The organism is Flavonifractor sp. An9 (genome assembly GCF_002161245.1).
In the GTDB taxonomy this organism is placed as follows: Bacteria; Bacillota; Clostridia; order Oscillospirales; family Oscillospiraceae; genus Flavonifractor; species Flavonifractor avicola.
The window spans coordinates 284,485-371,118 of the sequence record NZ_NFHC01000001.1; the positions used below are offsets into that span (position 1 = coordinate 284,485).

General features: G+C 57.0%; 73 protein-coding genes, 1 pseudogene and 1 riboswitch (1 of these 75 only partly in view). Of the genes and pseudogenes, 28 read left to right on the top strand and 46 right to left on the bottom strand.

What is annotated here, in order from left to right:
* The 3 genes from metK to B5G40_RS01415 form a co-directional block, all read right to left on the bottom strand.
* A protein-coding gene (gene metK / locus B5G40_RS01405) for a methionine adenosyltransferase (protein WP_087268823.1) crosses the window boundary here: on the bottom strand, window positions 1-515 show its start. It extends 667 nt beyond the left edge of the window; the window shows 515 of its 1,182 coding nt (coding positions 1-515); it begins with the start codon at window positions 513-515; its stop codon lies off the left edge, out of view.
* Between the two features lie 74 nt (window positions 516-589).
* Window positions 590-686: riboswitch (SAM riboswitch) on the bottom strand.
* A gap of 93 nt (window positions 687-779) precedes the next feature.
* Window positions 780-2,024 carry an adenosylhomocysteinase gene (locus B5G40_RS01410; RefSeq protein WP_087327962.1) on the bottom strand — a complete coding sequence of 415 codons (1,245 nt, stop codon included), beginning with the start codon at window positions 2,022-2,024 and terminating at the stop codon, window positions 780-782.
* Window positions 2,025-2,028: 4 nt separating this feature from the next.
* Window positions 2,029-2,982 (bottom strand): radical SAM protein, encoded by a 954-nt coding sequence (locus B5G40_RS01415; protein ID WP_087398515.1) that lies wholly within the window; start codon window positions 2,980-2,982, stop codon window positions 2,029-2,031.
* 273 nt (window positions 2,983-3,255) lie between these two features.
* Here B5G40_RS01415 and B5G40_RS01420 point away from each other — a divergent pair, with 273 nt between their 5' ends.
* Both B5G40_RS01420 and B5G40_RS01425 read left to right on the top strand, forming a co-directional pair.
* Window positions 3,256-5,574, top strand: coding sequence for a polysaccharide pyruvyl transferase family protein (locus tag B5G40_RS01420; protein WP_087398516.1), 2,319 nt, complete (start codon window positions 3,256-3,258; stop codon window positions 5,572-5,574).
* Window positions 5,575-5,686: 112 nt separating this feature from the next.
* Window positions 5,687-6,565 carry a rhomboid family intramembrane serine protease gene (locus tag B5G40_RS01425; RefSeq protein WP_242958717.1) on the top strand — a complete coding sequence of 293 codons (879 nt, stop codon included), beginning with the start codon at window positions 5,687-5,689 and terminating at the stop codon, window positions 6,563-6,565.
* Window positions 6,566-6,623: 58 nt separating this feature from the next.
* On the opposite strand, the gene B5G40_RS01430 is transcribed toward B5G40_RS01425, so the two are convergent.
* Window positions 6,624-8,969, bottom strand: coding sequence for a SpoIIE family protein phosphatase (locus B5G40_RS01430; RefSeq protein WP_087327954.1), 2,346 nt, complete (start codon window positions 8,967-8,969; stop codon window positions 6,624-6,626).
* A 252-nt stretch (window positions 8,970-9,221) separates the two neighbouring features.
* Here B5G40_RS01430 and B5G40_RS01435 point away from each other — a divergent pair, with 252 nt between their 5' ends.
* Entirely contained in the window at window positions 9,222-11,204 is a 1,983-nt protein-coding gene (locus tag B5G40_RS01435) for an S-layer homology domain-containing protein (RefSeq protein ID WP_158099464.1), read from the top strand.
* A gap of 230 nt (window positions 11,205-11,434) precedes the next feature.
* On the opposite strand, the gene B5G40_RS01440 is transcribed toward B5G40_RS01435, so the two are convergent.
* Entirely contained in the window at window positions 11,435-12,505 is a 1,071-nt protein-coding gene (locus B5G40_RS01440; RefSeq protein ID WP_087398518.1) for an alanine racemase, read from the bottom strand.
* A 150-nt stretch (window positions 12,506-12,655) separates the two neighbouring features.
* On the opposite strand from B5G40_RS01440, the gene B5G40_RS01445 reads away from it, so the two are divergent.
* The 3 genes from B5G40_RS01445 to B5G40_RS01455 are packed head-to-tail and all read left to right on the top strand — an operon-like array spanning window position 12,656 to window position 14,534.
* Window positions 12,656-13,036 carry a GntR family transcriptional regulator gene (locus B5G40_RS01445; RefSeq protein ID WP_087398519.1) on the top strand — a complete coding sequence of 127 codons (381 nt, stop codon included), beginning with the start codon at window positions 12,656-12,658 and terminating at the stop codon, window positions 13,034-13,036.
* On the top strand, window positions 13,033-13,893 hold the full coding sequence (locus tag B5G40_RS01450) for an ABC transporter ATP-binding protein (protein ID WP_087398520.1): 861 nt from the start codon (window positions 13,033-13,035) through the stop codon (window positions 13,891-13,893). The genes B5G40_RS01445 and B5G40_RS01450 overlap by 4 nt, the downstream gene beginning before the upstream one ends.
* Window positions 13,890-14,534 (top strand): ABC-2 transporter permease, encoded by a 645-nt coding sequence (locus B5G40_RS01455; protein WP_087188271.1) that lies wholly within the window; start codon window positions 13,890-13,892, stop codon window positions 14,532-14,534. Before B5G40_RS01450 ends, B5G40_RS01455 begins: the two co-directional genes overlap by 4 nt.
* A gap of 63 nt (window positions 14,535-14,597) precedes the next feature.
* On the opposite strand, the gene B5G40_RS01460 is transcribed toward B5G40_RS01455, so the two are convergent.
* From B5G40_RS01460 to mltG, 8 genes are all read right to left on the bottom strand, one after another.
* Window positions 14,598-14,777 (bottom strand): DUF4250 domain-containing protein, encoded by a 180-nt coding sequence (locus tag B5G40_RS01460; RefSeq protein ID WP_087188272.1) that lies wholly within the window; start codon window positions 14,775-14,777, stop codon window positions 14,598-14,600.
* Window positions 14,778-15,293: 516 nt separating this feature from the next.
* The gene (alaS, locus tag B5G40_RS01465) at window positions 15,294-17,972 is read right to left on the bottom strand and encodes an alanine--tRNA ligase (RefSeq protein ID WP_087398521.1); all 2,679 of its coding nucleotides are present in this window, start codon (window positions 17,970-17,972) and stop codon (window positions 15,294-15,296) included.
* A 254-nt stretch (window positions 17,973-18,226) separates the two neighbouring features.
* On the bottom strand, window positions 18,227-18,616 hold the full coding sequence (locus B5G40_RS01470) for a hypothetical protein (protein ID WP_143383350.1): 390 nt from the start codon (window positions 18,614-18,616) through the stop codon (window positions 18,227-18,229).
* 266 nt (window positions 18,617-18,882) lie between these two features.
* Window positions 18,883-20,040 (bottom strand): iron-containing alcohol dehydrogenase, encoded by a 1,158-nt coding sequence (locus tag B5G40_RS01475; RefSeq protein WP_087398523.1) that lies wholly within the window; start codon window positions 20,038-20,040, stop codon window positions 18,883-18,885.
* 303 nt (window positions 20,041-20,343) lie between these two features.
* The gene (locus B5G40_RS01480) at window positions 20,344-21,759 is read right to left on the bottom strand and encodes a hypothetical protein (RefSeq protein WP_087398524.1); all 1,416 of its coding nucleotides are present in this window, start codon (window positions 21,757-21,759) and stop codon (window positions 20,344-20,346) included.
* Window positions 21,756-22,247 carry an RNA polymerase sigma factor gene (locus B5G40_RS01485; RefSeq protein ID WP_087398525.1) on the bottom strand — a complete coding sequence of 164 codons (492 nt, stop codon included), beginning with the start codon at window positions 22,245-22,247 and terminating at the stop codon, window positions 21,756-21,758. The genes B5G40_RS01480 and B5G40_RS01485 overlap by 4 nt, the downstream gene beginning before the upstream one ends.
* A gap of 88 nt (window positions 22,248-22,335) precedes the next feature.
* Window positions 22,336-23,550, bottom strand: a complete 1,215-nt coding sequence (locus B5G40_RS01490) for a peptidase U32 family protein (protein ID WP_087398526.1) — start codon at window positions 23,548-23,550, stop codon at window positions 22,336-22,338.
* Window positions 23,543-24,754 (bottom strand): endolytic transglycosylase MltG, encoded by a 1,212-nt coding sequence (mltG, locus tag B5G40_RS01495; RefSeq protein ID WP_087398527.1) that lies wholly within the window; start codon window positions 24,752-24,754, stop codon window positions 23,543-23,545. Before mltG ends, B5G40_RS01490 begins: the two co-directional genes overlap by 8 nt.
* Window positions 24,755-24,855: 101 nt before the next feature.
* Here mltG and B5G40_RS17060 point away from each other — a divergent pair, with 101 nt between their 5' ends.
* A complete protein-coding gene (locus B5G40_RS17060; protein ID WP_164475038.1) occupies window positions 24,856-25,008 on the top strand; it encodes a hypothetical protein in 153 nt (50 codons plus the stop codon).
* 46 nt (window positions 25,009-25,054) lie between these two features.
* On the opposite strand, the gene B5G40_RS01500 is transcribed toward B5G40_RS17060, so the two are convergent.
* From B5G40_RS01500 to B5G40_RS01540, 9 genes are all read right to left on the bottom strand, one after another.
* Window positions 25,055-25,639 carry a 5-formyltetrahydrofolate cyclo-ligase gene (locus B5G40_RS01500; protein ID WP_087398528.1) on the bottom strand — a complete coding sequence of 195 codons (585 nt, stop codon included), beginning with the start codon at window positions 25,637-25,639 and terminating at the stop codon, window positions 25,055-25,057.
* The gene (locus B5G40_RS01505; RefSeq protein WP_087398529.1) at window positions 25,617-26,162 is read right to left on the bottom strand and encodes a DJ-1 family glyoxalase III; all 546 of its coding nucleotides are present in this window, start codon (window positions 26,160-26,162) and stop codon (window positions 25,617-25,619) included. The genes B5G40_RS01500 and B5G40_RS01505 overlap by 23 nt, the downstream gene beginning before the upstream one ends.
* Window positions 26,163-26,173: 11 nt before the next feature.
* Window positions 26,174-26,845 (bottom strand): dTMP kinase, encoded by a 672-nt coding sequence (locus tag B5G40_RS01510; protein WP_087188279.1) that lies wholly within the window; start codon window positions 26,843-26,845, stop codon window positions 26,174-26,176.
* 1 nt (window position 26,846) lies between these two features.
* The gene (locus B5G40_RS01515; RefSeq protein WP_087398530.1) at window positions 26,847-27,569 is read right to left on the bottom strand and encodes a WecB/TagA/CpsF family glycosyltransferase; all 723 of its coding nucleotides are present in this window, start codon (window positions 27,567-27,569) and stop codon (window positions 26,847-26,849) included.
* 163 nt (window positions 27,570-27,732) lie between these two features.
* Window positions 27,733-29,622 (bottom strand): S41 family peptidase, encoded by a 1,890-nt coding sequence (locus tag B5G40_RS01520; protein ID WP_087398531.1) that lies wholly within the window; start codon window positions 29,620-29,622, stop codon window positions 27,733-27,735.
* A gap of 86 nt (window positions 29,623-29,708) precedes the next feature.
* On the bottom strand, window positions 29,709-31,298 hold the full coding sequence (locus B5G40_RS01525; protein ID WP_087398532.1) for a hypothetical protein: 1,590 nt from the start codon (window positions 31,296-31,298) through the stop codon (window positions 29,709-29,711).
* Window positions 31,291-32,010, bottom strand: coding sequence for an ABC transporter ATP-binding protein (locus B5G40_RS01530; protein ID WP_087398533.1), 720 nt, complete (start codon window positions 32,008-32,010; stop codon window positions 31,291-31,293). The genes B5G40_RS01525 and B5G40_RS01530 overlap by 8 nt, the downstream gene beginning before the upstream one ends.
* A gap of 3 nt (window positions 32,011-32,013) precedes the next feature.
* Window positions 32,014-32,331, bottom strand: coding sequence for a YbjQ family protein (locus tag B5G40_RS01535; RefSeq protein ID WP_087188284.1), 318 nt, complete (start codon window positions 32,329-32,331; stop codon window positions 32,014-32,016).
* The gene (locus B5G40_RS01540) at window positions 32,312-32,962 is read right to left on the bottom strand and encodes a MerR family transcriptional regulator (protein ID WP_087272485.1); all 651 of its coding nucleotides are present in this window, start codon (window positions 32,960-32,962) and stop codon (window positions 32,312-32,314) included. Before B5G40_RS01540 ends, B5G40_RS01535 begins: the two co-directional genes overlap by 20 nt.
* A 121-nt stretch (window positions 32,963-33,083) precedes the next feature.
* On the opposite strand from B5G40_RS01540, the gene spoVAC reads away from it, so the two are divergent.
* Window positions 33,084-33,524 (top strand): stage V sporulation protein AC, encoded by a 441-nt coding sequence (spoVAC, locus tag B5G40_RS01545; protein WP_087272488.1) that lies wholly within the window; start codon window positions 33,084-33,086, stop codon window positions 33,522-33,524.
* A gap of 59 nt (window positions 33,525-33,583) precedes the next feature.
* Here the strand turns inward: spoVAC and B5G40_RS01550 are convergent, their stop codons facing one another.
* The 3 genes from B5G40_RS01550 to pheS all read right to left on the bottom strand — a co-directional run bounded on the left by B5G40_RS01550 (window position 33,584) and on the right by pheS (window position 40,452).
* The gene (locus B5G40_RS01550; RefSeq protein ID WP_158099466.1) at window positions 33,584-35,761 is read right to left on the bottom strand and encodes a M28 family peptidase; all 2,178 of its coding nucleotides are present in this window, start codon (window positions 35,759-35,761) and stop codon (window positions 33,584-33,586) included.
* Window positions 35,762-36,717: 956 nt separating this feature from the next.
* A complete protein-coding gene (gene pheT / locus B5G40_RS01555) occupies window positions 36,718-39,408 on the bottom strand; it encodes a phenylalanine--tRNA ligase subunit beta (protein ID WP_087398535.1) in 2,691 nt (896 codons plus the stop codon).
* Window positions 39,409-39,426: 18 nt separating this feature from the next.
* A complete protein-coding gene (gene pheS, locus B5G40_RS01560) occupies window positions 39,427-40,452 on the bottom strand; it encodes a phenylalanine--tRNA ligase subunit alpha (protein ID WP_087271949.1) in 1,026 nt (341 codons plus the stop codon).
* Window positions 40,453-40,833: 381 nt separating this feature from the next.
* Here pheS and B5G40_RS01565 point away from each other — a divergent pair, with 381 nt between their 5' ends.
* Window positions 40,834-42,369: an NAD(P)H-hydrate dehydratase gene (locus B5G40_RS01565; protein WP_242959114.1), complete on the top strand. Its 1,536-nt coding sequence runs from the start codon at window positions 40,834-40,836 to the stop codon at window positions 42,367-42,369.
* Window positions 42,370-42,393: 24 nt separating this feature from the next.
* Window positions 42,394-42,993 (top strand): hypothetical protein, encoded by a 600-nt coding sequence (locus B5G40_RS01570; RefSeq protein ID WP_087398537.1) that lies wholly within the window; start codon window positions 42,394-42,396, stop codon window positions 42,991-42,993.
* Between the two features lie 36 nt (window positions 42,994-43,029).
* Here the strand turns inward: B5G40_RS01570 and B5G40_RS01575 are convergent, their stop codons facing one another.
* Window positions 43,030-43,362 carry a hypothetical protein gene (locus B5G40_RS01575; RefSeq protein WP_087398538.1) on the bottom strand — a complete coding sequence of 111 codons (333 nt, stop codon included), beginning with the start codon at window positions 43,360-43,362 and terminating at the stop codon, window positions 43,030-43,032.
* A 272-nt stretch (window positions 43,363-43,634) separates the two neighbouring features.
* Here B5G40_RS01575 and alr point away from each other — a divergent pair, with 272 nt between their 5' ends.
* From alr to B5G40_RS01590, 3 genes are all read left to right on the top strand, one after another.
* Window positions 43,635-44,762 carry an alanine racemase gene (gene alr, locus B5G40_RS01580; protein ID WP_087398539.1) on the top strand — a complete coding sequence of 376 codons (1,128 nt, stop codon included), beginning with the start codon at window positions 43,635-43,637 and terminating at the stop codon, window positions 44,760-44,762.
* A 200-nt stretch (window positions 44,763-44,962) separates the two neighbouring features.
* Complete coding sequence (locus tag B5G40_RS01585; RefSeq protein WP_087271958.1) at window positions 44,963-45,328, top strand: type II toxin-antitoxin system PemK/MazF family toxin; 366 nt, start codon at window positions 44,963-44,965, stop codon at window positions 45,326-45,328.
* Window positions 45,329-45,382: 54 nt separating this feature from the next.
* Window positions 45,383-45,928, top strand: coding sequence for a hypothetical protein (locus B5G40_RS01590; RefSeq protein ID WP_087271961.1), 546 nt, complete (start codon window positions 45,383-45,385; stop codon window positions 45,926-45,928).
* 53 nt (window positions 45,929-45,981) lie between these two features.
* Here B5G40_RS01590 and B5G40_RS01595 read toward each other — a convergent pair whose 3' ends face one another.
* Both B5G40_RS01595 and B5G40_RS01600 read right to left on the bottom strand, forming a co-directional pair.
* Window positions 45,982-46,641: a GDSL-type esterase/lipase family protein gene (locus tag B5G40_RS01595; RefSeq protein WP_087398540.1), complete on the bottom strand. Its 660-nt coding sequence runs from the start codon at window positions 46,639-46,641 to the stop codon at window positions 45,982-45,984.
* Entirely contained in the window at window positions 46,642-48,021 is a 1,380-nt protein-coding gene (locus B5G40_RS01600) for an ROK family protein (RefSeq protein ID WP_087327884.1), read from the bottom strand. It lies immediately after the preceding gene.
* A 199-nt stretch (window positions 48,022-48,220) separates the two neighbouring features.
* On the opposite strand from B5G40_RS01600, the gene B5G40_RS01605 reads away from it, so the two are divergent.
* The 10 genes from B5G40_RS01605 (at window position 48,221) to B5G40_RS17250 (ending at window position 59,091) form a co-directional block, all read left to right on the top strand.
* Window positions 48,221-49,432: an AGE family epimerase/isomerase gene (locus B5G40_RS01605; protein WP_087188298.1), complete on the top strand. Its 1,212-nt coding sequence runs from the start codon at window positions 48,221-48,223 to the stop codon at window positions 49,430-49,432.
* A gap of 10 nt (window positions 49,433-49,442) precedes the next feature.
* Window positions 49,443-50,300, top strand: a complete 858-nt coding sequence (locus tag B5G40_RS01610) for a MurR/RpiR family transcriptional regulator (protein ID WP_087188299.1) — start codon at window positions 49,443-49,445, stop codon at window positions 50,298-50,300.
* Between the two features lie 159 nt (window positions 50,301-50,459).
* Window positions 50,460-51,812: an extracellular solute-binding protein gene (locus B5G40_RS01615; RefSeq protein ID WP_087398541.1), complete on the top strand. Its 1,353-nt coding sequence runs from the start codon at window positions 50,460-50,462 to the stop codon at window positions 51,810-51,812.
* Between the two features lie 191 nt (window positions 51,813-52,003).
* Window positions 52,004-52,876 carry a carbohydrate ABC transporter permease gene (locus tag B5G40_RS01620; RefSeq protein ID WP_343212785.1) on the top strand — a complete coding sequence of 291 codons (873 nt, stop codon included), beginning with the start codon at window positions 52,004-52,006 and terminating at the stop codon, window positions 52,874-52,876.
* Window positions 52,877-52,888: 12 nt separating this feature from the next.
* A complete protein-coding gene (locus B5G40_RS01625) occupies window positions 52,889-53,734 on the top strand; it encodes a carbohydrate ABC transporter permease (protein ID WP_087398543.1) in 846 nt (281 codons plus the stop codon).
* 118 nt (window positions 53,735-53,852) lie between these two features.
* Complete coding sequence (locus B5G40_RS01630; RefSeq protein ID WP_087188303.1) at window positions 53,853-54,758, top strand: dihydrodipicolinate synthase family protein; 906 nt, start codon at window positions 53,853-53,855, stop codon at window positions 54,756-54,758.
* A gap of 75 nt (window positions 54,759-54,833) precedes the next feature.
* Window positions 54,834-55,586: a glucosamine-6-phosphate deaminase gene (gene nagB / locus B5G40_RS01635; RefSeq protein WP_087271979.1), complete on the top strand. Its 753-nt coding sequence runs from the start codon at window positions 54,834-54,836 to the stop codon at window positions 55,584-55,586.
* A complete protein-coding gene (gene nagA / locus B5G40_RS01640) occupies window positions 55,577-56,698 on the top strand; it encodes an N-acetylglucosamine-6-phosphate deacetylase (protein ID WP_087398544.1) in 1,122 nt (373 codons plus the stop codon). The genes nagB and nagA overlap by 10 nt, the downstream gene beginning before the upstream one ends.
* Window positions 56,699-56,890: 192 nt before the next feature.
* Window positions 56,891-58,012 carry an ABC transporter ATP-binding protein gene (ugpC, locus tag B5G40_RS01645; protein ID WP_087398559.1) on the top strand — a complete coding sequence of 374 codons (1,122 nt, stop codon included), beginning with the start codon at window positions 56,891-56,893 and terminating at the stop codon, window positions 58,010-58,012.
* A gap of 734 nt (window positions 58,013-58,746) precedes the next feature.
* Window positions 58,747-59,091, top strand: coding sequence for a hypothetical protein (locus B5G40_RS17250; protein WP_087188306.1), 345 nt, complete (start codon window positions 58,747-58,749; stop codon window positions 59,089-59,091).
* 280 nt (window positions 59,092-59,371) lie between these two features.
* Here the strand turns inward: B5G40_RS17250 and B5G40_RS01660 are convergent, their stop codons facing one another.
* The 9 genes from B5G40_RS01660 to B5G40_RS01700 all read right to left on the bottom strand — a co-directional run bounded on the left by B5G40_RS01660 (window position 59,372) and on the right by B5G40_RS01700 (window position 70,729).
* Entirely contained in the window at window positions 59,372-60,880 is a 1,509-nt protein-coding gene (locus B5G40_RS01660; RefSeq protein ID WP_087271992.1) for a tyrosine-type recombinase/integrase, read from the bottom strand.
* Window positions 60,881-61,065: 185 nt separating this feature from the next.
* Window positions 61,066-61,650 carry a tyrosine-type recombinase/integrase gene (locus tag B5G40_RS01665; RefSeq protein ID WP_087271995.1) on the bottom strand — a complete coding sequence of 195 codons (585 nt, stop codon included), beginning with the start codon at window positions 61,648-61,650 and terminating at the stop codon, window positions 61,066-61,068.
* Between the two features lie 129 nt (window positions 61,651-61,779).
* Window positions 61,780-62,337 (bottom strand): helix-turn-helix domain-containing protein, encoded by a 558-nt coding sequence (locus B5G40_RS01670; RefSeq protein ID WP_087271997.1) that lies wholly within the window; start codon window positions 62,335-62,337, stop codon window positions 61,780-61,782.
* A gap of 414 nt (window positions 62,338-62,751) precedes the next feature.
* Entirely contained in the window at window positions 62,752-63,066 is a 315-nt protein-coding gene (locus B5G40_RS01675; RefSeq protein ID WP_087327863.1) for a hypothetical protein, read from the bottom strand.
* A 211-nt stretch (window positions 63,067-63,277) separates the two neighbouring features.
* On the bottom strand, window positions 63,278-66,262 hold the full coding sequence (locus B5G40_RS01680) for a phage/plasmid primase, P4 family (protein ID WP_087398547.1): 2,985 nt from the start codon (window positions 66,260-66,262) through the stop codon (window positions 63,278-63,280).
* Window positions 66,263-66,736: 474 nt separating this feature from the next.
* Window positions 66,737-67,072 carry a hypothetical protein gene (locus tag B5G40_RS01685; RefSeq protein WP_087327857.1) on the bottom strand — a complete coding sequence of 112 codons (336 nt, stop codon included), beginning with the start codon at window positions 67,070-67,072 and terminating at the stop codon, window positions 66,737-66,739.
* A 166-nt stretch (window positions 67,073-67,238) separates the two neighbouring features.
* Entirely contained in the window at window positions 67,239-67,649 is a 411-nt protein-coding gene (locus tag B5G40_RS01690; protein WP_087327854.1) for a hypothetical protein, read from the bottom strand.
* 475 nt (window positions 67,650-68,124) lie between these two features.
* The gene (dcm, locus tag B5G40_RS01695) at window positions 68,125-69,681 is read right to left on the bottom strand and encodes a DNA (cytosine-5-)-methyltransferase (RefSeq protein ID WP_087327852.1); all 1,557 of its coding nucleotides are present in this window, start codon (window positions 69,679-69,681) and stop codon (window positions 68,125-68,127) included.
* 403 nt (window positions 69,682-70,084) lie between these two features.
* Window positions 70,085-70,729 (bottom strand): SprT-like domain-containing protein, encoded by a 645-nt coding sequence (locus tag B5G40_RS01700; RefSeq protein ID WP_087327849.1) that lies wholly within the window; start codon window positions 70,727-70,729, stop codon window positions 70,085-70,087.
* Between the two features lie 288 nt (window positions 70,730-71,017).
* Here B5G40_RS01700 and B5G40_RS17030 point away from each other — a divergent pair.
* From B5G40_RS17030 to B5G40_RS01710, 3 genes and pseudogenes are all read left to right on the top strand, one after another.
* Window positions 71,018-71,794, top strand: a pseudogene (locus tag B5G40_RS17030) (AAA family ATPase); the annotation flags it as partial.
* 159 nt (window positions 71,795-71,953) lie between these two features.
* Window positions 71,954-72,652, top strand: coding sequence for a ParB/RepB/Spo0J family partition protein (locus B5G40_RS01705; protein WP_242959120.1), 699 nt, complete (start codon window positions 71,954-71,956; stop codon window positions 72,650-72,652).
* A 54-nt stretch (window positions 72,653-72,706) separates the two neighbouring features.
* Entirely contained in the window at window positions 72,707-72,895 is a 189-nt protein-coding gene (locus B5G40_RS01710; RefSeq protein WP_087327846.1) for a hypothetical protein, read from the top strand.
* Window positions 72,896-73,472: 577 nt separating this feature from the next.
* On the opposite strand, the gene B5G40_RS01715 is transcribed toward B5G40_RS01710, so the two are convergent.
* From B5G40_RS01715 to buk, 9 genes are all read right to left on the bottom strand, one after another.
* Window positions 73,473-74,762 (bottom strand): MFS transporter, encoded by a 1,290-nt coding sequence (locus tag B5G40_RS01715; RefSeq protein WP_087327843.1) that lies wholly within the window; start codon window positions 74,760-74,762, stop codon window positions 73,473-73,475.
* Between the two features lie 65 nt (window positions 74,763-74,827).
* Window positions 74,828-75,838, bottom strand: a complete 1,011-nt coding sequence (locus B5G40_RS01720) for a phosphate acyltransferase (protein ID WP_087327840.1) — start codon at window positions 75,836-75,838, stop codon at window positions 74,828-74,830.
* 2 nt (window positions 75,839-75,840) lie between these two features.
* The gene (locus B5G40_RS01725) at window positions 75,841-76,914 is read right to left on the bottom strand and encodes a phosphopantetheine-binding protein (RefSeq protein WP_070103852.1); all 1,074 of its coding nucleotides are present in this window, start codon (window positions 76,912-76,914) and stop codon (window positions 75,841-75,843) included.
* A gap of 19 nt (window positions 76,915-76,933) precedes the next feature.
* Window positions 76,934-78,232 carry a thiolase family protein gene (locus B5G40_RS01730; RefSeq protein ID WP_087327837.1) on the bottom strand — a complete coding sequence of 433 codons (1,299 nt, stop codon included), beginning with the start codon at window positions 78,230-78,232 and terminating at the stop codon, window positions 76,934-76,936.
* 109 nt (window positions 78,233-78,341) lie between these two features.
* The gene (locus tag B5G40_RS01735; protein WP_087327834.1) at window positions 78,342-80,093 is read right to left on the bottom strand and encodes an NADH-dependent [FeFe] hydrogenase, group A6; all 1,752 of its coding nucleotides are present in this window, start codon (window positions 80,091-80,093) and stop codon (window positions 78,342-78,344) included.
* Between the two features lie 14 nt (window positions 80,094-80,107).
* Entirely contained in the window at window positions 80,108-81,859 is a 1,752-nt protein-coding gene (locus B5G40_RS01740) for an FAD-binding protein (protein ID WP_087327831.1), read from the bottom strand.
* Entirely contained in the window at window positions 81,859-82,146 is a 288-nt protein-coding gene (locus B5G40_RS01745; protein ID WP_087327828.1) for a 4Fe-4S dicluster domain-containing protein, read from the bottom strand. Before B5G40_RS01745 ends, B5G40_RS01740 begins: the two co-directional genes overlap by 1 nt.
* Window positions 82,147-82,206: 60 nt before the next feature.
* Window positions 82,207-82,947 (bottom strand): acyl-ACP thioesterase domain-containing protein, encoded by a 741-nt coding sequence (locus tag B5G40_RS01750; protein ID WP_143383352.1) that lies wholly within the window; start codon window positions 82,945-82,947, stop codon window positions 82,207-82,209.
* 58 nt (window positions 82,948-83,005) lie between these two features.
* Complete coding sequence (buk, locus tag B5G40_RS01755; RefSeq protein ID WP_087327821.1) at window positions 83,006-84,118, bottom strand: butyrate kinase; 1,113 nt, start codon at window positions 84,116-84,118, stop codon at window positions 83,006-83,008.
* 234 nt (window positions 84,119-84,352) lie between these two features.
* On the opposite strand from buk, the gene B5G40_RS01760 reads away from it, so the two are divergent.
* Both B5G40_RS01760 and acpS read left to right on the top strand, forming a co-directional pair.
* Window positions 84,353-85,906 carry a PucR family transcriptional regulator gene (locus B5G40_RS01760; protein WP_087398548.1) on the top strand — a complete coding sequence of 518 codons (1,554 nt, stop codon included), beginning with the start codon at window positions 84,353-84,355 and terminating at the stop codon, window positions 85,904-85,906.
* Window positions 85,907-85,938: 32 nt separating this feature from the next.
* A complete protein-coding gene (gene acpS, locus B5G40_RS01765; RefSeq protein WP_158099467.1) occupies window positions 85,939-86,319 on the top strand; it encodes a holo-ACP synthase in 381 nt (126 codons plus the stop codon).
* Window positions 86,320-86,634: the final 315 nt, after the last annotated feature.

Here is an 86,634-nt window from a genome sequence, read left to right on the forward strand (position 1 = left end):
GGGCGGAGCCACTTCAGCTTGCCGGCCTTGCGCACATCGGTGAGCTGGCGGGACAGCTTGTGGGCCATGGAGATGGGGGCGGGCATCAGCTCGGGGGTCTCGTCGCAGGCGTAGCCAAACATCATGCCCTGGTCACCGGCGCCGATAAGGTCGGCCTCGTCGGTGCCGCCCTCCTGGTGCTCAAAGGACTGGTTGACGCCCATGGCGATATCGGGGGACTGCTCGTCAATGGCAGTCATGACCGCGCAGGAGCGATAGTCAAAGCCGTAGGCGGGATCGGTGTAACCGATGCGCTGCACGGTGCGGCGGACGATGGAGGGAATGTCGGTGTAGTGGCTGGTGGTGATCTCGCCCATTACGGTGACGATGCCGGTGGTGGTGAAGGTCTCACAGGCCACATGGGCGGTGGGGTCGGCGGCCAGGATGTCGTCCAGGACAGCGTCGGAGATCTGGTCGCACACTTTGTCGGGGTGACCCTCGGTAACGGACTCCGAGGTAAACAGACGGTTTGCCATTGGTAATTACCTTCCTTTCTAAGCTGGAGCAAAAACGCGCTCCGCCGGACGGCGGAGCGCATTGGGCTCTTCCATCCTCATCTTTCGATTTCCTCGCCGGATTTGGCACCTTGCAGCAAAGCAGGTTGCCGGGCTTCATCGGGCCGTTCCCTCCACCACTCTCGATAAGGCTATTCAATTGACTGTGGGTATTTTATCGACTTTTTCCCACTTTTTCAATAGACAAAAACCGGGCTTTGTATAGAGTTAGAAGAACTTGCTTCCTCAGGCCTTCCAGCCGTTGAGGTAGTCCACCTGCTCCGGAGTGAGCTTGTCGATGGCAAAACCCATGGCGGCCAGCTTGACCCGGCCGATCTCGTCATCGATCTCGGCGGGCACCTGATAGAGCTTCTTCTCCAGGCTATCCTGATGCTTGAGCAGCCACTCCAGAGCCAGAGCCTGGACGGAGAAGGACATATCCATGATCTCGGCGGGGTGGCCGTTGCCGGCAGCCAGATTGACCAGGCGGCCCTCGCCGATGACGTTGAGCACCCGGCCGTCGGGCAGGGTGAAGCCCTCAATGTTATCCCGGCGGAGTTCACGCTTGACAGCCATTTCGGCCAGGCTCTTCACGTCTACCTCGCAGTCGAAGTGACCGGCGTTGGTGAGGATGGCGTTGTGCTTCATAACGGCAAAGTGGCGGGGAGTGATGACGTCCTTGCAGCCGGTGACGGTGACAAAGATATCGCCGTACTTGGCGGCCTCGTCCATGGGCATGACACGGAAACCGTTCATGGTGGCGTCCAGTGCCTTGAAGGGGTCCACCTCGGTGACGATCACGTTGGCGCCCATGCCGCTGGCACGCATGGCCACGCCCTTGCCGCACCAGCCGTAGCCGGCCACCACCACGGTCTTGCCGGCCACCACCAGGTTGGAGGTGTGCATAATGGCGTCCCACACGGACTGACCGGTGCCGTACTTGTTGTCATAGTAGTGCTTGGCCTTGGCGTCGTTGACCGCCATCATGGGGCAGGGCAGGATGCCCTCCCGCTCCCGGGCCTTGAGACGCAGAATGCCGGTGGTGGTCTCTTCGCAGCCGCCGATGAGGTTTTCGCCCAGATCGGCGCACTTGCCGCCCAGCAGATCCACCAGATCGCCGCCGTCATCGATGATGAGATGAGGCTTGAACTTCAGGGTCTCAATGAGCAGATGCTCATAGTCCTCGCCCATAGCGCCGTGGATGCCGAAGGTCTCTACGCCCATATCGGCCAGACCGGCGGCTACGTCGTCCTGAGTGGACAGGGGGTTGGAGCCGGTCAGATGTACCTGAGCGCCGCCCTTGGCCAGCACATAGCCCAGATTGGCAGTTTTGGCCTCCAGATGGACGGATACGGCCACCCGCAGACCGGCAAAGGGCTTCTCCTTTTCAAAACGGGCTTCGATGCCGCCCAGAGCGGGCATGAAGTCCCGCACCCAGTTGATTTTGCGGCGTCCAGAGGGGGCCAGGGAAGGATCTTTTACAATACTCATGTCATTAACCTCCTTGGGGGGCCGCTGAGGGGCTGGGCCCGTCCCAGAAATCAAGGGTAAGCAGGGGCTTGGTTTTCCGGAAAGCCTGGACCCGCTGGTGCAGGTCCAGCAGCTGCGCCTGGGTGGGTGAGGTGGGCCCGCCGTAAGCGGGACAGGTAAAGAACCAGCAGAACTTGGCTCCGCTGCCAATGATCCGGTCATAGTACTCCTCAGTGGCTACCCGGTCCGCATTTTCCGCCGTACAGCGGCAGGCTACGCCAAAGGGGAGCCTGTGCGTCCGCAGCAGTACGGAGGCACGCTCGGCGTCCAGCGGGTCCACATCCACCTGAATGGCAGGGAAGAGGTTGCGTACCCGCAGCAGATCCTCGCACAGGGAGGGGGTAATGGAGGCGGGCGGTGTAAACACGGCGAATACACAGTCGGTGTGCTTGTTGCACAGAGCAATGATTTCCTCCTGGCGGGCCAGGGGATTGCCGCCGCTGAAAATAAACAGGTGGCAGCCTCTGGCCTTGCGGGCCTCCAACTCCTCATCCAGACTGTCGAACTCCATGGAGGGGCGCACGCCGAAAATGGAGGCGCCGCAGCCGGTGCAGTCCATGGTGCAGGGGAAGGAGGGGTCAATGATCACCGACCAGGGTGCCTCGGACTGCCCAAGCTGACCGGACTCTTTTTTTGCCGGCCAATCCAGCAGGTGGCCGTGAATGATAAAGTTTTCAAAGATCTTTTTCAGGATACTATTATCAATATCGGTATACATACTGCGGATCAACTGGTGCCAGTTGTTGTCGGGGTCGGTCATAACCTGGTGGAACAACGCCTGATAGGGAGGAGAGAGCCGTTCCCCAGCGTATTTGTCCAGCCACTCCATCAGCCTGGGGAGGTTGGCATCCGGGTCGCGATCCAGATAATCCAGGGCCTTGGAGATGCCAAATGCCTTGAGCCGGGCCGGAATGCTCATTGATGTATACCCTCCTTTCGCCCTGTAGTAAGAAGAAGGCCCGTCCCCCCAAAAGGGCAGGGGACAGCCTGTCCATAATAATCTATAGCATATCATACCGGTTTGACGTCCGCAATGCCATAGACAAAATGGGAATCCTGTCAATATTTCCGACAGAAGGAGCGGAATGTCTATGAAAGCAGCGGATTTCCATTCTGACGATATACAACAGCCCATTCCTGTGGTATACTAAATAGAATCATTACGGATAGCCTGCAAACGAGGAGTGAGCCTATGCGCACCGGTCTCATCACATTCCATTTTGCTCATCACTACGGCGCTCAGCTCCAGGCCCTGGCCACCATGAAGGCCATTCAGCGCCTGGGGCATGAGTGCCAGATCATTGATTACCGCCTGCCCCATACCACCCGCACCAATCAGCTGTTCAAGAAGAGCACCTCTGTGCGGGATATGGCGTCAGACGCCCATACCGCCCTCCATTACGCCGCCTTCCAGCGCCGGTTCCAGCGCTTTGAGGCCTTTGTGGCGGAGGAGATGGAGCTGTCTCCCCAGCGGTATACCGATTTCAGACAACTTCAGGACGCGCCCCCGGCCTACGATGTCTATGTGTCGGGCAGCGATCAGATCTGGAATCCTTACATTTTCCAGACCAAGCAGTTTGATCCCGCCTTCCTGCTGGATTTTGTGCAGGAGGGCCGCCGCATTGCCTATGCCCCCAGCCTGGGCGTGCCCCAGCTGCCGGAGGACAAGGCTGCGGAGCTGAAGCGCTTTCTGGCACCCTTCTCCGCCCTGTCGGTCCGTGAGAAGCGGGGCCAGGTGCTGGTGCGTCAGGCAGCCGGCCGGGAGGCCCGGGTGGTGCTGGACCCCACCCTGCTGCTCAGCGGCGAGGACTGGGGCAAGCTGGCCGCGGCCCCCAGACACCAGGGGCCTTACATCCTGTGTTACTTTGTCTCCGATCCCGGAGAGGCGGCCCCCTATGCCCAGGCGCTGTCCAGACAGACGGGGTGGCCCATCGTCCAGCTGGCGGGAGCCCGCCGGAAGATCGATGGGGCCAAGGAGATCGTCTTTGACGCCGGCCCCCGGGAGTTCCTGGGCCTGTTCCAGCACGCCGCCGCAGTGGTGACCAACTCCTTCCACGGGGCGGCCTTCTCCCTCCAGTTCAAGAAGGATTTCTTCACCTCCATGTCCCCCAAGGAGCGGCGGGAGCCCACCTTCTCCCGGATCTACAGCCTGCTCTCCCGGCTGGGGTGCGCCGACCGCATCATCGGTCTGGATACCACTGTGCCCATCGACGCCAAGATGGACTATGACCAGGTTTATGAAAAGCTGGAGGCTGCCCGGGCGGACTCCCTGGCCTATCTGAAAGCGGCGGTGGAGGGCACCGCCCTGCCGGAGGAAATGGGCACGGCCCAGGAGCAGGCTAAGCCCAACCTGTGCAAGGCGGAGGACTGCACCGGCTGCACCGCCTGTGCCGCTGTCTGCCCGGTTGGGGCCATTGAGATGAAACCCGACCATGAGGGCTTCCTGCGGCCTGTGGTGGGGGAGAAGTGCATCCTCTGCCGCAAGTGTGAAAACGCCTGTCCCGCCCTGACTGAGCCGGTAAAGGGCCCCGATCCCAACTGCGCCCACGGGGTGTGGAACAAAAATGACGAGGTGCGCTCGGGCAGCTCCTCCGGCGGTGTATTCTCTCTGCTGGCCGGCCATGTGCTGGACCAGGGAGGCATGGTGTACGGCGCTGCCTTTGACGGCTACATGGCGGTGCGCCATACCTGTGCCGCCTCCATGGAGGAAGTGGCCGCCATGCGGGGCTCCAAGTATGTTCAGAGCGATCTTGGGGAAACCTTCCATCAGGTGAAAGAGCAGCTGGAGGCGGGTAAGCCGGTGCTTTTTACCGGCCTTGCCTGTCAGGTGGACGGCCTGAAGCACTACCTGGGCCGGGACTACGACAACCTGCTCACCTGCGATCTGGTGTGTAACGGCGTACCCTCTCCGGCGGTGTTCCAGGCCTATCTGAAAAAGCTGGGGATGGAGCACGGCGCGCCGGTCACCGGGCTGCGGTTCCGGGACAAGGCCCACGGCTGGTCCCACTCCCATATGACGGTCCGCTTTGCCGACGGAGGCAGCACCACGACCCCCCTCCACCGTACCACCTTCGGCCGGGGCTTCGGGATGCAGCTCTTCCTGCGTCCGGTGTGTGCCAAGTGCCGGTATACCAGCGTCAGCCGTCCGGCGGACCTGACTCTGGGTGACTTCTGGGGCCTTGACCCCAAGCTGAAGCTGCCCACCGACCGGGAGAAGGGTGTTTCTCTGGTTCTGGTCAACAGCGCCAAAGGACAGAAGGTCTTTGACGCTCTGGCGGACAAGCTGGGCCAGGTGGAGCGGCCTCTGGCCGAGGCTGTGGCGGGCAATCCCCGGCTGGCCTATCCTCTGACCCACAACGCCAAGCGTGGGGCCTTCTTCGCTGCCTTTGCCGCCATGCCCTTTGAGCAGGTGGAGCAGAAATACCTGACCCCGCCTCCGCTGCCTTACCGGGCGGCAGCTAAGGTGCTCACCCCCAAGATGAAAGAGAAGATCCGCAAGATCCTGAAATAACGGATGGAAAGTTTACAAATTGTTTGGGAATTTTCTCCCATGCCCTGATACACTGGGCACACATGGAAGCGGGGCGGTGGAGCCGCCCCTCGGGAGGTAATGATTTTTGAGTGTGATACAACGCTGGCTGGACCGGTTCTGCTATAAGCATCCCCGGTTCGGTATCCCCAACCTGATGCTGGTGGTGGTCATCGGCAATGTTCTGGTGTGGCTGCTGGATCAGTTCAGTCAGGGCTTTTCCCTGTCGTCCGCCCTGTGCTTTGCGCCCTACTATATCATCCACAAAGGCGAGATCTGGCGGTTGCTCACCTTTATCTTTGTGCCTACGACCAGTAATCTCTTTTTCCTGGCCATCTCCCTGTATTTCTACTACTGGATCGGCTCCATCCTGGAGCGGCAGTGGGGCGTGACCAAGTTTACGGTGTTCTACCTGCTTGGGGTGGTGCTTAACATTATTGCGGGCTTCCTGGTCTATCTGTTCATCCCTCTGCCCGTGGAGACCGCCACCATGCACTATGTCAACCTGTCTATGTTCTTCTCCTTTGCCACCCTGTACGGGGAAATGCAGGTACTGCTTTTCTTCGTGATTCCGGTAAAGGTCAAATGGCTGGCCTGGCTGGACGCCGCTCTCTTTGCCTACGACATCATTTACAACCTGGTGCAGCTCCCCACGGTCGGGATGTTTGCACTGGCGGGCATCGTGGCTCCCATCGTGGCTATCCTCAACTACCTGATCTTCTTCTGGGATGACCTGATGGCCAGCCTGGGCCGGGTAAAGCGGCAGACGGCCCACCGCCACTCCCGCCAGACCGTCAACTTCAAGCAGGCTACCAAGCACGCCCAGCAAACCAAGGGTTATATTCACAAGTGCGCCGTCTGCGGCAAGACCGACACCGACTACCCCGACGAGGAGTTCCGGTACTGCTCCAAGTGCAACGGCTACTACTGCTACTGTTCGGAGCACATTCACAACCACGTTCACATCGAATAAAAGATACCAAAAGCGCCCCCATCGGAACCTTCCGATGGGGGCGCTTTCTTGTGTGGTGTTACCGTTTGCTCAGCCGGAGTACCAGGGCGGTGCGGTCGTCCGCCGCGCCGGCCTGCTGTTCGCTCTCGTCTATGAGTTCTTGGGCCAGATCCCGGGGGCTCTGGCCGTCAAAGGCGGACAGCTTGTCCCGTACCCACTGGTCTGGCTGTCCGCCGGTGACTCCGTCGCTGATAAGCAGTACGCAGTCTCCCGCCTCCAGCTTTAGGTGGGTCACGTCGGGGGCGCCTCCCTCGCCCCCCGCCAGCCCGGCGGGGAGGGCGCAGCCGGTAACCCGGCTGACGGCGGTCCCTTTTTTTACATAGCTGGGGGCCGCGCCGTATTTGTAGATGTCGCCTTCGCCGGTGAAAAGATCCACCCGCAAAAGGTCGATGGTGGTGAAGCCGATTTCATCCTCACCCCGGAGGGCCAGGGCGGAGCTGAGAGTCCGCAGGGCATTTTCCGGCCGCACGCCCGCCCGGAGGAACTGCTCCAGCAGCCGCACCGCCAGGGTGCTCTCCCGCTGGGCCAGCCGTCCCGAGCCCATGCCGTCGCACAGCAGCACATAGAGGGCGCCGTCGTCGTGTTTAAACCAGGCCCCCGTATCACCCGACACGGTCTGCCCGTCCTTCTTTCGGGCGGCCACCCCGGCCACCGCCATCAGCGGCTCGCTTTGCACCAGCACCAGCCTGTCCCGGCGGCCCTCCTCCACCAGCCGGAGGGGGAAGTTCATCAGCTTGGCCAGCTTGTCCACCTGGCTGCTCTGCCGCAGGGGAGAGAGACCGGCCCCCTCCAGCTCTACCCGTAAGTGGCCCGCTTCGTCGTAATACACGGCCAGCTCGCACTCCACCCCCTGGGCGGTGAGATACTGCCGCAGCCGCTTTTCCCGCACCGGGTCGGGGATCAGCTCGGCGCTCAGCTCCGCCGCCGCCGTGCCCAGCACCTCAGCCAGCTCGCCGTACTGCCGGCAGACCGCCGCCCGATTCTCCCGCAGACGGCTCTGGTACTGCCGCCGGTAGAGCAGTCCTGCCAGCTCCTCGTTGACGGAAGTGAGGAAGTCGGCAAACTTCATGCAGCGGTTGGAGAAATAAGCGGGGAAGTCGCCCCCCTCGCCCCGGCCCCGCTCCAGCATGGCGGGCAGGGCGTCGTTGAGGGCGTTGTAGGTGGACACATAATCCCGCTGCCAGCAGGAGGTCTGGAGCGGGCAGCGCTTGCACACCCGGTCCGCCGCCCGGTCAAAGATAGCGGCAGTGTCGTTATCGTTGGGGCGTCCGGTGTGGAGGGTACCCCGCATGGATTCGTACAGACTCTTGAAGGCGGCGGCGGTGTCCTCCATCCGGCCCTTTACATAGGCCATGGCTCGCTCCTGAGTGCCGTGCTTGGGCTCCCGGGCCACCAGGGCGCCCACCTGCCGCAGCAGCTTGTCCGGCAGCAGGAGAAAGACCACCGAGGCGGCAAACACCTCGTAGAGCAGAGGAATGTGTAGCCCGTCCTTCCAGGTCCACAGTACCGCCAGAGCGTTGGACAGCACATAGGCCAGGGTGGCGGCCAGTTTGCCCTGGCGGTGGAACACACCGGTCATCACCCCGGACAGGGCGTAGGCCATGGCGTAAAAGGGCATCCCGCCGGTGGACAGGTCCATACCCAGACCAACCGCCACGCCGACGGTGGCTCCGATGCTGACGCCTCCCTTGTAGGCCACCGCCATCACCGCCACCGCGGCAGCAAAGCGGCCTACCGACAGATCCCCCAGCAGGGTCAGCTTGGACAGGGTGAGCAGCAGGGTTCCCAACAGCAGCAGCAGGCTGATGGTCTGCCGGGCGGTCAGTCCCTCTTCCTCACGCTTTTCGGTCCAGGGGGTGAAGGCAATGCGGTAGAAGTATACCGACGCCCCACACAACAGCAGTTCAGTGCCGAAGAAGATCAAACTTTCCGGCGTCCAGCCCTGGTCGGACAGGTAGATGAAGCCGGTAACCCCGTCGATGGCGGCGGCGGCCAGCGGCATAAACCAGCTTTTCCGGTAGGCCCCTACGTCAAAGAAGGCGAAGGCCACCGAAAAGACCAGCACACAGGCCGCTGCGTACCGCAGGCCCTCCACAAAGCCCTCCATGGTCAGGTAGCCGAAGCAGGCCCCCAGCAGGGCGCAGAAGCCGTCCAGCCCCGAGCCGGAGGCTCCCACCAGTCCCAGTCCGAAGGGGGCATAGCCCCCGAAGATCTCCGCCCCCGCCAGCAGGGCCCCCAGCAAAAAGCGGATGACGCACTCGGCAAAGCGCACCAGCGCCGGAGCACGGAATACCACCTTTCCCGTCTCCCGGGCCTCCTCCCGCAGCCGCGCCGCCTTGGTTTTCAGCTTCTCTTTTGTTGCCATGGTCCCTGTCTCCTTTGCTTTGGGGCGTATTTGCCCTTCCGGTATCAGAGACAGTGTAACCCATAAATTGGAAAAATATGGTCGCAATAAGGCGGTGTGTGATGCGTGGGTTATATGAAGGCTTTTTCTTCTATGTTTACTTAATCCTGTGGGACTCCCTGGGATTGCTTTATTAGGGAAATTGTGCTATATTGTAGTCACTCTAGGCCGGACGGCACCAGTGTCCATGCAAAAAAAGAAAGGATGTCAGCTATGAAAACCCGCTGCAAGCGATTGCTTTCCGTCTGCCTTGCGATTCTCCTCAGCAGCACACTTTTCCTGACGAGTGCCTCCGCAGCTCAGGGCCTGTCCAATTTTACCGCTGTATCTACCTATCAGAGCGGCCTTTTCACTGACGTCAGGGATTCCGACTGGTTTTCCTCCAGTGTTGAGACGGCATATGAGCTGGGTCTGATGAAAGGCGTGGGTGCCTCCTCCTTTTTGCCGGGCGGCACCATGACACTGGGAGAAGCGGTGGCTCTGGCCGCTCGGCTTCACAGCATCTACTACACCGGCACGGAGGCCTTCCGTCAGAGTTCGCCCTGGTATCAGGTCTATGTGGACTATGCTCTGGAGCAGGATATCCTGCCCCGGGATTACTCCGACTATACTGCACAGGCCACCCGGGAGACCTGCGCGGTGCTGTTTTCCCGCGCCCTGCCTGCCTCTGCCTTCCCTGCCATTAATACCATTGCTGACGGCAGCCTCAGCGACGTAGTCTCCTCCAAGGATGAGATCTATCTCCTCTATCGGGCCGGGATCCTGACCGGGAACGACGCCTACGGCACCTTCGCCCCCAACTCCACCATTACCAGAAGCGAGGTAGCGGCTTTGGTTTCCCGTATCGCCGTTCCCTCCCAACGCAAGCATATTCAGCTGCAGACCCGTCCTTCCGCAGGCTCCGGTAACGGTAAGGAACTGATCTCCAGCCCTCTGAGTCAGAATGCCTCTGCCCCGGAAGGGGCCTGGATCCAGGATTTTGCCAACTACTGCAACGGCGCCTTCTCGTACGAAGAGCCTTCGGAGAACAATGGCTTTGTGGTCCGCTCCTTCAAAGGCGAACCGGAAGACATGGACGTGGTGCAGGCCTATATAGAGCTGCTCTGCCAGCAAGGCTTCCAGGTAGTGGACAGCTATGACCGCAGTTACTCCAGGGAGCGATTCTTCTCTTGGGGGCTGGACTATACCGGGTCAAATGCCGATGCGCTCTCCACGATGAACATCCAGTATCTGGATGACGATTCTTCTTGCAACCTGTGCGTGTGGGGTACCGTCACCTCCTCCCGGATCAAGGTGAAGATTTATGTGCCCCGGCAGATCTCCATTGCTGACGCCGGCTTGCGCTATGGAAGCCAGAACGTGTCGGTGCAGCCTTCCGGTCCCTCCGCCTCCGCCGGGCTCTACCGCCTGGCTGACGGCAGCTATGAGACCACCGACGGCCGTCTCCGCACTACCTCGGGCCGCGCCATGATACTTCGGGATGGCGCTCGGCTGACCGGCAACGTATCTTTCGTCTCCTCGGAGACACGGGACGAGCTGTGGGTAGAGGACTACTACCGCAATGAAAAGGTCTATTTTACCGCTCCGGCGGGTCAGATGATCTCCGGCGACCAGTATACCCAGCGGGAGCTGGAACGGGAGGGAAAAGGTATTCTGCTTCCCGGTACGCTGGATGAGGGATTTCTTACCGGTATCGACTGGGGCACCATCCTGGGCGTCCTTCACAGCGGGGCGTGGACCACCCCGCTCTACGATAACGCCTCCACCCTGCGGGAAGCAACTGTTCGGGTCCTCTATTTGGACCGGAGCGGCGATGCGGTCTTCTATGTGTACGCCCGCTTTGACACCGCACCCTATGAGCTGGAACTTTTGGCCGCTGCTCCGGTAAGCCGGGAGAACCCGTCGGAGGGGGAACGTGTCCAGATGCGTCGTGGAGAGAGCCAGGCGCTCTCTTTCAATAATCGGGAGTTCCTACCCGCCTATGAAACCTATTCCTGGGAGATCCTCTCTGGAGATACCCTTATCTCCCTGACCAACACCAGCAGCCAAACCTGTACCGTGCGTGCCCTGGCCAGTGGGGTGGCACGGGTTCAGGTCACATATACCTATGGAGCCCGTGAGCCTGACGTGCTTACCGGGATCGATCGTACTGTTTCCAGGACCAAAACCTCCGTATATGTGATAGAGATTTCCTGAGATGACCAAAGAGTGGGGCCGAAAGGACAAAAGAGGCAGGCCCTGTAACAACAGACTGAGACAAAAGACCCCCTGATGTAGGAAACAGACTACATCAGGGGGTCTTGTCATGGGAAAGCCAAGTGACACACATTTGAGTACTGCCGCTTAAGAGCAGGTCTATAGCGGCATAGGAGAGATGCCGCACCAAGAGGCATCGCGGTAGAGCGTTGATCCGGAACCTTTTTTATTTACTTCACCACAATATCCACATAGGCGGAGGTGGTGGCGTCCAGCACCGCCATATAGCCGCACCGGAACTCCAGCCAGTCGCCCACCTGCACCTGCCCGCCGCAGTCCTCCACGTCCACGATCAGGTGATCGGAACTGGCTCCGATCATCTCCGCCCCCGGCAGGGTAGGGGTGAGGGCGGCCCAGGCCACGTCCTGCTTGCCGGCGGCGCAGATGGCCCGCAGGCGCACACCACGGTCAGGATACTCCGGGGTGTCCCCCTTGCCGTCCCGGCCCAGCTCGCCGATGGGCACCGAGGGCTTGCGGCGCAGCTCCACCACCTGGGCCTTGAACAAAAAGGCGTCGTGGTGATAGCCCTCCAAAAATCGATTGCCGGTGGTGTCCTCGCCGAAAAGTATCGCTTCGCCCACCCGCAGCTGGTTGATCCCGGCGGGCATAACGCCATCCTCCAGCAGCTTGAGGGCGCAGGTGCCGCCCACCGACAGCACCGAGATGGAGCAGCCGTAGGTCCTGTTGAGGTAGTCCCGAAGCTCCACCAGAATAGCTGTATTGTCCACCGAGGGTAACACGCTGCCGTAGCATCCCACGTTGGTGCCCAGGCCAACCAGCTTCACGCCGGGGCAGGCCAGGATCTGGGGTACGATCTCGTCCAGCTGCTCCCGGCCGAACACCCCCTCCCGCAGGTCCCCTACGTCGATCATCAGGATGATGGGGTGGATCTTGCCCTGCCGCAGAGCGGCCTCCGACACCGCCCGGATCACCTCGATCTGGCTCTGGAGGCTCCAGTCTGCCCAGCGGACCACCTCCTCGGCCTCCAGGATAGCGGGGATACGGATGAGAAGGTACTTGAGACCGGGGATGGCCTGTTTGGCGGCCATGATGTTCTTCATCCGGCTGTCGGCAAAGGAGGTGATGCCCCCTGCCATGGCCGCCCGGATCACCTCCGGCCGGGCCGAGAAGCCTTTGGTGGCAAAGACCAGCTCCACCCCCTTGGATGCACAGAAATCATGGAGCTTTTTGGCGTTTTCGGTCACTTTGTTGGTGTTGATCTCCAGGATAGGCGCATACATGACACGTTCCTCCTTTATGGATCCTTTGCCACCATCATACCGGGTCTGTAGCCAGATGGCAAGAAAATGTTTCCTGCCCCTTGACAACTGTGTATCTATATGTTATTACTGTATATGTCAAGTATATACAGCATGACAACGAGGTGCACCATGGATATCATCATCAGCAACTCCGGCGGCGTGCCCATTTACGACCAGATCACCCGGCAGATGAAGGGCCTCATCCTCCGGGGAGAGCTGGCCGAGGGGGAGGCCCTTCCCTCCATGCGGCTGCTGGCCAAGGAACTGCGTATTTCTGTCATCACCACCAAACGAGCCTATGAAGAGCTGGAGCGGGACGGCTTTATCACCACCGTGCCGGGGAAGGGGTGCTTTGTAGCCCCACGAAACCTGGAGCTGGTCCATGAGGAGACCCTCCGCCGGGCGGAGGAGCATCTCTCCCAAGCGGTGGACATCGCCAAGACCGGCGGCGTCACCCTGGCGGAGCTGACCGAGACCCTCAGCCTTCTGTATGGAGAGGAAATCGTATGAATAACGTATTGGAAGTATGCCATCTCACTAAGGATTACGGCTCCTTTAAGCTGGACGACGTATCCTTCACTGTGCCCGGCGGCACCATTATGGGTCTGATCGGGGAGAACGGGGCAGGGAAGTCCACCACCATCAAATGTATTCTGAATCTGATCCACCGGGATGGTGGGGAGATCTCCGTCTTTGGGCTGGACGCTGTCCGTGACGAGCGGGCAGTAAAGAGTCAGGTGGGGGTGGTACTGGACGAGTCCCTCTTCCACGATACCCTCAACCCGGTCCAGGTTGGCAAGACCCTGTCCAAACTCTATCCCAACTGGGATGGAACGTGCTACGGGAGCTATCTGCGGAAATTTGAGCTGCCGGAGAAAAAGACCGTCAAGACCTTTTCCCGGGGCATGAAAATGAAGCTGGCTATTGCGGCTGCCTTTGCAGCCAAACCCAGGCTGCTGATCCTGGACGAGGCCACCTCCGGCCTGGACCCGGTGGTGCGGGATGAGATTCTGGATGAGTTTCTCAACTTTATTCAGGACGAGGAGCATTCTATCCTCATTTCCAGCCATATCACCAGCGACTTGGAGAAGGCCGCGGACTATGTAACCTATCTCCACAAGGGGCGGGTAGTTTTGTCCGGCGCCAAGGACGAACTGCTGGACTCCTACGGCAAGCTGGTGTGCAGCCGCACCGATCTGGAGCGGGTGGACCGGTCCCTGCTGGCGGGCAGCCGGGTGGGACAGTTCGGGTGTGAGGCCCTGGTAAAGGACCGGCACGCCTTTGCCCGCCACTATCCGGGCCTGACGGTGGACCCCGCCACCCTGGAGGATATCATGGTCTTTACCGGAAAGGGGGATGCCCAATGACCGGGCTGATCTATAAGGATATTGTGGCTTTGCGCAAGCAGCTCTCTACGCTGCTGCTCTTTCTCGTCGTGTACGGAGGCTTCTGCGTGACCGGGGTGTTTGATTTCTCCATCTTGGGGGCTCTGGTAGCCGTATTCGGTCTCACCATTCCCGTGTCCTCGGTGGCACTGGACGATGCCGCCCATTGGGACCGGTACGCGGTGGCCACCCCCGCCGGACGGCGGGGGGTGGTGGCCGGGAAATATGTGTTCACCCTGTTGGTAATCGTGGTAAGTGTGGCGGTGGCGGCGGGCCTGATGGTGTGCCTTTCCTTGGCCGGACTGACCGAGACAACGCTGGATGACCTGGTACTCATTGCCCTGTCCTGCGGCGTGCTTACGCTGGTGTTGGACGCCATCATTCTGCCCTTCCTGCTCAAGTATGGGGCGGAGAAGGCCAGAGTGATCAGCATGATCACCTTTGTAGTGATTTTTGGCGGCGCTGTGCTGCTTGGGGGACTGGCCAAGAACCAGATCACTCTGCCCACGCCTCCGGCGTGGCTGCTGACCGCCCTGCCCGTCCTCTTGGGATTGCTGGCTATTGGCGGCTACCTGATCTCCTACTTCATCGCACAGGAGATCTACGCCAAAAAGGAATTTTGAATATCAGAACAGAAAAATGGGCCCGCTGCGCTATGCAGCGGGCCCATTTTGATTCTGTGCAGATTACATCCGTACAAACTGGTTCCGGTCCGGATCGTACTGGCAATCCAGGATGGACAGCTTCTGGGAGATCTCGTCCTTATCCGCCTGGAGATCGTCGCACAGGGCGTCCAGGGAGGGATAGAAGTCCCGCAGTTTAGTGTTGACATAACTGAGCAGAATCATGGGATCTTGGGGAAACATGAAAAATGTGCCTACTTTCTGTGTCTAAAATACTTCAAAGTGGGGGTGATTTACAGCCCCAGCTTCTCGGCCACAAAGTTGTCCACCTTGGCCAGGGCGTCGTTCCCCGCACGACCATGTCGTGTGGGGGCCCCATTTATTACATCTGCTCGGGCGGAATGAATCCGCCCGGCATCAAGGTTTTGCCTTTGGCAAAACGCTTGGGACGCCGCACTTGCGGCGGGGCTGGACGACGCCCGCTATGACAACTGGGATGGTGATTTACAGACCCAGTTTCTCGGCCACAAAGTTATCCACTTTGGCGAGAGCGTCGTCCAGCTTGAGGACGTCGGAGCCGCCGTCCATGGCGCTGTCGGGCTTGCCGCCGAGCCCCATAAAATGAGATCATTTCATGGGGACCCCGTTTATTTGATCTGCGCGGGGCAAGTGAATTGCCCCGGCATCAAGGTTTTGGTCCGGCGATGCCGGATCAAAACGCTTGGAAGGGCGTCGTCTGCACCCTAAGCGCTGGGCGGCTTACAGCCCCAGCTTCTCGGCCACAAAGTCGTCCACCTTAGCCAAAGCGTCGTCCAGCTTGAGGACATCGGAGCCGCCGCCCATGGCGCTGTCGGGCTTGCCGCCGCCCTTGCCGCCGCAGCAGCAGCACACCTGCTTCACCAGGTCACCGGCCTTGATGCCCTTGGCCACGGCGTCCTTGCCGCACACGGACAGGAAGGTGATCTTGCCGTCCTTCACGCTGGACAGAACGGCTACTACGCTGGAGTCCTTATCCCGCAGGAAATCGCCCATCTTGCGCAGACGGTCGGCATCGGCATCGTTGAGGGTGGCGGTAAGCACCTTCAGGCCGCCTACGTCCTTGGCGCCCATCAGGAAGTTGCCAGCCTGATTGATGGCTTCTTTGGCCTTGAAGCCCTCCACCATGTGGCGCAGCTCACGCAGTTCGCTGATGGTCTGCTCGGCCTTCTCCCGCAGATCGCTGGGCTTGGCCTTGAGCACGGCAGCGGCCTCAAACAGCTTCTGCTGGTTCTGGTTCATAATCTTCAGGGACTGAGCGCCGGTGGTGGCCTCAATACGGCGGACGCCGGAGGCCACGGAGAACTCGCTCTCGATGTGGAACACGCCCACCTTGGCGGTGTTGTCCAGGTGGGTGCCGCCGCAGAACTCCACGGAGTAGCCCTCGCCCATGTCCACCACGCGGACGGTGTCGCCGTACTTCTCACCGAACAGGGCGATGGCGCCCCGCTTCTTGGCCTCTTCAATGGGCATCACATCGGTGTGGATGTCATAGCCCTCCAGCACCGCCTCGTTGACTACGGCGCTGACCTGGCCCAGCTCCTCGGCGGTCATGGCGGAAAAGTGGGTGAAGTCAAAACGCAGCCGGTCGGGCTCCACCAGGGAGCCCGCCTGATGCACGTGGTCTCCCAGCACGGTGCGCAGGGCCTTGTCCAGCAGGTGGGTGGCAGAGTGGGCGCGCATGATGGCCTTCCGCCGGGGCACGTCGATCTGGGCGGAGACAGTGTCCCCCAGCTTCAGGACCCCCTCGGTCACTTTGCCGTAGTGCATATACTTGCCGCCCTTGTTCTTCTGCACATCGGTGACCTGGAACAGACAGCCGTCCTCCCCGCTCTTGGCAATGACGCCGTGGTCAGCCACCTGGCCGCCCATCTCAGCGTAGAAGGGGGTCTTGTCCAGCACCACGATGCCCTCCACGCCGGGCATGAGCTCCTCGGCCTGCTCGTTCTCCACCACTAAAGCCACCACCTTTGCACCGGTGATGGAGGTGTTTTCGTAGCCCATGAATTCGGTCTCTGGCACGTCCTTACCAAATTCCACTCCGGCCCAGCCCAGATCGCCCAGAGCCTCGCGGGCCTTACGGGCGCGCTCCTTCTGCTCCTGCATCAGCTTCTGGAAGGCGGCCTGATCCACGGTCATGCCCTGCTCCTCAACCATCTCGATGGTCAGGTCGATGGGGAAGCCGTAGGTGTCGTACAGCTTGAAGGCGTCAGCGCCGGAGAACACGGTCTCGCCGCCGGCCTTGTGGCCCTCCAGCATCTCGTTGAAGATCTTCAGGCCGCCGTCGATGGTGCGGGCGAAGTTCTCCTCCTCGGTGCGGATGACCTTGGTGATATAGTCCTGCCGCTCCCGCAGCTCGGGGTAGTGGCCCTCGTTCTCGTGAATAACGGTGTCGCACACCTCATACAGGAAGGGATCGTTGACGCCCAGCAGCTTGCCGTGGCGGGCGGCCCGGCGGAGCAGGCGGCGGAGGACGTAGCCCCGGCCCTCGTTGGAGGGGAGCACGCCGTCGCAGATCATAAAGGTGGCGGAGCGGATGTGGTCGGTGATAACGCGAAGAGACACGTCCTTGGCGGCGGTCTCGCCGTAGTGGGCATGGGTGATCTCGCTCACCTTGTTGGTGATGTTCATGACGGTGTCTACGTCAAACAGGGAGGCCACATCCTGGCACACGCAGGCCAGACGCTCCAGGCCCATGCCGGTGTCGATGTTCTTCTGCTTGAGCTCGGTGTAGTGGTTCTCGCCGTCGTTGTCGAACTGGGAGAACACTACGTTCCACACCTCAATATAGCGGTCGCAGTCGCAGCCTACGGTGCAGCCGGGCTTGCCGCAGCCCCACTGCTCGCCGCGGTCGTAGTAGATCTCGGAGCAGGGGCCGCAGGGACCGGAGCCGTGCTCCCAGAAGTTATCCTCCTTGCCGAACTTGAAGATGCGGTCGGCGGGGATGCCGATCTCCTCGTTCCAGATGCGGAAAGCCTCGTCGTCGGCGGGGGTGGTCTCATTGCCGGCGAACACAGAGGGGTAGAGGCGGTTGGGGTCCAGGCCCACCCACTCGGGGGAGGTCAGGAACTCCCAGGCCCAGTGAATGGCCTCCTTCTTGAAGTAATCACCGAAGGAGAAGTTGCCCAGCATCTCGAAGTAGGTGCCGTGACGGGCGGTGTGACCGATGTTCTCAATGTCGCCGGTGCGGATGCACTTCTGGCAGGTGGTCACACGGTGGCGGGGGGGCTCCTGCTCGCCGGTGAAGAAGGGCTTCATGGGCGCCATGCCGCTGTTGATGAGCAGCAGGGAGGCGTCGTTCTGGGGAATCAGGGAAAAGCTGGGCAGGCGCAGGTGTCCCTTGGTCTCAAAGAAGGACAGGAACATCTCGCGCAGTTCGTTCAGACCGAACTTCTTGGGCATATGATTCAATCTCCTCTGCAAAAAAATAAGCCCCGCCCCCATGTCAGGGGCGGAGCAATGTTCACTCCACGGTACCACCCTGATCTGCGCCCAAAGAGCGCATCTCATTGCATCCGGTAACGGGGATGAATCGTCCCGGTCCTCCCGGGCCGCTCAGAAGTGGCGCGCAGGCTCGTGTCGCGGAGGGCTCTCACCGTCCCCTCTCGCTGGTCGCGGCGTGGTCTGCTTGGCTTCGTCATTGCGCTTCAACTGCCTTATTCTATCACATTTTTCGCCGTTGTCAACCGCTTTTTCGGCAGAAGCGACCCCAGAAAGAAGAGCAGCGGCGGTAGCAGACCGGCCAGAAATATGGAGAGATACCAGGTGAAGCCGAAGGTGCTCCAGGCGGTAAGATCTGCATTCTGCCCCAGGGCGGCCAGCATGAACACAAAGGAGGGGCACGCCAAAAAGTAGGTGCTTGTCAGCATCCAGAAGCCTATGCCGGAGAGAAGGGAAGGACAGATAAGCAGAAGCCACCCTCCAAAGGCCCAGCCCCAGGCAAGCAGGGCGGGCCAAAGAACAGCCTTTACGCCCTCTTTCGGTGTAGGCCGGTTCCAGCGGCGGACGGCAGCCATGATCCACCCGGCGGGAAGATAGAGGACCATCATCCACAGTGCCTGAAGCGGTGAGGAAACGGATGCAAACAATTGGGGCCCTAAGAACAACAGGGGAGCGCAGAGGGCAGTGATCACAAAATGTCCCGCTGCAAATCCCCCCAACCGGGAGGTAGGTGACGGAGTCATAAGGATCGCTCCTTTCGAGGCCATCCTACCATGTGGAAAACTGAAAGTCAATATAAATTTATTGAAAAACAATAAAATAAAGAGGCGACAAAGCCGGGCGTGCCTTGAGGCACGCCCGGCGGAGATTCTTATTCGCCTTCGTAGGCCCGGCGGTAGATCTCGATGATCTGGGCCTTGGTGGCCTTGCGGGGATTGGTGAGGCAGCAGACGTCCTTCATGGCGTTTTCCGCCATAATCTCAAAGTCCTCCGGCTTGACCCCCAACTGCTTCAGGTCAGAGGGGATACCCACCTGGCGGCTGATGGTGCGGATGGCCTGGATGGCCTTGGCCGCGGCATCCCCGGTGGACAGGCCGTCGATCTGTTCCCCCATGGCCTGGGCCAGATCCCGGAAGCGATTCAGGTTGCCGATGAGGTTGAATTCCTCCACATAGGGCAGCAGGATGGCGTTGCATACGCCGTGAGGCAGGTTGTAGTAGCCGCCCAGCTGGTGGGCCATGGCGTGGACGTAGCCCAGAGAGGCGTTATTGAAAGCAATGCCCGCCAGATACTGGGCGTAGGCCATCTTGTCCCGGGCCTTCATGTAGTCGCCGTTGGCCACCGCCTTGGGCAGGTACTGGTAGATCATCTTCACCGCCATCAGGGCGGCGGAGTCGGTGAGTACGTTGGCGGCGGTGGAGACATAGGCCTCAATGGCGTGGGTCATGGCGTCCATACCGGTGGCGGCGGTGAGGGAAGCGGGCATCCCCTTCATGAGGACCGGGTCGTTGACGGCGATCTTGGGGGTGACTCGCCAGTCCACAATGGCCATTTTCACCTTGCGGGTGGTGTCGGTGATGATGCAGAAGCGGGTGATCTCAGAGGCGGTGCCGGCGGTGGTATTGATGGCCATCAGGGGGACCACGTCCTTGGAGGCCTTGTCCACGCCCTCGTAGTCGTGGATGGTACCGCCGTTGCTGGCCACCAGGCCAATGCCCTTGGCACAGTCGTGGGAGGAGCCGCCGCCCAGGGAGATAATGGAGTCGCAGCCGTTCTGCTGGAAGAAGGCCACGCCTGCCTCCACGTTCTTGTCGGTGGGGTTGGGTTCGGCCCCGTCAAAGACCACCGACCGGATACCGGAGCCGGACAGGATCTCCTGGATGGAGGCGGCCATGCCGGACTGGGCCAGGAACTTGTCGGTGACGATCATAGCGTGGCTGACGTTCAGGCTGCTCATCAGCGCACCGATCTCATTGACGGCTCCTTCACCGAACACATTGCGGGTGGGCAGGAAGTAGTAAGTGGACATAGCAGATTTCCTCCTTGTGCCGGGCGCCTGCGCCCAAATGATTGACGCAAGTATAATCTGCCAAATTAAAGTTGTCAATAAGTTTTAAAAAGTTTAATTTTTAACAAAATATTGTTATATTTGCGACATATAAGTTAAAAACATGACAATAACATTTTAAAATAAAACTAATTGGTTTAGAAACGGGAATGTGAGAAATTGGGAACCATTTCCTCCTTGTTGTGACAATAACAACAATCTGCTTCCAACGCGAAACAGTACAAGAAAAAGGCGGCCCGCGCAGATACGCGGGCCGCCTGCCGGTCAGAAACGGTAGAGGTAGAGATAGGTTTCGTTGTAGTCCTCCTTGCCGTGGGCGGTGATGGCTACCCGGTCCTCATCGAACCAGCTCAGGGAGCCCTCGTGCAGGGCGTCGTAATTTTCCCGATCCAGCAGGGTGAACACGCCGCGCTCCAGGTCCATGACTCCAAGGCTGGATATCCCAAGCCCGTCGGCCTGGTCGTCGTAGCTGGCAAACAGAACCTTGGTGCCGGAAGTATTGGCGATCAAGGTGGCGTTCTCCTGTTGGGACAATAAGAAATCCTCCACAATGGTGGTCCCACCGGTAACCAGGTCCAGCACCGATACCGTGCCGTCCTCCGCCACATAGATGCCCCGTCTGCCGCCAAAGAAGAACTGGAAGCCGTGGGGGTTCTCCTCCCGGGACTGGTAGACCGGCAGCTGGGAGAAGGTGCGCTTCAGCTGGCCGTTCTCCGGCTGCCAGGTCCAGACATCGTAGCAGTCCCCTTCCGACCCGGAGAGGGTCAGCAGGATCAGGGCGCCGTCCTGATCAAACCAGGCGCTGAATACCTCCAGGCCGGTGAGCTGGTCCAGGGCGGTGGTGGTTTGGGCCGTGCGGTCACAGTAGAACCAGCCCGTGCGGTTGCTGGACAGAATGGCGGCGGACAAATCGTCTGACCACCGTATGTCAGTCAGAGGCGCGGCCTTTTCCCAGCCGGTGCCATCCAGCAGGTCGGTGACTGCTCCGGTTTCCAGGTCCAGCAGCACCGGGTACTGCCGGTAGTCCGTTTGGCTGCCCTGGCTGAGACGGAGGATGACGCTGTCGGTGGAGCCGGGGATGGCGATAGCATTACAGTCGTAGTCCAGGGCATAGCCGGCGGTGCCGTCACAATGGCAGGAGATTGCCCCCTCATACTCGCACCAGTAGACGGTGTCGGTATAGGTCACGCCCTCCCAGGTAGTGGAAAACCGGGTGGTGTGGGTCTCCAGGGGGACCAGCTGATCCCCCTCCGCCGCCCAGTAGTGGCGGGCTAGGAGGGTGCCGTCGTCAGCCCGCTCTGCCTGAAACAGGGTGCCGACACCGTAGTCATAGCCCGCCCCGGCGTTAGGGAGACGGATATACTGGGCCTCCACCAGACCGTCAATGGTGGTCTGGGTCATTTCCGGTTCCTCCGGCGCCTCGCCCACAGGGCCGGGCACCTGCTCGGTTTCCTCCAGGTGGAAGAAGGTGAGCACCGCCGCCCGCAGCTGGGGGCTCACTGCCATAGCCACCATAAAGGTGCAGGCGATGGCGGCAGCCGCAACAAGAGCCTTGCCCGCCAGCCTGCGGGGGTGCGCCTGCCGCCTGGGGGGCAGATTCAGCTGCTCTTTGATTCGCCCCTCCAGATCGGGGGCGGGGTTCAGCTGGTCCATTGCGTTGCGATAATCCCGGGTGTTCATACGCTTCCCTCCCATCCGGTGTCCAGTTCCAGTTTCAGCAGCTCCCGGCCCCGTTTCAGCCGCATTTTTACCGCTGACTGGCTCAGCTTCAGGATCTCTGCCACCTCCGCCACCGAGTAGCCCTCGTAGTAGTGAAGGTGGATGGGGCCCTTGTAGGTCTCGGGCAGGGCCAGAATGGTCTCCAGCACCGCCCGGTCCGGGCCTTCCGGCACAGGGCAGCTTTCGTCCAGGGTTATCGTCTGCCGCCGCCAGAAGTTTTTCAGTTGGTCCCGACACAGATTGGCGGTCACCCGCAGCAGCCAGCGCTTCTCGTGCTCCCTGTCGGCAAAAGCGGGGGCCTTGTACAGCAGCTTGAGAAAGACCTCCTGAGTGATATCCTCGGCGTCCGCCGGGCGGCCCAGATAGACCATGGCCAGCCGGTAGACCGATGTGCCATAGGCAGCATAGGCTGATTCAAACCGCCTGGTCAACGCGTCTTGTTCCTTCATCGTACCGCCTCCTTTCACCCATATAACGACTGGGCAGACTTCCAGGTCACAAAAAAGTCCAGGCGAATTTCGCCTGGACTTTTGCATATCAGGAATTTTCCCGGCAGGCCCGGAGGATGGACAGAGGGGGCACCGGACGGGGCAGCTTCATGCGGAATACCATCTGGGGAGTACGGGGCTCAGTGAGGGGCCAGCCGTTTTCATCCTCCATGGCGCCGGCGGTAAAGGGGGTGGCAGCCACGTCGGGGCCCACCAACTCCAGCTCATCTCCCACGGCAAACTTATTGCGCAGGGACAGGGTGGCGTTGCCCTCAGAATCGCAAGCGGTGACAATGGCCACCACCTGCCACTCCCGGACGTACCGGGCGTCGCCGGTGTACTGGCCGGGCTGGCCGAAGTAGAAACCGGTGGAGTATGGGCGGTGGCTCACCTTGTCCACCTCTTCCCGCCACACCGGGTCCATGGGCTGACCGGCGGCCGCTGCGTCGATGGCGTGGCGGTAGGCGGCGGTGACAGCGGCGGCGTAGTAGGCGCTCTTGGCACGGCCCTCGATTTTGAGAGAGTTGAGGCCCGCCTCCATCAGCTCCGGAATGTGGTCGATCATGCACATATCCCGGGAGTTCATAATGAAGGCGCCGCCCTCATCTTCGCCGATGGGGAAGTATTCCCCGGGGCGCTTTTCCTCCATCAAAGCGTACTTGTAGCGGCAGGGCTGGGCGCAGGCGCCCCGGTTGGCGTCCCGGCCAGTCATATAGTTGCTCAGCAGGCAACGGCCGGAGTAGCTGACGCACATGGCGCCGTGGACAAAAGCCTCGATCTCCAGCTCCTTGGGGGCCTTGGCCCGGATCTCCCGGATCTCATCCAGGGACAGCTCCCGGGCCAGAATCACCCGGCTGGCACCCAGATCGTACCAGGCACGGGCAGCCTGATAGTTGGAGATGCTGGCCTGGGTGGAGATGTGTGCCTTGACCTTGGGAGCGTGCTTTTTCAGCAAAGAGAGCACACCTACGTCGGCCACGATGGCGGCGTCCACCCCCAGAGACTGGAGGTACTCCAGCCACTGGGGCAGCCGGGCCACCTCGTCGTTGCGGGGCATGGTGTTGCAGGTCACATGGATGGACACGCCCTTGCTGTGGCACAGTTCCACTGCCTGACGCATTTCCTCCTCGGTGAAGTTGCCGGCAAAGGCACGCATACCAAAATCATTGCCCGCCAGATAGACCGCGTCTGCCCCGTATGCCAGGGACATTTTCAGTCGTTCCATGTCCCCGGCGGGGGAGAGCAGTTCGATTTGTTTAGTCATTCTTGTACAGCTCCTGGCTATTGAGGAAAGATTGGTGCTCACTGCTGGAGCGGAAGAAGTGGTGTACCCCGTCGTCGCCCAGCGCATAGTAGTAGTAATTGGTAGAGTCGGGGTTCACCGCCGCCTTCAGGGCGTCCACACCGGGACAGGAGATGGCGGTGGGGGGGAGTCCCTTGTGGGTATAAGTGTTATAGGGGGTGTCCGCCTGCGTGTTTACTTTGGTGCCGCCGGTGACATACAGGATGGTGGCGTCGATGTTCAGATAGCCCGCCGTCTCGCTGGTGGGGTTGTTGAGACGGTTGTAGATCACCGAGGAGATCTTGCCCTGGTCGGTGCCGTCAGTTTCCTTCTCGATCATGGAGGCAATGATGACGGCGTCGTTGACGCTCATGCCCTTGTCCGTCATGGTCTGGCGCATCTCGTCGGTGAAGATCTGGTCAAAACGAAGGATCATCTTGTTGAGCACGCTCACCGGGTCCTCGCCCATATAGAACTCATAGGTGTCGGGGAAGAGGTAGCCCTCCAGACGCTTGGCGTCGCCCAGGGGCAGCACGCCCTGGAGGAAGGAGAACTTGAAGTCGTAATTGGCGGCGGTCTCCTCCAGATCTTCCACCGTGGCCACGCCGGCCTTCTCCAGCATCTCAAAGATCTGGGCCTCGGTGGTGCCCTCCGGGATGGTCACCGTGGTGGTGAGCCGGTTGGCGGAACTGGAACCCATGCTGCTGATGAGGGCCCGATAGTCCATGTCGGTATTCAGCTCGTAGCTGCCCGGGGTGATCTTGGCGCCGTCCTCTCCGGCCTGACCCGAGACATGGGTGAAGCTGCAGAAGAGCTTGAATACAAATTTATATTCGATCAGGCCGGCATCCTTCAGCTTGTCGGCAACCTGATTCACTGTATCGCCCTCCTTAATCTCCACCACAGCGGTGAGGGGGGCTTTGTTTAGAGCGAGGATGTCGTTGGCCCACATCCAGCTGACACCTGCCAGCAGAACGGAGGCGCCCAGTACGCATACCACATAGATCAAAATACCCCATGAGCCCAGACGCTTGCGCTTCTTGCGGGGCCGGGACCGTTGCTGCCCCTCCGGGGCGGAGGGGGCACGGCCGGACGAGCGGCTGGAAGGCGCCAGACGTTTTCCGCCATGGTTGGCATGGGAAGAGGTCTCCTGACGGCCCTCGTTGTGATAATCTTCCTGAGACATAGGTTCAACTCCTAACCGAATGAAAAACAGTGGCCTGCCGGAACCACGATTGCTCCCTCCGCATAGAATAGGTCAGTTAAAGCAAGTGAGGTGAGACGACAATGTGTTTCGGCAATAACGGTTTTGGCGGCAACAGCTGCCTGTGGATCATCCTGATCATCATCCTGCTGTGCTGCTGCTGCGGCGGCGGGAACAGCTGCGGCAACAGCTGCGGCTGCAATAACAACTGCGGTTGCAACGACGGCTGCTGCTGAGCCGTACGTACCGCGGGGAAGCGGGGCCTCAGGCCCCGCTTTTCTCCTATCCCGGTGCGGACGGGCCGTACAGGCCGGTCTCGGTGACCACCAGATTCACCCCCAGGTCGTGGGGGAGGCGGGGAATGGCCTCCATCAGCAGTCCATCCCGGCACAGCGCGGCGGTGATGCCGGAAAATCCGGCCAGCCAGCGGTCGTAATACCCGCCGCCCCGCCCAAGCCGGCCGCCGGAGCGGTCAAAGGCCAGCCCGGGCACCAGAACCAGATCGATCTGGTCCGGCGGGATGAGGGGACAGTCCGGGCCCGGTTCCAGCATTCCGTAGGGATGGCGGACGAGGGTACTGTCCCTTTGGACGAGCCTGGCCTCCATTTGGTTCCCCGGCAGGCACCTGGGCAGACACACCTGCTTTCCTATATCCCACAGGGGTGGCAGCAGCCGGACGGTGTCCGGCTCGGTGTCCATGCCGTGGTAGAGCAGGACGGTCCGGACGGACTCTATCTGAGGCAGGGCCAGAAAGCGGCGGAACAGGGATTCATCTCCGGCGATCCGCTCCGGAGGAGACAGCGCGGCCAGCCAGTCCAGCGCCTGACGGCGCAGGCGGGCCTTCTCAGCCGTGATAGTGGACGGCATTCTTTACCTGGGCAGCAGCGGCAGGCCCCTTCAGGATCTCTACCAGCTTCAGGCCGAAGGAGAAAGCGGAACCGGCGGCTTCGCCGGTGACAATGTGGCCATCCACCACGACGGAGGAACCCTTCTGTACCACAGCGGAGCCCATCAGATCCTCCATGCCGGGATAGCATACCGCGTTGCGGCGGTCCAGCATCCCCAGGTTGGCCAGAATGGTGGGAGCAGCACAGATGGCGGCCAGCCAGCAGCCGTGATCATAGCAGCGCTGGATGAGGGCCTGGGCCCGCATATCGCCGCTGATGGCCTCCACGCCGCCCAGTCCGCCGGGGAGCATAAGCATCCGCAACTGGTCGGGCTCCAGTTGGTCCAGTGTGGTGTCCGCCGTGACAGTGATCCCGTGGCTGCCGGTGACCTGAAGTCCGTCCAGGCCCACCAGGGTTACCTTGACGCCGGCCCGGCGCAGCAGGTCGGCGGGGACCAGAGCTTCGCTCTCTTCAAACCCGTTACCCAGTAAAATCGCTACCATTCAACAGCACCTCATTTTATGATTTGGGCTACCATGGCCCAGATGTCTTGGTGGATTTCTTCCGTGGAGCGCAGACGTCCTGTCTGGTCCACGCAGGGGACCTTGTGCCAGCCCAGGCAGTCAGCCGCCCGCAGAGCGGTGCGGCGGCACAGGGCCAGATAATCGGTATCTACTTCGTGAATATCGCCTTTGGTATGGGTGGCCGCCTCCCGGCTGCGCAGCAGCTCCACGGCCCGTTCTGTGGGCATATCCAGATAGATCACCTGGTCGGGGAAGGGCAGGCCCAGCTTGGAGCATTCAAAGTCGAAGAGCCAATGAAAGAACTCCTCCCACTGGTCCTCAGGTAGCTTGCTGGCCTGGTGGACGGCGTTGGAGGTGGTGTACCGGTCGGAGAGTACCAGCCCGCCGTTCCGGTAGTAGTCTCCCCACACTTTCTTCCAGGATGCGTACCGATCCACCGCGTAGAAGGTGGAGGCGGCATAGGGATTTACGTCAGAGGGATGGGAGCCGAACTCACCGCCCAGATACATCCGCAGCAGGGCGGAAGAGGGCTCCTGGTACTGGGGAAAGACCAGGCGGCGGAAGGAGATATCCTCCTGCTCCAGCCGCTGACACAGCAGCTTGAACTGGGTGGACTTGCCGGAGCCGTCGGTTCCCTCAAATACGATCAGCTTTCCTGCCATATCAGCGCCTCCTGACCCGGGCGCCTACGGCATACCACAGCACCAAGGGGAGCTTGGCCATGCGTCCGATGCGCTTAGGTTCCTTGATGAGCCGGTGGAGCCATTCCAGCCCCAGCTTTTGAAAGGCCTTGGGAGCCCGTTCCACCACGCCGGCAAAGACGTCCAGGGAGCCGCCCAGGCCGATCATCAGGTGCGCGCCGGTGGCGGGACCGTTCTGTACCATCCAGAACTCCTGCTTGGGCGCGCCCAGACAGACAAAGACCACATCTGCGGCGGCGGCGCGGATTTCCTCCACCACCGGACCGTCCTCCTTGAAGTAGCCGTCGTGGGTACCGCAAACAATAAGTCCGGGATAGGTACTCTTCAGGTTGGCAGCGGCCAGCTCGGCCACGCCGGGTTTGGCGCCCAGCAGAAAGAGCCGCTTTCCGTGTTCCGCCATCCATGCCACCAGCCGCTGGGCAAAATCGATGCCCGGCACTTTGCTTTTCAGGGGGCGGCCCAGAATCTTGGCGGAGTAGATCACACCGATGCCGTCGGCCAGCACCAGGTCAGCCCCCAGCAGGGCCTGCTTGAATTCGGGGTTTTTCCGGGCGGCCAGGATAAATTCCGGGTTGGGGGTCACAGCATAGTGAAAGCCGTCCGCTTCCACCAGCCCGGAGCCAGTCTGTACCGCCTCATCCAACGTCAGGTCGTCGAAGCCGACGCCCAAAACATCTGTCCTCAAAATGAATTGCCTCCGATTGGATCAAGTCCATAATTTCACACCATTCTACCATAGCGGAAGAGAAAAGTCCATGCGGAAACAGGGAGAAAGGAGGGCAGAAATGATAAAGTTTCTGTGAAGAAAGCCGGAAAAGCGCCCTTCGCACAGCGAAGGGCGCTTTTGCTCAGATCAGAGAGGGAAGCAGATTCAGCTTGCACAGCAGAGTGCAGGTCAGGGCGGCAGCCTCCTCCCGGGTGGTGACTCCGGCGGGATCGATCTCACTGGGGGCGGCCCAAAGCAGGCCGTCCTCATCCTGTGCCAGCAGCCATACCGACTCCCAGGACCAGGAGGAATAGTTCTGATACTCGGCGAACGCCGCCTCCGGACGATTCTGCCAGGTCTGGATCAGATCCAGATCAAGTTTCCTGCCCAGGCGGGACAGGATGGTGATAAACTGCTCGTGGCTCACCGGATCGTTGGGGGCGAAGCGACCGCCGCCTACGCCGTTTACCAGTCCCATGGAGGCCAGGGCATTGACGGAGGGACCGTACCAGTCGTCCATGGACACGTCGGTAAAGGCGCTCTCCACGGTAGGAACCTTGCAGTTCAGGGCCTGGGCCAGCAGGGCACACAGTTGGCCCCGGGTCAGAGCTTCCGCGGGACGATAGGTGCCGTCTCCCGCGCCCAGTACCACGCCGTAGGTGGCCAGCAGGCCGATTTCATCGGCATAGGGGGACTGAGTGGTGTCGGAGAACCCCCGGTGATGATAGCCGCTGAGGCCGCAGGCGGCGGCCAGATCGGCGGCGGTGGTGGCCTCCCAGCCATCACCGGTGCCTGTCCGCAGCAGGACTCCGTCGGGCAGGGCCTCCAGCAGCGCGGTAAAGGCAGCCTGGTAGGAGGTGGAGCAGGCTTGTTCCAAATCGATGTACCAGGCACCGTTCAGATCAATGCGCGCCGTACCGGAGGTGTCTCCCTGGGGCTCGGGACTGGAGAGAAGCACGGCGGCCTCGTCCGCCAGGGACGGGTTCAGCAGCAGATGCGGCATGACGCCGATGGTGTCGTTGCTGGTACCGGCAGGCCCGAAAAAGCGATAGGCGGTCATTTTCAGAGCATCGCCCTCGGAGAAAAAGGCAGGAAAGAGGGTGCTGTCCAACAGGATCTGAGCGACTCCTTTTCCGTAGGTGCGGTCTCCCACCAGCAGGCCGGAGCCGGTGTCCCGAATGGCGGAGGCAAACAGCTCGGAGGCGCTGGCCGAATAGAAGTTGGTCAGGACGATGAGCGGTTCATCGGTGATCTGGGCGCTCTGACTGCCCTGGGCGTTGATGGAGCCGTCGCTGGCCCGCATATAAACCAGCTGATCGTTGGGACCAGCAAAATAGCTGATGGTGTTGAGAGCGGCGGTCACTTCTCCGCCGCCGTTGTTGCGCAGGTCCATGATCCAGTGGTCGGCCTGACTGCCATAGGTTTCCAAACCTTCCTGCACATGACCGGCGGTTTCAGGACCAAAGGCGTCGCAGGCCACATAGCCGATGTGGTCCTCCCAAAGTTCAGTATAGGCGGTGGGCACCACAAAGGCGCAGCGGGTCAGGGTGACGGTGTGGGCCTGGCCGTCCCGCAGATAAGTCAGCTGGAAGGAGGTCCCCACCTCGCCGCCCAGCAGAGCGGAGGCCTGCTCCAGGCTGATTTTCATACAAGACTGGCCATCGATGGCGGTAATTACGTCTCCTGCCAGCAGACCACCCGCCTCTGCGGCGGAGCCGGGGATCACGCGGGTTACCAGCAGACCATCGTCAGCCAGCTGAATGGAAACGCCGGCGCCTACCAGCTCAGAGTCGGAGAGAGAGGCGTGAAAGGCAGCATACTCTTCGGCGGTAAAATATTCGGTGTAGGGGTCTCCGAGGGCCTGGATAATCCCGTTCATATCCGTTTGCTCAAATACCTGGTCGGGAAGAGGGTCCAGGTAGTACCAGTTCAGCAGCGTCAGAGCCTGCGAGGGATTGAGCGCCTGGGCAGCGGTTGTCAGCAAAAGGCTTGCGGCCAGCCCCACGGCCGGCAGGCGAAAGCGAAGTTTCATAGTACGCCTCCCGTAATATTATGTAACCCCATTTTATAGCAAAGCGGGGGCGGGCGCAAGGCCCGTCCCCACTTTGTAGCAATTTGTCATTTTTCCTCCAGACTGCGGAACAATGCGGGCCCCTGGCGCACAAGTGCAAGGAAGGAGAGGACGGCCGCAGCGGCCAGAATAACGGCGTATACCAGCAGCAGACCCACGCTGCCCAGAGGCTCCAGAAGAAAGAACCACAGCAGGAAAAGAAGCAGGACTAGAACCATGGGCAGGAAGGTGGACAGCATGGCGGAGGCCGACTGCTTGACCACCACGGCGTCGTTGACCGCGTCCAGCTTGGGAAAGTGGAGGTTGATCCAGAGCCCGAAGGGGGCGCACATCAGGGCGAAGAGTAATCCGTCAACCAGCAGGAGTATCCACTCTGCCGGAGTTAGGGCAAAGGCCAGACAGAGCATGAGCCACCCCACGGCCAGACAGGGTAGGATGACCAGCAGCTGGAAGGCCACCTTCATGCCCAGAATGGTGGTCACCGGAACGGGGGCGCACTGGAGCAGCCAGAGCTGCTTGCCCTCCAGGCTGATGGAGGAGCCGGTGATGGCAACGGTGGACAGGCAGAACGTAATGCCTGCCAGCAGCAGCGGAGCCAGAGCCAGGCCGCCAGCCATCTCTAAAAATTGTGCGATGGATTCCCGGTAGATGAGAGCGGCTACCCCGGCGCCGGGCAGCAGGAGCAGACCGATTCCGGTGTTGAATACATAGCTGGGGGTGCCGAACCACCGGCGGGCCTCCTTCCGCAGCAGGGCGCCCCGCTGGCTGGAGGAGGACAGCCTGCCCAGCTTGTAATCCGAGCGGGTCCGGTGGGTGGACAGCCGGGTGATGATGGCCTTATACTGCCAGGCCAACAGCCACACTACCACCAGGAAGGGGACCAGGCACAGGGCCCACAGAGCCGCCAGCTGAAGCAGATTTCCGCCGCTCACCCCCTCTGCCAGCAGCAGGAAGGGACGGCCCCAGCCCTGGAAGAAGGACAGGATGGCGGGGGCGGCATTTTCCATATTGTTGGAAGCGGCGCTCAGCCAGAAGGAGCCCACCAGAATCAGAGCCAGCAGGAGCAGCTGGAGCAGGGTGGAGGCCAGGGCCTTCCGGGAAAACCGGCCGGACAGCCAGGCCAGCACAAAGCCTATGATGAGGGTGAGCAGGGTGGGCAGCAGGTTGAGAAAGAGGGCGGAAACCAGCAGTAGCGGGAGCACCGCCCAACCTCCCGGCCCGCCGTACCACAGATAGATCACCCCGGCGGGGAGGAGCACGAACACGGTGGATACCAGGTTTTCCAGATAGAGCGCCAGGGTACGGGAGAGCATAAGGGTAAACGGGGAAATGGGTAGGGAGAGCATCAGGTCGTTGTCCTTAGCCCCATATACCACGCCCTGGGCTGCAAAGAGGGAGAAAAAGAAACCCAGCAGGACAGCCACCAGGGACATGAGCACCAGCAGCAGGGGCAGGGCCCCCACCGCCGCCAGCTGTCCGGCCAGCAGGGAACTGTACACCCCGGAGATATAGAGCGACAACCCGGCCAGCAGGGCCAGGGCGCCTATGCCGGAGAAGGAGCGCTTCTTCCGGCCCACCCGCATGGCGGAGAGCAGGGAGCGGAAATTCAGCTTCAGCAGGGCGAGAAATTTAGCCATGCCCGTCTCCCTCCAGTTCCAGGAATACGTCCTCCAGGGTGGAGTCTCCCACCAGTTCAGCGGTATTGCCCATGCGGATCAGCTTGCCCTGTTTGATGATAGCCACCCGATGACACAGCTTTTCGGCCACCTCCAGCACATGGGTGGAGAAAAATACCGCGCTGCCGGCGGCGCACAGCTCCGCCCAGAACTGTTTGAGCAGGTGGGCCGCCGACGGGTCCAGACCCACGAAGGGCTCGTCCAAAATGAGCAGCTTGGGCTGGCGGATCAGGGCGGAGATGAGGGCCAGCTTCTGCTTCATGCCGTGGGAGTAGCTGCCGATGGGGCTGCCCAGATGGCCGGTGAGCTGAAAAGCGTCGCCGTACCTGGCGATGAGATTCTGACGGGTATCCCCGGAGATCTCGTATAGATCGGCGATGAAATTGAGAAACTGGATGCCGGTGAGAAATTCATAGAGGTCGGGGTTGTCGGGCAGGAAGGCGGTGACCTTCTTGGCGGCCAGGGCGTCGGTGCGGACGTTGTGCCCGTCAATGGTGATGGTGCCCTCTGTAAAGTCCATGACACCCGCCACTGCCCGGAGGGTGGTAGTCTTGCCCGCACCGTTGTGGCCGATGAACCCGAAGATCTCACCGGGGGCCACATGGAGGCTCAGGTCGTCCACCGCCCGCTTGCCGCCGGGGTAGGTCTTGGAAAAGTGTTCGATGTGCAGCATGGGTTATCCCTCCACGATTTTGACGGCGGTGCCGTAGGCGGTGATCTCAGCCGCGCCCTGCATGATGGAGGCGGAGGTATAGCGTACGCCCACCACGGCGTCGGCCCCCATGGCCTCGGCATCATCCACCATGCGCTTGGTGGCGATCTGACGGGCCTCGGTGAGCATTTTGGTATAGCTCTCGATCTCGCCGCCCACCAGGGTCTTCATACCGGCCATAAAGTCCTTGCCGAAGTGCTTGGACTGGACCACGCTGCCCTTGGCGATACCCAGGGCCTGGATCTCTTTGCCGGGGATGTACTCAATATTTAGAAGCAGCATTTTCTTCTCCTCCTTGGATCTGTTTGATGCGCTGGATGAGGGCCAGCAGGACCCCGACGATGAACACAGCCGGGATGAGGGTGAGTACCACCACTACCGGCAGCGGGGGCGCGTCGGTGGGGAAGGCCACAGCGGCCCACACCACCAGGGCCATGACGCCCCCCATCAGGACCACGAACAGTAGGGCGCATACCACCGGCGGGATGTAGTGGGACACAGTATCTTTCTTATGGATGTTCACAAAGCGGGTCCCCTCACCTTCCATACGGTCCATTTCCGACAGCCACCGGTCCGCGTCCAGGTCGGCCAGCTGCTGGCCGGCGTCGGCCAATGTCTGGCACAGGGTCCGGATGGTGGCCAGATTGGCCTGCTCCCGTTCCAACTGAATAATGTGCCGCCGCAGGCCGTCGTCCAGGGTCAGGATGCCCTGCTGCATTTTTCGGATCTCTTCCATAGGTACGTCCAGCTTCCGCAGCAGCTTGATTTTACGCAGTGCTTCCACGTCGGCGTCGGTATAATCCCGGTAGCCGTTGTCCGCATTGCGTCCGGGGTTCAGCAGCCCCTCTTTTTCATAAAAGCGGATGTTGCGCTTGGTGACGCCCACCAGCTGCTCCACCTCGTTGATCTTCATGCCGCTCACCTCCGACGCAAAAAGGTATACCCTCCACCGGGTGGAAAGTCAAGAAAAAAATATACCCTTGCACATATTCCCGCGGCTGGCGGACATAATGGAGGAAAAGGAGGCGCGTACCATGGACATGACCAACGAGGAGTACAGCCGCTATGTGGCTGGGATGGCCAAGCCCTCTCCCCTGTGGAAGGATCTGATCTGGGCCTTTCTGGTGGGCGGTTTGATCTGCACCCTGGGACAGGGGCTGAGCGACCTGTACCAGAGCTGGGGATTGGATAAGACCGACGCAGGGACAGCGGTGTCCGTCACGCTGATTTTCCTTTCCGCCTTTTTCACCGCCCTGGGGTGGTTTGATAAGCTGGCCCAGCACGCCGGAGCGGGTACTCTGGTACCCATCACCGGCTTTGCCAATGCGGTGGCCTCTCCCGCTCTGGAGTTCAAAAGCGAGGGACTGGTGCTGGGGGTAGGCGCCAGGATGTTTATCATCGCTGGGCCGGTCATTGTCTATGGGCTGGTGGCCAGTGTGATCTATGGTGTGATCCTGGTACTGATGGGTGCCTGATTGCGCTAAACAGAAAACGCGGAGCACGGTTTTGCCGTGCTCCGCGTTTTCTCATCGGGTCAAGCCTGAAGCAGCTGGGTCAGCTCACCCATGGCGGCCGTCTCCTCAGCCACCTGCTGGGCCAGAAGCTGCTGCTGCTGGGTTAGAGCGTCGTTGTAGAGGGCAATCTCCTCATCAAAGGAGGGGGCCTCCTCCATGCTCTTGGCCAGCAGAGACATCGTGGCGGGATAGGTTTCCGCCAGGATGGAGCCCTTGCCGGTACCCCAGAACAGGTTGCCCGGGTTGGAGTCCTCCAGCAGAGCCTCCTTGGACCGGGCGTTGGTCTCCAGGCTGAAATTATAGTAGCCGTACTCGGTGCCGCCGTTGATCATCCAGGCCAGATCCAGCGCGCCGGTGCCTTCCTCATTGCCCAGTACTCCCTGCTCCAGGGCGTCGACCACGCCGGAGATCAGAGCGATATTCTCCTGATAGGCCTGATGCTTGATGAGAATGGTGGAGGTGGAAGCGATGCCGATGAAGTGGTCCTGGACAAAGCGGAAGGCCTCCAGGGTCTTGGCGTTCAGCGCCCGGCCCTCGGCCCGGATGGCGTCCAGGTCCTCCTGGCTGGCTCCTTCGGACAGAGCCTGCTGATAGCGGTTGTTGACAGCGGCGATTTCCTGATTCCACTCGTCGGCAACTGTCCGCAGCGTCTCCAGGGCGGTGGTGTAGGCTTCGCCGTCGCCGCCGGCGGCGGCCACCAGATCGGCGTCCAGAGCCTCCGCCAGATCGTCGCAGGTGGCGGTCAGGTCCAGCTCCAGAGCGGGCGTCTGATCCAGGTAGATGGCCAGCGTACCGAAGGTGTTCAGATTGGTGTGCATCACGTCGGCGCTGTAGGTATCCCGGTCGTCGGCGGCGGTGTGGTAGCGCTGCTGAATCCAACCCTCCTCGCCGTCCTGGGTGCCGGGGATGTTGATGAAGTAAGGTACGCCGGAGGCCCGGTAGGAGACGCCGTCCTCCATGGTGTTGGTGTCCACCGACTGGCCGCTGATGCCGCCGGGGTACACGTTGTTAACAGGCTGGGTCAAAAGACCGGATTCTTCCACAAAGGACTGGGTCAATGTGGAAAACTCGGGGACGCAGCTGATCTGTCCCTCCTCCATGCCGTCGTAGAAGGCGGGCAGCTCAAAGTTCAGCAGAGCGATGGTCTTGCCGGCCCACTCGGGATGGGCGGTGTTGATCATTTCCCAGGCGCCGGTGGTCCAGTCAAACTGGGTGCCCGAGGCGCCCCACTCCTCGGAGCCGTGGGCGATGAAGCGGATGTCGTTTTCCGGCTGGTAACCGGAATCCACCATGGCCTTGGCCATGGCCAGCACCAGGCCGATGGCGCAGCTGTCGTCCTGGAAGCCGTTGAAGTAGACGTCATAGTGGCCTGCCACCAGGATCTGCTGCTCAGAGCTGCGGCCCTTCAGGGTGCCCACCACATTGTAGCTGGTTCCCTGATCCGGCTCCATGACGTTGTCCACCATCAGGGTAGCGGTGTCGTGTCCCGCGGCCAGAGCCTCCGCCAGCTGGAGATACTGGTTCTTGCTGATGCTGACGCAGGGGATCACATCCTTGGAGCAAACGTCCTGCATATTGATCATGTCGTCGGAATAGGTGGCGTAGCCGCCCACATCGTAGGTGACGATGGCGCTGGCACCGTGGAGAGCAGCCTCATTCATATACTGGTCGATCCAGGCCACATTCCACTGGTCCACGCCCACCAGAGCGATCTTGCCGTCCACGTCCACCCCCTCGTACTCGGCGGCGGTACCGGTGCCCACATCCACCAGCTGGGCGGTAATGCCGTCAGCGTCCGTGCCGTTGGTGGCGTAGGAGGCGGGCATGATCTGGATGTCGGTGTCGGCGATGGTGAGAGAGGCGTCGTTGAACTGCCACTTATCCACGGTGACAGGCACCTTTTCCACCGTCAGGCCGATGGACTCCATCTCGGCGGCGATGTAGTCGGCGGCAGCGTGCTCGGCATCGGAACCGGCGGTGCGCCAGCCCAGTTCGTTGGACAGGTAGGCGGGATCGTAGGCCAGGGTCTCGGCGATCTGGTAGGCGTATTCCTGGTCTACCTGTTCCAGATAGGCGGATACCAGGGCCTGAGTATCCTGTCCGGCAGAGGGCTCCGGCTGCTCATCCGGTTGGGAGCAGGCGGTCAGGGACAGCAGCAGAGCTGCTGCGGCGGTTGCGGCAATCAGGCGTTTCCTCATCTTTTTTCTCTCCTCCAAACGTGTGGAGCGGAAAGGCAGCAAAAAAGCCATGGCGCAGATACACACCATGGCTGGAACACAAAGAGAGTTATAGTTCGCCTGTTACGGGGGCCCGTACCGTGCAGTCCGATTCATCACTCTTATTGACCGTTCACAAGTTGATGTGCGTATCTACGCATCGGTTATGAAGTAACCAACTTATAAAACTTGAGCCTTTCCGCTCAATCAATAAGGCAACAAAGTTGCCAGTCCGTACCCGCGGTACGGTCCCCGGCTCTTCGACGGGTTTTCGGCATTTGACCCGGCCGTCCGTGTAGCCTTGATCCTTGTGAAAGGATGGTCAGGACGTGCATTCGCACAGGCGTTCAAAAACGAACATACAATTTATACCACAGGTCAATGCAGGTGTCAATCCTGAATTTCGGGTAAGTGGGATGGATCCGGGTATGTGTAAATATAGTGGAAGCCAATAAGAGAAAAGATAAGAAATTGTGAAAAACAAATAAAAAAGACTTGACAAACGGCAGACCCAATAGTATACTAAAACCAGAAAGAAAGAGGTGAACCCAATGGGCTAGTAAAGTCCAAATCATCAAAGCCTCAACGCAGAAGGAAAAGGAACGGTTCGTTTTAGGCAACACGTGTTCCCAACAAACTCATTGAAGCGAGGAGACCCGGAAACCTCAGATGCGAAGTTCGCTGAAGACGGAAATCAGGGTAGTACGTTGCAGGAGACAGTGATCCAGGCGAATCCCAAAACCGAGTCCTTCCCAATGCGTGGCAAATCTGTAGAAAGTAGAGGTAGACCAAGTGATTGAACCCCAGGTCGAAAAGTAGCCCCCCGGTCACGATGGATGGCCGGGGGGTTGTGCTGTTCCTGGGCAAAAATGCGGCAAACCTCTCAACATAAAAAGTCCCCCGGCACTGCCGGGGGGACTTTTCACATTTTGGGGAAGTTAGCGCAGTACGGCGCCCAGTTCCTTCTCCAGAGCGGCCAGGATGCTCTTCACATCCTCGTCGGCCTCCTCGCTGGTGAGGGAACGGTCGTCGGCCCGGAGGACCAGGTTGAAGGCCACAGACTTCTTGCCTTCGTCCACGCCCTTGCCGCGGTAGATGTCGAAGAGCTTGCACTCCTTCAGCAGGCCCTTGGCTCCCTTGCGGATGCAGGCCTCCAGAGCGCCCACAGTCACCGCCTCGTCGCACACCACGGCGATGTCGCGGGTGAGGTTGGGGAACTTGGGCAGAGGCACATACTCGGGATCGGCGCCCTTGGCGGCCATGAGCGCGTTCAGCTCCAGCTCAGCGCAGTAGAACTGGGCATCCACGCCGTAGTTCTGCGCAACCAGGGGATGGACCTGGCCCAGCACACCGATGCGCTGGTCACCGGCGTACACATCGGCCACCCGGCCGGGGTGATAGGAGGGATTGGTCTCGCTGGGGACCTCGAAGTGGACATCTTCGGCCCGCAGATCCTTGAGAATGGCCTCCACACAGCCCTTGAGGGCGTAGAAGTCCATATCGCTGCCATAGGCGCCCATGGACAGCACCTTGTTCTCCACGGCCAGGCCGTCCTCGCCGCCGGGCAGGTAGATGCGGCCCACCTCATAGAGGCGCACGTTCTGGTTGCGGTAGTTGTAGTTCCGGGTCAGGATCTCCAGCATGGAGGGCAGTACGGTGGTACGCATGATGGAGGTATCCTCACCCAGGGGATTGAGGATCTTGAAGGACTGGCGGCGGGCATCGTCGGCGTCCCAGCGGATCTTGTCATAGCAGGTGGGAGAGATGAAGGAGTAGGTGATGATCTCGTCAAAGCCCATGGCCCGGCACAGGGAGCCCAGCTGGCGCTCCAGCTTCTCCTCCACAGAGAAGCCGCCCAGGGTGGTCTGGCCCCGCATGAGGGTGATGGGGATGTTGTTGTAGCCGTGGAACCGGGCCACTTCCTCGGCCAGGTCGGCCATGCCGATCACGTCGCCGCGCCAGGAGGGCACGGTGACCTGATCGCCTTCCACCTGGAAGTCCAGCTTCTTCAGGATGGACACCATCTCGTCCTCGGCGATGTCGGTGCCCAGCAGGCCGTTGATCTTCTCGGGCTCCAGCTTGAGGACACGGGGCTGGGGCACATAGTTGAGGATGTCGATGGTGCCGTCCAGCACCTCACCGGCGCCCAGCAGTTCCACCAGCTCACAGGCCCGGTTGACAGCGGGCAGGGTGTTCAGGGGATCCAGGCCCTTCTCAAACTTGGCGGAGGCCTCGGTACGCATACCCAGAGCCAGCGCGCCTTTGCGGATGCAGGTGCCGTCGAAGCAGGCGGACTCAAAGACTACGTCCATCGTGTCGTCCACAATCTCACTGTTCTCGCCGCCCATGATGCCGGCAAGACCCACGGCCCGATGTTCATCGGCAATGACCAGGTGGTTGGCGTTGAGCTTGCGCACCTGGCCGTCCAGAGTGGTGAGCTCTTCGCCCTCTTCTGCACGGCGGACGATGATCTTGCCGCCCTTCACATAGCGGTAGTCAAAGGCGTGCATGGGCTGGCCGTACTCCAGCATGACGTAGTTGGTGATGTCCACGATGTTGTTGATGGGACGCACGCCCATGGAGCGCAGCCGCTCCCGCATCCACTTGGGGGAGGGGGCGATCTTCACGTTGCGCACCATCCGGGCGGTGTACCGGGGGCACAGGTCTGCGGCGGGGGTCTCCACATCCAGCAGCTCCATCAGGCTGCCGTTTCCGCCGCCCTTGACCACAGGCTCGTGGAGGGTAAGGGGGGCGTCAAAGGTGGCGGCGGCCTCCCGGGCCAGACCGATGACGGAGAGACAGTCGGGGCGGTTGGGGGTGATTTCAAACTCCACCACATGGTCGTCCAGACCGATGACCGGCTTGATGTCGTCGCCGGGCTTGCAGTCCTCGTTCAGCACAAAAATGCCGTCGGGGATGCAGTGGGGGAACTCGGCCTGCTGGGCGTGGAGATCCTCCAGGGTGCAGATGGTATTGCTCTTGGTGTTGTAGGCCGCCAGGTCCTCCTCGTGGAGGTTGGGGCAGGTGGTGGAGACGGTAGCAGTGCCGTCGCCGGTATCCAGAGTGACGTCATAGGTGGAATAGCCGGTGGTGGTGACGCCGGTCACCTTGGCGCACACCACAGGGCCATAGACTTTGTGGCCGGGCTGGATGTCGGCAGGGATGGAGGGCTTGTCCTTGTCCAGGGGGTGATAGTCACCCAGAATGGCGGCGGGGGTGATAACGCCGTAGGGGAAGTCGCGGGTATCCAGACCAAGCTCAGCCAGGCCGCAGAACATACCGTTGGACACCGCGCCGCGCAGCTTGCCCTTCTGAATCTTCACGCCGCCGGGCAGGGTGGACTTGTGGAGGGCCACCGGCATCAGGTCGCCGGGGTGGATGTTCCAGGCGCCGGTGACGATCTGGATGGGCTCCTCCTGAGCCACGTCCACCTGGCAGATCCACATATGATCGGAATCGGGATGACGCTCCATGGACAGCAGGCGGCCCACCACCACATTGGAGATCTCCTCTCCCAGGTCGTGAGTCAGCTCCACCTTGGAGCCGGACAGGGTCATGGCCTCGGCAAATTCCTTGTCGGAGGCAGTCACAGTGACAAATTCATTCAGCCATTTTCTGCTCAGATTCATTGTTCCTACACTCCTTTCTTAGAATTGCTCCAGGAACCGCACGTCGTTTTCGAAGATCAGCCGCAGGTCGGCGATCTTGAACCGGCGCATGGCGGTACGCTCCAGGCCAATGCCGAAGGCCCAGCCGGAGTACACGTTGGGGTCAATGCCGCTCATCTCCAGCACCCGGGGGTGGATCATACCCGCGCCCAGCAGCTCGATCCAGCCCTCGCCCTTACAGGTGGGGCAGCCCACGCCGCCGCACTTGTGGCACTGCACGTCCATCTCGCAGGAGGGCTCGGTGAAGGGGAAGTGGTGAGGACGGAACCGGGTCTTGGTGCCCTTGCCGTACAGCTGCTCCACCACGGTATTCAGAGTGCCCTTCAGGTCGGCCATGGTGACACCCTTGTCGATGACCATGCCCTCCACCTGATGGAACATGGGGGAGTGGGTGGCGTCCACCTCGTCCTTGCGGTACACACGGCCGGGGGCGATGATGCGGATGGGCAGTTCCATGGTGTCCATGGCCCGGACCTGCATGGGGGAGGTCTGGGAGCGGAGCATCACACGGCTGTCCTCGTCAAAGTAGAAGGTATCCGACCAGTCACGGGAGGGGTGGCCCTCCTCGGCGTTGAGGCGGTCAAAGTTCAGCTTGGCCAGCTCCACCTCGGGGCCGTCCAGAACGGTGAAGCCCATGCCGATGAAGATCTCCTTGATCTCATCCAGGGCGATATACATGGGGTGGCGGTGGCCGGCCTTAACAGCCTTGCCGGGGACAGTGATGTCCAGGGCCTCAGCCTTCAGCCGGTCCTCCAGGGCCTTGGCCTCCAGCTCCTTGCCCTTGGCCTCCAGGGCGCTTTCCAGGGCGGAACGGACCTCGTTGGCCAGCTGACCCATGGCGGGGCGCTCCTCGGCGGACAGCTTGCCCATCATTTTCAGAACGGCGGTAAGCTCGCCCTTCTTACCCAGGTACTTCACCCGCAGGGCGTCCAGCTCCTGGGCGTTGCCGGCGCCGTCCAGTGCGGCCAGCGCTTCCCGGCGTATGGTCTCCAGTGTTTCCTTCATATTCGCAGCTCCTTTTGCAGTGATACGATTTGTAAACAAAAAAGCCTTCCATCCCAATCTATTGGGACGAAAGGCAAACCTTCCGCGGTACCACCCGCAATTCCCGCACGCAGCGGGCACTTTGGCCCCGATAACGTGGGGCAAATCCGTCCCTGTCTCCAGGGCCGCTCCAGGACGAACCGAACGGGCCAACCCCACATCCGCTTTCAGCCGGTGACGGACGCTCTCTGCCGGGCGGGGAACCGCTCTTTTTCCCTTCTTTGCAAGTAAGATTATTTATAGCACAGTTTGACAGAAAGTGCAAGATTAAAATTGACGGGACGGGATGGACAGCATATAATGGGGCTGCCTGAACGAAAGAACCAAGGAACAGGAGTGTGTATGAATATGCGGATCGCCACAGCACAGCAGATGCGGGAGACGGACCGGATCGCCATTCAGGAACGGGGAATCCCGTCCACCGGCTTGATGGAGCGGGCGGCAGCGGCCCTGGCCGAGGAGGTCATGAACCTAACGGGGGACTGCGTTGGACGGGTAGTGTGCTTTTGCGGGCCGGGCAACAACGGCGGCGACGGCGTGGCCTGCGCCCGACAGCTGCTGGAGGCGGGATTTGAAGTGCGGTGCGTCCTGGTGGGCAGCCACGAGAAGATGACCCAGGATACCAGAGCTATGGAGGCCAAACTGGCGGCGGCGGGAGGAAAACTGGAGCCCTTCCAGCCCGATGACGCCGGTTTTGCGGCCTGGTGTCTGGAGGCGGTTGCCATGGTGGACGCCATTTTCGGCATCGGGCTGAACAGCGATGTGCGGGGGGATGCCCTTACTGCCGTCCATATGATGAACACCTGCGACATTCCGGTGGTGTCCGCCGATATCCCCAGCGGGGTGGAGACCGACACCGGCCGGGTGCTGGGGGAGGCGGTGCGTGCGGCCCGCACCGTTACCTTCACCCTGCCCAAAGCGGGCCACTATGTAGGGAAAGGCGGACTGTGTACTGGCAAGCTGACGGTAGCCGATATTGGGATTCCCAAGGATCTGGTGGATGCCCTGGACTGTCCGGTGAGTACCGTGGAGGCGGCCGATGTACGCCTGCCCCGCCGGCCTCTGGATGCCCATAAGGGGGACTTCGGCCGGTGCGCCATTCTGGGGGGCTGCGTGGGCTATACCGGCGCTCCGGTGCTGGCGGCCCAGGCGGCGGTTCGCTCCGGCGCGGGGCTGGTGTCGGTGGGGGTGCCCACCCCTATCTGGGCGGTGGCCGCCGCCAAGCTGGATGAGGCCATGCCTTACCCTCTGCCGGCGGGCAAGGAGGGACAGCTGTCTCTGGAGGCCGGAGAGGTGATCCATCATAAGCTGGCGGGCTCCGGTGTGTGCCTCATCGGCCCCGGCCTGGGCCGGGGCAACGGTGTGGCCGCGGTGGTGCGTCACCTGCTGCATGAGATCCATATCCCCGTGATCCTGGATGCCGACGGCATAAACGCCTTGGAAGGACATATAGATGTACTGGATGCCCGGCAGGGCCTTCATACGGTGCTGACCCCCCACGATGGGGAGTTTGTCCGTCTGGGAGGCGATCTGTCCGACGGGGACCGGCTGGGGGCGGCCCGGCGCTTTGCCATGGAGCACAGCTGTTGTCTGGTGCTCAAGGGCCACCGCACCATCACCGCTTTCCCCGACGGTACTGCTTACATCAACACCACCGGCAATCCCGGTATGGCCAAGGGAGGCAGCGGCGATGTGCTGGCGGGCGTGATCCTCTCCCTGCTGGGACAGGGCTTGCCCGCCCGGCAGGCGGTGCCCATGGCGGTGTGGCTCCACGGCGCGGCCGGTGATCTGTGCGCCCAGGAGATTGGGGAGTACGGCATGACGCCTACCGACGTGGTGGCGGCGCTGCCCCGGGTGATCAAGGAATATGTGGAATAAAAATGGAATAAAGGGGGAGACGGAGTGCGCCGCCGGTTTGGTTCGTGCGTACTGACGATAACCCTGTGCCTGGCTCTGGCTGCCTGCGGCGGCGGGGCCACCGGCGCAGAGCAGTTGGCCCTGGACATCCGGGGGGAATATCTGGCCATGGAGGGCTGTACCGCCCAATTAACTGTGACCGCTGACTATGGACAGCGGGTCTATGAGTATGGTCTGGACCTGTCCTACCGGCGGGAGGGAGAGAGCGTGCTCACCGTCACCAGTCCGGACGCCGTGGCCGGAGTGACCGCCCGGCTGAAGGACGGCAGCGGGTATCTGGAATATGACGGCGTGTGGGTAGAGACCGGCCCCCTGGATGAAAGCGGTATGAGTCCCATGGAGGCGGTACCCGTCTTACTGCGCTATGCCACCGAGGGTTTTATCGCCGAGTGTGCCATGGAGGAGACCGGAGAGGGGCAGGTTCTGCGGGTGATCTGCCGGGACCCGGAGGCCAAGGCAGGGGAGGGCCAGGAGTGCTCCCTCTGGTTTGATCCGGACAGCCACGCCCTCCTTCGGGGAGAGTTGTCCCAGGATGGCTTTACCGTGATCCAGTGCGTCTTTTCCGGCTTTGCAACGATGGAATAAATACAGCGGGGTGCTGCCTGGCAGCACCCCGCTGTATTAAAATGCGGTGGTATCGTTGTCCTCAGAGTCGGCCTGAGCGGCTTCCCGCTCCAGGTCATCCAGCTCCGCCAGACGGCGGCGCAGCTCTTCCCGCTGCTGGGCATTCATCTGGCTGACGTGCCGGTCGAACTGCTCCTCCCGGCGGCGCTGGGCCTCCTCCTGGCATTTGCGCTGGAGCTCGGCGCCGTGCTTGCGGCCTTCCTCCACCGCGGCGGCGCCTTTTTCTACCAGGAACTTACCGGCCTTGCCCATCTGCTCGGCGGCCAGAGCCACCAGGCCTACGCTGGCCAGGCCTACATCGGCAAATACCTTTCCTACATCTTCCATCATGGAACAAACCTCCTTAGATCCCGCCTGATACAGGGGGCGGGAGCATGGTGCGAAAACTGTTTCTATGCCTATAGTATATCCGGAAGCAGGAAAAATGTCTTGGAAATTGTATGAACATTAGATGAAAAATCCATGAAAGACCGTTCGGTTCGGGGTTGTGACCGGCGGGGCGGCGTAGTATAATAAGGACCAATGAACTGCCCTTTGGCAGCTTTGCTGTGTCAGCCGCCCGGCGGCGGGCATTTTGTATCTCAAGGTAAAGAGGAAATCAGATGAAACAAACGCAGACAAGAACATGGACGGAGATCGACCTGTCCAATCTGGAACATAATTATCGGGCGCTGCGGGCCATGCTGCCCCAGGGCTGCCGGTTTCTGGGCGTGGTGAAGGCGGACGCCTATGGCCACGGCGCGGTACAGGTGGCCCGGCGGCTGGAGACGCTGGGCGCGGAATATCTGGCAGTGGCCTGCCTGGACGAGGCTCTGGAGCTGCGCCAGGCTGGAATCACCACCCCTATCCTGATTCTGGGTTATACGCCCACCGAGCGGGCGGAAGCTCTGCTGGACAATGGCATTACCCAGACGGTCTATGATGTGGAGATGGCCCGTGCTCTGTCCGATGCGGCAGCTGCTGCGGGCAAGACCCTGAAGATCCATGTGAAGGCGGATACCGGGATGTCCCGGCTGGGCTGGCTGTGCGGCGGGGAGGATCAGAGCGCCGCTGTGGAGGCCATTGCCCAGGTGTGCGCTCTGCCCGGCCTGGAGGCGGAGGGCATCTACACCCACTTTGCCAACGCCGACGGGGATGAGGACTATACCATGCTCCAGTTTACCCGTTTTCTGGATCTGTTGGAGGCGCTGAAGGAGCGGGGGATCACCTTTGCCATCCGTCACTGCGCCGCCAGTGCTGCTGCCCTGAAGTTCCCCTGCACCCACCTGGACATGGTCCGGCCTGGCATCGCCCTGTACGGACACTATCCAGATCCCTCCTGCGAGGGGCTGGACGGCCCCGGACTGCGGCCGGTGATGACACTCAAGACCCGGGTGGCCTCGGTAAAGGCTGTGCCTGCCGGGACCCCGGTGAGCTACGGCTGCACCCATGTGCTGGATCGAGAGACCAAACTGGCCGCCCTCACCATCGGCTATGCCGACGGCCTGCCCCGGCTGTGCTCCGACAGGCTGGAGGTGCTGGTCAAGGGCAGTCGGGCCCCCATTGTGGGCCGGATCTGTATGGATATGTGTATGGCCGACGTCACCGGGCTGGACGTGGCGCCGGGAGATGAGGTGGAGGTGTTCGGCGAGCACCTGCCCATTGAGGATGTAGCCGCTCTGGCGGGCACCATTCAGTATGAGCTGTTGTGCGCCGTGTCCCCCCGGGTTCACCGGGCCTACCTGGACTGAGGCACCGGCTGTCCGGCAGACGCATACAATGGGCCGGGGGAGAAAGGCCCGGCCAGGCGGCGGAGGACCGGCCTGCCCCGCGAAATTTTGCAGGACGGGTATAATTCCCGCCGCCCCGTGGGAGAATCATAGTGACCGCGTTACATAGGCCTCCGGTCGTGTGACGCTGGTGACTATTTTCCGGCGGAGTGTGAGCTTTTGTGGACAACAGCGTAAAACGCGGAGACATTTTTTATGCCGATCTGAGCCCTGTGGTGGGCAGCGAGCAGGGAGGCGTGCGGCCGGTACTCATCGTGCAGAACGACACCGGCAACCGACACAGCCCCACCGTGATCGCGGCGGCCATTACGTCCCAGACCGGCAAGGCCCGTCTGCCCACCCACATCGAGCTCTCAGCCAACACCTACGGTCTCCCCAAGGAGTCGGTGGTGCTGCTGGAACAGATCCGGACGCTGGACAAAAGGCGGCTGAGAGAGCACATGGGTCGGCTGGACGAAGCGCAGATGCAGCGGGTGGACAACGCCATCGCGGTCAGCTTTGGCCTGCACACAGAAACCATGGTTTAAGGACAAGAGGGGAGCCGTCCCCAAGGGCGGCTCCCCGTCAGACAGGAGGTACATATGAAGCAGAGCAAAGGACTGGTCCGGCTCATCTCCGGCGGTTTGGTCACCCTGGCCCTGGTGGGTGTGGCGGTGGCTGCCGGACAGCAGGGCAGCAAGAACGATCCCCTGGTCACCCTCAGCTATCTGGAGGATCAGGCGATCCCAGCCATTTTGGATCAGGTGGATGACAAAGTGGCGGACAAGCAGTCTGAGTTGGAGAAAAAGCTGTCCGATGTGGTGGACGGCTATGTGGATGAGGTGGAAAAAGCCCTCAGCGGCAGTTCTGGCTCCACTTCCGCCGGCGGTGTGTTCCAGATCGTTAATCTGAAGGCGGGACAGACTGTGGTGGGCACCGCGGCCTGCGAATTTCTGCTGCGGACCGGCACGGCAGTCTGTGTGTCCGATACGGCCCCCGGCCTCATCGACACCACTGACGGCTCGGCCCTGGCCGGCGGGAAAAACCTGACCACCAACCACCTGTATCTGGCAACCATCGATGGCCGGGGGGTCAAGGCCTCCGCCGATGTGACTATCATGGTCCGGGGTGGCTATACCATTAAATAATAATGTATATAGAGATAAAAAATGTGGACGGCAGCGCCGTCCACATTTTTTATTCAGATCAGGGTGGGAATCAGATGGGCCAGAGCTTGGGCCAGTTTGGCGTGGCTCTCCCGGGTCAGGTGCATATAGTCCACCGTATTGTAGGCAAGATTCAGGCTATTGGCGTCCAGAAAGGCGCAGCCGGTCAGCCGGGCCACGGCCTCATATTCCGCCGCCAGCCCCCGGGTCTTTTCCACACAGCCGGGCCCCATCTCATCGGCCACCGGGGAGGTATAGACACCCTCCTCAATGGCTTTGGGAGCAATCATAAGAATGTTGGGCTTGCCGTCCGGCCAGCAGTCCAGGGCCTGAGCGGCCCGGACCAGCCGTTCCATACCCCGGCCGATGGTGTAGGCGTTGGTCCCGAAGCGTTCCTTGGAATCATTGGTGCCCAGCATGACCACCAGCAGGTCCACCGGCTTGTGGCTTTTCAGGCAGGAATAGAGGCAGGACAGGGCGGACAGGCCCTCCTCCACCGGGTCGTCAAGCACGGTGGTGCGGCCGGACAAACCCTCCTCCACCACCAGATACCTGTCTCCCAGAGCCTGCTGCAGCCGGCAGGTCCAACGCTCCTCCTCATTGAAGCGGAAGCAGGAACCGTCGGCGCAGTCGGCAGGATCGGGACAGTAGCCATGGGTGTTGGAGTCTCCCAGACAGACGATGTGGCGCCGCATTTACTTGATCTCGGGCAGGGAGGCGGCGGCCACGGACTGACCCACACGGCGGGCCTTCTCGTCCGGCATGGTGGGGTTGATCTTGGAGGCGATATCAGGATACTCGTCGGCCAGCACACTCTTGCAGGTGTCCAGCAGCAGGTCGCCGCCCTTGCCGGACATAACGCGGCCCAGCAGCAGCACGTGCTTGAAGCCGTAGAAATGATAGTACAGAGCCAGAGAGTGGGCCAGATATACGCCGATGGAGCGGTACACCGCGGCGGCGCCGGGGTTGCCCTCCTCCATAGCCTTCTGCACCACCTTCAGCTTCTCGGCGGGGGAGAGGGCGGGGTCCAGCTCAATGCCGCCGGCGGGGGCCAGCTTGATGACACCGTCCTGAGAGAAATACTTCACGCCGCAGCCGATGTCGCCGGACCACTCGTCCTCCATGGCGTCGGGGTTGGCATCCACGGGGGCGAAGGCCAGCTCGTTGAGCCAGCCGGTGATGTTGCCGTTCTGGTCCACATAGCCGACGGCCTCGCTGGTGCCCATGGCAATGCCCATGATGTTGTTCTCTTCCAGGCTCATGGCACCGGCCAGAGCGGACACGTCGCCGTCGTTAGCTACCACATAGGGCACATCGCCAAAGGTATCCTTAATGGCGCGGATATAGATGTCCTTCACCTTGGCGTCAAAGTCCTCCTTGGGCACCTTCAGGAACAGGGAGGCCACCATGGTGCGGTTCTCGATGTAGATACCGGCGGAGGAGACGCCCACCGCGTCCACCCGGGGCATATGCTGGGCGGCGGACTTGAGGGCGGACACGATGCCCTCGTAGTGGTAGTCGGGGTCGGCAGTGATCTTGGGATACCAGACCACTTCCTCGCTGAACACAGGCTCGCCATCGATGACGGCGGACACCTTCCGGTCCGAGCCGCCGGCGTCAAAGCCGATGCGGCAGCCGCCCAGGTGACGGCCCACGGCCTGAGGATTGCTCTTCTCGGCGGGCACCTGGTCGCAGTACACCACCTCAAAAGGCTTCTCATACACATTGGACATGAAGTCGGCGTCGAAGGAGCGCTTGCCGCCCACGCAGTAGGTGGCCTTCATAGCCTCGAAGATATCCTTGTCGCCGCTGATGTAGACCTTGAAGCCGCCCATATACCACAGCATCGTCTTGATGAGCCGGTCCACATAGTAGCGGTCGGCCTCAGCCATGTCGGGGGTACCGTGGATGAAGGTCTTGTAGACGGCTACCTCGCCGCCGGCCCGCTCCACGGCCAGATCCAGAGGCTTTTTGGCGTCCTTCAGGAAGGATGCAAAAAATTTGCCCAGGGGGAGGAAACCGGGGTCCAGCTCGGGGACGTGTTTGACAGGGACTTCAATGCCAAGATGTTTCATGAGACATCCTCCTTAACATATATGGGAAACAGAAAGCTCGTTATATGTATAGGCTACCAGTTTTTTTTAATCTGTCAAGCATATTTTCAGGATTCTGAAAATTATTTTCTTCCCAGGTCTTGACGGGGGATGGACCGACGGGTATGATGGAACCAACGGGGGATCATCTCCCAACAATGGAAAGGTGGGAATTGCGATTATGGATATCACTGCACGTCTGCAGGATCATCAGAAATGGATCAAGGAAGAGCTGGAGCGGAGCGTCAACTTCTGGCTGAAAAATGGCATGGACCCGGTAAACGGGGGCGTCTACACCTGCCTGGACCGGGAAGGCAAGATCTTCTCCACCGACAAGAGCGTATGGATGCAGGGCCGCTGCGCCTGGATGTTTGCCTATCTGTGCCACACCTATGGGGTGAAGGACGAGTGGCTGGCTGCCAGCAAGAGCTGCCTGGACTTTATGGAGCGCTGCTGCATCAACCGGGAGGCAGGCAACCGGATGTACTTCACCGTGACCGGTGACGGCAAGCCCCTGCGTCAGCGCCGCTATTGTTTCTCCGAGGGGTTCTACGCCATCGCCAACGCCGAATATTATGGTGTTACCGGGGACAAGGAGTGCCTGGAGCGTGCCCGCGCTGCCTATGAGCTGATCTGGAATCTGAATCAGGGCCTGATCAAGGACCCCACCGGACTGGGCCCCAAGACCATTCCTGAGACCCGTTCCGGCCGCGCTCTGGCCAACCCCATGATCTACCTGAACATCACCTCCGTGCTGCGCCGGGTGGACCCCGAGCAGGCTGAGCTGTATAACCAGCGGGCCGCTCAGTGTGTGGACGAGATCTTCCGCTACCACTATAAGCCCGAGCTGGGCTGCACTCTGGAGAGCGTGGGCCCCAACGGCGAGTTCCGGGGCGATGTGACCGAGGGACGTGTGGTCAATCCCGGCCACGACATCGAGTGCTCCTGGTTCCTGATGGAGGACGCCAACCTGCGGGGCAACAAGGAACAGCACGCCACCGCCATCAAGATCTTTGACCAGGCCATCAATGCTGGCTGGGACAAGGAGTACGGCGGACTGCTCTACTTTATTGACTGCCTGGGCCGTCCCCCCGAGGCCTACGAGCACGACATGAAGCTGTGGTGGCCTCACGACGAGATCCTCATCGCCTCTATGATGATCTATCGTGATACCGGCGACGAGAAGTATCTGGAGTGGTTTGAAAAGACCCTGGATTACTGCAAGAAATACTTCTCTGATCCTGAGTACGGCGATTGGTACGGCTATCTGCGCCGGGACGGCAAGCCCACCGAGCCTCCCTGCAAGGGTTCCACCTTCAAAGGTCCCTTCCACCTGCCTCGGATGCTCATCATGTGCGATCAGATGATCGGCCAGATCCTGGAGCGGAATTGAGAGGGCGGCAATGCCGTTAGTGAATGTCTTTGAACGGATCAACAGCGAGTACTACCAGCTGACCAGCGCGGAGAAAAAGGTGGCCGACTACGCCGTTATCCACCAGCAGCAGACCCAGTTTATGTCCATCTCGGAGCTGGCGGAGGAGGCCGGCGTGGCCGAGGCCACCATCTCCCGTTTCTGCAAACGGCTGGGTTACAAGGGCTACAGCGCTTTTAAGCTGGCCATTGCCAACGCTACTGCCGGCCGGATGGATCACAGTGCCGCAGAGGCGGGAGAGCTGGAGGAAGAGGACAGCGTGGAGGGAATGTGCCGCGCTGTTTATCGCAGCGATTCCGAGGCCCTGGCCCAGACTCTGGAGCTGATCCAGGCGGATGCGGTGCGCAAGGCGGCGGATATGATCGTCTCCGCCGGCCGGGTACTGTGCATGGGCCAGGGAGGATCCATGATCCTTTCCCAGGAGTGCGCCCACCTGTTCAGCACCATTCAGCTGAATTTTACAGCGGTCATGGACTCCCATCTTCAGGCGATTGCCGCCTCTCAGCTCACCCCCGGCGATCTGGTCATCTATTTCTCCTACTCCGGCTCCACCAAAGAGCTGATGAAGAACCTCCAGATTATCCGGGACCGGAAAGCACGGATTATCCTGGTTACCCGGTTCCCCAAGTCTCCCGGCGCCGCCTATGCCGACATTGTGCTTCAATGCGGTTCCCGGGAGGGCCCCCTCCAGGGCGGTTCCGTAGCTGCCCGTATTGCCCAGCTCTATCTGATGGATGTACTCTTCCATGAGGTATGCCGCCGGGATCGGGAGGGCTGCCGTGCCAGACAGGAACTGGTGGCTGAAGTGTTGTCAGACAAACACATTTGATCGTCAACAGTGGAATTTGAAAAAAATTTGCAGACACCGCAAAAGAAGAAAGAAAATGTGCAATTCGCTATTGACAAATCTTGTGTTGAACTGTACAATCTACACAACGGGTTACCACTGAGTAATCACGAAAATTATCAAAAATGAGGAGGATGAATGATGAAGAAGAAACGTATTCTTGCGCTCATGCTGGCTGCCTCCATGTCTCTGGGCCTGGCTGCCTGCGGCGGCGGCGGCACCAGCGAATCCCCCGCCGGCAACACCGACACCCCGTCCGGCAACACTCCCTCCGGCTCCGGCGAGACTGTGGAGCTGACCATCTGGACCTACCCCATCGGCAAGTTTGGTGACTATGACACCATGCAGGCTCTGATCGATGAGTACACCGCCGCCAACCCCGGCGTGTCCATCAAGTTCGAGCTGCTGGACTACACCAACGGTGATACTCAGGTCACTTCCGCTATCACCAGCGGCACTGCTCCTGACATCATCATGGAGGGTCCCGAGCGTCTGGTGACCAACTGGGGCGCCAACAACCTGATGGTGGACCTGTCCGACCTGTGGACCGAAGAGACCACTGCCGACATCGCCGCCACCAGCGAGGCTGTTGTGAATGCCTGCCAGCTGGACGGCAAGTACTATGAGTATCCTCTGTGCATGACCACCCACTGCATGGCCATCAACTATGAGGTCTTTGAGCAGGCCGGTGCTCTGCAGTACATCGACGAGGAGACCCGCACCTGGACTACCGACAACTTCGTGAAGGCCATGGAGGCCGTCCGTGACTCCGGTCTGGTGGCCGTGCCCGGTATCGTTTACTGCGGCGGCCAGGGCGGCGACCAGGGCACCCGCGCCCTTGTCAACAACCTGTACTCCGGCACCTACACCAATGCCGACCACACTGAGTACACCGCTAACTCTCCCGAGAACGTGAAGGCTCTGGAGCTCATCAAGTCCATGGTGGACAACGGCTCCCTGAACGCCAACGCCGGCTTCCAGGCTGCTGACGAGCTGCAGCAGTTTGCCAACGGCACCGCTGCTGTGACCTTCTGCTGGAACGCTTCCAACAAGGCTCAGTACGCTTCTCAGGTTGCTTTCACCCCCTATGCCATGGCTTTCCCCTCTGACGACGGCAAGCCCGAGCTGTGCGGCGGTATCTGGGGCTTCGGTATCTTCGACAATGGCGATGAGGCCAAGATCGAGGCTGCCAAGGACTTCATCCGCTACATCTGCGACGATCCCGAGCAGGCCAAGGAGAGCGTGCAGCTGACCGGTTTCTTCCCCGTCCGTGCTTCTCTGGGCAACGTGTACGAGGGTACCGACACCGAGGCTGATGCCGCTGAGTTCCTCACTCTGATGCCTTACATGGGCGACTATTACAACGTTATCGGCGGCTGGACCGAGCAGCGCACCAACTGGTGGAATATGCTCCAGAAGATCCTGACCGGCGGCGTGGATGCTCAGACTGCTGCTGACGAGTTTGTCAGCGCCAGCAACGCTGCCATCGGCTAAGCGGCGCAAGTATGATCTGACGCACTTTCTGTGCCCGCTCCCTGTGAGGGGGCGGGCACAGTTGCTTTTCCAAAATGATTTGGAGAGGTGTGCAAATAAGTTCGAAAAGAGGGGAGAATCTCATGGCACAAAACGCCGTAGCAACGGTCGCGAAGAAGCCCAAGAAGGAGAAACGGTCCCAGTTCTCCGGCATGAGCAAGGCCCTGGTCCGGCGGGAGACCATTTCCGCCTACCTGTTCCTGCTGCCCAGCCTGATCTTCTTCATCGGCTTCGTGGTAATTCCAATGATCATGTGCGTGGTGTTCAGCTTGCAGGAAATGGGCCTGGACAGCTCCGCCACCAAGTTTATTGGGTTTGACAACTATGTCAAGATGGCACAGGATCCCATCTTCTGGAAGGGATTCCTGAACACCGTCATCATCGTGGTGGTAGCGGTGCCCGCCGTTACCGCATTTTCCCTGTGGGTCAGCTCTGCCATCTATCAGATGAAGGCAGTGACCCGCTCCTTCTTCCGCTGCGTGTTCTACCTGCCTGTGGTTACCGGTACCGTGGCAGTTACCGTGGTGTGGAAGTGGATGTTCAACCCCTACAACGGCCTGCTGAACCAGATCTTTGGTACCACCGGTTATGACTGGCTGGGCAATTCCGCTACCGCCATCTGGTGTATCATCCTGATTCTGTTCACTACCTCCATTGGCCAGCCCATCGTGCTGTATGTGGCTGCCCTGGGTAACGTGGACCAGTCTCTGGTGGAGGCTGCTCAGGTGGATGGCGCCACCAAGCTCCAGGTGTTCTGGAAGATCAAGTGGCCCCAGATCATGCCCACCACCCTGTACATCCTGGTTATCACCACCATCAACTCCTTCCAGTGCTTCGCACTGATCCAGCTGCTGACTTCCGGTGGACCCAACCATGCCACCGACACCATTATGTACTACATCTTCCAGATGGCGTACAACAACCAGAACTTCGGCTACGCCAACGCTATGGGTGTGGTCCTGGCCATCATCATCGCGATCTTCTCTGCCATCCAGTTCAAGTTCGCGAAGACTGACAACGGTTAAGGAGGTGAGAAGATGAATAACGTGAAAAGCAAGCTGGCCGGTACTTCCACCGGTTACAAGGCGATCACCATCGTGATCCTGGTCCTCCTGGCAATTTTCTTCATCTTCCCGCTGTACTGGATCGTCACCGGCTCCTTCAAGGACGCCATGACCATCAACGCCCGTACCCCTCAGTGGTTCCCTCTGAGTCCTACTTTGGAGAACTACGCCAAGCTGTTCAAGAATCCCGCTGGCCAGTGGCTGCTTAACACCATTATTATGGCTGTGGGCGCGCTGGTGCTCACCTGCCTCACCGCAGCTCTGGCTGGTTACGCTCTGGCTAAGAAGCGGTTCTATGGCCGGGCCCTCCTCTTCACCATCATCATCTGCGCCATGGCTCTGCCCAAGCAGGTTATCGTCATCCCCCTGCTGCGCGAGATGAACCTCCTCCATCTGGCGGATACCCTGTGGGCCGTTATCCTGCCCACCGTAGGCTGGCCCTTCGGCGTGTTCCTGATGAAACAGTTCTCCGAGACCATACCCAATGAGATCCTGGAGGCCGCCCGGGTGGACGGCGCCGGGGAGCTGCGCACCTTCTTCAGCGTGGTATTCCCCATGATTAAGCCCGGTATCGGTGCTCTGGCTATCTTTACCTTCGTTAACTCCTGGAACGACTACTTCCTCCAGCTGATCATGCTGACCAGCCGTGTCAACTGGACCATCTCTCTGGGTATTGCCCGCCTGCAGGGCGAGATGTCCAGCGACTTCGGCCTCATCATGGCTGGCGCCACCCTGGCCGCCATCCCCATCGTGGCCGTGTTCATCGCCTTCCAGAAGTACTTCACCCAGGGCATTGCCATGGGCGCGGTCAAGGGCTGATCCCGCTGACCGGACGCTGCTCCGCCGGTACATTCATTTTACCCTGCGGTGTGCGTATTTAAGGGTTGATTTATCCTCCAAGTTCGTTTATTATCGTTTTGAGAGAAGGAATATTGAAATGAGCGATCTGAAAAAATACCAGGGCGTGATTCCGGCCTTTTACGCCTGCTATGATGAGGCCGGCAACATTTCCCCCGACGAGGTCCGCGCCCTGACCCGCTACCTGATCGGCAAGGGTGTCAATGGCCTGTATGTGGGCGGCTCCTCCGGTGAGTGCATCTACCAGAGCGTGGCTGAGCGCAAGGTGGTACTGGAAAACGTGATGGCCGAGGCCAAGGGCAAGGTGGTCGTCATTGCCCACGTTGCCTGCAACAACACCGCCGACAGCATGGAGCTGGCTGCTCATGCTGAGAGCCTGGGCGTGGATGCCATTGCCGCCATTCCCCCCATCTACTTCCACCTGCCCGAGTATGGCATCGCCGGCTACTGGAACGACATCTCTTCTGCCGCTCCCAACACCGACTTCATCATCTACAACATTCCCCAGCTGGCCGGTGTGGCCCTGACCCCCTCTCTGCTGGCTGAGATGCAGAAGAATCCCCGGGTCATCGGCGTGAAGAACTCCTCCATGCCTGTTCAGGACATCCAGATGTGGAAGGATGCCGGGGTCATCGTGTTCAACGGTCCCGACGAGCAGTATGTGTCCGGTCTGGCCATGGGCGCCTGCGCCGGCATCGGCGGCACCTATGCCGTTATGCCCGAGCTCTTCCTGAAGGTGTATGAGCACTTCCAGAAGGGCGAGATGGAGCCTGCCCGCCAGATTCAGAACGATATCTGCCGCATCATCTATAAGATGTGCTCCGCTCACGGCAACCTGTATGCCGTGATGAAGGCCATCCTGGCCAAGAACGGCGTGAACTGCGGCTCCGTCCGTAAGCCCATGCCCGGCCTGATCGACAGCGATGCCGCTGTGGTGGACGAGGCCTATGCCATGATCACCGCAGCCATTGCCAAATACTGCTGATCCCAGATCAAGTTTCGGGGCGGGCGGTGACCCGTCCGCCCCACTTTGATATGAAAGGCTAGGAGTTACATTATTATGCGTATTTATCAATCGGAAGACTATCAGGCCATGAGCCGCCGGGCGGCCAACATCATCTCCGCCCAGGTCATCTACAAGCCCGACTGCGTGCTGGGTCTCGCTACCGGCGGTACCCCTGTGGGAACCTACAAGCAGCTGGTGGACTGGTACAAGAAGGGCGATCTGTCCTTCGCGGAGGTCCGCTCCGTCAACCTGGACGAGTACCTGGGCCTTTCTCCCCACCATGAGCAGAGCTACCGCTATTTTATGCAGGATAACCTGTTCGACCACATTGATATCAAGCCGGAGAACACCCATGTGCTTAACGGCCTGGCCAAGAACCCCGAGGCCGAGTGCGAGGCCTACAACAAGCTGATCCGGGATCTGGGCGGCATTGACCTGCAGCTGCTGGGTATGGGCCACAACGGCCACATTGCCTTCAACGAGCCGGGCGACGACTTCGGCCTGGAGACTCATCTGGTGGACCTGACCGAGAGCACCATCGAGGCTAACAAGCGCTTCTTTGAGAGCCGGGACGAGGTGCCCCGCCACGCTCTGAGCATGGGCATCAAGAACATCATGAATGCCCGCCGCATCCTGATTATCGTCAGCGGCGAGGAGAAGGCCGACATCGTGAAGGAGGCCTTTACCGGCCCCGTCACCAAGGACGTGCCTGCTTCCGTGCTCCAGCTCCATCCCGACGTAACCCTGGTGGGCGATAAGGCTGCCCTCCATAAGCTTGTGGAAGCAGGTGTTCCCGTATGCGGATAACCGGCGGCCAGGTTTTTGACCTGCAGGAGGGATTTGTCAAGCGGGACGTCTGCTTTGACGGCCGGCTTCTTTCCAACTCCAGCAGCGATGGCAAGACCTATGATGCCACCGGCTGCTATGTGATCCCCGGTCTGACCGATGTACATTTTCATGGCTGTAAAGGCCGCGACTTTTCCGACGCCGACCCCGAGGGCCTGGAGATCATGGCCCGGTACGAGCTGTCCCGGGGCGTAACTCAGATCTGCCCCGCCGGCATGACCCTGCTGGAGGAGCAGCTCACCAAGGTCTGCCAGGTGGCAGCCGCCCATAAGGCTGCCGACAAGCCCGGCGCCGCCCTGTGCGGCATTAACCTGGAGGGGCCCTTCCTCTCCATGGCCAAGAAGGGCGCTCAGAACGGCGATTGGCTCCATGCCCCTGATGTGGATATGCTGCGCCGCCTTATTGCTGCCTCTCAGGGCCTGGTAAAACTGGTGTCCCTGGCTCCCGAGGAGCCTGGCGCCATGGAGTTTATCGAGGCTATGGAGAGCGAGGTTACCATCTCCCTGGCTCACACCACCGCCGACTATGACACCGCTATGGAGGCCTTCCGGCTGGGCGCCCGGCAGGTGACCCACCTGTTTAACGCTATGCCGGCCTTTACCCACCGGGCTCCCGGTGTGGTGGGCGCGGCTCTGGACACTCCGCTGTGCAATGTGGAATTGATCTGTGACGGCGTTCACATCCATCCCTCTGTGGTGCGGGCGGTGTTCAAGATGTTCGACGCCAAGCGTGTCATCCTGATTTCCGATACCATGCGGGCCGCCGGTATGCCTGACGGCGATTATACTCTGGGCGGCCAGGCCGTCAAGGTAAAGGGCCAGTATGCTACCCTGGAGGACGGCACCCTGGCCGGTTCTGTTACCGATCTGATGAATTGTATGAAGACCGCCGTGTCTTTTGGCATCCCTCTGGCGGATGCCGTGCGGGCTGCTGCGGTCAACCCTGCCAAGGCTATCGGCATTTTCAGCCGGGCCGGCAGCCTGGAGCCCGGCAAGCGGGCCAATGTGGTTGTTCTGGATGAGAATCTGGAACTGAAAGATGTATTCTTCCGCGGCGAATTAGTCCGCGGCTGAATAGAGCGCACCCCCAAATACAGGCCTTCCGGTCCTACTCCATTCCTATAGGCCGGAAGAGTCGAAAAAAAGGAGGAAAATCCGCCGGACCGGCGGTGCGGCAGTGTGGAGACCTGTCGTAACGTTCTGGGAGTTTTGCTCTCCCGGGGCGAGAGGGTATTTGCGGAGGCATTGCCCTTACGGTCCATGTATATGGCAACTGTAGTTCTGAAAGGCGTCAAGAAGATCTATGACAACAAGGTGACCGCTGTCCACGACTTCAATCTGGAGATCGCGGATAAGGAGTTCATCGTGCTGGTCGGTCCTTCCGGCTGCGGCAAGTCCACCACTCTGCGGATGGTGGCCGGCCTGGAGGATATCTCCGAGGGCGATCTGCTCATCGGCGGCAAGCGGATGAACGATGTGGAGCCCAAGGACCGCGATATCGCCATGGTGTTCCAGAGTTACGCGCTCTATCCCCACATGACCGTGTATGAGAACATGGCCTTTGCCCTGAAGCTGCGCAAGGTGCCCAAGGATGAGATCGACAAGAAGGTGCGTGAGGCTGCTGCCATCCTGGATATCACCCAGTACCTGGATCGTAAGCCCAAGGCTCTGTCCGGCGGCCAGCGTCAGCGTGTGGCCATCGGCCGCGCCATCGTCCGCGATCCTCAGGTGTTCCTGATGGACGAACCTCTGTCCAACCTGGACGCCAAGCTGCGTAACCAGATGCGTGCCGAGATCATCAAGCTGCGCCAGCGCATCAACACCACCTTCATCTACGTGACTCACGATCAGACCGAGGCTATGACCCTGGGCGACCGTATCGTCATCATGAAGGATGGCTTCATTCAGCAGATCGGTACTCCTCAGGAAGTGTTCGATCGTCCCGCCAACCTGTTTGTGGCCGGCTTCATCGGCTCTCCCCAGATGAACTTCTTCGATGCCAAGCTGCAGAAGAAGGACGGCAAGTATCAGATCGCCGTGGCCGACGCTGTGATTGAGCTGGCTGACAAGGCCCAGAAGATCCTCACCGAGAAGGGTGTGGGCGACATGGATGTGGTGGCCGGTATCCGTCCCGAGCACATCTCTTTTGCCCCTGTGGCCGGTCCTCACACCGTGTCCAGCACGGTGGATGTGTCCGAGATGATGGGCAGCGAGGTGTACCTCCATGTGAGCGCCGCCGGCAAGGACGTGGTGCTGCGTATTCCCACCACCGAGCTGCCTGAGGAGCATCGTGCCGGTATCCCCTATGGTACCGCCATCAACTTTGCGTTCCGTCCTGAGCTCATTCACCTGTTTGATCCTCAGACTGAGAAGAACCTGCTGTATTGATCTCCAGCAGACAGAACCGGCCCCTGCCGCAGCTGCGGCAGGGGCCGGTTTTTCTTTGCCGACAGCACCAGCGGCCAGGGGAGAGAATAGGATGAAGCAGACGGCAATCCTTTCATGAGTTGCCGGAGAATTTAAGGAGAGACGAGGGAGCGGCCGTGCGGCGATGGGAAAACGAGCAGTATCGATATTATAATCCGGACCCGCTTCGCCTGAGCGGACCGCCCTGCTGTATCTGGCAGGGACCTACCGGCCCTACAGGGGCAACAGGCGGTGCTGGTCCCACAGGCCCCACAGGAGCAACGGGCAATGCCGGCCCAACAGGTCCCATGGGTCCGGCGGGGACAGTGGGCAGTACCGGTCCAACAGGCCCTACGGGTCCCACAGGGGCGACTGGCAGTATTGGCCCAGTAGGTCCTACAGGCCCTGCAGGGGCCGATGGCGCTGGTTCCACAGGTCCAACAGGTCCAACAGGGGCAGCGGGTGATACGGGCCCTGTCGGCCCTACAGGCCCCACAGGCCCCGCAGGAACAGGAGCAACGGGCCCCATGGGCCCAACAGGAGCGGTGGGCAGCACCGGCCCCACAGGGCCGACGGGAGCGCAGGGGTCAACTGGCCCTGCGGGGGGAGAAGGTCCCACGGGTCCCACAGGCCCTACTGGATCTGCCGGCACCGCTCCAGATGATGTGTTTGCGTCGTATGTAAATTATCAGTATCCGCTTGTTCGAGGGAGTCAGTTGGTGGTGTTTCCGGATGTGACAGATCCAACCGGGCAGATCACCCAGGCCAGTCCCACGGTTATTGCGCTGGAACCTGGCTATTATTTGATTTCTTATAAGGTATCAGCGGTTTTTCGGCAGGCCAACTATATGCAGGTAACGCCATCTTATAACGGTACCACCCATTTGGAGACAGGGATCTATTTTGCTGTCAGTACAGCCGGTGGGAGTGCGGCAGGCTCGAGCTTTCTTATTCTGCGGGCGCCAGCAGCCACAACGTTTACGTTGACCTATTCCGGCTCTGGAGATGCGGTGGATGGAGAGATTAATCTAACTATTCTGAAGCTGCGCCGGGCGCTTTGACAGCAGGGCACCAAGAACGCCGGAAAATAACAAAAAAGGCACGACATATGTCGTGCCTTTTTTTGGAGCTAGTGGTGGGAATCGAACCCACGGCCTGCTCATTACGAGCGCTTCCTGAAACACCCTTTTGGGGAGATATGGTAAAGAAATTAACTTGTTGACAAAATGTGTTTTTGTTGGCATGATGACATAAATTGCGTCAAAAATCACACTTATTGTACCGTCTTTGACATCGGATGTCAACAAAAAATGAAGGGTGGTCTGTTGACCACCCTTATGCTCACACTACCATCCTGTTGGCATTTTTTCGATTGAGTTCATCATAAAAACCCTCTGTTGCTTTCATAGCCATTTCCTCGTTGACGTGGGTATAAATCTTCATAATAATATCTGGGGTGTTGTCACCCATTATTCTTTGGATGACTGAGATTGGCTGACCAGATAGGATCAAGCGAGTACACATCGTATGTCTGAATTTATAGAGATTGATTCCCATATCCTCAATATGATACTGCTTTCTGTATCTTTGAATCAGAGATTGATAGGATGATTCTGACCTGACATTACCTACCTTATCTGAAAAAATAAATTGACTGTTACGCTTGCCTGCACTCCTGCTCCTACTGACAAATTGCTTCCACTCCTGTAAGGCTTTTACGGCCAGATCAGACAGTCGGAGTGTCCTTACACTATACTCAGACTTAGGGGTGGAGATGATGTCCCTATGCTTTGCCTGTCGTTTCAAAGTAGTAATTTCTTCATACTGCACGGTTGCAGCCTGCTGAATTCGGATTGTCTTTTGGAGTGGGTCGAATGAATCCCATTCCAGAGCCCTCAATTCCCCAGGACGCATTCCAGTACACTCTAAAACTGCAAAAATGGTGTAAAGTTCCAGACTGTATTTTCTGCTGGTTTGAAACAGAACATCTATATCCTCGTCTGAGAAAGTAGGATATTTGTCTTTGGCGACAGGCTTTTTACTGGTAGGACACCTTAATCTTCTCATAATATCTACTGGTATATCGTTGTTATCAAGGGCTGTCTGAAAAATCAGTTTGGTTGTATTGAAACTGTGTCTTACGCCACTTTTAGCGTAAGCGTACCTGATTTTTTCAAAAGCCTTTTTGATATCCTGTTCTGTAATCTCTACCATCTTCTTGCTGCCTATGTATGGCAGCATCATTTTGCTTCCTCGTCTGTAATTTTCAATCGTGCGAGTGGTGGCCTTGCCAACACCAGAATTCAACAGTTCAATAGCGTATTCCTCAAAGGTCAGTTGGGTGTACTGGGAGAGGGCAAGGGATGCCATAGGTTGAGCAGGAACAAAAGGTGTGCTGACTACCTGAACCCCATTCAATTCCTGTAACCTCTTAGCAAGGTAGGCATCAGCCTCTTTCTGAGACTTGAAACTCTTGCTCTCTCTTTTCCTCTTGCCATCAGGGGTCTTCCCAAGGTCTATCTGCACCATAAACCTACCATCCTTTAAGGATGAAACAGAACCCTTGTAAACCATATCTGCACCTGCTTTCTCTGGCTCAACGACTACATCATTTTTGGTCAACAGGCATGATACCTCCTGGGGTTCTGGATATCCACTGGGATGTTGCCCAGAATCAACAGTTGAATTTTGTCCCGCAAGGCTTTCTATGCTTTGCGTGGTAATGTAGGTATCGCCAGCTGCGGCGATACCTACCAGAACACCCGTATTAATCATTGACAGGACTGCTTTCTTGGGAACTCCCAACTTCTTTGCTGCTGAAGGTACACTTATCAATAAACTATTATTCATATATCAAATCTCCTTAACCAATTTTATAGAAACCACTTGTTTCTGCATTGATTAAGGAAAACTGTCATCGTTTTAGTGTGTTTTTCGTTTTTTGTGTTCTTTTTGAAGTGTATATGTCAAAATAAAATATATTTATGTCCTTCAAAAAAGAAAACAGTTGAGCAATCACGCTCAACTGTCCTTTTTTATGCGGGTAATACGATATGCTTCTGTAAGGCTTGCTCTACGATTTTAGGCTCCACACTTAAATAGTGCTGTGTAACTGCCACACTACTATGCTGGAGCAGCTGGCGTACCAGTTCTACATTGTAATCATTTTCTATATAGATGCTGACTGCAAAGAACTTTCGGAATGAATGTGTGCTGACACCAGTGATCCCCAGATACCTACACACCTTTTGAAGATGGAGCTGGACTGCTCTGACTGTAAGTGGGAATAACTTTTGAGTAGGTTTTAGCCCATTTTTCAAAGCGTAGTCCTGTAAGTAGATATAAACCTCTGCTGGTACAGTGAATGTTCTGGACTTTCCCGTTTTCTGCTCCACGATGTCAAGGTGATACCTGCCACCCTCAAAAAGGATATCTGCTAACCTCAAATGTACTATGTCGCCAATCCGTAACCCCAAATTTGCTTGCAGCGTGAGTGCTGTTGCCACTCGTTCATTAGGTCTGACCCTATCCCCACCAGGGAGGACAAAGCCTGTCCTTATGGTACTTATGATTTTTTCAAATTCTTCCTTATCGACTGCCCGTGTTTTCTTATTTGCCATTTCCTCAACCCCTTATCTAAAAATATTCGTTTAACTCCTGACACGCTTTTCGTTCTTTTCTCCCTTTGAGATTTCACCATACACCAGAGTGTCATTTTTCCTTATCTATCTATTTAACGAAGTGGGATTTTAACCCTCTGGTCTACCCACTTTTTGTTCTTTCAGCACCCTATACAGGGTAGTCTTGCTGACCCCTGTAAGAGCGGTGATCTGGCTGATGGTACAGGCGTCACTTTTATAAAGTTCAATGGCCTGCTCAATATCCTTGCTCTTGGTAGGTGGCCTACCCACCCTGCCTTCAGCACAAGCCTTTCTATAACCTGCCTGCTGTTTCTTTTTCTGGAAAAGCACATACAAGCGGGTAAATTCCGTAATGCTCCCCAAGTAGTCCTCACCAGACAAAAAAGGTTCTTCAATGCTACATAGTGAAATCTGCTTGTCAGTCAGTTTTTGAAATACATTTATCAAATTCATCAAATCATCTGCCAAATCTGCGACACTCCTGATAATTAACTTATCGCCTACATCCATACTCTCCAAAAGTTTGCAGAATTCACCCCTGTTATTATCCTGGTCAAAGACAAGCTGTTCATCTGTAAGCCCCATCTTCTGGATCAGTTGAAAAACTGGTTGATTGCTGTGCTTTTCTACACCATTCCCATTTTCCATCACATAGGCCCAAACCATAGGTACACCCCCTTCCTGTTATTAAGAGGGAATAGGGGAACTTCCCGTATTCCCTACACAATGAAAACTGTATCAAAATCCCTTGACATTTTGGATTTATGACCACAATCTAAGGGGTTTGGTAATAAATAAAAATATTTGCTGATTTTTTGCATCTAATATTTTCAGCACCATAAAATATAGGTAAATAACACTTTAGATGCTCAAAAAATAAATATTTTTGCCTTTATTCCCTTGAGAATGCGGAAATAATTTAAATTCCCATATTCATCCTATTTTGGTAATAAATTGAATTATGACCAAAATCCCAATGGACTTTGACACTTTCCCGTAACCCATCAGGGAAAAGGGGAAGGACTACAATCCAAAGGATAACAGAACCATCCCCAATCCCATAAGGTTTTGACACACTCATTAAGTTCCTGAGCGTAGAAACTTAATCTGCACTTTGAAACACTCAGTCATAAAATTTTCAAACTCTAAAAATTCAATCTTATCTTTACATATCTGACTGGGTGAGTAAATCAGCAGCGTGTCAAACCTTGCTTTTGCGTCAATTACCTTGACTTCCCTAAGAATATCTTTTGAACCACCAAAAGTTACAATACAATCAATAACCTCAATATTACTTTTCCAAGCCTGCATAGCGAGTTGACAGGCCTGATAAACTGCTGTCCTAATACCACTTTTATCACTCTTGACTTTCAAAGCGATTACCGCTTTTTCCATAAACACCACCTCTTTTTCTTAGTCCATCTTCCTGAACCACTACTCAATATAAAAATTACTGTCCCACATTTCCTATAACTGTGTCTTTCTTTTCCATTTATGCCCTTCATTTTTCTGAGAAAAGAACAAATAGTGGGTAGTGCTGCTGACAAAGATGAACCCCACGCCGGTACCGGCGTGGGGTTAGTGTTGAATGTACATATTCAAATCCTCAACTCTGACTCCAGATCTCCTTGACCTTTTCCAAATCGTCTGCTGATACGGTAGAGCCAGCCATATTTTCAAACAGATAACTGACCTTTGCGATAAAATCAGGTTTCTTTATGGGCATCAGGTGATGTTCTATACACCATTCATTGTACCTATCATACATACTGCCTTTATCGTGAAACTGACACTCAGACCTGATATTTTGGATAAACCAACCTTTGGAATTGTTGAAATGAGCGTATTTCAGGGTTTCATAAGTCAGTCCTACACCCTCTCCACCAAGTAACTTCTTTTTGTCTTTGGCAAACTGCTGTGAGGTTTTCTTCTCCATATTAGCATATAGAACACCCATTTCATTTAGGCGCACACCAACAAAATACTCTATACCACTCTTTTTCTTTTCAAATGACCTACTTATTTCCTCATAGAATTTGTTACGGATAGTGGGCTTAAAGTTGTTGTCCCTACACCAATTTTTATAAGTGGAGAAAAGCAAGGTGGTTTGTATTCTATCAGTTGAATTTTCACTTTTTCCCAAACAATCCTCAATAAACTGCTGAGTGATATCCATTTCTTTTCTATACTCACCCTTATAAGCCTGCATACTATCGGTCTCAAAAATCTCTTTTTCTTCTAAAATCAAATCTAAACCTTCTAAAATCCAGTTGAAAATCCCTGCTTTTTCTTGCTCCAACTTACTCTTTAGGGTGGGGTCTTTTTGAGTAATGACCTGCTCAAACGGGAATAGGCGTAACCTACCCCAGGCTGCTGTATCTCTGGGTGGGATATACGGCTTGAAATTACTGTCAATAAAAATTAAGCCTATCATTTTGAATTTATCCATACTGGTGCTGTAATTATTTCTGACACTTATGGTGGTCTCACCAGTCAGAGCCTTAACCCTACCCGTATCCAACTTGTCATTTTCGCTTGCTTCTGAGGTGGTAATCATCAAGGTTTCCCTGAAATCATACATCTCTGGTCCACGGGTTTTATCCTTGTTGGTCTGCATTAAAAGAGAATTGTCTACGGACGCTCCATACTCACCCAGAACATCGACCAAGATATTAAGTACAGTTGTTTTGCCAGTGTCTTTGGGTCCAATCAGCAGCATCAGCACCTTTTTTGCTGGTAACTGCTCTTTTGCCAGACACAAGCCTACAGCCTTTTGGAATTCACGCCTGACGGCTTTATCGGGGAGTAATCTCTCCATCATTCCTGTAAACTCTGGACAGGTGGCGTCAGGATCATACGCACACCCAGTAATTTTGTGCTGATTATATGCTGGTGAGTGAGGGAGGAGCTGCTTTGCGGTAAGGTCTAAAACACCATTTTTCATATTGATATATGGACTTTCATAGTACCCAAGCAGGTCATTTCCTACATCCATACCCTTGTACTTCTTCAGCACATCTTTTGTGTGTGCGACTGACACATACCTTTTGCTGGAGTTCAGCAGTTTCAACGCCCATTTCTCAAAGTCCTCAGCATTTTTATCATCCCTTGTGGCTGCTTTTTCAACTACATACTGAAAAGCAGAATGTTCCACCAACCCTAATATTTCTGTAATGTAATTTATGAGTATTTCAGGGTCCATACACCCCAAAAATCTATTTTTCCTCCATATATAGTACAACCCAAACTTGCTGCTGAATTTCAACTGCTCCCCAGAAACACGCCTTACAATACTACTCCACCCATTAACATTGTTATCCTCTTTATGAAGGTCTGGGATGCAGATGATATTTTTGCTCTCATACTTTTTTATGTACTCCATCAGATATGATTTTAATTCAGGGTCTTTGACCAAGGGGTCTTGCCCATCGCCCAGCCATTTTTTGATAGACTGAAATTGTGGCTTATCATCTACAAATAAAACTATCTGTGACCCATCCACCTTACCCGTATCACCCTGAGTATCCACCTGGACTACCTCAGCAGGCGTATAGACTTTGGTACAGGTGGAACTTGCCTTCTCAATATCTTTGCGTATATCACTCTCGTATTTGCTCCACTTCCCATTCCTACCATAAGCCAGATAACAGGGGCTTTGCTTGAAAAGCCTTTCTACCTGAGTAGGGCAGTTACCCGTATAGTAGGTCAACTTTGAAATTAAAGCAAAATCAGCGTAGTGCTGCTGTGTGTAGAGGGGTTGTCCCTCGTTATCTTTTACCTCAGCCCACTTATCGTTCCAAAGCAGACTGAATTTCTTGTCTTTGAGGGCCACACTTAATACCTGCTGGTCTGAGTATTTCTCCCCGTCTAAGGGGTCTATTTTGCCCTGTCCTACCTCATACTCAGAAGATGGGCTTTTCTTCTGAAAATAATGTTTGTGAAGATTCCTGATGCCTTGAATTGTGCGTTCATCATCTGAAATATCAAAATCTTCAACTTTGTTACCAGTCATAATGATAAATCGATTGTTATCGTAAATCTCAACAGGGGCGATAGGCGAAGCCCCTGTTTTCAAGGTCTCGTCCAAAGCTCCTCTTGCCAAAAGGTGGACCCCTTTTCCTGAAATACTGGTTTCCATATAAGTCTGGAAATCCTTTACGGTTCTACAAAAAGCGTGAACTACTTTCTCTGCTTTCTGCTTTTCGTCCTCAGAAGTCAACTTATCCAGATGCAGGTCTACATCTATAAAAATCAATTTATCGTCTTTGGTTATAGCGTACCCTATACCCTCACATAGACCTGCTTCAACCAGCTTAACTGCTTCTTCAAATGTACCCCAGGTAGATGGGTCTGATATGCTGGCATAGGATGTAAACCCACCTATGCTCTTGGGGTCAATGGGCTTTTTTCCATTCTTCCCAATCTCGAATCCTACCCACCTTTTGTTCTTTTTTAGTTCTTCTGGAATACCATCTATATTTAATTTCACCATATACGAATACCTCGCTTTCATCAATCTATAAAATCCACTCCCTTCAAGGAAAATCAGCAACTTCCCAAAATCTGAAATACGAAAAGGAACTTTGTCCATTTTTCAAGACTTTTCGTTTTCTGCTTTTCCCTGATCCCATCCTCAGTTTTCCTTGCTGCGCCTGCGTTTTCAGCATTTGGGAAGTTGAACTTCCCAAATCCAAATTTTTACCCAAGCAAAAACCCTTGCCACATAAGGAAAAAACTGCATTTGGGCATTTGGGTAATCCCATTTTATAACTTTTTCAAAATTAAAAATGTAAATTTATTTTTTAGATAACGGGGCGATACCCCATTATAATTTTTTATAAAAAAGTTTTCAAATTCTGTCTCCCAACTTCCCAAATGGCTCAAAATCCTTATCTGGTGTAGGTTTTCTTTGGGAAGGCAGTCTCCCAAATGGGTAATTGCCCTTTTTCTCAGTAGTGGCAAGGGTTTTGGGGGAAGGGAGCAGGATCAACTTCCCAAACTACCCAAACCACCAAAAACCCTTATCGGTAGACACCGGCAGCGCCGGTGTCTACCCCGCCATCCATCAACCCGCTTTGGGGAGCTGGTGGGTGGTGGTGTATGTAAAGACTATCACCCCATGCAGCCAATCAATGTCTGCAGCGTCAAAATCCTCAATACACCAATCCTGAAGCTCATCCACCCCAACAGGCTCAAATTCATCCAACGAAATCTGAAACTCAAGCCCTCTGAACTTAAAGAGAATTGCACCTTCTCCCCAGTCTATACGGGGAAACTCCACCACCTCTGCTTTTCCAAAGGTAGACACGCCACCCGCAAAGGGGAGAGATGCTGTCACCTTAAAGCAGTCTATCTGCTCACCATCTTCAAACTTCTTATTATGCACGATTGCACCTAACATAAAAATCCCTCATTTCTAAAAATTATTTTTCATCCACAAGTAGCAGGAAAAAACACTTACCACAAGTGGATATGAGCAGTAGGGGAATCGAACCACCTATGTAACCATTCTGCTCTACCAGTTTTGCACGTTGAGGTAATTTATTTATGTTCAGACAAGCGTAAAACTATTTTCTATCAAATTCTTTCTTCTTCAATCCTGTCGTATTCACAGTCAGGGCATAGGCCATCTTCTGAAAGTACACCTTCATAACAATACCAACCACACTTACTACACTGTTCATAAGACGAATCAGCAATGTCTTTGCAAATCCATACAGTTTCATCTTCTGATACCCACAGGCTAACAAACTCATTAGAAGGTCTGATACATGGATAGCACTCTGCACAAAAATCACAAAACCAACTATTTTTTTACAATCTTCACACACATACTCATAGTCTTCTGTTTCAGAGAAATAAACATGAGTAAATTCATTATCATTTTCCTTAGTACAAACCTTACCACAGATAGGACACTTACCCAGCACCTCAATCTCTTCCTCATTCTCAACTTCAAAAATCTCATTATTTACCATATCAGTTTCCTCCTTAAAATATTTGGTTTACCCACAAGGGGCAAAAGCAGTAGGAGGAATCGAACCATCCTGTAAAACACCTGTCCTGCTGTTATAATATAATTTTAACTGTCGCTAAACTTCTTTTTATGCCCAAAATTATTTCGCTTTAGCGTGAATGAATACTAACGCATTGTTTTTGTGAAAGCAAGACCCATAAAAGCGTTGTAACATAATTGTAACATTGCAAAAATGTATTATTTTGATAGCATAAAATTGATAATATCAACAAAACTATTATAAAATCTACATTTTCTTCATGTTTTATAAAACTCCTGCCTGTTTGTATAAAATCCAGCACAGTGTGTATAAAACCTCCAATTGATAGAGTAGAGGGGATACGAAAAGCCCCGCCGGTTCACCGGCGGGGCTGATACAATGATGGTGGGGGGATATTTTGAATATACATCTTCAAAAGAACAAAAAGTGTGCTGAACTATCCTTCAATAATAGTATCAATCAGCTTTTCCAAAATGGCTTGAATGACAGGAACAGTAATGGAGTTGCCTACCAACTTTCCTACTTCCTCATTAGTAAATCCATTTTCTCTGAGTAGGGTTCCATACTCCATAGGAAAACCTTGAAAACGCATCAGTTCTTCACTGCTCAGATAACGCACACCCTTTTCATCTTCAACCAAGGTCTGACGTACATAAGGATCATTTTTTCCTGCATTTGTGGTTAAACAGGAAATGTAAGTTCTCCTGAAATTTGGAATATAACTCTTTTTATTTGCTATACGCTCTTTTGCTTTAAGCACCTGTTTTTCTGTAAGATAATATTCGTCCGATACATTTTTCTCATACCAATCTTCTGCTTTTATAATGTCAATAGGGGCTGTGTCCTTGTTGATGGGTGGGTCTGGAAAATCAAAGGTGATGGGAATATCTTTCCTGATCATCACAAAAAACACCCGAGAACGATTCTGAGGAACATTGAAATTCCTGCTGTTGTATGTTCTATAATAGAGTTTATAACCTACTTCCTCTATCTTCTGAGAGACGATTTCAAAGTCGTACTTCAAAAATTGCGCCACATTCTCAAATATCAAAAATTTTGGCTGTGTCCATAAAGCTATCTGCAAGGCTCTATAAAAAAGTCCACTACGGGTCAGCCCATCTACCCTATCATAGAGAAGGTCAATGTAACTTGGGTGAGATTTCCCTTCTTCCAAAAGGCCAGCACGCTCTCCCGCATTACTGACATCCTGGCAAGGTGAACCAAAAATCATTAAGTCATAACCCGATAAATTGTGCTTGCAAGCTTCTCTATCCATCTCCATAACATCAACAAGGTCATTATCCATATTGATATTGTGGAGCAAAGAGTAGGCCAACGAGGTTCTATTATTCTCCTCACAATATCCCACTGATGGAAAAGTAATTCCTCTTTTTTGCTCAATATTTTTCAGTGCTTGCTCAGGTGCGCCTATCCCGCTAAAAAGTGTCAGCACTCTTAGTTGGTAGTTCTTTGAAGAAAGAGTTTGGGCAATCCCACCATTACACTTTCCTATATGATGTGCGTACTGAAAAAACTTCTTCACAAGTTTTCTGGTAGAGGAAATGTAACTTTCTGAATACCCTTTCAGGGACAGGCCAAGCAGGAGAATGTCAATATCTCCATCTTGAATATCTGCAATATCCTTACTACTCCATCTTTTTAAGTGAGCATTATATAACGCCTGATACTTCTTTTGGGAACTGCTGCTCTCACAGTCTGCTAAAAAACTGCTGAACACCGTAGAAAAGGTATTATCAATGGCTGTTGATTTGGCAGTCCCATTCCATTTATCTGCTGAGTACAACTCTATATTTAATCTGAGTAATCTGCTGCGATGTGCTACTTCTTCAGAGTCAAAACCACCTTGCTGGATATATGTAGGCTTTTCCCCAACTCCAAGGGTTATTTTGATTCTATAAAACCAGGTTCCATCTTTCCTCTGATAGACGCCCTTGTACTTCTCACTCTTTTTGTATCTTTTGTTCTCTCCCACACATCAGCCCACCTTTTGTTCTTTTTCTACCAGTATAACCCAAGACTGAGATAGTGGCAATCTTGAATATACACTTTCAAACAAAAGAACAAAAAGTGTGTCACTCCCACCCCCCATATTTTGAGTAGGTCAAAAGAACAAAAGGTGGGTAAGGGAAAGGCAGCCATCCTCCTGAAAATCCAGCTCCAGATCTCATTTTTAGACATACCACTCAAAAACCCTTACAGGACAAGGAAAACAGCAGCATCCTGATTTCTCAGGTCTGGCAAGGGTTTTAATTCCTTGCTCTGTCTGTACTTTTCCTTCCTGTCAAAAACAATTTTTTACGATTTTGAGCATCTAAAGACACCGGAGACCACCCGTTGGTGGTCTCCGGCTGCTTAATCGTCCATAATATCAAAATTCACTTCTCCACCAGCTCCATAGGGCAGTCGCAGTCCAGGCACCCAATATGTACTTCCTTGGTGGCTCTCACGCTGCACCCGCAAGAGGGACACAGGTATTTCCTGACATTACTTTTTTTCTTTCCTGTCTCTGCTCCACCATCAGGATCACCACCAGAACCACCCTCAGCACCACCAGACACACCATACCAGCCTGTCCTACTCAGGTCAATACCTGTCCACCCCTGGCCCTCTATAAAGGCGATAAGACCCTCTGAGGGGCTGGTAGGGGAGTGACCAATCCTACTATCATACCCAATCACCAGGCCACGCTTTTCTGCTTCTGCTTTGAATTTCTTGTTATGGTAGGTCCCACCCCTTGAGGTGTCCTTGATACCAGCCATAGCACAGTAGTGGTGTACCATCTCATGTATCAAGGTGGCTATGGTAAATTCAATGGGTCTGTTCAAACTTTCTGCCCCCAGATTGATTTCCCTATATCCCTTTTCATCCTGACGCCACGCATCCCAAGTAGTATAGTGACCATAAGCCTTAGGGCTGCTCTGGACCGTGATAACCACAGGGGGAAGGCTGCTCTCAAAGTAGACCTCATTCAGCACGCCGTAGGCGTGTTCCAAAAATTCTGTTATCTCACTTACACGCATAAAAAAATCCTCCTTGAAAAAACATCTTCAAAGAGAATAAGTTCAACTGTCCCCGTTTATGTTGAGGACAGATTTATTTATGCCTATTCTGTTCATTTTTAGTTTATTTTTTATAAATCCCTAAAAATCAAACAGCAAAGGCACTTTCACAACCCTTTAATAAAAAGAACATCAAAAATACCAAACTTATAAATACACCCCAACCCATTACTGTTCCAAACTCTATCTTCTTTCTTGAATCTTTCTTCTGGATTAAATTGTATATCCAGAGAAAGGAGGCAGAAATCCATGAACAAGTGCAAGGTGATTGCTGTCACCAATCAGAAAGGCGGGGTGGAAAGACGACCACCACGGTCAATTTAGGTGTGGGACTGGCACAGCAGGGGAAAAAGGTGCTGCTGGTGGACACAGAACCCCAGGGAAGTCTTACGGTGAGTCTGGGCGTGAAGGACCCGGATGACTTGGACACGACCATCTCTGACCTGATGCAGAGCGTTGTGGAGAATGCGGTGATTTCACCGATGGACCGAGGTATCTTGAAGGACATTGAGGGTGTCAATCTTGTACTATCCAACATCGGCCTGTCCAGCTTTGAGGTGAGCCTTGTGAACACCATGAGCCGGGAGTTTGTGCTGCTGGGCTACCTAGAGGCAGTCAAGCAGAGCTATGACTATGTTCTCATCGACTGTATGCCCTCGCTGGGTATGCTGACTATCAATGCCATGGCTGGTGCTCATTCCATGCCAGGCAAACTATCTGTCCACCAAGGGCTTGAAGCTACTGATGGGCTCAGTTGCAAAGGTGCGGCGGCAAATCAATCTGGCGCTGAAGATCGACGGTATCCTGCTGACCATGGTGGACAACCGCACCAATAACGCTAAAAGCATCATTGGTGCCCTGCGGCAGACCGGGAGCTATCTTCGGGTGTTGAACACAGAGATCCCCTTTTCCGTCCGTGCGGCGGAGTGCAGCGTGGAGGGAAAGAGAATCTTTGCCCATGACAGCAAGGGAAAAGTGGCGGTGGCGTATACCGCGCTGGTGAAGGAGGTGATTGCCCTTGAGCAAAGGAACCGTGATCGATCTGGGCCTGACGAGGCTTATAATGACTTGGTTTCGACCCAGGCAGAACGGGACAACGCCCAGCGCAGTTATGTGACCGACTTGCCCACCACCGGGATCAGCGACTTTCCCTCCCACCCGTTCAAAGTGCGGATGGACGAGGAGATGGAGCGGCTGGTGGATAGTGTGAAGGAACGGGGCATCCTCTCCCCGGTGCTGGTGCGGCCCATGCCGGACAACAGCTATCAAATGGTGTCCGGCCACCGGTGCAAGCTGGCTGCAGAGCTGGTGGGCCTGCCCACGGTTCCCTGCATTGTCCGGGAGCTGACCGACGATGAAGCCATCATCGTCATGGTGGACAGCAACCTTCAGCGGGAGCAGGTCTTACCATCAGAAAAAGCGTTTGCCTACAAAATGAAGCTGGATGCCATGAAGCGACAGGGAGAATGCACAGATTTAACTTTTGGCCCAGTGGGCCAAAAGTCTGCTACTATCAATTCCAGAAACGATTTAGCCGCGGAAGCCCCCGATAGTTCCAGGCAAATCCACCGCTATATCCGCCTAATAAACCTGATTCCCCTAATTTTGAGCATGGTTGACAATACTGTGCTGAAAGAAACGGGCAAGCCGCAAATGGCCCTGCGCCCCGCCGTGGAGCTGTCCTATCTGCCAGAAAGTGAGCAGACCGCCTTGCTGGAGGTTATGGAGGGCGAGGACCGCACTCCGTCCCATGCCCAGGCCATCAAAATACGGAGCTTTTCAGAGCAAGGCAAGTTAAACCCGGATGTGATCCTGTCCATCATGCAGGAGGAAAAGCCAAATCAGGTGGAGCAATTCAAAATGGAGTGTTATCATAAAAGTTGAGTCCCGGAACGCAAGGAAAGATGGTAAAATAGAGAAAGCTGAGGAGGGCTCAACATGGGAAAGAGGTACACTGCGGAGGAGCGAGCAGAGGCATTGAAGCTGGCGGACGAGATCGGCGGGGCGGCAGCGGCCCGGCGTCTTGGGATCCACAGAGCAACCCTTTTTCCCAGATTCAATGCGGCCATAAAAACTTCTGTCAATATTCAGCGTTCGTGCATTTTTTCTTGTGTGCATCCTTTTTGAATGCAGAGTTGGCGAATACGCTTCCCACTTTCAGTTATGTCATAGCTCATATGTATAGTCTCCAATCTCAGAATTTTGGAGGATCTGAGGTTGGAGATCGTGGCAAAAAGGCTGTGGGGTCTGCGCTGGCCAACCTGCACATGGTTACCAGCTTCAGACCTCTTAGGTGGAACTCTGAGGCTGGTGATCATGGGTATTTGGCGATATAGGGCTGCCACACTGTGGTGTCGTCCCAGCTGCACAATTTTTCGACATGAACCATCAAAACTCGACAAAAACAGAAATCCGATGTTTCACAGAAACATCGGATTTCAAGAAAGGAACAGACGTATAATGTTTTTTCGCAGAGCAACCTGCGTTTTGGATGCACGTATATCAGCAGCACCATATATTTTTTCTCTTTTCATTGCTATATTTTTCTTGTATTAATCATAGCATTGGATGCTGAGCTGCCGGCCAGACCACATGGTATTGATTTTCTGGTTAATCGGAAACTGCTGTGCTCGATAAAAGGGTGCCCTCCCGTATAAAGAGCATACGGGGGGCTAAGAGAGGAGAACAGGATTGGTCAATCAATTCAATCCTGCCGGCCCTTACATTGATTGGTGACACACAGCAGCAGGATCAATCCCAGCACATCCACCCCGATAAATACAGCATAGGGCAGTGTGTAGTCACCATTGGAAATTGTGAGCAGAACAGCCATCAAGGCGAAAGCAGCCTTTTGCAGCAGAGAGGCAATGGGAGATACCAAACTGTTGGCAGCTTGAAAATCATGCCGGCCATACACGGAAATGACCAGAGAAGGCATCAGATTCAGCAGGCCGCCGATGCCAAAGCCCACAAAGAGAACGGCAATATAGATGAGGATCTCCACCTGTGCAAAAATCAGCAACAGTAGGGCGGCGATATAAGACAGGGAGTAGACACAAGAAGCGGGCTTGGTCCCCACCTTCTGGTCCAACCAACCCCAAAAATAGGAGCCGACCAGCCCAATCAACGCGGCTACGGTGAGCATGAGCATAGCCTTGCCTTGGGCCGCTTCAGCTCCCATAGCGGGAGCCCACACGCTGATCATCCGGGGCACAAACTGGGACACGATCCCTACAGTGACCATCCACAGGAGGCCAAAGCCGACGGCAATGAGCCACATATCCTTATCCCGCAGCAGACGTCCCACAGTGAAGCTGCTCTTGTAGGACTTCATCTCGTTGAGTTGAGCAGACAGCTGTTCGCCGCCTTCTTTGATGTTATCGGGATAGACTCCTACCTCCTCCGGATAATCCTTTACCCAGAAGAAGGTGATGATTCCCATCAGCATCACCACGATACCCACGCCCGCAGAAGTCATTGGCAGACCGATGGCACCGTACAGGGTGCTCAACAGGGCTACAAAGGTGGCTGTGGCCAAAGGCGCGCCCATGGTGGCCCAGCCCAGCGCAATGCCTTTCTTGCGGGGAAACCAGTTGCCCATCAGGGTGGCGGTAGAAATGAGTCCGAAAGCGTTGGCCACAAAGCACAGCGCAGTGAGTACGATCAAATATAAAACGGGGGTGCTGGCAAAACCAAAGATGATATACAGGATACCGGCGATAATCAATGATATGCCGGACATCAGGCGGACACCTGTTTTCATGCAGATGTGGCCAAATACCACACCGCCCAATACACCAATGACACCGGCAGGGGTGGCCAAACCCAGAAGCAGGTTTCGGTCCATTCCATACATACCCGCAAACACATCCGGGTAAAGGTTCATGCTGTCTACACAGAGTCCTGCGTAAATATAGTAGAGCAGGAGTGTGTAGATGATCATGCTCCAGCCCCATTTGCCGAAGCGGTTGTTGGTCAACTGCTTGCTGTCCATAGTGAAGTTCCTCCCTTGTCAAGATATCCAGACGGTCCTTTCTAAATTGGCGCTACACTGCGTTATTACGATTGCTGATCCGCCGCAAGCACACTGAGCAGCGCAATGTTGTTGTAGAGAGTCACATCAGTATCGCTCCGGGAGCAATCCAAGATTGGAAGGCGGAACCCCTGATATAGAGGCCCGTACTGCTTCACGCCTTTCGCAAAGCGAAGCACCAGCTTCGAGCCGATATTGCAGGCTGCCGCATCTGGGAAAATGAGCACATTGGCCCTGCCGGCAACCTCGCTGGGGCGTTTCACCTTCTTTGCCCCGACGCGTTCGTCAATGGCGGCATCCGTCTGGAATTCTCCGTCGATCTTGAGATCCGGGCGCAGCTTTTGCGCCAAAGCCAGCGCATCGCGGATCTTCTTGACAGGTTCACTGGAACCGCCGCTGCCGTCGGTGGAGTAGGAGAGGAACGCGCACCGGGGTTCGACGCCCGTAATTGCGCGGAACGTCTCACAGGAAGCAATGGCGATGCTGGCGTGCTGCTCCACCGTAGGAGAAATGCAGACCGCGCCGTCGGACATACCGAAGCAGGTACCCTGCTGGCCGCCGAAGTCCTCCGCCTCCACGATCAGCATGCCGGACGCGGTGGGGACTCCGGGCTTCAGGCCGATGGTGCTGTTGGCCGCCATGATGAACTCATAGGTGGTGGCGTTCACCCCGGCCAGCGTGCCGTCCGCGTCGCCCACGGCCTCGATCACCAGAGCCAGGTACAGGGGGCTGGTGATCCGTTTGGCAATGAAGCTCTTGGGCATCACTTTCTCCGGCAGGGCGGCATAGCGATCCAGAAGGGCGCTGACAAAGGTCTCGTCCCCCGGGTCAGCAATGGGGATGCCGGCGATGTCCAGGCCCAGCTCGTCCGCCCGCGCCTGTACCTCGGCGGCGGGGCCCACCAGGAGGATATTGGCGATCCCGTCGTGATGGGCCTTTACAGCGGCCTTCATCATGTAGTCGTTGTCGTACTCAGGAATGGCTATGGTTTTTACATCGGCCTTCGCCTTTTCATAAATCGAATCAATAAAGCTCATGCTCAAAGCCTCTCTTTCACCTTGGCGACGAACTCGCCGATGGTATTCAGCAGGCTGGCCTCCTGGATCTCGATGGTGACCTGGAGCCTCTCCTCGATCTCAGAGATCATCACGATCATCTTCATGGACTCGTTGGAGAGGTCCTCACGGATGTCCGTGTCCAGAGAGATAGTCTCCTTGTCCACGCCGTAGGCCTCGGCCGCGCATTCGATAACGGTCTGGCCCACCGGGTCGTCCACGGGGGCGGCGGCGCGTTTCGCGGCGCTTTCCTTGGCCTGGGGTGCGTTCGGCGTCCCCGCGGGCTGAGGATCGACAGTGATGCCCTTCCGCTCCTTTACCGTGGCGACGAACTCGCCGACGGTGTTGAGCAGGCTGGCCTCCTGGATCTCGATGGTGACCTGAAGCCGCTCCTCAATCTCGGAGATCATCACGATCATCTTCATGGACTCGTTGGAGAGGTCCTCGCGGATGTCGGTGTCCAGGGTGATGGCCGCTTTGTCTACGCCGTAGGCCTCCGCCGCGCAGCTGATGACGGTCTGGGCGATCTCATCGTCCGCGCCGGCGGGTCCAGCTGGGACTGGGACCGCCGCGGGGGCGGACTCCTCGGCCTTCTTCGCGGGCTTCAACTCGGGGATCTTCTTGAACTCGCTCTCCCCGTCGATCTCCCACACCACGACCTTGACATCCTCGTCCTGGATGATCAGCGGCTTGACCGCCACGGGCTTTTCGCTGATCGCCTTGTCGAACTCCGCGTATTTGTCGTAATCCACATGCAGAAGGCTGGTGTTAAAGGGGTCGGCGCCGGGGATCTCCACTTCGACGGCGAAGTAGTCGCCGTGCTGATTGCGGAAATCAGGGTCGCCGAAAGCACCCTTGGTGGGCAGGGCCTGCTTGACCACGCCCCGCACATTGGTCAGATCCACCCACTCGGTGTCCAGACCGCCGCAGGCGTTGCAGCAGAGGAACGGGGGAAACTCGATGTGTCCGCACCGCAGGCATTTGCGGCCCAATATCGTGCCCTCTTCCAGTGCGTCATAAAAGGTCTTTACGATGGGCTTCAAATCATACTTTGTCATGACAGCGTTTCCTCCCATCTCACTTTTTCTCCAACATGATATTCAGCAGGTTCTGCGCGCCGCCGAAGCCGCGGAGCATGGTGCGCTTCACCTCGTGCTTCACCTGGGTGGCCCCGGCGTCGCCGCGCATCTGGTGCACGGCCTCGTAGAGATCGTGCAGACCGGAGGCGCCCGCCGCGTGGCCGTAATGGCAGCGCCCGCCGTTGGAGTTCACCGGGCGGTCCCCGTCAAAGGCGATACGGCCATCCCGGACATACTGCCAGCCCTCTCCCTTGGGCAGATACTCGCAGATCTCGGCGGCCAGCATCTGGGACTGGTTATAGAAATCGTTGGTCAGGAATAGATCCATATCCGCGCCGGTCAGGCCGGTCAGCTCTTTCATCTGGCGGTAGGCGTTCGTGGTGGCCTGCATCTCCAGCCTCGGGTTGCTGTTCTCCAGACAGGAGTGGCCCACGCCCAGCACCTCGATGGGATGGTCTGTGTACTGGTAAGCCTTCTCCGTCGGGCAGACGATTACGGCGGCAGCGCCGTCGCATCGCTGCTCAAAGTGAGCACCCCGCATATACTTGCCGATCAGTGGGTTGAACTTGGAGTGGAGGTACTCATAAGCGGAGTCCATGCCCGCCTCGGCGGCCAGCTCGTCATAGGTTTTGCTGGTGATGGCGGACAGGGGATTCAGCGCGGCGGCCCGGCGGCTGTGAATGGACAGCGCCGTCATAAAGGCGTCCACGTCCTCGGGGCTGATATTGTTCTCTTTGACGTAATAGTCCAGCCAGGACTCGGAGTTGAAGGGAAGGGCGCCGCGGGTGAACAGGGTATAATCCCGGGGCAGGGTGGAGCACAGCGTCTCATGGAAGATGGCGTCGGTGCCGAAGCGGCGCTTGGTGAGCACGCGGGTGGGATAGGCGATGGAGTAGGGCATCTCGATGCAACCGCTCAGCACCATGTCATACTGCCCGGAGGCCACTAACTGCACCGCGGTCTCCAGAGCCACATAGCCCGTGGCGCAGGCTTCGCTGTGGTGGTAGGAACCCTTGGCCTTCATGCCGATCCAGTTGGCGACGTGCATATTGGGGGTGGCGTAGTTGCTGGTCCAGCCGGGGCCGGCCTGACCGTGGATGTAGAACTCCACGTCGCTGCCGTCGATCCCGGCGTCCTTCATGGCGTCCCGGGCGGCGTAGCCAAAGAGTTCCGGTTCACACAGGCCGTCTACGGCGGGGTCGTCCAGGACGCGCACAAATGGAGTGGCGCCCACGCCGATGATGGATACGCTTCTGGAATAGGGCTTCAGTTTCGGGACGTTATCGTTGAAACTCATTTCGTTTCTAGCCTCCTGTCTGATAGAATTGATTGGTTGGAAGTTAATGGATCCATGCGGCAAGTCGGATCGCCGCATGGTTCCATTGAGTTTTCCGGCCTTGCCTGATTTACCGCATGATGTAGCTGGTGTGCAGCAGCTTGTGGGCCTTCTCGCTGCCGGGCTTTCCAAGGTAGTCCGCGTAGATCTTGTTCAGCTCCGGGTTCTCATGGGACTTGCGCAGGACGCTCTGGTCGTCGTTGAGATAGAGCGCGGCTGCCCGCACTGCGGGGACATCCTGCAGTGCCTGTACCACCGCCGGTTGGTGAGGCTGTCCGCCGCCGTTGACGCAGCCGCCGGGGCAGGCCATGATCTCCACGAACTGATAGTCCGCCTCACCGGTCTTGATACGGGTCAGCAGGGCGTTGGCGTTGGCCAGACCGGAGACCACAGCCACCTTGACCTGGGTGCCGTTGAGGTCGTAAGAGGCTTCCTTGATGCCGTTCATGCCGCGCACGTCGGTGAACTCCAGGTTCTCCAGAGGCTTCCCGGTGAGCTTTTCCACAGCGGTGCGCAGGGCGGCCTCCATCACGCCGCCGCTGGCGCCGAAGATCACACCCGCGCCGGTTCCCTCACCCAGAGGTTCATCAAATCGCTCCGAGGGGGAGATGGCCTCCAACTGGATCTCGGCGTCCTTGAGCATGGTGCCCAGCTCGTTGGTGGTGATCACATAGTCCACGTCCGGCACATCCGCGCCGCACTCGTCGGGGCGGGTGATCTCAAACTTTTTCGCCGTGCAGGGCATGACGCTGACGGTGATGATCTTCTCCTTGGGTATGTTCATCCTCTCCGCATACCAAGACTTGATGATGGCGCCAAACATGGTATGGGGGGATTTGCAGGTGGAGAGATTGTCCAGCATATCCGGGTAGAAATGCTCCGCATACTTTACCCAGCCGGGGCAACAGGAGGTCAGCATAGGCAGCACACCGCCGTTCTCAATCCGCTCGATCAGCTCGTTGGCCTCCTCGATGATGGTCAGATCGGCGCCCACCTTGGTGTCAAACACCTTGTCAAAGCCCAGCCGCCGCAGCGCACCGGCGATCCGGCCCTCTGTATCGATGCCGATGGGGAACTCGAAGTTTTCACCCAGGGCGGCCCGGACAGCCGGGGCCACTTGTACCACGACAAACTTGTCGGGATCCGCAATCGCCTCTTTTACCAGCTCCCACTGGGGCTTTTCCGTCAGCGCACCCACGGGACACACGGCCACACACTGGCCGCAGTTGACACAGCTGGCCGCGGCAAGGCCCTTCGGGGACGCTGGTTCAATGCTGGCCTCTAAACCGGTGCCGGTGGCGGCGATGGCGGAGACAGCCTGCATCTTAGCACATACATTGACACAGCGCTTGCAGCGGATGCACTTGTTGTTGTCCCGCACCAGCACCACCGAGGAGAGGTCTAAGGGCTGGATGCTGCTCATGGGCAGCTCCGCCTCGTCTGTAAAACCGTACTCATGGAGCAGGTTTTGCAGCTCACACTGGGTGGAGCGCATACAATAGACGCAGGACTTGTTGTGGATCGCCAAGATCTTGGCCAGCGCCTCCCGCCGCGCCGCCATCACCGCGTCACTCCGGGTCTGGATCTCCATGCCCTCACGGATGCGGGTGGTGGAGGCGTTCATCAGCTTGCCGTCCACTTCCACCACGCAGACGCCGGAATCGTCCACATCGACGACGCCCTTCAGGTAATAAAGGGTGGGGATCGGCTGCTGTAAAAACTCCCGCTGGAATTTCAGTGTCTCAAAGGACGCGTCCAAGATTGTGATCCCACGCTTCATGGTATAGTCATAGCCGTTGATTTTGATATTGACTGTGTTCATTCCCGCACCCCTCCTTATTTGTAGTATTCTTCCACATGGCCTTCAGGGATCTGGTACCCCTCCGGGCGGATGGGATATCTCCACATGGGGATGTCCTCCGTGAACAGCTCCATCTCGCCGTCCTTGCCCTGACGGATATTGATCCACTTCAGCCAGTTTTCGTTATCCGTCTCGGGATAGTCCGTCCGGTAGTGGGGATACATGATGCCGCGGCTCTCCTTGCGCATATCCGCGGAGCGGAAGATCATTTCCAAGCACAGGATGGTGTCCGCCGCCTCCAAGCACTTGGAGAGCGTGTGGGGGTCGTCCGCCGTGAGCTGGGGGATCAGCTTTTTCATCTCCGCAATGTCCTGATAGACCTTATGGATCTCAGCCTCGCTTTTCAGGACACACTTGTTGACATCGAAGATATAGCGCTCGATCATATCATAGATCTCCTTCGGCTGCCGCCCGTTGGGACGGTTCAGCGGAGCGTAAATCTTTTCCTTCAGTGTGGCCACCTGCGCAAGGTCAAGTTCATCCCAATCCGCGGCCGCCGCATAGGGAGCGATGCTGTCGCCGGCCATCATGCCGGTAGTGGCGGCGTTGCCCAAGCCGTCGCCCCGGGTCCAGCCGAAGTAAGCGTTGCCTTGGGTGGAGACCTTGCCGGGGGCCCACAGGCCCTCCACATCTGTCTTGATGTCGGTATCCACTTTGATTGGCTCCACTTGGATGACCGTTTTGATGGTGGCCTCCGGTTTCGTGCCCACATCGCCGATGTTTTTCGCCGTCTTGGTGAACACCAAATGCTCCCACGCCATCTTGTCGCGCAGCATACGCTGGGTGGACTCGTCCATGTCCGTGCCGCCGATCATCATACGGACCTCGTCAGGCTTCTCCAGATCCACCCACAGCGGCCCATTGCCCGCCGCAATCTCCTGCACCATGGCGTTGACCAAGGTGGGGGTCACCTCCCACTCGATGTGGCCGATATATTTCTGGGTCAGGTTCTCCCCGTGCTTGTTGCAGATCATGTTAAAACCGCCATAGATGGGCGTGTTGGTCTTTTTGAATACCACGTCCACTTGGGTGGAGAACTCCACGTTCCGCATCACCGCGCCGACGCGGTACATGGCGCCTACGCCGGTGCCGTATCCCATAAACTCCAAACCGATCTTCTTGAAATGGCAGCCCTGCGTGGCCATAGCTACCGCCTTCGCGTGGAAGATCTTGCATTCGCCGTGGTCCATATCAAAGCCGATGGCGCCGATGACCTTGCCAGTTTTGCTGGTCAGCAGTTCAAAAATGTTGACACGGCTCATCAAGCGGATACCCAGCTTCAGGGCAAAGGACCGGAGCTGAGCGTTGACGTTGATGGAGATGCCCGCCATATCCAGTGCGTCAGGGATAAACGGCAGCGGCGTGGCGTTGCCCTGCTCATCGCAGGAGAGCTGGACGCCGCAGTGCTTCATGTAGTCAATGTTGTCCCGATGAACCTCTAAGTACCGCTTGAGGAATTCCTGATCGTTCAAAAACGGGGTGTGGGCGTTCACCAGATAACCCAAGGCGTTCATCACGCCGTCCGGATGCTTTGAGGTGGCTCGGATCCCGTTGCCGGCTTTTGTGGATTGCCCGTTCCAGCCGATGACGCCCTTGTCGATCACCAGAATATCCAGCTCCGGGTTCTTTTCCTTGGCTCGGATGGCAGTGGTCAGGCCGGCCATGCTGCCGCCGACAACCAAGATATCCGCAGTAAACAGTTCACCGTAATCCTTCACATCTGCCATTACTGTTCCGCCTCCTTTTTCTTCATCAACTCCGCACTGTACTCCAGCGGATCGACCTGCAGCGTAGCGATTGCCTGAATGTCAATGACGTTGTTCAGGCAATCCATTTCACACTGATAGCACAGGACACATTCATCCGGGTACTTCGGATATGCGTGATGGTGCTCCTCGTCCCATTGCCACACGTTCTCCTGACACCTGCGGATGCACCGCCTGCACCCGCAGCAGCGGTCTGTATCCACCACATACCGCACGCTCTGCTGTTGACCTCTGTTTTCTACGACCATTCTTCCTTGCCCCTCCGTTCAAAATAGTTTTGTTTGTGTTTCTCCTTCGGTGTATTTTATCTACTGTAGACGATCCCTGCCGCCGGCAGGAACGTCACAGGATTCATATTGGATCACGGCAAGAAACGAATCCACTTGGTTAACGCTCCCGCGCACATACAGGCACTGTCCCTCTACGGCGTAGCCCAGCGCCACCGTCTGGCCTTCCATCAACTCGTTGATATACTGCATCCAGATGGAGCGCGGTTCATACTGCCCATGGTGACCGCCCGCCCAAAGCTCATCGGCCCATTGCAGATAACAAGTGTTGTTCATATGCCCATTCTCGTCGATTTCATAGGCACAGACTGTCCGTACAAATCGGTTGGGCAGTTCCTCGGGGAACGCCCTGCGCAGGCTGGGGACATCTGCCTCTCCGGATATCACCACCTCCGGCAGAACCGGGATTTCTGCCGCCGTCAGCTTCCGACTGGCTCGATCCATGGGCAGAAACAACACCGCGGCACTGACCAGCGTCTCGCCCGTATCGGCGAAAAACGCGTATTTCCGAACGTGCATGGAGCATTTTTTCCGGCCCGGCCAGATCCGCACCAAAAGGTTCTCATCCAAACGGGGCAGCCGCTTGATGTGAATGGAGGTCCACCCGACGACCAAGGCGATATTCTTTTTCTCCACCGTTTCCCTGTCCCAGCCGTACGCCTCCATCTGCCGTTTTACAGCGGCCTCCATCACTTTGGCCAGCACATGGGGTGGCATCCGCCCGGACGAGTCTATGTGACAGTGGGAGACAGTGAACTTCATCTCCAGCACACCCTCGGGACAGTGCGCCGTGAACGCGGGAAACTGTGCCCGCCCTGTCTCAGTCAAACGCAAAACCGCTCCATACCGGCTTGCCCGTGTACGTCTTGACTTCCTCCACGCCGCTCAGGACACGGATTGCCCCGGATGCCAGCGCCTCGGTCTCGAAGCTGCCCGGATAGACGTAGACGGGGGCGATCCAGCTCAGATCCTTGGTGAGCTGTTCCACCAAGACCTTGTCGTTGGCAAGGCCGCCCGTCATCAGGATGGCGTCCACCTGCCCCCGCAGGGCCCCGGCCATCATGGCGGCCCATTTGACCATCGTATATTCCATGGCATCCAGCGCCAGCTTAGCCCGCTGATCTCCGGCAGGAATCAGTTCGCTGCGGATTTTCCGTACATCGTCGGTACCGCACAGCTGCATGAGCCCGCCCCGGCGGGAGGCAATCTCGTTAATCTCCTCCGGCGTCATGCCCCTTCGGATCAGGGTCATCACATCGTCAATGCACAGATCACCGCTCCGGTTCGGGCAGATCGGACCTTGGCCGTCCCCGATGCGGGTGCTGTCCACAGCCCGCCCCTTCTCGTGGGCGGCGATGCTTGTCCCGCCGCCCATGTGCAGAATCACATAATTGCAGTCCTCATAGCGCTTCTTCATCAGTTCGCTGTGATGAATGGCCACCTGCTTCATATTCAGCGGATGGGCGTGGGAGGGCCGGTACAAATCTCGGATACCGGTCATCCGGGCCACATCGCTCAACTCGTCCGTACTCATGGGATTTACGAAGTAGGCGGGCACATTCAGCTTTGCCGCGATTTTGGCGGCAAGCACGATGCCCAGTGTGGCAGGATGATTGATGCCTTCCACGTCGTGCAGCGCGTGCTCATAGGCGAGGTCGTTGATGAGATATGTACCGCCTGTGCAGGAATGGACGCCTACGCCCCGACCGGATACGGCGTCAATGGATTCCAGTTCGACCTTTGCCTCCCGCAGCATATCCCAAATCATTTGCTCACGCTTGGGTACCTGATCCTCGAAATTCGGGCAGTCCTGAAACATCCCTTTCGGGGTGTCCACGTTCAGATCCAGCAAAATCTCGTCCCCACGGACCAGCCCGAGCTTTGTCCCCGTCGAACCGGGATTCACCGTTAGAATCGTGTAGGCGTTTTTCATCAGCATGTTCCTCCTGTTCCCCTATAAACTTCCACGAATTTTTTGTTGCGAACCAGTTCGTTTTTGAATAATATAATTATAATCGGGTTGTCCCTAAATGCCACATACATAGCTTTTGGAAAAAGCAAACCCGTTTCCTACAAACTTGTACGATGAATGTAGGCAACCGATTTGCTATAATTACAAAGATACGACAGAAAACGGCATGAGAGTTTTCCAGAGGAGGAAGGTTTCATGTGTATTACCGTCAGTTTGCTTCAGAAATTATTCGACGCCCATGATAAAACCGAGCTGTTGGGCGCCCCCCTCGGAGACGACCGCCTGACCCGCTGGGAGATCCTTCGGGAGCAGAATGTCTCTCCGCTACCGGACACGGTGTATATCAGCGACAGCTTGGAGGCGGTTAAGCGGCAGACGCAGAGCGGTTGTGGCCATCTGGTGTTCTGCACCGGCCCCGCATTTGAGAAAGCGCAGTTGCTGAACGCATGGCAGGGCTGCATTTTGTTCATCCAAACAGAACAGACAGGGCGCATCGTCCAAACCATTCGGGAACGCTTTCTCATAGAGGATCAAAAAAGCGCCATGAGCGCTGTGCTTTTGGATGCCTTGACAGGGGGCGCAAGGGTTCAGACGCTGGTGGATGCGGCCTATCCGTTCCTGCGGAACCCTCTCGTGGTTTTCGATTCCTCCTACTGGATCGCTGGCCTTACCAGACAGGCACTTCAGGCCCAAGAAATGCAGGTTACAGATCTGCTGCTTGAAAACGGGGGATTTTCCAGCGGGGATTACACGTTCGCAAATCGCGGGGCACTCCACAGCCGGGTCAAAAAGAGCAAAATTCCGATCATGGCATTCCATGAGCAGATGCAGATCAACCAGCTGCTGGTATCTGTCTGCGCCGAGAAGGATTACGGCCATATCGTGGTCAATGAGTTCGAGCACACCTTTACTGAGATGGACAGGGAGCTTCTGATGGTTCTGCGCAGCTATATCTATTTGCAAATGAAACACGATGAGCTTCTGCACCAAAATGGGAAACGGCCGTCTGAGCATTTTATCCTCGATCTGCTGGATGAGGCGGTGGTCGTGAGCGGCGCCTATCAGGCATTTATTTATCAGCTGGACCGCACCTTCCCCGGCAATATGCGCTGCCTTGTTATTTCAACAGAGCTGACGCCGGGCGCTGTCAATATGCTGCAAATACGCAATCAGCTTGAATACCTCTTTGCCAACAGCAGGATTGTCGTTTATGAGAAAAAGCTCCTCGCCTTGGTCCCGGTCATGCCCAACGGCAGGCTTTCGGAAGCATCGCTCAAATCGTTTTGCACGTTCTGTGTGAAAAATAAACTCTATGCCTCCCTCAGCAACCATTTTTCCAATATTATGGAGATCCGTTCCTACTATATTCAGGCACTGAGGGCTTTGGAAGCGGCACGGGCCATTCACGACGTGCCCGGCTGTTACCGATACGAAGATTATTATCTTGTGCATTTGAAAAATTTGTTCCTGCAAAAGGAGCCTCTGGAGGTTTTCCTCTGCCCCACACTGAAATGTCTCTCTGCACACGATCAAAAAAACAACACTGAACTGGCATATACCCTCTATATGTATTATTTGAACGACAGAAATCTAGTCCAAACGGCAAAGGCGATGAATATGCACCGTTCATCCCTCAATTATCGTTTTGAAAAAATCAACGAGCTTTTGGGAGAACTACCTGAATCTGCCACAGAACGGCAGTATTATATCCTTTCGTATCAGTTTCAAAATTCCGCGCTGGAATATTGAGTAAACATACAGGGGAGCAGGAGGAGATGGCCATGATCAGGGGGATCGGAATTGATACGGTCGTCATCGGAGACGTCGAGGGTCTGTTAAAACGTATGAGCAAAGGCACTCTGTCCAAAGTATTTACCCAGGGAGAATTGTCCGCCGCCCAAGAAAAGGCAGGCCCGGCAGAATATCTTGCCTCCCGATTTGCTGTAAAAGAGGCTGCGTTTAAAGCAATTGCCCCAAGGCTGGCTGACAAGGGATTTGACTACCGCCGAATCGAGACGAGAAACAATGAGGACGGAAGCCCATATATCTATGTTGACAGCTTTCTCCAAGCGATATTGGACTGTGCCGAGATCACATCGCTTTTCGTTTCCATCACAACAACCGGCGGCATGGCCACTGCTTTTGTTGTTGCAGAATCGTGAGTTTATGACCTGACATTAAAATCCTTGCCATGCGTGGAAGGTACAATTTTGTGTCAAAAAGAGTCATGCCGTACCTGACCAACTCAGGTACGGCATATTTTTATATGGGAAAGGCGTGACTATATGGAATACTGTAAAGGTGCTTATATGACGAGTGTATCAAAGTTCCTACTGTTTTCTATAGGTTGTGTCCAGAATTGGACCTGTTGACAAAAGTCCCAAATACCCCATTCCCATGGTATAATTGAAATAAGGGAGGAATGGAGCATGATGGGACGGCAAAGCGGTCAAATGAGTATGGTGATTCTGGATATA

Bases quoted from the DNA above. Each gene is read 5' to 3' on its own strand.
- B5G40_RS01410 (WP_087327962.1), bottom strand. From the start codon at position 2,024: ATGAGTATTGTAAAAGATCCTTCCCTGGCCCCCTCTGGACGCCGCAAA.
- B5G40_RS01415 (WP_087398515.1), bottom strand. From the start codon at position 2,982: ATGAGCATTCCGGCCCGGCTCAAGGCATTTGGCATCTCCAAGGCCCTG.
- B5G40_RS01420 (WP_087398516.1), top strand. From the start codon at position 3,256: ATGCGCACCGGTCTCATCACATTCCATTTTGCTCATCACTACGGCGCT.
- B5G40_RS01430 (WP_087327954.1), bottom strand. From the start codon at position 8,969: ATGGCAACAAAAGAGAAGCTGAAAACCAAGGCGGCGCGGCTGCGGGAG.
- B5G40_RS01435 (WP_158099464.1), top strand. From the start codon at position 9,222: ATGAAAACCCGCTGCAAGCGATTGCTTTCCGTCTGCCTTGCGATTCTC.
- B5G40_RS01440 (WP_087398518.1), bottom strand. From the start codon at position 12,505: ATGTATGCGCCTATCCTGGAGATCAACACCAACAAAGTGACCGAAAAC.
- B5G40_RS01445 (WP_087398519.1), top strand. From the start codon at position 12,656: ATGGATATCATCATCAGCAACTCCGGCGGCGTGCCCATTTACGACCAG.
- B5G40_RS01450 (WP_087398520.1), top strand. From the start codon at position 13,033: ATGAATAACGTATTGGAAGTATGCCATCTCACTAAGGATTACGGCTCC.
- B5G40_RS01455 (WP_087188271.1), top strand. From the start codon at position 13,890: ATGACCGGGCTGATCTATAAGGATATTGTGGCTTTGCGCAAGCAGCTC.
- B5G40_RS01460 (WP_087188272.1), bottom strand. From the start codon at position 14,777: ATGTTTCCCCAAGATCCCATGATTCTGCTCAGTTATGTCAACACTAAA.
- alaS (WP_087398521.1), bottom strand. From the start codon at position 17,972: ATGCCCAAGAAGTTCGGTCTGAACGAACTGCGCGAGATGTTCCTGTCC.
- B5G40_RS01470 (WP_143383350.1), bottom strand. From the start codon at position 18,616: ATGGTCCTCTATCTTCCCGCCGGGTGGATCATGGCTGCCGTCCGCCGC.
- B5G40_RS01475 (WP_087398523.1), bottom strand. From the start codon at position 20,040: ATGTCCACTTACTACTTCCTGCCCACCCGCAATGTGTTCGGTGAAGGA.
- B5G40_RS01480 (WP_087398524.1), bottom strand. From the start codon at position 21,759: ATGAACACCCGGGATTATCGCAACGCAATGGACCAGCTGAACCCCGCC.
- B5G40_RS01485 (WP_087398525.1), bottom strand. From the start codon at position 22,247: ATGAAGGAACAAGACGCGTTGACCAGGCGGTTTGAATCAGCCTATGCT.
- B5G40_RS01490 (WP_087398526.1), bottom strand. From the start codon at position 23,550: ATGACTAAACAAATCGAACTGCTCTCCCCCGCCGGGGACATGGAACGA.
- mltG (WP_087398527.1), bottom strand. From the start codon at position 24,754: ATGTCTCAGGAAGATTATCACAACGAGGGCCGTCAGGAGACCTCTTCC.
- B5G40_RS17060 (WP_164475038.1), top strand. From the start codon at position 24,856: ATGTGTTTCGGCAATAACGGTTTTGGCGGCAACAGCTGCCTGTGGATC.
- B5G40_RS01500 (WP_087398528.1), bottom strand. From the start codon at position 25,639: ATGCCGTCCACTATCACGGCTGAGAAGGCCCGCCTGCGCCGTCAGGCG.
- B5G40_RS01505 (WP_087398529.1), bottom strand. From the start codon at position 26,162: ATGGTAGCGATTTTACTGGGTAACGGGTTTGAAGAGAGCGAAGCTCTG.
- B5G40_RS01510 (WP_087188279.1), bottom strand. From the start codon at position 26,845: ATGGCAGGAAAGCTGATCGTATTTGAGGGAACCGACGGCTCCGGCAAG.
- B5G40_RS01520 (WP_087398531.1), bottom strand. From the start codon at position 29,622: ATGAAACTTCGCTTTCGCCTGCCGGCCGTGGGGCTGGCCGCAAGCCTT.
- B5G40_RS01525 (WP_087398532.1), bottom strand. From the start codon at position 31,298: ATGGCTAAATTTCTCGCCCTGCTGAAGCTGAATTTCCGCTCCCTGCTC.
- B5G40_RS01530 (WP_087398533.1), bottom strand. From the start codon at position 32,010: ATGCTGCACATCGAACACTTTTCCAAGACCTACCCCGGCGGCAAGCGG.
- B5G40_RS01535 (WP_087188284.1), bottom strand. From the start codon at position 32,331: ATGCTGCTTCTAAATATTGAGTACATCCCCGGCAAAGAGATCCAGGCC.
- B5G40_RS01540 (WP_087272485.1), bottom strand. From the start codon at position 32,962: ATGAAGATCAACGAGGTGGAGCAGCTGGTGGGCGTCACCAAGCGCAAC.
- spoVAC (WP_087272488.1), top strand. From the start codon at position 33,084: ATGGACATGACCAACGAGGAGTACAGCCGCTATGTGGCTGGGATGGCC.
- B5G40_RS01550 (WP_158099466.1), bottom strand. From the start codon at position 35,761: ATGAGGAAACGCCTGATTGCCGCAACCGCCGCAGCAGCTCTGCTGCTG.
- pheT (WP_087398535.1), bottom strand. From the start codon at position 39,408: ATGAATCTGAGCAGAAAATGGCTGAATGAATTTGTCACTGTGACTGCC.
- pheS (WP_087271949.1), bottom strand. From the start codon at position 40,452: ATGAAGGAAACACTGGAGACCATACGCCGGGAAGCGCTGGCCGCACTG.
- B5G40_RS01565 (WP_242959114.1), top strand. From the start codon at position 40,834: ATGAATATGCGGATCGCCACAGCACAGCAGATGCGGGAGACGGACCGG.
- B5G40_RS01575 (WP_087398538.1), bottom strand. From the start codon at position 43,362: ATGATGGAAGATGTAGGAAAGGTATTTGCCGATGTAGGCCTGGCCAGC.
- alr (WP_087398539.1), top strand. From the start codon at position 43,635: ATGAAACAAACGCAGACAAGAACATGGACGGAGATCGACCTGTCCAAT.
- B5G40_RS01590 (WP_087271961.1), top strand. From the start codon at position 45,383: ATGAAGCAGAGCAAAGGACTGGTCCGGCTCATCTCCGGCGGTTTGGTC.
- B5G40_RS01595 (WP_087398540.1), bottom strand. From the start codon at position 46,641: ATGCGGCGCCACATCGTCTGTCTGGGAGACTCCAACACCCATGGCTAC.
- B5G40_RS01600 (WP_087327884.1), bottom strand. From the start codon at position 48,021: ATGAAACATCTTGGCATTGAAGTCCCTGTCAAACACGTCCCCGAGCTG.
- B5G40_RS01605 (WP_087188298.1), top strand. From the start codon at position 48,221: ATGGATATCACTGCACGTCTGCAGGATCATCAGAAATGGATCAAGGAA.
- B5G40_RS01610 (WP_087188299.1), top strand. From the start codon at position 49,443: ATGCCGTTAGTGAATGTCTTTGAACGGATCAACAGCGAGTACTACCAG.
- B5G40_RS01615 (WP_087398541.1), top strand. From the start codon at position 50,460: ATGAAGAAGAAACGTATTCTTGCGCTCATGCTGGCTGCCTCCATGTCT.
- B5G40_RS01620 (WP_343212785.1), top strand. From the start codon at position 52,004: ATGAGCAAGGCCCTGGTCCGGCGGGAGACCATTTCCGCCTACCTGTTC.
- B5G40_RS01625 (WP_087398543.1), top strand. From the start codon at position 52,889: ATGAATAACGTGAAAAGCAAGCTGGCCGGTACTTCCACCGGTTACAAG.
- B5G40_RS01630 (WP_087188303.1), top strand. From the start codon at position 53,853: ATGAGCGATCTGAAAAAATACCAGGGCGTGATTCCGGCCTTTTACGCC.
- nagB (WP_087271979.1), top strand. From the start codon at position 54,834: ATGCGTATTTATCAATCGGAAGACTATCAGGCCATGAGCCGCCGGGCG.
- nagA (WP_087398544.1), top strand. From the start codon at position 55,577: ATGCGGATAACCGGCGGCCAGGTTTTTGACCTGCAGGAGGGATTTGTC.
- ugpC (WP_087398559.1), top strand. From the start codon at position 56,891: ATGGCAACTGTAGTTCTGAAAGGCGTCAAGAAGATCTATGACAACAAG.
- B5G40_RS01660 (WP_087271992.1), bottom strand. From the start codon at position 60,880: ATGAATAATAGTTTATTGATAAGTGTACCTTCAGCAGCAAAGAAGTTG.
- B5G40_RS01665 (WP_087271995.1), bottom strand. From the start codon at position 61,650: ATGGCAAATAAGAAAACACGGGCAGTCGATAAGGAAGAATTTGAAAAA.
- B5G40_RS01670 (WP_087271997.1), bottom strand. From the start codon at position 62,337: ATGGTTTGGGCCTATGTGATGGAAAATGGGAATGGTGTAGAAAAGCAC.
- B5G40_RS01675 (WP_087327863.1), bottom strand. From the start codon at position 63,066: ATGGAAAAAGCGGTAATCGCTTTGAAAGTCAAGAGTGATAAAAGTGGT.
- B5G40_RS01680 (WP_087398547.1), bottom strand. From the start codon at position 66,262: ATGGACAAAGTTCCTTTTCGTATTTCAGATTTTGGGAAGTTGCTGATT.
- B5G40_RS01685 (WP_087327857.1), bottom strand. From the start codon at position 67,072: ATGTTAGGTGCAATCGTGCATAATAAGAAGTTTGAAGATGGTGAGCAG.
- B5G40_RS01690 (WP_087327854.1), bottom strand. From the start codon at position 67,649: ATGGTAAATAATGAGATTTTTGAAGTTGAGAATGAGGAAGAGATTGAG.
- B5G40_RS01700 (WP_087327849.1), bottom strand. From the start codon at position 70,729: ATGCGTGTAAGTGAGATAACAGAATTTTTGGAACACGCCTACGGCGTG.
- B5G40_RS01705 (WP_242959120.1), top strand. From the start codon at position 71,954: ATGGAGCGGCTGGTGGATAGTGTGAAGGAACGGGGCATCCTCTCCCCG.
- B5G40_RS01710 (WP_087327846.1), top strand. From the start codon at position 72,707: ATGGGAAAGAGGTACACTGCGGAGGAGCGAGCAGAGGCATTGAAGCTG.
- B5G40_RS01715 (WP_087327843.1), bottom strand. From the start codon at position 74,762: ATGGACAGCAAGCAGTTGACCAACAACCGCTTCGGCAAATGGGGCTGG.
- B5G40_RS01720 (WP_087327840.1), bottom strand. From the start codon at position 75,838: ATGAGCTTTATTGATTCGATTTATGAAAAGGCGAAGGCCGATGTAAAA.
- B5G40_RS01725 (WP_070103852.1), bottom strand. From the start codon at position 76,914: ATGACAAAGTATGATTTGAAGCCCATCGTAAAGACCTTTTATGACGCA.
- B5G40_RS01730 (WP_087327837.1), bottom strand. From the start codon at position 78,232: ATGAGTTTCAACGATAACGTCCCGAAACTGAAGCCCTATTCCAGAAGC.
- B5G40_RS01735 (WP_087327834.1), bottom strand. From the start codon at position 80,093: ATGAACACAGTCAATATCAAAATCAACGGCTATGACTATACCATGAAG.
- B5G40_RS01740 (WP_087327831.1), bottom strand. From the start codon at position 81,859: ATGGCAGATGTGAAGGATTACGGTGAACTGTTTACTGCGGATATCTTG.
- B5G40_RS01745 (WP_087327828.1), bottom strand. From the start codon at position 82,146: ATGGTCGTAGAAAACAGAGGTCAACAGCAGAGCGTGCGGTATGTGGTG.
- B5G40_RS01750 (WP_143383352.1), bottom strand. From the start codon at position 82,947: ATGAAGTTCACTGTCTCCCACTGTCACATAGACTCGTCCGGGCGGATG.
- buk (WP_087327821.1), bottom strand. From the start codon at position 84,118: ATGAAAAACGCCTACACGATTCTAACGGTGAATCCCGGTTCGACGGGG.
- B5G40_RS01760 (WP_087398548.1), top strand. From the start codon at position 84,353: ATGTGTATTACCGTCAGTTTGCTTCAGAAATTATTCGACGCCCATGAT.
- acpS (WP_158099467.1), top strand. From the start codon at position 85,939: ATGATCAGGGGGATCGGAATTGATACGGTCGTCATCGGAGACGTCGAG.